General features: G+C 71.4%; 106 protein-coding genes, 1 tRNA gene, 1 pseudogene and 1 riboswitch (2 of these 109 only partly in view). Of the genes and pseudogenes, 29 read left to right on the top strand and 79 right to left on the bottom strand.

All coding sequences use genetic code 11. The features are described from left to right. Window positions 1–1,262 carry the 3' portion of an asparagine synthase (glutamine-hydrolyzing) gene (gene asnB, locus AB0G28_RS04080; protein WP_361082747.1) on the top strand. The gene continues 580 nt to the left of window position 1, outside the view, so the window shows 1,262 of its 1,842 coding nt (coding positions 581–1,842); the start codon falls outside the window, past its left edge; the stop codon is at window positions 1,260–1,262. Window positions 1,263–1,335: 73 nt separating this feature from the next. On the opposite strand, the gene AB0G28_RS04075 is transcribed toward asnB, so the two are convergent. Together AB0G28_RS04075 and AB0G28_RS04070 are read right to left on the bottom strand one after the other, a co-directional pair. After that, window positions 1,336–2,334: a Gfo/Idh/MocA family oxidoreductase gene (locus AB0G28_RS04075; RefSeq protein WP_361082745.1), complete on the bottom strand. Its 999-nt coding sequence runs from the start codon at window positions 2,332–2,334 to the stop codon at window positions 1,336–1,338. After that, window positions 2,331–3,338: a LacI family DNA-binding transcriptional regulator gene (locus AB0G28_RS04070; protein WP_361083139.1), complete on the bottom strand. Its 1,008-nt coding sequence runs from the start codon at window positions 3,336–3,338 to the stop codon at window positions 2,331–2,333. The genes AB0G28_RS04075 and AB0G28_RS04070 overlap by 4 nt, the downstream gene beginning before the upstream one ends. A 126-nt stretch (window positions 3,339–3,464) precedes the next feature. Here AB0G28_RS04070 and AB0G28_RS04065 point away from each other — a divergent pair, with 126 nt between their 5' ends. From AB0G28_RS04065 to iolD, 8 genes are read left to right on the top strand one after another with little or no spacing between them, the layout of a single operon-like run. After that, complete coding sequence (locus AB0G28_RS04065; protein ID WP_361082743.1) at window positions 3,465–4,343, top strand: TIM barrel protein; 879 nt, start codon at window positions 3,465–3,467, stop codon at window positions 4,341–4,343. A 20-nt stretch (window positions 4,344–4,363) separates the two neighbouring features. Then, window positions 4,364–5,362, top strand: coding sequence for a sugar ABC transporter substrate-binding protein (locus AB0G28_RS04060; RefSeq protein WP_361082742.1), 999 nt, complete (start codon window positions 4,364–4,366; stop codon window positions 5,360–5,362). Continuing rightward, window positions 5,359–6,402, top strand: coding sequence for an ABC transporter permease (locus AB0G28_RS04055; protein ID WP_361082740.1), 1,044 nt, complete (start codon window positions 5,359–5,361; stop codon window positions 6,400–6,402). Before AB0G28_RS04060 ends, AB0G28_RS04055 begins: the two co-directional genes overlap by 4 nt. Next, window positions 6,399–7,178: an ATP-binding cassette domain-containing protein gene (locus tag AB0G28_RS04050; protein ID WP_361082738.1), complete on the top strand. Its 780-nt coding sequence runs from the start codon at window positions 6,399–6,401 to the stop codon at window positions 7,176–7,178. The genes AB0G28_RS04055 and AB0G28_RS04050 overlap by 4 nt, the downstream gene beginning before the upstream one ends. Beyond that, window positions 7,175–8,104, top strand: a complete 930-nt coding sequence (iolC, locus tag AB0G28_RS04045) for a 5-dehydro-2-deoxygluconokinase (RefSeq protein ID WP_361082736.1) — start codon at window positions 7,175–7,177, stop codon at window positions 8,102–8,104. The genes AB0G28_RS04050 and iolC overlap by 4 nt, the downstream gene beginning before the upstream one ends. Next, window positions 8,101–8,835, top strand: a complete 735-nt coding sequence (locus AB0G28_RS04040; RefSeq protein ID WP_361082734.1) for an aldolase — start codon at window positions 8,101–8,103, stop codon at window positions 8,833–8,835. Before iolC ends, AB0G28_RS04040 begins: the two co-directional genes overlap by 4 nt. Further along, a complete protein-coding gene (iolB, locus tag AB0G28_RS04035; protein WP_361082732.1) occupies window positions 8,832–9,722 on the top strand; it encodes a 5-deoxy-glucuronate isomerase in 891 nt (296 codons plus the stop codon). The genes AB0G28_RS04040 and iolB overlap by 4 nt, the downstream gene beginning before the upstream one ends. After that, window positions 9,719–11,554: a 3D-(3,5/4)-trihydroxycyclohexane-1,2-dione acylhydrolase (decyclizing) gene (gene iolD / locus AB0G28_RS04030; protein WP_361082730.1), complete on the top strand. Its 1,836-nt coding sequence runs from the start codon at window positions 9,719–9,721 to the stop codon at window positions 11,552–11,554. Before iolB ends, iolD begins: the two co-directional genes overlap by 4 nt. A 365-nt stretch (window positions 11,555–11,919) precedes the next feature. On the opposite strand, the gene AB0G28_RS04025 is transcribed toward iolD, so the two are convergent. Next, entirely contained in the window at window positions 11,920–13,308 is a 1,389-nt protein-coding gene (locus tag AB0G28_RS04025; RefSeq protein ID WP_361082728.1) for a cytochrome P450, read from the bottom strand. Window positions 13,309–13,384: 76 nt separating this feature from the next. On the opposite strand from AB0G28_RS04025, the gene AB0G28_RS04020 reads away from it, so the two are divergent. Further along, window positions 13,385–13,957 carry a TetR/AcrR family transcriptional regulator gene (locus AB0G28_RS04020; protein WP_361082726.1) on the top strand — a complete coding sequence of 191 codons (573 nt, stop codon included), beginning with the start codon at window positions 13,385–13,387 and terminating at the stop codon, window positions 13,955–13,957. Here AB0G28_RS04020 and AB0G28_RS04015 read toward each other — a convergent pair. From AB0G28_RS04015 to AB0G28_RS04000, 4 genes are all read right to left on the bottom strand, one after another. After that, a complete protein-coding gene (locus AB0G28_RS04015; protein WP_361082724.1) occupies window positions 13,947–14,885 on the bottom strand; it encodes a hypothetical protein in 939 nt (312 codons plus the stop codon). The two genes, AB0G28_RS04020 and AB0G28_RS04015, sit on opposite strands and share 11 nt — an antisense overlap. Then, window positions 14,882–16,111 (bottom strand): MFS transporter, encoded by a 1,230-nt coding sequence (locus AB0G28_RS04010; protein ID WP_361082722.1) that lies wholly within the window; start codon window positions 16,109–16,111, stop codon window positions 14,882–14,884. Before AB0G28_RS04010 ends, AB0G28_RS04015 begins: the two co-directional genes overlap by 4 nt. An 11-nt stretch (window positions 16,112–16,122) precedes the next feature. Beyond that, entirely contained in the window at window positions 16,123–17,721 is a 1,599-nt protein-coding gene (locus tag AB0G28_RS04005; RefSeq protein WP_361082720.1) for a discoidin domain-containing protein, read from the bottom strand. Window positions 17,722–17,945: 224 nt separating this feature from the next. Beyond that, a complete protein-coding gene (locus AB0G28_RS04000) occupies window positions 17,946–18,521 on the bottom strand; it encodes a TetR/AcrR family transcriptional regulator (RefSeq protein WP_361082718.1) in 576 nt (191 codons plus the stop codon). Between the two features lie 99 nt (window positions 18,522–18,620). Here AB0G28_RS04000 and AB0G28_RS03995 point away from each other — a divergent pair, with 99 nt between their 5' ends. Then, window positions 18,621–19,670: an aldo/keto reductase gene (locus AB0G28_RS03995; RefSeq protein WP_361082716.1), complete on the top strand. Its 1,050-nt coding sequence runs from the start codon at window positions 18,621–18,623 to the stop codon at window positions 19,668–19,670. A 131-nt stretch (window positions 19,671–19,801) separates the two neighbouring features. On the opposite strand, the gene AB0G28_RS03990 is transcribed toward AB0G28_RS03995, so the two are convergent. From AB0G28_RS03990 to AB0G28_RS03865, 26 genes are all read right to left on the bottom strand, one after another. After that, on the bottom strand, window positions 19,802–20,857 hold the full coding sequence (locus AB0G28_RS03990) for an NAD(P)-binding domain-containing protein (RefSeq protein ID WP_361082714.1): 1,056 nt from the start codon (window positions 20,855–20,857) through the stop codon (window positions 19,802–19,804). Window positions 20,858–21,039: 182 nt separating this feature from the next. Next, window positions 21,040–22,275 carry a GGDEF domain-containing protein gene (locus AB0G28_RS03985; protein WP_361082712.1) on the bottom strand — a complete coding sequence of 412 codons (1,236 nt, stop codon included), beginning with the start codon at window positions 22,273–22,275 and terminating at the stop codon, window positions 21,040–21,042. Window positions 22,276–22,789: 514 nt separating this feature from the next. Beyond that, window positions 22,790–23,590: an SRPBCC domain-containing protein gene (locus AB0G28_RS03980; protein ID WP_361082710.1), complete on the bottom strand. Its 801-nt coding sequence runs from the start codon at window positions 23,588–23,590 to the stop codon at window positions 22,790–22,792. Window positions 23,591–23,677: 87 nt separating this feature from the next. Beyond that, window positions 23,678–24,532, bottom strand: a complete 855-nt coding sequence (locus AB0G28_RS03975) for a xanthine dehydrogenase family protein subunit M (RefSeq protein ID WP_361082708.1) — start codon at window positions 24,530–24,532, stop codon at window positions 23,678–23,680. After that, window positions 24,529–26,970 carry a molybdopterin cofactor-binding domain-containing protein gene (locus AB0G28_RS03970; protein ID WP_361082706.1) on the bottom strand — a complete coding sequence of 814 codons (2,442 nt, stop codon included), beginning with the start codon at window positions 26,968–26,970 and terminating at the stop codon, window positions 24,529–24,531. The genes AB0G28_RS03975 and AB0G28_RS03970 overlap by 4 nt, the downstream gene beginning before the upstream one ends. Next, a complete protein-coding gene (locus tag AB0G28_RS03965; RefSeq protein WP_361082704.1) occupies window positions 26,970–27,494 on the bottom strand; it encodes a (2Fe-2S)-binding protein in 525 nt (174 codons plus the stop codon). Before AB0G28_RS03965 ends, AB0G28_RS03970 begins: the two co-directional genes overlap by 1 nt. Window positions 27,495–27,697: 203 nt before the next feature. Continuing rightward, window positions 27,698–28,810: an XdhC/CoxI family protein gene (locus AB0G28_RS03960; RefSeq protein ID WP_361082703.1), complete on the bottom strand. Its 1,113-nt coding sequence runs from the start codon at window positions 28,808–28,810 to the stop codon at window positions 27,698–27,700. Next, complete coding sequence (locus tag AB0G28_RS03955) at window positions 28,803–29,915, bottom strand: VWA domain-containing protein (protein ID WP_361082701.1); 1,113 nt, start codon at window positions 29,913–29,915, stop codon at window positions 28,803–28,805. The genes AB0G28_RS03960 and AB0G28_RS03955 overlap by 8 nt, the downstream gene beginning before the upstream one ends. A gap of 36 nt (window positions 29,916–29,951) precedes the next feature. After that, window positions 29,952–30,025, bottom strand: a tRNA-Arg gene (locus AB0G28_RS03950). A 306-nt stretch (window positions 30,026–30,331) separates the two neighbouring features. Then, window positions 30,332–32,101: a hypothetical protein gene (locus AB0G28_RS03945; RefSeq protein ID WP_361082699.1), complete on the bottom strand. Its 1,770-nt coding sequence runs from the start codon at window positions 32,099–32,101 to the stop codon at window positions 30,332–30,334. A 49-nt stretch (window positions 32,102–32,150) separates the two neighbouring features. Further along, window positions 32,151–33,029 carry a MoxR family ATPase gene (locus AB0G28_RS03940; RefSeq protein WP_361082697.1) on the bottom strand — a complete coding sequence of 293 codons (879 nt, stop codon included), beginning with the start codon at window positions 33,027–33,029 and terminating at the stop codon, window positions 32,151–32,153. Between the two features lie 37 nt (window positions 33,030–33,066). Next, a complete protein-coding gene (locus AB0G28_RS03935) occupies window positions 33,067–33,666 on the bottom strand; it encodes a nucleotidyltransferase family protein (RefSeq protein WP_361082695.1) in 600 nt (199 codons plus the stop codon). After that, window positions 33,663–33,935 carry a hypothetical protein gene (locus AB0G28_RS03930; RefSeq protein WP_361082694.1) on the bottom strand — a complete coding sequence of 91 codons (273 nt, stop codon included), beginning with the start codon at window positions 33,933–33,935 and terminating at the stop codon, window positions 33,663–33,665. Before AB0G28_RS03930 ends, AB0G28_RS03935 begins: the two co-directional genes overlap by 4 nt. Then, on the bottom strand, window positions 33,928–34,758 hold the full coding sequence (locus AB0G28_RS03925) for an IclR family transcriptional regulator C-terminal domain-containing protein (RefSeq protein WP_361082692.1): 831 nt from the start codon (window positions 34,756–34,758) through the stop codon (window positions 33,928–33,930). The genes AB0G28_RS03930 and AB0G28_RS03925 overlap by 8 nt, the downstream gene beginning before the upstream one ends. A 10-nt stretch (window positions 34,759–34,768) precedes the next feature. Beyond that, entirely contained in the window at window positions 34,769–35,170 is a 402-nt protein-coding gene (pcaC, locus tag AB0G28_RS03920; protein WP_361082690.1) for a 4-carboxymuconolactone decarboxylase, read from the bottom strand. Continuing rightward, on the bottom strand, window positions 35,167–35,943 hold the full coding sequence (pcaD, locus tag AB0G28_RS03915) for a 3-oxoadipate enol-lactonase (RefSeq protein WP_361082688.1): 777 nt from the start codon (window positions 35,941–35,943) through the stop codon (window positions 35,167–35,169). Before pcaD ends, pcaC begins: the two co-directional genes overlap by 4 nt. A gap of 14 nt (window positions 35,944–35,957) precedes the next feature. Next, window positions 35,958–36,512 carry a protocatechuate 3,4-dioxygenase subunit alpha gene (gene pcaG, locus AB0G28_RS03910; protein ID WP_361082686.1) on the bottom strand — a complete coding sequence of 185 codons (555 nt, stop codon included), beginning with the start codon at window positions 36,510–36,512 and terminating at the stop codon, window positions 35,958–35,960. Further along, window positions 36,512–37,246, bottom strand: coding sequence for a protocatechuate 3,4-dioxygenase subunit beta (gene pcaH / locus AB0G28_RS03905; protein WP_361082684.1), 735 nt, complete (start codon window positions 37,244–37,246; stop codon window positions 36,512–36,514). Before pcaH ends, pcaG begins: the two co-directional genes overlap by 1 nt. 12 nt (window positions 37,247–37,258) lie before the next feature. Beyond that, window positions 37,259–38,440 carry a thiolase family protein gene (locus tag AB0G28_RS03900; RefSeq protein WP_361082682.1) on the bottom strand — a complete coding sequence of 394 codons (1,182 nt, stop codon included), beginning with the start codon at window positions 38,438–38,440 and terminating at the stop codon, window positions 37,259–37,261. Continuing rightward, entirely contained in the window at window positions 38,437–39,195 is a 759-nt protein-coding gene (locus AB0G28_RS03895) for a CoA-transferase subunit beta (RefSeq protein ID WP_361082680.1), read from the bottom strand. The genes AB0G28_RS03900 and AB0G28_RS03895 overlap by 4 nt, the downstream gene beginning before the upstream one ends. Beyond that, complete coding sequence (locus tag AB0G28_RS03890; protein ID WP_361082678.1) at window positions 39,192–40,001, bottom strand: CoA transferase subunit A; 810 nt, start codon at window positions 39,999–40,001, stop codon at window positions 39,192–39,194. Before AB0G28_RS03890 ends, AB0G28_RS03895 begins: the two co-directional genes overlap by 4 nt. A gap of 160 nt (window positions 40,002–40,161) precedes the next feature. Continuing rightward, a complete protein-coding gene (locus tag AB0G28_RS03885; protein WP_361082676.1) occupies window positions 40,162–40,608 on the bottom strand; it encodes an SRPBCC family protein in 447 nt (148 codons plus the stop codon). A gap of 10 nt (window positions 40,609–40,618) precedes the next feature. Further along, complete coding sequence (locus AB0G28_RS03880) at window positions 40,619–41,452, bottom strand: carbohydrate ABC transporter permease (protein ID WP_361082674.1); 834 nt, start codon at window positions 41,450–41,452, stop codon at window positions 40,619–40,621. Next, a complete protein-coding gene (locus AB0G28_RS03875) occupies window positions 41,452–42,408 on the bottom strand; it encodes a sugar ABC transporter permease (protein ID WP_361082672.1) in 957 nt (318 codons plus the stop codon). Before AB0G28_RS03875 ends, AB0G28_RS03880 begins: the two co-directional genes overlap by 1 nt. Then, entirely contained in the window at window positions 42,405–43,667 is a 1,263-nt protein-coding gene (locus AB0G28_RS03870; RefSeq protein ID WP_361082670.1) for a sugar ABC transporter substrate-binding protein, read from the bottom strand. Before AB0G28_RS03870 ends, AB0G28_RS03875 begins: the two co-directional genes overlap by 4 nt. A gap of 20 nt (window positions 43,668–43,687) precedes the next feature. Beyond that, window positions 43,688–44,857, bottom strand: a complete 1,170-nt coding sequence (locus tag AB0G28_RS03865; RefSeq protein ID WP_361082668.1) for an ROK family protein — start codon at window positions 44,855–44,857, stop codon at window positions 43,688–43,690. Between the two features lie 75 nt (window positions 44,858–44,932). Here AB0G28_RS03865 and AB0G28_RS03860 point away from each other — a divergent pair, with 75 nt between their 5' ends. The 3 genes from AB0G28_RS03860 to AB0G28_RS03850 are packed head-to-tail and all read left to right on the top strand — an operon-like array spanning window position 44,933 to window position 49,113. Continuing rightward, complete coding sequence (locus AB0G28_RS03860; RefSeq protein ID WP_361082666.1) at window positions 44,933–47,020, top strand: alpha-galactosidase; 2,088 nt, start codon at window positions 44,933–44,935, stop codon at window positions 47,018–47,020. A 30-nt stretch (window positions 47,021–47,050) separates the two neighbouring features. After that, the gene (locus AB0G28_RS03855) at window positions 47,051–47,995 is read left to right on the top strand and encodes a D-glycerate dehydrogenase (protein ID WP_361082664.1); all 945 of its coding nucleotides are present in this window, start codon (window positions 47,051–47,053) and stop codon (window positions 47,993–47,995) included. Continuing rightward, entirely contained in the window at window positions 47,992–49,113 is a 1,122-nt protein-coding gene (locus AB0G28_RS03850; RefSeq protein WP_361082662.1) for a glycerate kinase, read from the top strand. The genes AB0G28_RS03855 and AB0G28_RS03850 overlap by 4 nt, the downstream gene beginning before the upstream one ends. Window positions 49,114–49,246: 133 nt before the next feature. On the opposite strand, the gene AB0G28_RS03845 is transcribed toward AB0G28_RS03850, so the two are convergent. Next, window positions 49,247–49,540 carry an iron-sulfur cluster biosynthesis family protein gene (locus AB0G28_RS03845; protein ID WP_361082661.1) on the bottom strand — a complete coding sequence of 98 codons (294 nt, stop codon included), beginning with the start codon at window positions 49,538–49,540 and terminating at the stop codon, window positions 49,247–49,249. A 77-nt stretch (window positions 49,541–49,617) separates the two neighbouring features. Beyond that, window positions 49,618–50,028, bottom strand: coding sequence for a hypothetical protein (locus AB0G28_RS03840; RefSeq protein ID WP_361082659.1), 411 nt, complete (start codon window positions 50,026–50,028; stop codon window positions 49,618–49,620). Window positions 50,029–50,176: 148 nt separating this feature from the next. On the opposite strand from AB0G28_RS03840, the gene AB0G28_RS03835 reads away from it, so the two are divergent. From AB0G28_RS03835 to shbA, 4 genes are all read left to right on the top strand, one after another. Further along, complete coding sequence (locus tag AB0G28_RS03835; protein ID WP_361082657.1) at window positions 50,177–50,656, top strand: GtrA family protein; 480 nt, start codon at window positions 50,177–50,179, stop codon at window positions 50,654–50,656. 11 nt (window positions 50,657–50,667) lie between these two features. Beyond that, window positions 50,668–51,051: a DUF202 domain-containing protein gene (locus tag AB0G28_RS03830; protein ID WP_361082655.1), complete on the top strand. Its 384-nt coding sequence runs from the start codon at window positions 50,668–50,670 to the stop codon at window positions 51,049–51,051. Between the two features lie 181 nt (window positions 51,052–51,232). Beyond that, the gene (locus tag AB0G28_RS03825) at window positions 51,233–51,529 is read left to right on the top strand and encodes a DUF202 domain-containing protein (RefSeq protein WP_361082653.1); all 297 of its coding nucleotides are present in this window, start codon (window positions 51,233–51,235) and stop codon (window positions 51,527–51,529) included. A gap of 254 nt (window positions 51,530–51,783) precedes the next feature. After that, window positions 51,784–52,440, top strand: a complete 657-nt coding sequence (shbA, locus tag AB0G28_RS03820) for an RNA polymerase sigma factor ShbA (protein ID WP_361082651.1) — start codon at window positions 51,784–51,786, stop codon at window positions 52,438–52,440. Window positions 52,441–52,475: 35 nt separating this feature from the next. On the opposite strand, the gene AB0G28_RS03815 is transcribed toward shbA, so the two are convergent. Genes AB0G28_RS03815 through AB0G28_RS03805 form a run of 3 tightly spaced genes read right to left on the bottom strand, consistent with a single transcriptional unit; the run spans window position 52,476 to window position 54,636 of the window. Then, a complete protein-coding gene (locus AB0G28_RS03815) occupies window positions 52,476–53,327 on the bottom strand; it encodes an amidohydrolase family protein (protein WP_361082649.1) in 852 nt (283 codons plus the stop codon). Continuing rightward, on the bottom strand, window positions 53,324–54,292 hold the full coding sequence (locus tag AB0G28_RS03810; RefSeq protein ID WP_361082647.1) for an aldo/keto reductase: 969 nt from the start codon (window positions 54,290–54,292) through the stop codon (window positions 53,324–53,326). Before AB0G28_RS03810 ends, AB0G28_RS03815 begins: the two co-directional genes overlap by 4 nt. 5 nt (window positions 54,293–54,297) lie before the next feature. Further along, on the bottom strand, window positions 54,298–54,636 hold the full coding sequence (locus AB0G28_RS03805) for an L-rhamnose mutarotase (RefSeq protein WP_361082646.1): 339 nt from the start codon (window positions 54,634–54,636) through the stop codon (window positions 54,298–54,300). Window positions 54,637–54,716: 80 nt separating this feature from the next. On the opposite strand from AB0G28_RS03805, the gene AB0G28_RS03800 reads away from it, so the two are divergent. Further along, complete coding sequence (locus tag AB0G28_RS03800) at window positions 54,717–55,439, top strand: FadR/GntR family transcriptional regulator (protein WP_361082645.1); 723 nt, start codon at window positions 54,717–54,719, stop codon at window positions 55,437–55,439. Between the two features lie 113 nt (window positions 55,440–55,552). Here AB0G28_RS03800 and AB0G28_RS03795 read toward each other — a convergent pair whose 3' ends face one another. Genes AB0G28_RS03795 through AB0G28_RS03770 form a run of 6 tightly spaced genes read right to left on the bottom strand, consistent with a single transcriptional unit; the run spans window position 55,553 to window position 62,064 of the window. After that, window positions 55,553–56,566 carry an ABC transporter permease gene (locus AB0G28_RS03795; protein ID WP_361082643.1) on the bottom strand — a complete coding sequence of 338 codons (1,014 nt, stop codon included), beginning with the start codon at window positions 56,564–56,566 and terminating at the stop codon, window positions 55,553–55,555. Next, entirely contained in the window at window positions 56,563–58,086 is a 1,524-nt protein-coding gene (locus AB0G28_RS03790) for a sugar ABC transporter ATP-binding protein (protein ID WP_361082641.1), read from the bottom strand. The genes AB0G28_RS03795 and AB0G28_RS03790 overlap by 4 nt, the downstream gene beginning before the upstream one ends. Further along, window positions 58,083–59,117, bottom strand: coding sequence for a sugar ABC transporter substrate-binding protein (locus AB0G28_RS03785; protein WP_361083137.1), 1,035 nt, complete (start codon window positions 59,115–59,117; stop codon window positions 58,083–58,085). The genes AB0G28_RS03790 and AB0G28_RS03785 overlap by 4 nt, the downstream gene beginning before the upstream one ends. Before the next feature lie 46 nt (window positions 59,118–59,163). Beyond that, on the bottom strand, window positions 59,164–59,910 hold the full coding sequence (locus tag AB0G28_RS03780; RefSeq protein WP_361082639.1) for an SDR family oxidoreductase: 747 nt from the start codon (window positions 59,908–59,910) through the stop codon (window positions 59,164–59,166). Next, complete coding sequence (locus AB0G28_RS03775; protein ID WP_361082637.1) at window positions 59,903–61,207, bottom strand: enolase C-terminal domain-like protein; 1,305 nt, start codon at window positions 61,205–61,207, stop codon at window positions 59,903–59,905. The genes AB0G28_RS03780 and AB0G28_RS03775 overlap by 8 nt, the downstream gene beginning before the upstream one ends. A 2-nt stretch (window positions 61,208–61,209) precedes the next feature. Then, window positions 61,210–62,064 (bottom strand): fumarylacetoacetate hydrolase family protein, encoded by an 855-nt coding sequence (locus AB0G28_RS03770; RefSeq protein WP_361082635.1) that lies wholly within the window; start codon window positions 62,062–62,064, stop codon window positions 61,210–61,212. A gap of 205 nt (window positions 62,065–62,269) precedes the next feature. Here AB0G28_RS03770 and AB0G28_RS03765 point away from each other — a divergent pair, with 205 nt between their 5' ends. Further along, entirely contained in the window at window positions 62,270–63,505 is a 1,236-nt protein-coding gene (locus tag AB0G28_RS03765) for a multidrug effflux MFS transporter (RefSeq protein ID WP_361082633.1), read from the top strand. On the opposite strand, the gene AB0G28_RS03760 is transcribed toward AB0G28_RS03765, so the two are convergent. After that, on the bottom strand, window positions 63,481–63,870 hold the full coding sequence (locus AB0G28_RS03760; RefSeq protein ID WP_361082631.1) for a hypothetical protein: 390 nt from the start codon (window positions 63,868–63,870) through the stop codon (window positions 63,481–63,483). The two genes, AB0G28_RS03765 and AB0G28_RS03760, sit on opposite strands and share 25 nt — an antisense overlap. 242 nt (window positions 63,871–64,112) lie before the next feature. Between AB0G28_RS03760 and rnhA the strand changes: the two are divergent. Then, window positions 64,113–64,535 (top strand): annotated as a pseudogene (rnhA, locus tag AB0G28_RS03755) (ribonuclease HI); the annotation flags it as partial. A gap of 314 nt (window positions 64,536–64,849) precedes the next feature. On the opposite strand, the gene AB0G28_RS03750 reads toward rnhA, so the two are convergent. Beyond that, window positions 64,850–66,073, bottom strand: a complete 1,224-nt coding sequence (locus tag AB0G28_RS03750; protein ID WP_361082629.1) for an FAD-dependent oxidoreductase — start codon at window positions 66,071–66,073, stop codon at window positions 64,850–64,852. Window positions 66,074–66,296: 223 nt separating this feature from the next. Here AB0G28_RS03750 and AB0G28_RS03745 point away from each other — a divergent pair, with 223 nt between their 5' ends. From AB0G28_RS03745 to AB0G28_RS03735, 3 genes are all read left to right on the top strand, one after another. After that, complete coding sequence (locus AB0G28_RS03745) at window positions 66,297–66,497, top strand: hypothetical protein (RefSeq protein WP_348948192.1); 201 nt, start codon at window positions 66,297–66,299, stop codon at window positions 66,495–66,497. 59 nt (window positions 66,498–66,556) lie between these two features. Next, complete coding sequence (locus AB0G28_RS03740) at window positions 66,557–68,503, top strand: SDR family oxidoreductase (RefSeq protein ID WP_361082627.1); 1,947 nt, start codon at window positions 66,557–66,559, stop codon at window positions 68,501–68,503. A gap of 325 nt (window positions 68,504–68,828) precedes the next feature. After that, window positions 68,829–70,613, top strand: coding sequence for a hypothetical protein (locus AB0G28_RS03735; protein WP_361082625.1), 1,785 nt, complete (start codon window positions 68,829–68,831; stop codon window positions 70,611–70,613). Between the two features lies 1 nt (window position 70,614). On the opposite strand, the gene AB0G28_RS03730 is transcribed toward AB0G28_RS03735, so the two are convergent. Beyond that, the gene (locus AB0G28_RS03730) at window positions 70,615–71,760 is read right to left on the bottom strand and encodes an NAD(P)/FAD-dependent oxidoreductase (RefSeq protein ID WP_361082623.1); all 1,146 of its coding nucleotides are present in this window, start codon (window positions 71,758–71,760) and stop codon (window positions 70,615–70,617) included. A gap of 92 nt (window positions 71,761–71,852) precedes the next feature. After that, window positions 71,853–73,175, bottom strand: a complete 1,323-nt coding sequence (locus AB0G28_RS03725) for a PLP-dependent aminotransferase family protein (RefSeq protein WP_361083135.1) — start codon at window positions 73,173–73,175, stop codon at window positions 71,853–71,855. Between the two features lie 95 nt (window positions 73,176–73,270). Here AB0G28_RS03725 and AB0G28_RS03720 point away from each other — a divergent pair, with 95 nt between their 5' ends. After that, window positions 73,271–73,927 carry an O-methyltransferase gene (locus tag AB0G28_RS03720; protein ID WP_361082621.1) on the top strand — a complete coding sequence of 219 codons (657 nt, stop codon included), beginning with the start codon at window positions 73,271–73,273 and terminating at the stop codon, window positions 73,925–73,927. 4 nt (window positions 73,928–73,931) lie between these two features. Here the strand turns inward: AB0G28_RS03720 and AB0G28_RS03715 are convergent, their stop codons facing one another. The 9 genes from AB0G28_RS03715 to AB0G28_RS03675 all read right to left on the bottom strand — a co-directional run bounded on the left by AB0G28_RS03715 (window position 73,932) and on the right by AB0G28_RS03675 (window position 86,925). Then, window positions 73,932–75,830: a transglycosylase domain-containing protein gene (locus AB0G28_RS03715; RefSeq protein ID WP_361082619.1), complete on the bottom strand. Its 1,899-nt coding sequence runs from the start codon at window positions 75,828–75,830 to the stop codon at window positions 73,932–73,934. A 79-nt stretch (window positions 75,831–75,909) separates the two neighbouring features. After that, window positions 75,910–76,632, bottom strand: a complete 723-nt coding sequence (locus AB0G28_RS03710; protein ID WP_361082617.1) for an FCD domain-containing protein — start codon at window positions 76,630–76,632, stop codon at window positions 75,910–75,912. A gap of 637 nt (window positions 76,633–77,269) precedes the next feature. Next, window positions 77,270–78,637 carry an L-serine ammonia-lyase gene (locus tag AB0G28_RS03705; protein ID WP_361082615.1) on the bottom strand — a complete coding sequence of 456 codons (1,368 nt, stop codon included), beginning with the start codon at window positions 78,635–78,637 and terminating at the stop codon, window positions 77,270–77,272. Between the two features lie 15 nt (window positions 78,638–78,652). Further along, complete coding sequence (gene lipA / locus AB0G28_RS03700) at window positions 78,653–79,654, bottom strand: lipoyl synthase (RefSeq protein WP_361082613.1); 1,002 nt, start codon at window positions 79,652–79,654, stop codon at window positions 78,653–78,655. Then, window positions 79,651–80,925: a serine hydroxymethyltransferase gene (glyA, locus tag AB0G28_RS03695; protein WP_361082611.1), complete on the bottom strand. Its 1,275-nt coding sequence runs from the start codon at window positions 80,923–80,925 to the stop codon at window positions 79,651–79,653. The genes lipA and glyA overlap by 4 nt, the downstream gene beginning before the upstream one ends. Then, on the bottom strand, window positions 80,925–81,302 hold the full coding sequence (gene gcvH / locus AB0G28_RS03690; RefSeq protein ID WP_361082610.1) for a glycine cleavage system protein GcvH: 378 nt from the start codon (window positions 81,300–81,302) through the stop codon (window positions 80,925–80,927). The genes glyA and gcvH overlap by 1 nt, the downstream gene beginning before the upstream one ends. A gap of 11 nt (window positions 81,303–81,313) precedes the next feature. Continuing rightward, the gene (gene gcvT, locus AB0G28_RS03685; RefSeq protein WP_361082607.1) at window positions 81,314–82,405 is read right to left on the bottom strand and encodes a glycine cleavage system aminomethyltransferase GcvT; all 1,092 of its coding nucleotides are present in this window, start codon (window positions 82,403–82,405) and stop codon (window positions 81,314–81,316) included. Between the two features lies 1 nt (window position 82,406). Beyond that, the gene (gene gcvP / locus AB0G28_RS03680; RefSeq protein ID WP_361083133.1) at window positions 82,407–85,238 is read right to left on the bottom strand and encodes an aminomethyl-transferring glycine dehydrogenase; all 2,832 of its coding nucleotides are present in this window, start codon (window positions 85,236–85,238) and stop codon (window positions 82,407–82,409) included. A 44-nt stretch (window positions 85,239–85,282) separates the two neighbouring features. Beyond that, window positions 85,283–85,381, bottom strand: a riboswitch (glycine riboswitch). A gap of 248 nt (window positions 85,382–85,629) precedes the next feature. Then, window positions 85,630–86,925, bottom strand: coding sequence for a helix-turn-helix transcriptional regulator (locus AB0G28_RS03675; protein ID WP_361082605.1), 1,296 nt, complete (start codon window positions 86,923–86,925; stop codon window positions 85,630–85,632). A gap of 72 nt (window positions 86,926–86,997) precedes the next feature. Here AB0G28_RS03675 and AB0G28_RS03670 point away from each other — a divergent pair, with 72 nt between their 5' ends. Next, window positions 86,998–87,198, top strand: coding sequence for a hypothetical protein (locus tag AB0G28_RS03670; RefSeq protein WP_361082603.1), 201 nt, complete (start codon window positions 86,998–87,000; stop codon window positions 87,196–87,198). Here AB0G28_RS03670 and AB0G28_RS03665 read toward each other — a convergent pair. Genes AB0G28_RS03665 through AB0G28_RS03645 form a run of 5 tightly spaced genes read right to left on the bottom strand, consistent with a single transcriptional unit; the run spans window position 87,195 to window position 92,326 of the window. Further along, a complete protein-coding gene (locus AB0G28_RS03665; protein WP_361082601.1) occupies window positions 87,195–88,145 on the bottom strand; it encodes a cyclase family protein in 951 nt (316 codons plus the stop codon). The two genes, AB0G28_RS03670 and AB0G28_RS03665, sit on opposite strands and share 4 nt — an antisense overlap. Window positions 88,146–88,157: 12 nt before the next feature. Continuing rightward, window positions 88,158–88,925: a 3-oxoacyl-ACP reductase gene (locus AB0G28_RS03660; protein WP_361082599.1), complete on the bottom strand. Its 768-nt coding sequence runs from the start codon at window positions 88,923–88,925 to the stop codon at window positions 88,158–88,160. Beyond that, window positions 88,925–90,292 (bottom strand): aldehyde dehydrogenase family protein, encoded by a 1,368-nt coding sequence (locus AB0G28_RS03655; RefSeq protein ID WP_361082597.1) that lies wholly within the window; start codon window positions 90,290–90,292, stop codon window positions 88,925–88,927. Before AB0G28_RS03655 ends, AB0G28_RS03660 begins: the two co-directional genes overlap by 1 nt. Next, window positions 90,289–90,999, bottom strand: a complete 711-nt coding sequence (locus tag AB0G28_RS03650; protein WP_361082595.1) for a gamma-glutamyl-gamma-aminobutyrate hydrolase family protein — start codon at window positions 90,997–90,999, stop codon at window positions 90,289–90,291. The genes AB0G28_RS03655 and AB0G28_RS03650 overlap by 4 nt, the downstream gene beginning before the upstream one ends. Next, window positions 90,980–92,326, bottom strand: a complete 1,347-nt coding sequence (locus AB0G28_RS03645) for a glutamine synthetase family protein (protein WP_361083131.1) — start codon at window positions 92,324–92,326, stop codon at window positions 90,980–90,982. Before AB0G28_RS03645 ends, AB0G28_RS03650 begins: the two co-directional genes overlap by 20 nt. 369 nt (window positions 92,327–92,695) lie before the next feature. Here AB0G28_RS03645 and AB0G28_RS03640 point away from each other — a divergent pair, with 369 nt between their 5' ends. Beyond that, window positions 92,696–93,220, top strand: a complete 525-nt coding sequence (locus tag AB0G28_RS03640) for a general stress protein (protein WP_361082593.1) — start codon at window positions 92,696–92,698, stop codon at window positions 93,218–93,220. A gap of 120 nt (window positions 93,221–93,340) precedes the next feature. Here AB0G28_RS03640 and AB0G28_RS03635 read toward each other — a convergent pair whose 3' ends face one another. The 4 genes from AB0G28_RS03635 to AB0G28_RS03620 form a co-directional block, all read right to left on the bottom strand. Further along, on the bottom strand, window positions 93,341–94,303 hold the full coding sequence (locus AB0G28_RS03635; protein WP_361082591.1) for an alpha/beta hydrolase: 963 nt from the start codon (window positions 94,301–94,303) through the stop codon (window positions 93,341–93,343). A gap of 105 nt (window positions 94,304–94,408) precedes the next feature. Continuing rightward, the gene (locus tag AB0G28_RS03630; RefSeq protein WP_361082589.1) at window positions 94,409–95,599 is read right to left on the bottom strand and encodes a hypothetical protein; all 1,191 of its coding nucleotides are present in this window, start codon (window positions 95,597–95,599) and stop codon (window positions 94,409–94,411) included. Further along, window positions 95,596–95,919, bottom strand: coding sequence for a PadR family transcriptional regulator (locus AB0G28_RS03625; protein ID WP_361082587.1), 324 nt, complete (start codon window positions 95,917–95,919; stop codon window positions 95,596–95,598). The genes AB0G28_RS03630 and AB0G28_RS03625 overlap by 4 nt, the downstream gene beginning before the upstream one ends. 87 nt (window positions 95,920–96,006) lie before the next feature. Beyond that, window positions 96,007–96,453: an Lrp/AsnC family transcriptional regulator gene (locus AB0G28_RS03620; protein ID WP_361082585.1), complete on the bottom strand. Its 447-nt coding sequence runs from the start codon at window positions 96,451–96,453 to the stop codon at window positions 96,007–96,009. Between the two features lie 62 nt (window positions 96,454–96,515). Here AB0G28_RS03620 and AB0G28_RS03615 point away from each other — a divergent pair, with 62 nt between their 5' ends. Further along, window positions 96,516–97,418, top strand: a complete 903-nt coding sequence (locus AB0G28_RS03615; protein WP_361082583.1) for an SMP-30/gluconolactonase/LRE family protein — start codon at window positions 96,516–96,518, stop codon at window positions 97,416–97,418. 111 nt (window positions 97,419–97,529) lie between these two features. Here the strand turns inward: AB0G28_RS03615 and AB0G28_RS03610 are convergent, their stop codons facing one another. From AB0G28_RS03610 to rsmD, 12 genes are all read right to left on the bottom strand, one after another. Beyond that, window positions 97,530–98,699, bottom strand: coding sequence for an MAB_1171c family putative transporter (locus tag AB0G28_RS03610; protein ID WP_361082581.1), 1,170 nt, complete (start codon window positions 98,697–98,699; stop codon window positions 97,530–97,532). Then, a complete protein-coding gene (locus AB0G28_RS03605) occupies window positions 98,696–99,265 on the bottom strand; it encodes a hypothetical protein (protein ID WP_361082579.1) in 570 nt (189 codons plus the stop codon). The genes AB0G28_RS03610 and AB0G28_RS03605 overlap by 4 nt, the downstream gene beginning before the upstream one ends. A 353-nt stretch (window positions 99,266–99,618) precedes the next feature. Then, on the bottom strand, window positions 99,619–100,053 hold the full coding sequence (locus AB0G28_RS03600) for a helix-turn-helix domain-containing protein (protein WP_020644313.1): 435 nt from the start codon (window positions 100,051–100,053) through the stop codon (window positions 99,619–99,621). A 58-nt stretch (window positions 100,054–100,111) separates the two neighbouring features. Continuing rightward, window positions 100,112–100,981: a bifunctional DNA-formamidopyrimidine glycosylase/DNA-(apurinic or apyrimidinic site) lyase gene (gene mutM, locus AB0G28_RS03595; RefSeq protein WP_361082577.1), complete on the bottom strand. Its 870-nt coding sequence runs from the start codon at window positions 100,979–100,981 to the stop codon at window positions 100,112–100,114. Window positions 100,982–101,011: 30 nt separating this feature from the next. After that, entirely contained in the window at window positions 101,012–102,367 is a 1,356-nt protein-coding gene (locus tag AB0G28_RS03590; protein ID WP_361082575.1) for a polysaccharide lyase 6 family protein, read from the bottom strand. Window positions 102,368–102,456: 89 nt separating this feature from the next. After that, window positions 102,457–103,206, bottom strand: coding sequence for a ribonuclease III (rnc, locus tag AB0G28_RS03585; protein ID WP_361082573.1), 750 nt, complete (start codon window positions 103,204–103,206; stop codon window positions 102,457–102,459). A 13-nt stretch (window positions 103,207–103,219) separates the two neighbouring features. After that, window positions 103,220–103,402, bottom strand: a complete 183-nt coding sequence (gene rpmF, locus AB0G28_RS03580; protein WP_003090635.1) for a 50S ribosomal protein L32 — start codon at window positions 103,400–103,402, stop codon at window positions 103,220–103,222. Between the two features lie 84 nt (window positions 103,403–103,486). Next, entirely contained in the window at window positions 103,487–104,074 is a 588-nt protein-coding gene (locus AB0G28_RS03575) for a YceD family protein (RefSeq protein WP_361082571.1), read from the bottom strand. Between the two features lie 614 nt (window positions 104,075–104,688). Continuing rightward, entirely contained in the window at window positions 104,689–105,417 is a 729-nt protein-coding gene (locus AB0G28_RS03570) for a DivIVA domain-containing protein (protein WP_361082569.1), read from the bottom strand. A gap of 320 nt (window positions 105,418–105,737) precedes the next feature. Beyond that, complete coding sequence (locus AB0G28_RS03565) at window positions 105,738–106,430, bottom strand: ribonuclease domain-containing protein (RefSeq protein WP_361082567.1); 693 nt, start codon at window positions 106,428–106,430, stop codon at window positions 105,738–105,740. A gap of 130 nt (window positions 106,431–106,560) precedes the next feature. Continuing rightward, window positions 106,561–107,037: a pantetheine-phosphate adenylyltransferase gene (gene coaD / locus AB0G28_RS03560; protein WP_361082565.1), complete on the bottom strand. Its 477-nt coding sequence runs from the start codon at window positions 107,035–107,037 to the stop codon at window positions 106,561–106,563. Between the two features lie 43 nt (window positions 107,038–107,080). Further along, complete coding sequence (rsmD, locus tag AB0G28_RS03555) at window positions 107,081–107,641, bottom strand: 16S rRNA (guanine(966)-N(2))-methyltransferase RsmD (RefSeq protein WP_361082563.1); 561 nt, start codon at window positions 107,639–107,641, stop codon at window positions 107,081–107,083. 124 nt (window positions 107,642–107,765) lie between these two features. On the opposite strand from rsmD, the gene AB0G28_RS03550 reads away from it, so the two are divergent. Continuing rightward, window positions 107,766–109,880 carry an ATP-binding domain-containing protein gene (locus AB0G28_RS03550; protein ID WP_361082561.1) on the top strand — a complete coding sequence of 705 codons (2,115 nt, stop codon included), beginning with the start codon at window positions 107,766–107,768 and terminating at the stop codon, window positions 109,878–109,880. Between the two features lie 385 nt (window positions 109,881–110,265). Here the strand turns inward: AB0G28_RS03550 and AB0G28_RS03545 are convergent, their stop codons facing one another. After that, window positions 110,266–113,854, bottom strand: the 3' portion of a protein-coding gene (locus tag AB0G28_RS03545) for a hypothetical protein (protein ID WP_361082559.1). It continues 176 nt past the right edge of the window; only the last 3,589 of its 3,765 coding nucleotides appear in the window; the start codon falls outside the window, past its right edge; it ends in the stop codon at window positions 110,266–110,268.

Raw genomic sequence — 113,854 nt, 5'->3', positions numbered from 1 at the left:
GGTCGCTGTGGAAGGGCATGGAGGAGGTCCGGCCGGGCACGATCGTCACCGTGACGCGCGAAGGCGTCCGGACCCGCACGTACTGGAAGCTGGACGCGAAGCAGCACACGGACGACCAGGAGACGACGGTCGCCCGCGTCCGCGAGCTGATGACCGACATCGTCAACCGCCAGCTCGTCGCCGACGTCCCCCGCTGCGTGCTGCTCTCGGGCGGGCTGGACTCCAGCGCTGTCACCGGACTCGCGGCCGCGCGGTTGGCGGAGCAGGGCGAGCAGCTGCGGACGTTCTCCGTCGACTTCTTCGGCCAGGAGGAGAACTTCAAGCCGGACGAGATGCGCGACACCGCGGACTCGCCGTTCGTCCGCGACGTCGCGGCACTGGTGGGGTCGGCACACAAGGACGTCGTGCTGAACCCGGCCGAGCTGACCGACCCGGAGGTGCGGCGCGCGGTGCTGCGGGCGCGGGACATCCCGGCCGGGCTGGGCGACATGGACACGTCGCTGTACCTGCTGTTCAAGGCGATCCGCGGCGAGTCGACGGTGGCCCTGTCGGGCGAGTCGGCCGACGAGGTGTTCGGCGGCTACCGCTGGTTCTTCGACGAGGCCGCGGTCAACGCCGACATGTTCCCGTGGATCGCCTTCCGCACCGCGATGATGACCGACCGAGCGTCGATCTACACGCCCGAGCTGATGGCGAAGATGGACCTGGAGGCCTACCTCGGCGACCAGTATTCGTCCGCCGTCGCCGAGGTCGAGCACCTGGACGGCGAGTCCGCGGCCGAGGCCCGGATGCGGACGATCTGCCACCTCCACCTGACCCGGTTCGTGCGGATGCTGCTCGACCGCAAGGACCGCGCGTCGATGGCGGTGGGCCTGGAGGTCCGCGTCCCGTTCTGCGACCACCGGCTGGTCGAGTACGTCTACAACACGCCGTGGTCGCTGAAGACGTTCGACGGCCGCGAGAAGAGCCTGCTGCGGCACGCCACCTCGCACGTGCTGCCCGCGTCGGTCGCTCAGCGGGTCAAGAGCCCGTACCCGTCGACGCAGGATCCGGGCTACGCGGCGGCGTTGCAGCAGCAGGCCAAGGAGGTGCTGGCCGAGCCCCGCCACGCGGTGTTCGACCTGGTCGACCGGTCGTGGGCGCACCGGGTGTCCGAAGTGGACCCGGCCACGATGGACCCGGCGGCCCGCGTCGGCCTGGACCGCCTGCTCGACCTGTACCACTGGCTGGAGATGTACACCCCGGAGCTGCAGCTCGACTGACAGCTCGACTGACGTTGCCGACGTGACTGAACCCGGAACTCGCGAGTTCCGGGTTCAGTCACGCGAGTTCCGGCTAGCGGCGGACCTCTTCCAGGCGAACCGGACGGCGTTCCCGGCGCGAGACCTCGCAAGCCTCCGCGATGTAGAACGCCTCCAAAGCGTCGGCCGCCCCACAAGGCGAAGGGGCTCGGCCCGCGACGACGTCGAGGAACGCCCGCAGCTCCGTCGTGTACGCCGGGCGGAAGCGCTCCATGAATCCCGGGTAGGCCGGTCCGGGCAGCGGCGGCACCCCCGGCTCCACCGACCGCAGCGGCGACCGGTCGTCCAGGCCCACGACGACGCCGGAAGCCGAGCCGAGCACGTCGAGGCGCACGTCGTAGCCCGCGCCGTTGTAGCGGGTCAGCGACACCGTCGCCAGTGTTCCGTCGTCCAGGGTGAGCGTCGCCGCCGCCGTGTCGACGTCGCCCGCGTCGACGAAGAACTGCTCGCCGCGGTTGGCGCCGACCGCGTACACCTCGGCGACCTCGCGGCCGCTGACCCAGCGGACGATGTCGAAGTCGTGCACGCCGCAGTCGCGGAACAGCCCGCCCGAGTGCGCCACGTACTCCGCCGGCGGGGGCGCCGGGTCGAACGTCGTCGCGCGCAGCGTGTGCAGCCAGCCCAGCTCGCCCGACGCGACCGCCGCCCGCGCCGCCGCGTAGCCCGCGTCGAACCGGCGCTGGAAACCGATCTGGACGGGGACGTCCGACGCCTCGATCCGGTCGATGACGGCCAGGGTGCCCGGGATGTCCGCGGCCACCGGCTTTTCGCAGAACACCGGGATGCCCGCGTCGACCGCGGCGATGATCAGGCCCGGGTGCGCGTCGGTGGCCGCCGTGACGACCAGTCCGTCCAGGCCCGCGGTGAAGAGCCCGTCGAGGGAGACCGCTTCGACGCCGAGCTTCGCGGCGGCGGACGCGGCTCGCGCGGTGTCGACGTCGGCCACGACGACCGACTCGACCTCCTCGAAGCCCTTCAGCGTCTCCGCGTGCGCGGTGCCGATCCGGCCGGTGCCCGCCAATCCCAACCTCATCGTGGTGCTCCTCCTGTGTCAGAAAACTCGGCGGTGGTCGCCCGGACCACCAAGGACGGGTGCAGCAGGTGCCGGACCGGCTCCGTGCGTTCCCCGCGGACGCGCTGGATCAGCGCTTCGAAGGCCAGCCGCGCCATGTCCTTGCGTGGCTGGTCGATCGTGGTCAGGGAAAGGTGCCGCAACGCGGCGAGCGACGTGTTGTCGTAGCCGACGATCGAGACGTCTTCGGGCACGCGCAGCCCGGCCTCTTCGAGCGCCGAGATCGCCCCCACGGCGTTGAAGTCGTTGCCGGAGACCAAGCCCGTCGGCAGCTCCGGGCGCGAGTACGCGGCCAGCAGCTCCCGCACGGCCTTCTCGCCCCCGATGTCGGTGTGTTCGCTGCGCACGACGATCGGCTCGAGACCGTGCCGCCGCATCGCCGACTCGAAGCCGCGCCGCCGCTGCGCCGCGCCGGCCGCGCCGCCGCCGTCGAGGTGGGCGATGCGGCGGTGCCCGAGGCCGACCAGGTGGTCGACGGCCAGCGCCGACCCCGCCTCACCGTCGTCGTTCACCGTGTCCACTGTGGACGAACGGGCGGTCCGGGAGACCAGGACGACCGGGCACTGCCGGGCCGCGACCTGGATCGCCGAGGCCGGGACGACCGGGGAGAGCAGGATGATCCCGGCCGGGCGGAAGGAAAGCAGGTTGTGCAGGGCGTTCCACTCGCGCGTGGGACTGCGGCCGCCGGTGTTGAGGATCAGGTCGAACCCCGCCGCCTGCGCGGCGGTGTCCAGCTCTTCGACGATGTCGGCGAAGAAGGCGTTGCGCAGGTCGTTGACCATCACGCCGAGCACCGTCGACGTCCGGCTGGCCAGCGACCGCGCCATGACGTGCGGCTGGTAGCCGAGCTCCTCGGCCGCGCGCAGCACCGCCGCGCGGCGGGCGTCGGAGACCTTCGGTGAATTGTTCATCACCAGGGAGACCAGCGCGCGGGAAACTCCCGCCCGCGCGGCGACGTCCTCCATCGTCGGACGCACGACCCCACCTCCCCTGATCTCGGAAAACTCGGCCTTGACTTTGCTGTGACGGACGCTACAAGATTAGAGCGCTCTAATCAATAGAGCGCTCCAACGGACCAACGGAGGCCCCTTGTGACAGCGACGATCCGCGTGGCCGCCGCCCCGATCTCCTGGGGCGTCTGCGAAGTGCCGGGCTGGGGCCGGGTGCTGGACGCGGCGACCGTGCTCGGCGAGATGGCGGCCCTCGGCGTCCAGGCCACCGAGCTGGGCCCGCCCGGCTACCTGCCCCGCGACCCGGCGGACCTGCGCGAGCTGCTCGGCAAGTACGGCCTGACGCTCGTCGGCGGCTTCCTCGCCGTCGTGCTGCACGAAAACCAGGAGAACGCGCTCAAGGAAGCCGAGGAGTCGGCCGCGCTGTTCGCCGCGTGCGGTGGTGACGTCCTCGTCCTGGCCGCCGCGACGGGTCTCGACGGCTACGACGACCGCCCGAAGCTCACCGACGCCGAATGGGCGACGCTCGTCGACACCGCGGGCAGGATTCGCGACATCGCCGTCGGCCACGGCCTGCGCACCGTGCTGCACCCGCACGTCGGGACGCACGTGGAGCAGCAGGCCGAGGTCGAGCGCTTCCTCGCCGACTCCGATCTCGGCTTGTGCCTCGACACCGGGCACCTGATGATCGGCGGGACGGATCCGGTCGAGCTGGCGAAGCGGTACCCCGAACGGGTGGGGCACGTGCATCTGAAGGACGTCCGAGAAGACCTGGCGGCCGAGGTCCGCGCGGGGCGGCTCGGCTACACCGAAGCGGTCGGGCGGGGCATCTACACCCCGCTCGGCGAGGGGGATGTGGACGTGGCGTCGATGGTGCGCTCCGTCCAGGCGGCCGGCTACGACGGCTGGTACGTCCTCGAACAGGACACCGCCCTCGGCGAGGAGAGTCCCGACGACCTACCCCGGCGGGACACCGAACGCAGCCTGGCCCACCTCGCGACGATCACCGACTCTCTGTAACTGGTCCCAAAGGAGTGACTGTGTTCTCAATCAAGAAGCTGGCCGTGGCGGCCGCGATCACCGCCACCGGGCTGGTGCTCGCCGCCTGCAGCGGCCCCACCGCCGACAACTCGAACAGCAGCGCCAGCTCTTCGGCCCCCGCCGCGGCGCCGAGCACGAGCGGTCCGCTGAAGGTCGCCGTCGTCACGCACGGCAGCGCCGGTGACGCCTTCTGGAACGTCGTGAAGAACGGCGCCGAGCAGGCGGGCAAGGACCTCGGCGTAGGCGTCGACTACTACTCCGACGGCGACCCCGGCAACCAGGCGAAGCTGATCGACAACGCCGTCGCGCAGAAGGTCGGCGGCCTGGTCGTGTCGATGGCGAACCCCCAGGCGCTGCAGACGTCGATCCAGAACGCCGTCAAGGCCGGCATCCCCGTCATCACCATCAACTCCGGTGAGGACTTCAGCGCCCAGTTCGGCGCCATCGCCCACGTCGGGCAGAGCGAAGGCCTCGCGGGCCAGGGCGCGGGCCAGCGGCTCAAGACGGCGGGCAAGACGAAGCTGCTGTGCGTCATCCACGAGGCCGGCAACATCGGCCAGAACCAGCGCTGCGACGGCGCGAAGCAGACCTTCGGCAACGTCACCACGCTGCAGGTCGACATCTCCAACCCGACCGACGCGCAGTCGCGGATCCGCGGCGCGCTGCAGTCCGACCCGTCGATCGACGCGGTGCTGGCACTGAACTCGCAGGTCGCGGCCCGCGCGGTGAGCGCGGCGAAGGAAGCGAACTCGAAGGCCCAGGTCGCGACGTTCGACCTGAACGCCGACGTCGTCGCGGCCATCAAGGACGGCAGCATCCTCTTCGCCGTCGACCAGCAGCAGTACGAGCAGGGCTACCTGCCGATCGTGTTCCTCAAGCTGTACAAGGAGAACGGCAACACCATCGGCGGCGGCCACCCGGTCCAGACCGGTCCCGGTTTCGTGGACAAGACCAACATCGACACCGTGGCCCCGTACGCGCAGCGCGGCACGCGATGACCGCAGCCATCCAGGCACAACCGGACGAGCGCATCGCCAGGAAAGGCCTGCTGGACCGGCTGGTCGTCCGGCCCGAGATCGGTGCGCTCCTCGGCGCGGTGCTGGTGTTCGTCTTCTTCTCCGTGGTCACCGGCCAGTTCCTCAGCCCGCTGGGCGTGGCGACCTGGCTGGACGACTCGTCGACCCTGGGCATCATGGCCGTCGTGGTCGCGCTGCTCATGGTCGGCGGCGAGTTCGACCTGTCGGCCGGTGTGATGACGGCGTCGACGTCGCTGGTCACGGCGATCCTGGCGACGCAGGCGGGCTGGAACGTCTGGCTCGCGCTGCTGGCGTCGCTGGTCTTCGCGCTCGGCGTCGGCGCGTTCAACGGCTGGCTGGTGATGAAGACCGGGCTGCCGAGCTTCATCGTCACGCTGGGGTCGTTCCTGGCCCTGCAGGGGCTCAACCTCGGCGTGACGCGGCTGGTCACCAACACCGTCCAGGTGTCGGGGATGCGCTCGACGAGCGGCTACGAATCGGCCGGCGGGCTGTTCGCGTCCACGTTCGACATCGGCGGCACGGAGTTCCAGTCGTCGATCGTGTGGTGGATCGTCGTCACGGCGATCGCCGCGTGGCTGCTGGTGCGGACCCGGTTCGGCAACTGGATCTTCGCGGTCGGCGGGTCGCAGGTGTCGGCCCGCTCGGTCGGCGTGCCGGTGGTGCGCACGAAGATCTTGCTGTTCATGGGCACCGCGCTCGGCGCGTGGCTGGTGGGATCGATCAACATCCTGCGCTTCGCCAGCGTCCAGGCGAACCAGGGCATTGGGCTGGAGTTCCAGTACATCATCGCGGCGGTGATCGGCGGCTGCCTGCTCACCGGCGGGTTCGGCTCGGCGGTGGGCGCGGCGATCGGCGCGCTGATCTTCGGCATGGCGCGCCAGGGCATCGTGTTCGCGCAGTGGAACAGCGACTGGTTCATGCTGTTCCTGGGCATCATGCTGCTGGCCGCGGTCCTGGTGAACAACGCCTTCCGGCGCCGCGCGGAAAGGGTCCGCCGATGAGCCTGATCGAAGTCAAAGACATCGGGAAGACGTACGGCAGCGTGATCGCGCTGCGCGATGTGTCCACTGTGGTCAACGCGGGCGAGGTGACCTGCGTGCTCGGCGACAACGGCGCCGGGAAGTCCACGCTGATCAAGATCCTCGCCGGGGTGCACCAGCACGACCGCGGCGAGTTCCTCGTGGAAGGCGAGCCCGTGCGGTTCGCCTCACCGCGTGAGGCCCTGGACCGCGGCATCGCGACCGTGTACCAGGACCTCGCGGTGGTGCCGCTGATGAGCGTCTGGCGGAACTTCTTCCTCGGCTCCGAGCCGACGACCGGGTTCGGCCCGTTCCGGATGCTCGACCGGAAGAAGGGCCGCGAGACGACCAAGAAGGCGCTGTCCGACATGGGCATCGACCTGCGGGACGTCGAGCAGCCGGTCGGGACGCTCTCGGGCGGTGAACGCCAGTGCGTCGCGATCGCGCGGGCGGTCTACTTCGGCGCGAAGGTGCTGATCCTCGACGAGCCGACGGCGGCTCTCGGCGTCAAGCAGGCCGGAGTCGTGCTGAAGTACGTCGCCCAGGCGCGCGACCGCGGCCTCGGCGTCGTGCTCATCACGCACAACCCGCACCACGCCTACCCGGTGGCCGACCGGTTCCTGCTGCTCAAGCGGGGTGCCGCGCTCGGGCACTACGAGAAGTCCGAGATCGACATCAACGAGCTGACCCGGCAGATGGCGGGCGGTGCCGAACTGGAAGCCCTCGAACACGAGCTGCGGCAGGTGGAAAAGGCGTGACCCTGGAAGCGTTGACGATCGGCCGGGTGGGGGTCGACCTCTACCCCGAGCAGAGCGGCGTCCCCCTGGCCGGGGTCAGCACGTTCGCCAAGTCGCTCGGCGGGACCGCGACCAACGTCGCGGTCGCCGCCGCGCGGCTCGGCCGCCGGACCGCGGTGCTCACCAAGGTCGGCCCGGACGGCTTCGGCGACTACGTCCGGCAGGCACTCGAGGGCTTCGGCGTCTCACCGGACTTCGTGAGCACCTCGCCGGACCTGCAGACGCCGGTGGTGTTCTGCGAGCTGAACCCGCCCGCGGACCCGCCCCTGCTGTTCTACCGCTCCCCCATCGCCCCGGACCTCACGCTCACCGACGAGGACGTGCCGTGGGACGTCGTCGGGTCGGTGCCGCTGCTGTGGGTCACCGGCACCGGCGTCTCCGCCGAACCCGCGCGGACGACCCAGCGCAAGATCCTCGAAGCCCGAGGACGGCGCGAACACACCGTCCTGGACCTGGACTACCGGCCGATGTTCTGGCCTTCGGTCGAAGACGCCCGCGAAGAGATCGGCGGGATGCTCGACCACGTCACGGTCGCGGTCGGCAACCGGGCCGAGGCGGAGGTCGCCGTCGGTACCGCGGACCCGGACACGGCCGCGGACCGGATGCTCGAACGCGGACTGCGCCTGGCGGTGATCAAGAAGGGCGCCGAAGGGGTCCTCGTGGCGACTCCGGACGGCCGCTGGACGGTGTCGCCGCAACGCGTCGAGGTCGTCTGCGGGCTCGGCGCCGGCGACGGCTTCGGCGGCGCCCTGATCCACGGGCTGCTCTCGGGCTGGGACCCGGTGCGCATCGCCGAGTACGCGAACGCGGCGGGCGCGCTCGTCGCGTCCCGGCTGGCCTGCGCCGACGCCATGCCGACGCCCGAGGAGATCGAGGAGCTGCTGTGATCCTCACGGACGAGCGCTGGAAGGAGCTCCTGCACGTCCGCGCCACGAACCCGGGCGCGGTCCGGCAGGCGTACGCGACGCGCAAGCGGCGTCCCCAGCTGTTGTCCGACAACGGCACCGTGTTCCTCGTCGCCGCCGATCACGAGGACCTGCCCGACCGGCGGACGCTGCTGGAGCGCCTGCTCGTCGCGTTGGAGAATCCGGCCGTCGACGGCGTCCTCGGCACCCCGGACATCGTCGAGGAGTTGCTCCTGCTCGGCGCGCTGCACGACAAGGTCGTCTTCGGGTCGATGAACCGCGACGACCGGTTCACCGGCTACGACGCCCGGACGCTGATCGACTGCGGCCTCGACGGCGGCAAGATGCTCCTGCGACCGGTCGACACCGCCCCCGCTTCGCAGGCCTGCGCCGACGCCGTCACCGAGCTGGCCGCGTACGGCCTGGTCGCCATGATCGAGCTGCGGGAGGATCCGGCGTCGCTGGCGCGGGCGGTCACCATCGCGTCCGGCCTCGGGACGACGTCGGCGCACACCTGGCTGCAGCTGCCACCCACCAGCTCTGCCGCCGTCCTCGGCGCCACGACGCTGCCGGTGGTGCTCGACGGCCTGCCGTCGGACGGGATGCTGTCGCACGAGGTCGTCCGCGGCCTGGTCATGGGTCACACCCGGCTCGGCGGGAACACCCGCGATGCTGTCGAAGCCGCCGCAAAGGTACTGGAGGCCGCGAAGTGAGCAAGCTGCACCGTCCACTCGGGACACTGTCCGACGACGCCGACCCGGTCCGGCTCACCCCGGACAGCGCGGGCTGGACGTTCACCGGGTTGCGGGTTCTCTCGCTGGCCCCCGGCGAGGTGCGGATCCTGCACACCGGCGAGTTCGAAGCGTTCGTGCTGCCGCTCACCGGCTCAGCGACCGTCCGCGTCGACGGGCAGGTCTTCGAACTCCGCGGTCGCGACTCGGTCTTCACCCGCGTGACGGACTTCGCGTACGTGCCCCGCGAAGCCGAAGTCGAGTTGTCGACAGTGGACGGTCTCGAGGTCGCGTTGCCGATGGCGCGCTGCACCCGCCGTCTGGAGGCGAAGTACGGCCCGGCCGAGAACGTGCCGGTCGAGGTCCGCGGTGCCGGGCAGGCGACGCGGCAGGTGACCAACTTCGGCGTGCCGGGAGTGTGGGACCACGCGGACAAGCTCAACGCGTGCGAGCTGATCACGCCGGGTGGCAACTGGTCGTCGTACCCGCCGCACAAGCACGACGAGGCGACCGAGTGCGAGGTCGTCAACGAGGAGATCTACTACTTCCGCATCGCCGGCCGGGACGGCGTGACGCCGTCGCGCGAAGGCTTCGGCCTGCACCGGACCTACACCGCGGACGGCGACCTGGACGAGGACGTCGCCGTCCGCGACCACGACGTCTTCCTGATCCCGCGCGGCTACCACGGCCCGTGCGTGGCCGCGCCGGGTTACCCGATGTACTACCTGAACGTCCTGGCCGGCCCGGCCGGCGAGCGGTCCATGGCGTTCTGCGACGACCCGGCGCACGGCTGGGTCCGCGACACGTGGGCGACGCAGGACCTCGATCCGCGTTGCCCGGTCACGAGTCACGAAGGGCGTGTTCAGTGAAGCTGACGACGGCACAGGCGCTGGTCCGCTGGATCCTCGCCCAGCGTTCGGAAACCCTGGACGGGCGCGAAGTCCCGCTGTTCCCCGGCGTGTTCGCCATCTTCGGGCACGGCAACGTCCTCGGCCTCGGCACCGCGCTGGAGGAACACCGCGGGGACATCCCGGTCTGGCGCGGGCACACCGAGCAGGGCATGGCGCTGGCCGCGGTCGGGTACGCGAAGGCCACGCACCGGCGGCAGGTCGGCGTCGTGACGTCGTCGATCGGGCCGGGCGCGCTCAACCTGGTCACCGCGGCCGGGGTCGCGCACGCGAACCGGCTGCCGGTGCTGCTGCTGCCGGGCGACACGTTCACCAGCCGGGCGCCGGACCCGGTGCTGCAGCAGATCGAACCGTTCGGGGACGCGACCGCGACGGTCAACGACGCGTTCCGAGCGGTCTCGCGCTACTTCGACCGGATCACCCGGCCGGAGCAGCTGCTCTCCACGTTGCCGCAGGTCGCGCGGGTGCTCACCGATCCGGCCGACGCCGGCCCGGTGACCCTGGCCCTGCCGCAGGACGTCCAGGCGGAGACGTACGACTTCCCGGAAGCGTTGTTCGAGCCGGTGACGCACCGGCCGCCGCGCCCACGTCCGGACCGGCGTTCGGTCACCGAGGCGGCCGGGGTCCTGCGTGCCGCGAAACGGCCGTTGATGGTGCTCGGCGGCGGTGTCCGGTACTCGGGTGCCGGGCGGCGAGCCCTCGACTTCGCCGAGCGGCACGGCATTCCCCTGGTAGAGACGACCGCGGGCCGCACGTTGATCCCGCACACCCACGAACTGCACGCGGGGCCGCTGGGCGTCACCGGTTCGACGTCGGCGAACGTAGTGGCGGCCGCGGCGGACGTCGTGCTCGCGGTCGGGACGCGGCTGCAGGACTTCACGACGGCGTCGTGGACGGTGTTCTCCCCGGACGTCCGCCTGGTGGCGCTCAACGCGGCCCGGTTCGACGCGGTCAAGCACGGGGCGCTGTCGGTCGTCGGAGACGCCGACGCTGGACTGACCGACCTCGCCGCCCAGCTGGAGAGCTGGCGGGTCGACCCGGCGTGGACCGCGCGGGCGGCGGACGAGCGGGCTTCCTGGGACGCGCACATCGACTCGCTGCGATCGGCCGCCGCGGAGCTGCCGGCGTATGCGCAGGTCGTCGGGGTGGTGAACGACCTGTCGGCACCGGAGGACTACGTCATGACGGCGTCCGGCGGCCTGCCGGGCGAGCTGATCGGCGGCTGGCGCGGATCCGGTTCGGTCTCGATGGACGTCGAGTACGGCTTTTCGTGCATGGGTTACGAGCTGTCGGGCGCGTGGGGCGCGGCGATCGCCCACCCGGGTCTCGTCACGACCCTGCTGGGCGACGGCTCGTACCTGATGCTGAACTCGGAGCTGTTCTCGGCCGCGTTCGCGGGCCACCCGTTCGTCGCGGTCGTGTGCGACAACGACGGATACGCGGTGATCGCGCGGCTCCAGGAGGGCCAGGGCGGCAAGCCGTTCAACAACTTCTACGCCGACTGCACGACTTCACACGCTTCGCCACCGCGAGTGGACTTCGCGCGTCACGCGGAGTCGCTGGGGTGCTTGGTGTTCTCCGCGTCCACAGTGGACTCACTGCGGGAGGCGTACGGCGAGGCCCGCAAGGCGGCCGTGGCCGAGCAGCGTCCGGCGGTGGTCGTGGTGAAGACGCAGCCGTCGACGTGGACCGAAGCCGGAGCCTGGTGGGAGGTCGGGGTGCCGGAGCACCTCGCGGGCCGGGACGGCTACGAGCGGGCGAAGGCGGACCAGGTGCGCTACCTCCGGTCTTGACGGACGGATGACACCGGTTCGGCTGGTATCCGGTGTCACCGCCCGGACCTCCGCGCAGCATGGACCGTGGCCACAGACCCGTGCGAAGACCTGAGTCCGTGCCTCCCGTACCTGACCGGGCGCGCTCCGGTCAGCGCAGCCTGCGCGAGCGGGCCGAAAACCGTCGTCTCCCCGGCCTCGACCCCGGCCGACCGCAGGACGCTCTGCGGTTGCCTCAAATCGGCGGCGAGCACCATCTCGGCCGACCCGAAGCGCTGGGCGGCCTTACCGCGGATCGCGGGCGTGCGCTCCACGATGCCCGGACACGGACTGCTCGAGCCGCCCCACCTGCCCCTGACCCCGCGGGGCGCCCCCCGTTTTCCACTTTACCGGAGGGCACCGACATTTCCGGTCGTCGTCCGCACCCGCGGCCGCAGCGTGAACCCGCTCGGCTTGAGCGTCAGCGACTCGACGATCTTCAGCTCATACCCCGGGTCGATCTCGAAGTCGTAGCGCTGCAAGACGGTCCCGAGGGCCAGCACCGCTTCGTGCAGTGCGAACTGGCGGCCGATGCAAGCCCGCTCGCCCGTCCCGAACGGCTTGTAAGCCTGCGCCGGCCGCTTCTTCACCGCAGCGGGCTCGAACCGGTCCGGGTCGAACTTCTCCGGATCCGCCCAGACCGCGGGGTCGCGGTGGAGCAGCGGGAGCGGCACGACCACCCAGTCGCCCTTGCGCATCCGGTACTTCCCGCCGAGCACGACGTCTTCACGGGCCGCGCGGGCGTAACCCGGCGCCGTCGGCCAGAGCCGCATCGCCTCGTCGAGCACGCGACGCACGTAACGCAGCTTCGCGACGTCGGAGAACGCCGGCTCGCGGCCGCCCCACACCGCGTCGACCTCCGCGCGAGCCTTTGCCAGCAGCTCGGGGTGGCGGGTCAGGTAGTACAGCGCGAACGACAGCGCGCCGGACGTCGTCTCGTGGCCGGCGACGACGAAGGTGATCGCCTGGTTGCGGATGTTCACCGGGTCCAGCCGCTCGCCGGTCACCGGGTGGCCTTCGGTGAGCATCAGGCCGAGCAGGTCACGGCTCTCCTCACCGCCGCGGCGCCGCTCGGCGATGACCTCGTCGACCAGGTTCGTCATGGTCGCGATGTCGGCGCGGTTCTGCGCGGCCGACCCAGCGAACGCGCGCCGGACGAACGGCAGCTTGGCGTTCTGCAGCTGCGCGAACCGCAGTGCCCGGAGCATCGCCGTGACGAACGGGTGCGGCTCGGCGCGCTCGAAGGACCCGAACCGGTAGCCGAACCCGGCCAGGCCGATCGTTTCCAGGGTCAGCCGGGTCATGTCGGCGGAGACGTCGACCGGCCCGGTCGCCGCGTCCCACGCCGCCACGAGCTCGCGGGCGGCGTCCAGCATCACCGGGTGGTAGCGGCGCATCGCCTCGGCGGAAAAGGCCGGCTGCAGGATGTCGTGCGCCAGCCGCCAGTTCGGCTCGTGCGTGTGCGCGGTGAACAGGCCGTCGCCGCCGAGCGCGCGCAGGTTCTCGACACCCATGCCGACGTGCTTGCCGAACTTCGTCTCGTCGTTCAGCTCGGTGACCAGGTCGACGCCGGAGACCAGGACGACCTCGATGTCGAAGAATTTCCGGCTGAAGATCGGCCCGAGCCGCTTCCCGAGGCGCACGGTGTCCTGCAGTGGTGTGCGCGGGTTCGCCCCGAACAGGTCGCCGACCACCGGCAGGCGGCCCGGACGGTGCGGAATCCCGATGGTGTCCACGACTGCTCCCTATTGAACCGAATCCAATAAGGCCACGATCCCCCGCTACTGAACCCGTGTCAAGTAAGCTCGGGGCATGCGGACGAGGCTGAGCACCGAGCAGCGGCGCGAGCAGCTGCTGGCCATCGGCGCCGGCTTGTTCGCGAACCGGCCGTACGACGAGGTGTGGATCGACGAGGTCGCCGAAATAGCGCAGGTCTCGCGCGGCCTGCTGTACCACTACTTCCCGACCAAGAAGGACTTCTTCGCGGAGATCGTCCGCGGCCAGCGCGACCAGCTCCTGGAGATGAGCGCGCCCGACCCGGCGCTGCCGGTGACCGAGCAGCTGCGGGCCGGGCTCGACGTCTACCTGGAGTTCGCGCGCACCCACCCCGACGGCTACCGGATCGTGCACCGCGCGGCCGGCGCCGCCGACGGCGAGATCCGGGAGATCCGCGAGGCGGGGATGGCCGCCAACGCCGACCGCATCCTGGCCGCGCTCGCCGAGCTGACCACCGTCACCGAGACGACGCGGGTGGCCGTCCGCGGCTGGCTGACGTTCGTCGCCACGGTGATCCTCGACTGGCTCGACCAGCCGAAGATCACCCAGGACGAGCTGCGCGACCTCTGCGTCCGGACGCTGTTCGCGGCGGTCGGCGTCACCCCGTGACAGCCGGCGACGACGCGTCCGCGAGGAGTTTCCGCGGCGCGCCGGAGCCGTCCGCCGGGACCGCCCAGACGGCGTTCTCCAGTCCGTAGAGGACGGTGTGGTCATCCTGCCAGAGCGCCTGGTCGTCGACGCTGCGGGTCTCGGCGAGCGCGGTCTCCCGCATGGTCGCGAGGTCCAGCACCGAGAGCCGCCAGGCACCTTCGCCGACCTTCTTCTTGAAGGCGACGCGCTTGCCGTCCGGTGACAGCGACGGGCACTCGACGTTCTCCCTGATCGCCTTCCCGCGATAACGCGCGTAGTCGGCTTCGACGAGGTACGTCTTGCCCTTGCTGCCCAGGGTGGCGTAGAAGCGGCGGCCGTCAGGGGCGAACGTGATGCCCCAGTAGTTGACGTCGGAGGCGAAGTAGCGGTCATCGCCGAGGAACACCGGCAACTCTTCGATCGTCTTGACGAGCCGTCCGGTGCCGAGGTCGTAGAGCCCGGCGCGGGTCGAAAAACCGGTCTGCGAGTACGAATCGCCGGTGACGAACAGTGTCCAGTAGACGCGCTTGCCGTCCGGCGAAACCCGGGCGCGGCTCGGCGTGCCCGGCAACGTCTCGGTGTGGCGGACGCCGAGGTGGTCGTCGAGGACGAGGACGTCGGTCACGGCCGGGAGCGTGCCCGGCCGCACGGCCAGGCACACCGCGGTCTGTTTCGCGACGGCGAACCGGTCGCACTTCAGGCCGCCGAGTTTCTTGCCGTCCTGCCCGAGCGGGGCAGCTCCGACGCGACCGGTGGCGGTGTCGCGGAAGAGCAACTGCCCCGGTGCCAGGGTCAGCTGCGCGGCGGGTTCGGCGTCCGCGGTGCCGTGCCGGGCGCTGACGGTGTACGTGACGGCGGCGGCGACCAGGAGCGCGGTGCCGGTGAGGGCGAGGACGAGTTTCTTCACGGCCGCACCGGCTTCACGAACGCGGCGGCGAGCGCGACGGCGGCCAGGCAGGCCGCCGCGACGAGCACCGCGGGCCGCAGGTCCCACAGCGTCCACGCCAGTCCGAAGAGGACGGACGAGAGCATCCGGGCCACGGCCTGCCCGGTCTGGACGACGGCCATCCCGGTGGCCCGCAGGCCGGCCGGGATGAGCGGCCCGGCGGCGGCCATCAGGACGCCGTCGGTGGCCGCGTAGAACACGCCGTGCAGGCCGAGCGCGACGACGGCGAGCGCCGCGGTGGCCGGACCGCAGAGCAGGAGAAGGGCCACGACCAGCGCGGCGTGCCCGCCGAGGAACACCGGCCAGCGGCCGACGCGGTCGGCGAGCCTGCCGAGCGGCACGGCCAGCACCAGGTAGACCCCGGCGGTCCCCAGCGGCAGCAGCGGGAAGAACGTCGCCGCGATGTCCCACCGGCGCTGGAGGACGAGGTAGACGAAGGAGTCGCCGACCGTCACCAGGCCGAGCAGGGCGGTCCACAGCGTCACGCGCCGGAAGTCCTTGTGTTTCAGGAGACCGAACGCAGCTCTGGCCGATACCGGCGCGCGGTCGACCGCGCCGGGGCGGTCGCGGACGAACAGGACCAGGAGGAGCACGGCGACCGCCGCGACGCAGAAGCTGGTGAAGAACACGCTCGGGTAGCTGCCGAGGCTCAGGGCGAGGACCGCCATCGCCACCAGCGGGCCGAGGAACGCGCCGACGGTGTCGAGCGCGCGGTGCACCCCGAACGACCGGCCGAGCGCGCCCGGTTCGCTGCTGAGGGAGATCAGCGCGTCGCGCGGGGCGGTGCGCATCCCCTTCCCGGTGCGGTCGGCGGCGAGGACGACGCCGATCGCCGCGACCGACGAGCCGGCCGCGACCAGGCCGAGCTTGCACACCGCGGACAAGCCGTACCCGAACCCGGCGACCGCCTTGAGCCGCCGCCACCGGTCGGCGAGGTGCCCGCCGAGCACCCGCACGACCGCGGTGGCGCCCGCGTAGAGGCCGTCGAGCAGGCCGAACTGCAGCGGGTTCAGGCCGAGGCCGAGCACCAGGTAGAGCGGGAGGACGGCGGTGACCATCTCCGACGAGACGTCGGTGACCAGGCTGACCACGCCCAGCGCCACGACGTTGGCGGAGACTCTCTTGAGGGTCGTCTTCCGCTCGGTGCCGGCCGCCACGTCCGAGGTACGGCTTGCCGCGATGTACATGCCCGGGCCTCCTAGTGGCAGGTGTAGGTCGGGCTGCTGTCGAGGACCTTGCCGTCGACGCCGATGAACTGCGTCTGGAACGACGTGTCCGTCATCGACAGCTTGAGGACGCCGTAGGTCTTGAGCAGCTTGGCGGTCGTCGGGTGGGCGGGGCTGAGGTTGTACAGGGTGGCGCCACCCGAACCGCCGACGATTTCGACCGGGCCTTCTCGATCGGCGTTGCCGTCGGCGTTCTGCGGGACGAACCGCTCGTAGTCGTGGTCGTGACCGTTGAGGACGAGGTCGGCCTTGTTGGCCACCAGGATGTTCCACAGCTCGGTGCTGTCGGTGTTGTCACCGTGGTCGCCGGAGCTCCACCGCGGGTGGTGGTAGTACGCGGCGACGCAGCCCTTGGTGTTGCGGGCCAGATCCTGCTTCAGCCAGGTGATCTGCGGCGGCTCGGCGAACTCGTCGTGGGTGACGAAGTCGTTGGAGTCCAGGGCGATGAAGTGCCAGTTGCCCATTTCCCAGCTGTAGTACCGCTGGCCGTTGGGCTTGGCGATGGCGCCGAAGTACTGGTCGTAGCCCGTGAACCCGGAGTAGGACTCGTGGTTGCCGGGGACCGGGTGGGTGATGCTCTTGAACTTGCCCCACGTTTTGTCGTAGTAGTTCTTGAAGTCGGACAGGGTGGGTTCGTCGTACTGGTTGTCGCCCATGGTGATCACGGCCGCGGGGGCCAGGTTTTCGACGAGCTTCGCGGTTTTCGGGTGGATACAGCCGGAACTGCTCGCGGTGCACTGTTCGGCGATGTCGCCGGCGGCGGCGAGGACGAAGCTCGTCCCGCTGCCCGCGGCGGTTTTCGCGGTGATCGACGTGCTGGCCGGCGACGTGTTGCCGGCGGCGTCGCGCGCGCGGACGGCGTAGGTGTAGGCGGTGTCCGGCGTGAGCCCGGTGTCGGTGTAGGACGGCGTCGTGCTGGTCGCGACGGCCGTGCCGTTGCGGAGGATGTCGTACCCGGCGACCCCGACGTTGTCGGTCGCGGCGTTCCACGTCAGCGCGACGCTCGTGGCGGTGGTCGTCGCCGCGGCGAGGCCGGTCGGCGTGGTCGGGGCCTGGGTGTCGCCCGAGGAGTCCGTGGTGCCGAAGACCTGCATCTCCCAGAAGGAGTAGCCGTAGCCGGTGCCGCGGGTGAGGCCCACGAAGCGGACGTACCGGCCGTGGGCGTCGAGGCCGCCGAGGTCGTCGATCTTGCCGTCACCGGTGTCGACGGTGGCGGCCGTGGTGAACGACGTGCCGTCGTCGGAGACCTCGATCCGGTACTTCTTCGCGTAGGCGGCTTCCCAGTTGAGGAGCACGCGGTGGATGGTGGCGGCCTGGCCGAGGTCGATCCGCAGCCACTGCGGGTCGGAGCCTTCGGCGCTGGCCCAGCGGGTGGTGGTGCTGCCGTCGACGGCCTTGGCGCCGGTGTACGAAGAGCTCTCGACGGTCGATGTGGCAACGGGCTTTCCCTGCGACAGCAGGACATCGGTGGCCAACGGGGTGGCGGCCGCGGCGATCGCCGAGGGCAGCAGCACCACGGCGGCGAGTACCGGGGTGAGTCGGGCAAGTGGACGTAGTCGTGTGGAAGGCACGTCGCGCTCCTTACGGGCCTGGCGGTGGCTGGTGGGCTGCGGCGTCGGGTGAACGTTCGGCAAACAGTTAGGAAAGTTTCCTAACTACTCGGACTGTAACGACGTGCCGTTCCGGGTGACAAGACTTGTCTTGCCCTTGAATCGGTCAAGAGGGTGAGTTTTTCGGGATTTTCGCTGCTCAGCGCGTGTGTCGTTGAGCGGGATACTGCCCCGTGGCGCGGGATTCAGTTCGCTTCGGGTGGCGCCTGCAGACCGGAGAAGACCGTGGCGATCAGGCGTCGTCCTTGCGCGGCGCCCTCGTCGTTGTTCGCGACACGCCAGAGGAAGCTCATGAGCATGATGATGTCGGCGGGATCGTGCCCGGGCGCGATGGTGCCTTCGGCGACGCAGGCGTCGACGAGCTTCTTGACCGCCGCGGTGGTGGGTGCCCACGAAGCATCGATGAGCTCCTGGGCCGCGGCGCTGTGCAGCGCGTCGCCGAGGCCGTGCTTGATGCGGATGTAGGCCGACAGGGTCTCGAACCACTCGACGAAGGCGGCCTTCGCGGACGAATGACGGGCCAGCACGTCGTCGGCGGTGGTCGTCAGGCGTTCGATGTCGTGCTGGTAGGCCGCGAGGATCAGGTCTTCGCGCGTCGGGAAGTGGCGGTAGAGGGTGCCGGCGCCGACGCCGGCGCGCTTGGCGACCTCGCTCAGCGGCACCAGCGGGTTCCGCGCGAACAGCTCGTGGGCGGCCTCGATGATCGCGACACGGTTGCGCGCGGCGGCCTTGCGCTGGGTGCCGTACGTCCCGTCGGTCATGCCCCGATCATGCCTCATCTTTGACATGCGGAGAATCCTCCGCTAGTTTCGGGGACACATCCGGAGAATCCTCCGCGAGTTGACCGTCAGGAGAACCCCATGCGTTACGTGAAGCTCGGCACCACCGGTCTGGACGTCTCACCCATCGCGATCGGCGCCATGACCTACGGCGAACCCGACCGCGGCCACCCCGTCTGGTCCCTCGGCGAGGAGCAGGCCCGGCCCCTGATCAAGCACGCCCTCGAGGCGGGCATCAACTTCTTCGACACCGCGAACATGTACTCGAACGGGTCCAGCGAGGAGATCCTCGGCCGCGCACTGAAGGACTTCGCCGACCGCGACGACGTCGTGATCGCCACGAAGCTGCGCCACCCCATGCGCCCCGGCCCCAACGGAAAAGGCTTGTCCCGCAAGGCGATCATGACGGAGGTGGACCACTCGCTGCGCCGGCTCGGCACGGACTACATCGACCTCTACCAGGTCCACCGCAACGACCACGAGACACCGCTCGAAGAGACCCTCGAAGCCCTCAGCGACCTGGTGAAGGCCGGGAAGGTGCGCTACCTGGGCGCGTCGTCGATGTTCGCCTGGGAGTTCGCCAAGGCCCTGCACCTGCAGAAGCAGCACGGCTGGGCCCGGTTCGTGTCCATGCAGGACCACTACAACCTGCTGGCCCGCGAGGAAGAACGCGAGATGATCCCGCTGTGCCTCGACGAAGGCGTCGGCACGATCATCTGGAGCCCGCTGGCCCGCGGCCGCCTCGCCCGCGCCTGGGACGACGCGAAGTCGACCGCCCGTTCCGACACCGACGGGGCTTACGCGGACCTGCTCTATTCGCCCGCGGAAGAGGCGTCGAACCGCGCGATCATCGACGCGGTCGGAAAGGTCGCGGCCGCCCACGGCGTGAGCCGCGCATCCATCGCCCTGGCGTGGCTGCACCGCCAGCCGGTCGTCACGGCACCACTTGTCGGCGCCGGTTCGACCCGGCAGATCGACGACGCGGTGGCGTCGCTGGACGTCGAACTCACCGACTCGGACGTGCGTGCCCTCACCGCTCCCTACACGCCGCGGTACGACTGGCAGGGCGTCTCGGACGAAGCGACCATGGCGGCTGTCCGCGCTCGTATCCCGGGCATGTCTCTGACCTGAATCTGTTGCTATACAAGGAAAACGGGTCCCCGGGGAAGATCACCCGTTTCAGCGATGCTGTTCGCACTGATGTTCGGTAGCTTGGGTGTATGGCTCCTACCACGGCCGTCTTCGGCTTCCGGCGAAGACCCTCACCGCAGCAGCTTCCGGATCTCGGTCACCGCGGCGCGGCCCGCCCGGTTGGCCCCGACCGTGCTCGCCGAAGGCCCGTACCCCACCAGGTGCAGGCGCGGTTCGAGCACGACCCGCGTGCCGTCCATGCGGATCCCGCCACCGGGTTCGCGGACGTGCAGCGGCGCGAGGTGGTCGATCGCCGCGCGGAAGCCGGTGGCCCAGAGGATCACGTCGGCGTCGAACCGCTCGCCGTCGGACCAGACGACGCCTTCGGGCGTGATGCGTTCGAACATCGGCCGCCGGTCGAGGATCCCGGCGGCACGGGCGGCGCGCACCTCCGGCGTCACGGCCAGATCGGTCACGCTGACAACGCTTTCGGGCGGCAGCCCGGCGCGCACCCGTTCGTCGACCTTGGCGACGGCACCGCGTCCCCAGTTCTCGTTGAAGGGCTCGTCCCGCCACACGGGCGGCCGGCGGGTGACCCAGGCCGTCGCGCGGGCGAGCGGCGCGAACTCCATGAGCAACTGGACGGCGGAGGTCCCACCCCCGACGACGACCACGCGCCGGCCCCGGAAGTCTTCCGGTCCGGTGTAGTCGGCGGTGTGCAGCTGACGTCCGGCGAAGGTCTCCTGGCCGGGATAGCGCGGCCAGAAGGGACGGTCCCAGGTCCCGGTGGCGCTGATGACGGCACGCGCGGCCCAGGACTCGGCGGGGCTGGAAACCACCAGCCGGTCCCCCGCCCGCGTCACCGACTGGACGTCGACGGGCCGGAGCACGGGGAGGTCGTAAACGCTTTCGAAGCGCGCGAAGTACTCGGAAACGACTTCGGAGGCGGGACGCGTCGCGTCCGGAGTGCCGAGTGCCATGCCGGGCAGGTCGTGGATGCCGTGCACCTTCCCGAGAACCAGCGACGGCCACCGGTACTGCCAGGCACCCCCGGCCCGCTTCCCGTGGTCCAGCACGACGAACCCGCTCCGGTTGGCGAACCCGGCCCGCCGAAGGTGATAGGCGGCGGACAACCCGGCCTGCCCGGCTCCGATCACCACCACGTCCGTCTCGTGATCCGCGCTCATGCCCAGTGCAACGCTCGCCCGGGCCGGGTATTTCGCCCGATTCATCACACGGCAGCGAGGTCCCGGCCGGACTCCGTGCCGAGCCAGGTGATTCGCGCCGGCACGGGCGGCCTTCCGGCGAGCAGACCCGGACCACCGCCAGGCAAACCCCATCTGCCCACCGGAAGGAGGCGAACCCGCCCTCACACCGCGACCCGGTTGCGCCCGGCCTCCTTGGCCCGATACAGCGCCGCGTCGGCCGTGCGGAGCACGTCGTCGAGAGCCGGGCCCGCGTCCGGATGGCGCGCGACCCCGATCGACACCGACAGGCCACTCACCCGCACCGTCCCGGTCCCCGTCGAGATCACCACGTTCAGCTCGCCCACCGCCGCGCGCACGCGCTCGGCGATGGCGAGCACGTCGGCGCGGCCGATACCCGGAAGCAGCACCACGAACTCCTCACCGCCGAACCGGCCCACCGTGTCGCCCTGGCGCACCGAACCGGAGATCGCCACCGCGACGGCCGCCAGCACGTCGTCGCCGGTCAGGTGGCCGTAAGTGTCGTTGATCCGCTTGAAGTGGTCGAGGTCGATCATCAGCACCGCGAAGCCCCCGTCGGTGCCGCGGCGCTGCGCGCGGGCGTGCTCGCGCACCGCGGATTCGTGCCAGCCCGCGGTGTTGAGCAACCCGGTCTTCTCGTCGGTGACGGCCGCGACCTGCAGCTGCTGCTTCAGCAGCAGGTAGCGGTGCAGCAACAGCAACGGCGCCACGACGAACAACACCAGCACCGGCTGCTCGACCAGCGCGAGGGCGGCGAGCCCGCCGAGACAGAGGGTCGCCAGCTCGAACGCGTTGTCCTCCCACGTGCCGACGAGGTCGGCCGCCGAGCGCTGGCTGGTGTACAGGTAGATGCCGGCCGCCACCAGGCCGACGTTCACCAGCTCGAACACCGCTGCGGCCAGGCAGAGCGCGAACAACCCGCGCGGCGTCTGCAACGGCGTCCCGTGCAAGCCCAAGACCGCGAGAACGGAGGAAGCAGCGAAGCAGGAGAGCATCGCCCAGGCCGTGCTGGCGACGAAACGGTGAGCGGGCCGGGTACGGACCTGTCGCCACACTCGAACCCACAGGTGCGTGTAGAGGACGACGGCCAGCAGCGCCACCCAAGCCGGCGGGAGCAGGACGACCCCGGCGAGGTACCAGACGGAGGTGACGTTGATGTGCGTCTGCCCGCTCATCCAGCGGCGCAACCGCTCGATGCGGCGCGACATCTCGGCCTGTGCCACCCCGAGGGCGACCAGCACGGCGAACCACACGGGACGCACGGGTCCACCGAACCCGCCGACCAGCGCGGCTCCGGTCGCGACGACGGCGAGCAGTTCGCAGCCGAGGGCATAGGCGATCCAGCGGGTCTTGGCACCGCCCCACATCGCCCACCGCACAGGCCACCCCGGCCAGGCGGAAAGCGCATCCCGGCGCACGGCGGCCTGCGCTCTCAAGAGCCGAGGCCACAGACGTGACGAACCGGCATCGTGACGTACCCCTCGCGCGAAGTTCGGCCGACCAGGTAGCCCAGCGTAGCCGTTCCGGCGAGCCGCGTCGCCGGTCCGGGGGAATTGCGGTCAGCGCACCTGCCCGAAGACCCGCCCAGGGTAGATCAGCCCACCTCAGCCCCCACCGGCAGCACACCGAGGGGGCGCGCCAGCCCGCCCACCGGCGCGGATCAGCTCACGTGCGCAGAGCGCACGTGAGCCCAACCAGGGCGGCAACCCCGGCCAGCACGGCCCCACCCGCTTGAACGGCAGCGGGAATCCCGCCCAGCCCACGCACCCGGCGCAGATCAGCTGACCTGCGCAGCGTGCGCACGAACGCCGGAAATCCCGGCGACCCCGACCAGCACCAGAACCACTCGCGCGGCCACCGATCACCCCACGCCACCGGGCGCCGAACGTCAGCTCACTTGCGCAACGCGCGCACGATCGCCACCAACCCGATGATCGCCGCGATCCCCACCAGCACCGGCGCCACCCGCTTGAGCACCGACTGGCCCGCGTAGTCGAGCAGGTCGATCGCCTCGGTCTCCGGGGGTGCCGGGACGCTGTGCAGCGCCGGCCGGTCCGCGGGCTTGGCCTTCGGCTCCGTGTTGATCTCCGCCGTGGTCGGGGCCTTCACCGCCGGCTCCGGTTTGGCCACCGGCTCGGCCGTGGCCGTCGGCTCGGCCGGCTGGCCGGCCTGGTCCGGCACCGGCTTCACCGCCGGCTCGGCCACCGGCTGCCCCGCCGCCGGCTTCTCCGACCCCGGCTTCTCGGGAACCTCCGGAGCGAGCTTGCCCGACAGGCAGCCCGCGAACGTGTCCAGGATCTTGCCGCCCACCTCGCTGATCAACCCGCGGCCGAACTGGGCCGGCTTGCCCGTGATCGCCAGGTCCGTCGCCACCGCTCCGTGGGTTCCGCCGTCCGTCTCGGTCAACGTCAACGTCACCGTCGCGGCCGCCGTGCCCGCTCCTCGCGAGTCCTTGCCCGAGGCCTTGATCGTGACCTTGTGCGCCGCCTCGTCCTTCTCCAGGAACTCGCCGTTTCCCTTGTACAACAACGAAATCGGCCCGAGCTTGACCTTCACCGTTCCGCTGAACCGGTCGCCTTCGACCTTCGTCAGCGTGGCCCCCGGCATGCACGGGGCGACGCGCTCGGGGTCGACGACCGCCAGCCAGACCTCGCCGATCGGCGCCGGGACGGTGAATTCGTGGTCGAGCCGCACGGGCCGACCTCCTTCCTGATGACGACGGGGGTCCGGTGCCCACCCTAGCCGCCGGGGCGGCGGCCGGGGTGGGCGAACCGGACTCCCTCAGGCTCCTGCCGCCGCCGCGATCGCGCGGCCCGTCAGCACCTGGGCCAGGTGGCGGCGGTATTCGACGTCGGCGTTGCCGTCGACCGGCGGATTCGTACCCTCCGCCGCGTGCGAAGCCGCCGCGGTGATCGCCTCCGCCGTGGCCTGGACTCCGACCAGCGCCTGCTCGACTCCCGAGGCGCGGACCGGCGTCGAGCCCATGTTCGTCAGCGCGACCCTGGCCTCCTCGATGACACCCGCCTCCGTGCGCACGGTGACCGCGACCGCGACCATCGACCACGCCTGGGCGACGCGGTTGAACTTCTCGTAGTGCGCCCGCCACCCCGTGTGCTTGGGCACGCGGACCTCGACCAGCAGCTCGTCCGGGGCCAGCGCGGTGGTGAACAGGTCGCGGAAGAACTCCGCCGCCGGCACCGTCCGGCGGCCCGACGGCCCGGCCACCACCAGCGAAGCGTCCAGCGCGAGCACCGGCGCCAGCAGGTCGCCGGCCGGATCGGCGTGCGCGATCGCTCCGCCCAAAGTCCCGCGATGGCGGATCTGCGGGTCGGCGACCGTGTCCGTCGCCTCTTTGAGCAACGCCGCGTGCGACGCCACCAACGCGTCCCGCTGGACGTCGTAGTGCGTGGTCATCGCGCCGATCACCAGGTCGTCGCCCTCTTCGCGGACGCCGCGCAACTCGGCGACGCGCCCGAGGTCGATCAGCGTGGTCGGCGCCGCGAGGCGCATCCGCAGCACCGGCAGCAGGCTCTGCCCGCCGGCCAGGACCTTGGCGTCCTCGCCCGCCGTCGCCAGCGCCTGGACCGCCTCGTCCACTGTGGACGGACGGACGTAGTCGAACGGAGCCGGGATCACTGCGCACCTCCGGTGGCGTCGATGGAGCCCAGGCCGCCGCCGGCCTCGGAACGGCCGGGGCCGCCCGCGTCGGTGGTGCCGTGCTGGATGGCGTGCCACACCCGCATCGGGGTCAGGGGCATCTCGATGTCGTTCACACCGAACGGCCGCACGGCGTCGATCACCGCGTTGACCACCGCCGGGGTGGACGCGATCGTGCCTGCCTCGCCGACGCCCTTGGCGCCGAGCGGGTTCGTCGTCGACGGCGTTTCCGTGCGGTCGGTGGTGAACGACGGCAGGTCGGCCGCCGAGGGCAGCAGGTAGTCGGCGAACGTGCCCGTCGTCAACGTGCCGGTCTCGTCGTGCTCGGTGCCCTCGAACAGCGCCTGCGCGATGCCCTGCGCGAGCCCGCCGTGCACCTGGCCTTCGACGATCAGCGGGTTCACCGCGACGCCGACGTCGTCGACGCAGACGTACGAACGCAGCTTGATCCGGCCCGTCTCGGTGTCCACTTCGGCCGCGCACAGGTGCGTGCCGTGCGGGAACGAGAAGTTCTCCGGGTCGAACGTCGCGTCCGAGTCGAGCGACGGCTCGACCCCGTCGGGCAGGTTGTGGGCGAAGAACGTCGCGAGCGCGACATCGCCCATCGTCGTGGACGTGTCGGTGCCCTTCACCGTGAACTTGCCGCCGGCGAACTCGAGGTCGTCCTCGGCGCATTCGAGCAGGTGCGCCGCGATCGGCTTGGCCTTCGCGACCACCTTCTCCGCCGCCTTGACGATGGCGATCCCGCCGACGACCAGCGACCGCGAACCGTAGGTGTCCAGGCCCTTGTGCGACGACTGGGTGTCGCCGTGCAGGATCTCGACGTCCTCGAACGCCACGCCCAGCTGGTCGGCGACGATCTGGCTCCACGCCGTCTCGTGGCCCTGGCCGTGCGCGGAGGCGCCCGTGGTGACCTCGACCTTGCCGGTCGGCAGCATCCGGATCGACGCGTACTCCCAGCCGCCGGCACCGTAGTCCAGCGAGCCGAGCACCCGCGACGGCGCGAGCCCGCACATCTCGGTGAACGTCGAGATACCGATGCCGAGCTGGACCTTGTCCTTCGACGCGCGGCGCCGCTCCTGTTCGGCGCGCAGGCCGTCGTAGTCGAAGAGCTGCTTGGCCTTCTCGGTGGCGGCCTCGTAGTTGCCGGAGTCGTAGGTCAGCCCGCACACCGTGGTGAACGGGAACTCCTCGTGCTTGATCCAGTTCTTCTCACGCAGCTCGAGCGGGTCCATGCCCAGCTCGACGGCGAGCTCGTCCATGATCCGCTCGATCGCGAACGTCGCCTCCGGCCGGCCGGCACCGCGGTAGGCGTCGGTCAGCGTCGTCGTCGTGTACACGTTGGTGCACGCGAAGTGGTACGCCGGGATCTTGTAGATCGCGTTGAACATGAACGCGCCGAGGATCGGGACGCCCGGGCCGACCAGGCCGTTGTACGCGCCGAGGTTGGCGAGCAGCTCGACCTTCAGCCCGGTGACTTGGCCGTCGCGGGTCGCCGAAATGGTGATGTCCTGGATCTGGTCGCGGCCGTGGTGCGCGGCGAGCATGGTCTCCGACCGCGTCTCGTTCCACTTGACCGGCTTGCCGAGCTTCTGCGCGATGAGCAGCGCCATCATTTCTTCGGGCAGGACGCCGATCTTGCCGCCGAAGCCGCCACCGACGTCCGGGGCGATCACGCGCAGCTTGTGCTCGGGGATGCCGAGCGTCAGCGCCGACATCACGCGCAGGATGTGCGGGATCTGCGTGGCCGACCACACGGTGATCTGCGTGCCGGTCGGGTCGACGACGCAGGCACGCGGCTCCATGAAGGCCGGGACCAGGCGCTGCTGGCGGAAGCGGCGCTTGAGGACGACCTCCGACGAGCTGATCGCGTCCTCGACGTTGCCGCCGGTGCCCGCCTCGCCGGAGTCGAACTTCCAGACCGCGTTCGTGTTGGTGCCGAGGTCTTCGTGGACCAGCGGCGCGCCGTCGGCGATGGCGGCTTCCATGTCGAGGATGACCGGCAGCTCGTCGTAGTCGACGTCGATCTCCGCGAGCGCGTCGTGCGCTTCGGCCGCCGACCGCGCGACGACGACCGCGACGCCCTCGCCCGCGAAGTTGACCGTGCCGGCGGCGAGCACCGGGCGGCGCGGCGCCTTCATGTCCGGCGTGATCGGCCACGCGCAGGGCATCCCGAACGCGCCGTCCGGGTCGAGGTCCTCGGCGGTGTAGACGGCGATGACGCCGGGCGCGCTCTTCGCCGCCGACGTGTCGATCGAGACGATCTTGGCGTGCGCGTGCGGGCTGCGCTTGACGGCCAGGTGCAGCAGGCCGGGCAGCGCGATGTTGTCGGTCCAGCGGGTGCGGCCGGTGATCAGCCGCTCGTCCTCCTTGCGGCGGCGGGACTTCCCGACCTCCGGTTCGATCGTGGCGGTCATCAGTCACCACCCACGCCGACGTGCTTGTTCTCGGCGATCCGCTCGGCCTCGGGACCGGCGCCGGGACTCATGTGCTTCGCGGCGTCCCGGACCGCGCGGACGATGTTCTGGTAGCCGGTGCAGCGGCAGAGGTTCCCTTCGAGGCCCTCGCGGACGGCGTTTTCGTCCGGGTCGGGGTTGTCGGCCAGCAGGTCGATCGACTGCATGATCATCCCCGGCGTGCAGAACCCGCACTGCAGCGCGTGGTTGTCGTGGAAGGCCTGCTGCACCGGGTGCAGCTTGCCTTCGCGGGCGAGCCCTTCGATGGTGGTGACCTCACAGCCGTCGGCCTGCACGGCCAGCACGGAGCAGGACTTCACGCTGTGCCCGTCCAGGTGGACGGTGCACGCGCCACAGTTGCTGGTGTCGCAGCCGACGACGGTGCCGACCTTGCCGAGCCGCTCCCGCAGGTAGTGCACGAGCAGGGTGCGGGGTTCGACTTCGTCGGTGTACTTCGTCCCGTCGACGGTGACGGTGATGCGCATCAGGCCTCCAAAAGCCGGTTCGGGAACGGCCTGCCCGAAGTGATCGGGCTCACAAGACCCGAGCGTGCTACGCGACCTTCACGCCGACAAGCCCTGATGTCACACGTTCAACTATTGGTTCCGCAGATACGCGAAAACCGACCGCTCGAAGCCGAACTTGCGGAGATCCGGATGGGTGAACTTTTGTGGCCCACTGGAAGGGCTCAGCCGTGAATCCTCCCCGACAGCTCCGCGAGCCGCTTGCCGCCGCCACCCCAGCGCAACGCGATGATCTCCGCGGCGATCGACACCGCCGTCTCCTCGGGCGTGCGCGCACCGAGGTCGAGGCCGATCGGCGAAGCCAGCTTTTCCAGCTCTGCCTCGGTGATCCCGGCCTCGCGCAGCCGGGCGAACCGGTCGTCGTGGGTCTTGCGGGAGCCCATCGCGCCGACGTAGCCGACGTCCAGGCGCAGCGCCACCTCGAGCAGCGGGACGTCGAACTTGGGGTCGTGGGTCAGCACCGCGATCGCCGTGCGCTGGTCGATGCGGCCCGCGTCGGCCTCCGCCTTCAGGTAGCGGTGCGGCCAGTCGACGACGACGTCGTGCGCGTCCGGGAACCGGCTGGCGGTGGCGAACACCGGCCGCGCGTCGCACACCGTGACCTGGTAGCCGAGGTAGGCGCCCATGCGCGCCATCGCGGCGGCGAAGTCGATCGCGCCGAAGACCAGGAGCCGGGGCGGCGGCTCGAAGGAGTTGACGAACACCGCCATCCCCTCGCCGCGGCGCTGCCCGTCCGGGCCGTAGTGCAGGGTGCCGGTGCGGCCGCTGGCCAGCAGGCCGCGTGCGTCGTCGGCCACCGCGTCGTCCATCCGCGACGAGCCCAGCGAGCCCGCCGTGCGGTCCGGCCACACGATCATGTGCTCGCCGACCAGGCCTTCGCGCTCGTGCTCGATGATCGTGACGACCGCGACCGGCTCGCCGCCGCGCACCGACGCGACGACGTCCCCGAGCTCCGGCATCGACCGGCGGTCGACCGCCTCGACGTAGATGTCGATGATCCCGCCGCAGGTCAGGCCCACCGCGAACGCGTCGTCGTCGCTGACGCCGTAGCGCTGCAGCACCGGCTTCCGCTCGGCGACGACCTCCTGCGCCAGCTCGTAGACCGCGCCTTCGACGCAACCGCCGGACACGCTGCCCGCGACCGTGCCGTCCCCGGCGACGACCATCGCAGCGCCGGGCGCGCGCGGCGCCGAAGAAAAGGTGGCGACCACAGTGCCGAGACCGACCGTCTCCCCCGCCGACCAGCGGCGGAACACGTCGTCCAGTACGTCACGCATCGGAAATCTCCCCGAGCAGTCGTTCCAAAGTGGCCAGGGTGTGCCCGGCCAGCAGCCGGTCGATGTGGGGCAGCGCGGCGACGATGCCCGATTGGACCGGCGCGTACCCCGCGCGGCCGGCGTGCGGATTCACCCAGAATACGGCGTGCGCGAGCCGGCGCAGCCGGGCGAGCTGTTCGCCGAGCAGGGCGGTGTCGCCGCGTTCCCACCCGTCGGAGAACACGGTGACCACGGCGCGGCGCGCCACGCCGCGCTGTCCCCAGCGGTCGAGGAACGCCTGCAGCGTCTCGCCGAGCCGGGTGCCGCCCGCGAAGTCGGGCACCGCCGAGCCCGCCGCGAGCATCGCGCGTTCCGGGTCGCGCTGGCGCAGCTGGCGCGACACCCGGGTCAGCCGCGTGCCGAGCGTGAACACCTCGACGGACGGGGGCGCCGACCGCGTGAGGACGTGCGCGAACCGCAGCAGGGCGTCGGCGTACGGGCTCATCGACCCCGAGACGTCGATGAGCAGCACGACCCGCCGGGGCCGCGAGCCGCGCCGGACGTGGGCCAGCCGGACCGGTTCGCCGCCGCCGGCCAGCATCGCCCGCAACGTGCGTGACGGGTCGAGCTTGCCGCGCCGCGAGGGCGTCCGCCGGGCCGCGGGACGGCGGGGCGGCGCCGGCCGGAGGGTGGCGAGCAGCTCGCGGAGGTGTTCCCGCTCGGCGGTGGTGAGGGCGGCGAGGTCGCGGTGGCGCAGCACCTCTTGGGCGCTCGCGGCGACCTTCAGCTGGTCGTGACCGTCACCGTCCTCGGCGTCGCCGCCTCCCGCGTCGACAAGGGGCGCGATCCGGGCCTGTTTCGGAGCCGCGGCCTTCGTGCGCTGCCGGGCCGGCGGCTCGAGGGAAAACCACTGGCTGAACGCCTCTTCGTAGTACGGCAGGTCGTCCGGGCTCGAACAGAGTGTCAGCCAGCCGGCCCAGTACAGCTGCGTGGGCTCGGCGACGTCGATCTCGGCGACGGCCGCCAGGTACGCCTGCACTCGGTGCGCGTCGCAGGCGACGCCGGCTTCGCGCAGCGCGGCGGCGAACCCGGCGTAGCCGGCGACGGGGTCGGCGGCGGTGGTCATGTCTCCATTGTGCGCTTTGTTCGTGCGCCGTGTCGGTGTCCCGGCGAGGAGTCGAACCTCGGACCTCGGCGTTCGTAGCGCCGCGCTCTGTCCTGCTGAGCTACCGGGACGGGCGGTCCGCGCACGCACCCCTCCCCGGGCGGGCGCGCAGACCGCGCTCTTCGCGGCGGCCGACCCAAGGTAGCGGCGGGTGGGCGCGAAGAGCCTCGGAAAAGAAAAGGGAATTTCAGCGAACGGCTCGGGAGATCGTGCCGCAGCGGTTTTGGTATCGGGTCACGACCTCCTCCTCTCGGTGGTCTCGTCTGCTGTGCTGGGAAAAGAATGCCGCAGCCCACGAGGCGGGGCAACGCAATTAAAAGCGCCCGTCCCGGAGGTCCTTTGTGGACTTCCGGGGCGGGCGCTTCGGTGGTTTCAGGTCAGGCGGCGACCTTCATGCCGGGCTGGATGTTCGCGCAGCCGCGCAGCCCCGCCGTCTTGTTCAGCTCCAGGATCGGCGGCAACGTCTTCTGCGCGTACGCCTGCAGTTGCGCGAGCTTCGCGTCGTCGACCAGGTCGCGGCGGACGTGGTAGCTGACCCAGTTGCGGGAGTCCACGGTCATGTCGCCGATCCGCGGGTTCAGGAAGATCGTCGCGTAGTCGCGCTCGAACCGCGGGTCCTGGTTGAACTGCAGCGTGGTGATCCACGAGCCGATGAAGGTGATCAGCTCGGGCTTGGCCTGGGTGAAGACGTAGTCGCGCAGACCCTGCATGTCGGCGCGGTGCAGGTAGTCGGCGATCGGCTTGTCGCCGAGGCCGGCCAGGTCGAGCACCCGGATGCGGCTGCCCAGCGACGTCCCGCCGAGGTCGATGAGACCGACCTGGGCGGTGTCGGGCAGCTTCAGGATGTCCGCGAAGCCGTTGATGGCCTGGGCGTCGCGCTCGGCGACGATGCACATCGCCGTCTTGACGTTGGCGCGGTAGCTCTTGCCCTGGTCGTAGAGCCCGCTCACCGAGCTGACCAGCGCCACCACGAGCAGGCAGGCGAGCACGATCCGGCCGCGCAGCCGGGCCATGGCCAGCGCCTCGACGACCACGATCGCGCCGCCGAACGCGCCGAGCGTCCAGACCGGGGTGGCGAACCGCAGCTGCCCCATCCAGTCGAACTCGAGCACGATGTAGGCGACGACGGTGAGCCCGAACGGCACCAGCAGGGCGATCAGGCCGGTGCGCAGCCGCGACGGCCGGACCAGCAGCATCACCAGGCACGCGACGGCGACCGCGACGACCAGCCAGCCCACGTAGGACACGATCTCGCCGGGCCTGGCGAGGTCGTCGAGCGTCGGCGGCTCCTGTCCCTTCGCGACGGCGGTGTTGGGCACCAGCCGGCCGAACTCGAACCAGCGGAAGATCACGTACGCGCCGTACGGCACGGCGAAGCCGGCGACGGAGACGACGACCGCGCGGATGCTGCGGCCGAGCAGCTCCCGCTTGAGGAACAGCGCGACGACGATCGGGTACGCGCCGGCGTAGATGATGCCGTCGGGCCTGGTCAGCGCGGCCAGCATGGCGATCAGTCCGGTGCCGAGGGCGACCTGGTTGCCGAGGAGCCTGCCGCTCTGCACCGCCCGCAGGATCAGCACCGCGAGCGCGGCGACGGTGAGCGCGTAGAAGGAGTTCTCGAGCCCGGAGAAGCACCAGATCACGAACGACGGGATCGCGGCGAGCGAGGCCCCGGCGACGAAGGTGATCAGGGCCGGGCGGCGGCTGAGGGTCTTCGCGCCGAAGTAGAACAGGACGAGGACGCCGGCGCAGCAGGCGAGCGCGAGGCCCTTCGGGAAGAGGATCTGGTCGTTGACGCCGAAGAGCGTGCCGTGGTCGAACAGGCCGACGAGCTTCCCGAGGGCGAGCAGGATCATCCAGGTCGGGTTGGAGTATCCCTCGACCGGCGAGGCACCGGGCTGGAGGACCGGCCCGAAGCCGTCGGCGACGTTGCGCGAGTAGGCGAACGTGATGGCCGCGTCGTCGATCAGCCAGTGGCCGTACAACGAGGCGTGCGCGGCGATCAGCGCGGTGCCGCCGAGCACCGCGGCCACGGCGGCGAGCTTGCCCCGCCACCCGTGCCGGGCGGCCGTCGTCCCGGCCGGCCCCGGCCGGTCCGGCTCTGCCTCGGACGGCGGTCTCGTCTCCGTCGTCTCCGCCACGCTCATCCGCAGGTCCTTCCCCGCCTCGGCCACACCCGGTAAGCCGACCGGGTGGTCAGGCGAACAAGGCGTCGAGTTTCGCCCTGACCCGGTCGAGGTCTTCGCTGTATTTCAGGACGGCTCCGAGCGTCCGCGCCGCCGTTGCCGCGTCCAGCTCGTCACGCCGCAGAGTCAACAGAGCCCTCGCCCAATCGAGCGACTCGGCTACTCCCGGTGGTTTCAGCAGGTCCATTTCGCGGAGCCGATGCACCGCTTCAGCGATCTGCCGAGCCAGAACTTCACCTATTCGCGGAATCCTACGGCGCAGGATCGTGACCTCCCGCACCAGGTCCGGGTGTTCGAGCCAATGGTAGAGGCACCGCCTTTTGAGGGCGTCATGCACCTCCCGTGTCCGGTTCGAGGTGAGCACGACCAGCGGCGGGTGCTCGGCGCGGACCTCGCCGTACTCGGGAATGGTCACGGCGTGTTCGTCGAGCAGCTGCAGCAGGAAGGCTTCGAACTCGTCGTCGGCGCGGTCGATCTCGTCGACCAGCAGCACGCACGGTGCGCTGATCAGGGCCTGCAGCAACGGCCGGGCCAGCAGGAAACGCTCGGTGTAGAGCGAGCGCTCGGCGGTCTCGACGTCGAGGTGCCCGTCGCCGGCGGCCTCGAGCGCGCGCAAGTGCAGGAGCTGCCGGGGGAAGTCCCACTCGTAGAGGGCCTGGGCGGCGTCGATGCCCTCGTGGCACTGGAGGCGCACGAGCGGCCGGTCGAGCGCGGCGGCCAGCGCGAGGGCCAGGGACGTCTTGCCGGTGCCCGGTTCGCCCTCGCAGAACAGCGGCCGTCCCATCCGCAAGGCGAGGAACCCGGCGGTCGCGAGCCCGTCGTCGGCGAGGTAGCCGGTCGCGTCGAGCGCGGCGGCAAGTTCTTCAGGTGAGGCGAGCGAGTCCGTCACGGTGTCGATCGTAGGCGGCGCGGAAGCCGGGTGCGGGTCACCGGCCGGGCAGGTCGGCCCGCCGGTCGACGTCCCGGCCGCTGCCGAGGTCACCGCACTCGACGAGCCGGAGGTCGGTGCGGGTGGCGAGCCAGTCACGGGCGCCGCGGTCGCCGCGGGCGCTGTCGGCGATTTCGGGCCACCAGCGCCGTCCGAAGAGGACGGGGTGGCCGGGGACGCCGTCGTAGGCCGCGCGGGCGACAGTTTCGGTGGTCGCTTCCCGAGCCACCCGGGAGAGGACATCGGCACCGACCCACGGCAGGTCGACGAGGTGGATCAGCGCGGCGACGGGGCCTTCGGTGGCTTCGAGCGCGGTCAGGCCGGCTTTCAGGGAGACGCCCATGCCGGTCTCCCAGCCTTCGGCCCGGATGGCTTGGGTGGGGTCGGGCAGGAGCGCGAGGACCTCGTCGGCGGCGGCGCCGAGGACGACGCGGATCGGGCCGCACCCCGCGGTCCGGAGCGTCTTCAGCGCGCGGAGGACGAGGGGCTCGCCGTCGATCTCGGCGAGGGCTTTCGGGCCCCCGAACCGGCGGCCCGCTCCGGCGGCGAGCAGGAGCCCGGCGACGGGCGGGGCGCTGGGTGGCGGCGGGGTGGTCATGGGCAGGAGCCGACGGGTGTGGCGGGGCCGAGATGGCCGGCCGAGGGTGGCTCCGGCGCGGTCGCGGCAGTGGTCGGCGCTCCGGCTTCCGCTCGTGTCGGCGCGAGTGCGGTCGGGGCTGTCGGCCCGGCGACCTGGCACCGCGTCACGGCCGTGGTGGACACCGGCCGGTCGAAGTTGCGCGCGGCCCAGGTCAGCGCGATCGGAGGCCCCAGCCCGCCGAGCGTCCCGGCGACCTGGCAGCGCGGCACGGCCGGGTGGTCAGCCATGGGCTCGGCCCGGGGCGCCGATCGCCAGGTCCGCTTCGATCGCCCGGGCCGTCTCCAGGAGTGGGGGGACCAGGTTCTTCTCCACCGACTCCGCTGTCGTGCGGCTTGCGTGCGTCGAGAGATTCACCGCCGCCACCACTCGGCCCTTGCGGTCGTGGATCGGGGCCGCCACCGAGCGGAGGCCTTCCTCCAGCTCCTGGTCCACCATCGCCCAGCCCTGGTCGGCGACCCTGGCCAGCTCCGTGCGCAGGCGGTCCGGTGCCGTGACCGTGCGTTCCGTCAGGCGGTCGAGCCTCGCCACCACGAAGTACGCCTCCAGCTCCGCCTTGCTGAGGCCGGCCAGCAGCACGTGCCCCATCGACGTCGCGTACGCCGGGAAGCGGGTGCCCACGTTGATGCTCACCGTCATGATGCGGGACACCGCCACCCGCGCCACGTAGACGATGTCCGTGCCCTCCAGCACCGAGACCGAGCTCGACTCGTGCACCTCCGCGGACAGGCGCTCCAGGTGCGGCTGCGCCACCTCCGGCAGCGTCATGCTCGACAGGTACGCATACCCCAGCTCCAGCACCCGGGCCGTGAGCGAGAAGTACTTGCCGTCGGTGCGGACGTAGCCGAGGTCGGTCAGGGTCAGCAGGAAGCGCCGCGCCGCCGCGCGGGTGAGGCCCGTCGCGCGGGCCACGTCGCTCAGGGTCAGCTCCGCCGCGCCCGCGTGGAACGCCTTGATCACGGCCAGCCCGCGCTCCAGCGACTGCACGTGGTGGGCGCCACGGTGCGCCGGCTCGCTGTCCAGCTCGGCTTCGATCGGCCTCCCCACTTCCATGCCCGGCACCCTATCCGGCGTCGGCGGGGAGGGCGCTCGGCTCGCCGAGCTCGGCCAGGGTGCGCTGCGCGATCGCGAACGCCGCGTTCGCCGCCGGCGCCCCGGCGTAGACCGCCGTGTGCAGGAGGACTTCGCCGATCTCCGCGGCCGTCAGGCCGTGGCGGATCGCCGCGCGCACGTGCATCGCCAGCTCGTTGTGCGCGTGCAGCGCGGTGAGCGCCGCCAGCGTCACGCAGCTGCGCGTCCGGCGGTCCAGGCCGTCGCGGGCCCACACCGAACCCCAGGCGCCCTCGGTGATGTAGTCCTGGAACGGGCGGCTGAAGTCCGTGGTGCCCGCGACCGCGCGGTCGACGTGCTCGTCGCCGAGCACCTCGCGCCGCACCTTCATGCCCTGCTCGTGGCGGTCCGTCACGCTCGCTCCAAGTGGTCCAGGATCAGCCGGGTGAATTCCCCGGGTTGCTCGTAGTTGCCCAGGTGCGCGGCGTTCGCCACGACCTCCAACCGGGCGCCCGGGATGGCGCCGGCGATCAGGTCGGCATGGCCGGTCAGCGGCGTCGCCGGGTCCTCGGCGCCCGCGATCACCAGCGTCGGCGCGGTGATCTTCGGCAACGCGTCCAGCTGGTCCATGTGCTCGATCACCTCGCAGCACGCCGCGTACCCCTCGGCCGGGACCGCGGCGATCATCGCCCGCAGGAACTCCGCGACCTCCGGATGGCTCTTCGCGTACGGCTCCGTCAGCCACCGGCCGACCCCGGCTTCCGCGACCGACGCCGTGCCTTCCGCGCGGACCTTGCGGGCGCGCTCCGCCCACATCGACGGCGGGCCCAGCCGGGCCGACGTGCAGCACAGCACCAGGCTCGCGATCCGGTCCGGGACGTGCACGCCGAGCCACATGCCGGTCATCCCGCCGAGCGACAGCCCGACCAGGTGCGCGCGCTCGGCCCCCAGGTCGTCGAGCAGGGCCACGAAGTCGGCGCCGAGGTCCTCCAGCCGGTACGGCGCGGGCGGCACCGGCGATCCGCCGTGACCACGAGCGTCGTAGCGCACCACCCGGTAGCCGCGCTCGACCAGCGGTGCGACCTGTGGCTCCCACATGCGCAGGTCGCTGCCGAGCGAGCCGGCGAAGACCACGACCGGGCCCTCCTCCGGGCCTTCGACGACCCGGTGCACCCGCACGGCGCCCACGCGCCCACCTCCGTTCACAGCGCGAAGAACACCGTCTCGCCGTCGCCCTGCAAGCGCACGTCGAAGCGGTAGCCGTCGTCGGTCTTCGCGGCGATCAACGTGCCGCGCCGCTCCTCGGGAACCGTCGCCAGCACCGGGTCCCCGGCGTTGTCCTGGTCCTCGAAGTAGATCCGCGTGACGACCCGGTTCAGCAGGCCGCGCGCGAACACCGACACGTCGATGTGCCGCGCCTGCGCGGTGCCGCCCTCGCCGGGCACGACGCCCGGCAGCAGGGTGAGGATCCCGTACGTGCCATCGGTCTCCGTGGGGCAGCGGCCGAAGCCGCGGAACTCACCGGACGCCTGGCCGCGCGGGTCGTCGGGGTGGCGGAACCCGCCTTCGGGGTCGGCCTGCCAGGTCTCGATCATGGCGTCCGGGACCGGGTCGCCGTTGCCGTCGCGGACCGTGCCGCGGATCCAGAAGGCGCCGGGGGTGCCTTCGGGCACGACGTACGGGCCGTCGGGCCAGGGCAGCCCGATCGACAGGTACGGGCCGACGGTCTGCGAAGGAGTGGGCAGCAGCCTGGGCATCAGTCTTCGTCCTCTTCCTCTTCGAACACCGACGCGTCGCGCCCGCGCAGCACGATGTCGAACTGGTAGCCGAGCGCCCACTCGGCCTGGGTGATCTCGTGGTCGTAGCGCGAGACCATCCGCTGCCGGGCCTTCTCGTCCGGGATGGAGTTGAAGATCGGGTCCTGGAAGAACAGCGGGTCGTCCGGGAAGTACATCTGGGTGACCAGCCGTTGGGTGAACGCCGAGCCGAACACCGAGAAGTGGATGTGCGCGGGGCGCCAGGCGTTGTCGTGGTTCTTCCACGGGTACGCGCCGGGCTTGATGGTGGTGAAGGTGTAGCGGCCGTCGCTGTCGGTCAGGGTGCGCCCGACGCCGTCGAAGTTCGGGTCGAGCGGCGACGGCCAGCGGTCGCCGGTGTGCCGGTAGCGGCCGCCCGCGTTGGCCTGCCAGATCTCGACGAGCGAGTCGCGCACCGGGCGGCCGTCGCCGTCGAGCAGCCGCCCGGTGACGATGATCCGCTGCCCCTGCGGCTCACCCGCGTGCTGCCGGGTGAGGTCGTTGTCGTGCTCGCCGAGCCGGCCGGGCCCGAGCAACGGGCCGGTGACCTCGGTGAGCATCTGCGGGAGCAGCACCAGTTCCTGCTTCGGGTGCCGCAGCGCCGTGGAGCCGTAGCCGCTGAAGTCGAGGGGCGGGTGCGTGCCTTCGGGGTCCTGCCCGTAGTTCGGCAGCTTGAATTCGGTCGGAGTGGCCACGTCGATCTCCTTCTACCGGCCTTCGAGGACGACGGCCAGCCCCTGGCCGACGCCGATGCAGATGGCGGCGAGGCCCCAGCCTCCACCGCGGCGGTGCAGGTCGTGCGCCAGGGTGCCGAGGATCCGGCCGCCGGACGCACCGAGCGGGTGCCCGATGGCGATCGCGCCGCCGTGGGTGTTCACGATCTCCGGGTCGAGGTCCTTCCAGTCGCGCAGGCAGGCCAGCGACTGCGCCGCGAAGGCCTCGTTGAGCTCCACCGCGGCCAGGTCGTCCCAGCCGATGCCGGCCCGCTCGAGCGCGATCTCCGCCGCGCGCACCGGGCCGATGCCGAAGACGTCCGGGTCGACACCCGCCGCGCCGCGGCCGGCGATCCGGGCGAGCGGGGCCTTGCCCAGGCGGCTCGCGGCGGCTTCGTCGCCGAGCAGGAGCGCCGAGGCGCCGTCGTTCAGCGGGGACGCGTTGCCGGCCGTGACGGTGCCGTTTTCCTTGCGGAACACCGGCTTCAGCTTGGCCAGCTTCTCGGGGCTGGAGTCCGGCCGGATGCCTTCGTCGCGGGCCAGGTCCACGCCCTCGACCGGAACCACCAGGTCGTCGTAGAAGCCCTCGTCCCACGCCTTCGCCGCGTTCACGTGGCTGCGCGCCGCGAAGGCGTCCTGCTCGTCACGGCCGATGCCGTAGCGCTCCGCGAGTTGCTCGGTGGACTCGCCCAGGGAAATCGTCCACTGCGACGGCATTTCCGGGTTCACCATGCGCCAGCCGAGCGCGGTGTTGTAGAGGGTCTGGTTCCCGGCGGGAAACGCCTTCTCCGGCTTCGGCATGACCAGCGGCGAGCGGGTCATCGACTCGACGCCGCCCGCGACGACCAGCGACGCGTCGCCGACCTGGATCGCCCGGCTGGCCTGCATCACCGCGTCGAGGCCGGAGCCGCAGAGGCGGTTGACGGTGCTGCCGGGGACGCTCGTGGGCCAGCCGGCGAGCAGGGCGGCCATGCGGGCCACGTTGCGGTTGTCCTCGCCCGCGCCGTTCGCGTCCCCGAGGGTCACCTCGTCCACTGTGGACGGGTCGAGGTCGTTGCGGGACCGCAACGCCTTGAGCACTCCGGCCGCGAGGTCGTCCGGGCGGACGCCGGCCAGCGCGCCACCGTAGCGCCCGAACGGGGTGCGGATCGCGTCGAGGACGTAGACGTCGGTCATGCGCTCGCCTTCTCGAGGTCTCGCAGGAGGGTCAGCTCCTGCTCCGTGGGGGCCGGGGTGGTCTTCAGGTCGTCCGACACCTTCAGTTTCCACCCCGTCGCCGCGACGGCCCGCTCGAGCTCCACGCCCGGGTGGAGCTCGGTGAGCGTCAGCTCGGCCGTCTCCGGGTCAGGGCGCAGCAGGCCCAGGTCGGTCACCACCAGCGTCGGGCCCCGGCCCGGGAGGCCGAGGCGTTCGCGGTCGCCCTTGCCGGTGCCGTGGCCGAACGACGTCACGAAGTCCACCTTCTCGACGAACGCCCGGGGGCTCTGGCGCAGCACGACGAACACCTCACCACAGGAAGCCGCGATCTCCGGGGCCCCGCCGGCGCCGGGCAGGCGGACCTTCGGGTCACGGTAGTCCGAACCGATCACCGTGGTGTTGATGTTGCCGAACTTGTCCAGCTGGGCGGCGCCGAGGAAGCCGACGTCGATGCGGCCGGGCTGGAGCCAGTAGTTGAACACCTCCGGCACGCTGACCACGGCGTCCGCGGTGTCGGCCAGCTCGCCGTCCCCGATGGACAGCGGCAGCCGCGACGGCTTCGCGCCCAGGCAGCCGGATTCGTAGATCAGCGTGAGGTTCGGGGCGTGCGCGCGGCGCGCGAGGTTGGCCGCCTTGCTCGGCAACCCGATGCCGACGAAGCAGGACATGCCGTCACCGAGGGCGCGGGCCGCCGCGACGCTCATCATCTCGTCGGCGGTGTACTGCGTGCTCATGCCTTCACCCCGGTCAGGTCGTTCAGCCACTTCGTGAACTCCTCGCGGTCGCGGCCCACCTCGTCCCACGCCTGGTAGGCCGCGTTGTCACGCTCGTAGTAACCGGCCGCGTACGACGGCTTCGCGCCGCCCGGGACCTCGGCCACCGCCGTGACCACCCACGCCGGGAGCACGACCGCACCCGGGCGTGGCTCCAGCTCGTCGACGACTTCTTCGACGGTCACCAGCGACCGTTTCGCGGCCAGCACCGCTTCCTTCTGGACGCCGGTGATCCCCCACATCTGCACGTTGCCCTCGCGGTCCGCGCGCTGCGCGTGGACGATCGTGACGTCCGGGTTCAGCGCCGGCACCGCGGTGAGCCGTTCGCCGGTGAACGGGCAGGTGATCGGCTTGATCGTGGCGGTCTGCGCCGGGAGGTCGGTGCCCGTGTAGCCGCGCAGCACCGCGAAGGGCAGGCCGGACGCGCCGGCGACGTACCGGTTGGCCATGCCCGCGTGGCTGTGCTCCTCGATCTCCAGGGGTACCGGCCAGTCGTGCTGGACCGCGTCACGGAAGCGGTGCAACGAACCCACGCCGGGGTTGCCGCCCCACGAGAAGATCAGCTTGCGCGCGCAGCCCGCGCCGATCAGCTGGTCGTAGACGATGTCCGGGGTCATCCGCACGAGTGTGAGATCCCGGCGGCGTTGCCGGATGATCTCCTGCCCGGCCGCGACCGGGATGAGGTGCGTGAAGCCCTCGAGCGCGACGGTGTCACCATCGCGCACCAGCCGGGCCACGGCCTCCTCCAGCGACAGCAGCTCCGCCATCACGCCCTCCGATTGTTCGCATCACGCACACTCGTTCTGCAACCGAACATAGCATGGTCGCCGTAGCCCCGACCAGACGTCTTCCGCCCAATGGATGACGAGCGCACGAAGAAGGGGACTTTTCCCGCCGTTCGCGCGGAAAAGTCCCCTTCGGGAAGGCTCAGGCGGCGCCGCGGAGGTGGTCGTTGCGGAGCCGGATGAGCCGCGGCATGTACCAGTCCAGCACGGTCCGCTCGGCGATCCGCCCGAGCGGACCGAGCGGCGCGGCGAAGTCGATGACGTCCCGCATGACGGTGCCGCCGTTCCCGTCCGGCTCGAAGTGATGGGCGTGGTGCCAGCGTTCGAACGGACCCTCGACCTGCTCGTCGACGAAGTACCCGGGCGGCTCCCAGGCGCTGATGCGGGAGGTCATCCGCCAGCGCAGGCCGAAGTGCCGGGCCTCCCACGTGACGGTGTCGCCGAGCGCCATCCGCCCGGAGGTGACGCCGCCGATGACGCGCTCGCCGGAGCCGGCCATCGAAGCGGTGTGCACTTCGACCTCCAGGGAGAGGTCGAAGACCCGCCGCGGAGGTGCCGCGATACCGGTGGTGACCTCGAAGCGCGTCATGCGGCAACACTTACTCCTTCAGCCCGCTCGCCGCGATCCCGCGCACGATGAACCGCTGGGCGACCAGGAACATCGCGACCAGCGGCGCGATGGTCACCAGAGCGCCGGCGAACAGCGCCGGCAGGTTGACCGACTGCGCGGTGAGGAACGTCGAGAGCGCGATCTGCGCGGTCCACGACGACGGGTCCTGCCCGATCACCAGCGGCCACAAGAACGCGTTCCAGCTTTCGATGAACATCAGCGCCCCGAGCGAGGCCAGCATGCTCCCGGAGTTCGGCAGCACCAGGCGCCGGTAGACGCCGAGGTAGCCGAGCCCGTCGAGTCGTCCCGCCTCCTCGATCTCGGCCGGGAACCGCAGGTAGAAGTTGCGGAAGAGGATCACGGTGAACGCGCTGAACAGGTTGGGCGCGATGATGCCCCACTCGGTGTTGACCCCGCCCATCGAGCCGACGACGACGAACGTCGGCACGAACGTCACGGACTGCGGGATCATCAGCGTGACCAACACGTACGTGAAGACGAAGCGCCGCCCGGGCACGTTGATCCTCGCCAGCGCGTATCCGGCCATCGAGCCGAACAGCGTGCCGACCGGTGCCGTGACGATCGCGACCAGGAACGAGTTCCAGAGCGCATGCGCCATCGGCACCGACGCGTCGGCGAACAGATCGCCGAAGTTGACCCACGACAACGGATCCGGCAGCCACGACCAGTCCGGCGAGCCGACCTGCTGCCGCGTCATCAGCGCGTTGCGCAACATGATGTAGAACGGCAGCAGGAAGATCACCGACAGCACCGACGCGAGGGCGTACTTCGGTGCCTTCCGATGAACCGGGAGAACGGCCATCAGTCCTTCTTCCCGAAGCCGACGAACCGGCCCTGCAGCAGGGTGATCACGACGATGATGACGGTCAGCAGGAACGCGCCCGCCGAGCCGACGCCGTAGTTCTGGTCGCCGAGCGCGGAGTCGTAGAGGTAGACCAGCGGCGGCTTCACCGGCGCGGTCGCGGTGCCCGAAAGCCCGGTGCCGAACAGGTTGTAGAACTCGTCGAAGGCCTGGAACGCGGCGATCAGGATCAGCAACAGCACCGCCACCGAAGTGTTCCGCAGCTGCGGCAGCGTGATGTGGCGGAAGGCCTGCCACTTCGACGTGCCGTCCAGTTCGCCCGCCTCGTACAGCGACGGCGAGATCGCCTGCAGCCCGGCCAGGAAGAGGATCATGTACAGCCCGACCTGCAGCCACAGCCGGAGCGTCACCACCGCGACCCAGTACACCGGCGGGCTCGTCGTCGACAGCCACGGCACCGGATCGGCGCCGAACAGCCCGCCGACGACGTTCGCGACACCGGATGGCAGGCCGTTGAACAGGGCCATCTTCCACACCAGCGCGGCGACGACGTACGACACCGCGGCCGGGACGAGGAAGACCGTCCGGAAGAACGCCCTGCCGCGGCGGATGCCGTTGATCAGCACGGCGAGGCCGAGCGAAGCCACGAACGTGATCGGCACGATGAAGACCGTGAACACCGCGATCGTCGTCAGCGACGTCCGGAAGGCATCGTCGCCGAGCAGGAACGCGTAGTTGTCGAAGCCGATCCAGTGCCCGAGCGAGATGGTGCCGCGGGCGTCGTTGAAGCTGAGCAGGAAGCTCCAGCCGATGGCGACGTACTTGAACAGCCCCAGCCCGAGCACGACCGGCCCGGTGAGCACCGCGAACGCGCCGATCGCCCGCCAGTCACGACGTCGGCGACGCTTGTTCGCCGGCGCCACCGGGACCGCCGGGGCCTCGATCACGGCCGTCATGACAGCTGCTTGTCGACTTCGGCCTGCGCCTTCTTCGCCGCGTCGGCGAGCTCGGCGGCCGGGTCCGCCTGCCCGTTCGCGATCTTCGTCGCGGCCTGCAGGAACAGCGTCGCCGACGCCTTGTTCCACAGTCCCGAGTACGACTTGCCGTTCTGCTGCGAGATCGTCACGGCGTCCTTCGCCGGGCCGCTGGAGAACTCGGTCGTCCGCGCCGCGATCTCCTTGCGCGCCGGGATGTGGAAGCCGTACTTGACGCACCAGTCCTTCTGCAGGTCGCCGTTCTTGATCCACAGCCAGTCGATGAACTTCTTCGCCGCCTCCAGGTTCCGGGACTTCGCGTTGGCCAGCTGGTACCAGCCGCCGACGCGGGCGACCTGCTTGCCCGCGTCGCCGAACTTCGGCCACGGGACGACGCCGAAGTCGTCGCCCAGGGCCTTCTCGATGTCCGGCAGCGACCACAGGCCGCCCCACTGCATCGCCGTGGCCCCGTTCGCGAAGGCACCGGGGTCGGACCAGTCGGTCGGGTAGCCCTGGAGCAGGCCGCCGGTGTCGTGCAGCTGCTTGAGCCCGCCGATCGCGGCGATCGCCTCGGGCGAGGCGAACGCGACCTTCTTGCCGGTCGAGTCGAAGAAGTCGCCGCCGGACGACCAGAGCAGGAGCGTCGCCGCTTCGCCGACGCCGTCGGTGCCGACGTACAGGCCTTTCTGCTTGCCGTTGTTCAGCTTCCGCGTCGCTTCGAGCAGCTCCGCGAACGTCCGCGGCGGCTGGACGCCCGCGGCCTGCAGCACGCTCTTGCGGTAGTACAGCATCATGACGTCGTCGATCATCTTGACGCCGTAGACCTTGCCGTCGACCGTAGCGGTGTCCAGCGCGGCCTGGCCGAAGTCGCCCTTGACCGGGCCGACGACGTCGTCGAGCGGCGCGAGCAGGCCGTTCTTGACGTTCTGGTAGCGGAAATCGCCGATCTCGAACAGGTCCGGCGCCTGCGCGGTGAGCATCGCCGAGTTGAGCTTGGTCTCGTAGTCGCCGGCGATCCAGCTGACGTTGATCGCGATGTCCGGGTCGGCCTTGGTGAACTCCTGCGCGTACCGCTGGACGGCTTGCTGCGTCCCGGATTCGCCGTACGCGTGGTACCACTGCTGCAACGTCACCTTCGCCCCCGAAGAGGCGTTCTTGTTCAACGGGTCCGAGGTGCAGCCCGCGAGGGCCGCTCCCCCGGCGAAGAGGACGGAACCGACCAGGAAGCTTCGACGATTCATGGGGTTCACGGGACTTCTCCTTAATCGCTGTCGGACACGAACAGGCTCTGGACGGCGACGGCGGCGGCCCCACGGGCCCACTCCTCGAACGGCAGCGGCCGGATGACCAGGCCGCACCGGGCGGCGCTGCCGAACACCTGGACCGCGAAGGTCCGGCGGATCTGCTCCTCGAACAGGTCGTAGGTGGCGACGCCTTCGCCGGAGACCACCACCCGTTCGGGGCCGAACAGGTTGACCAGCGCGGCCAGCCCCAGCCCGATCGCGTGGCCCGCGGCGGCGAAGACTTCGCGCAACGGCTCGTCGCCGCCACGGGCGCGCGTCACGGCGTCGTCCATCGACAGCGCGGGGTCGCCGGTGACCTGCCGGGCGCGTGTCAGGATCGCTTCGGTGGACGCGATCGCCTCGACACAGCCCCGGCCACCGCAGTGGCACGGCGGCCCGCCGTCGGCGACCGGCACGTGCCCGATCTCCCCCGCGACACCGTGCGCGCCGCGGACGAGCCCGCCGTTCACCACGAGCGCGCTGCCGATGCCGGTGCCCACCGTGACCAGCGCGAACGACGACGCCCCGACGCCTTCGCCGAACCACTGCTCGGCGACGGCGAGGGCCTTGACGTCGTTTTCGAGGGTCACGGTCAGCCCGGTGGCGTCTTCCAGAAGCGAAGCCAGGGGGACGTCCCGCCAGCCGAGGAACGGGGAGTACCGGACGACGCCGGACGCGCGGTCGACGTCGCCGGACACCGCGACACCCAGGCAGTAGGCGCGCTCGCGGAGGTCGCCGGTCAGCAACTCGCCGACGAGGTCGGCCAGGGCTTGCACGACGTGACCGACATCATGGCCGGTCAGCGCGTGGTGGGCGCTGACCCGGACGTCGGCGCGCAGGTCGGTGACGACGCCGATCAGGTCGTCCCCGGTGATCTTGACGCCGACGAAGTACTCCCGGTCCGGGCGGATGGCCAGGGGGTTCGCGGGACGGCCGGCGCCGGGCGCGGTCCGGCCGCCGGAAGCGAGTTCTTCGAGGTAACCGGCCTCGATGAACGGCCGGGCGGCCTTGGTGACCGCGGCCGAGGAGAGACCCGTGCGGCGGGCGACGTCGACGCGGGAGACCGGTCCCTCGGTCAGGACCGTGGTGAACACGGTCGCTGCCGCCGGACTGGTGATCGGCGCCCTTGCCGGTGCACTGCGAGGCATGGCGGAAGGCTAGGAGTCATTAATTAACTTCGTCAAGAATTTATTTTTCGCCCGCCGGTCTCTACGCTCACGGGCATGTCGCTCGTGGATCACGACCCCGAACACCGGCTCTGGCTGCTGCGCAGCCCCGAGAGCTCGTACGCCTTCCGGCTGGACGCCGACGACCGGCCACGGCACGTGCACTGGGGCCCGCCGCTGACGCTCGCCCAGGCCACGCAGGTCGCCGCGCGCCGCAACCCGGCCGACAGCAGCTTCGACGAGCCCGGTGACGAGCGGCAGGAGCTGCCGGCCGAGGGCGGCGCGTTCTTCGGCGTCTCGGCCCTGGCCGTGCGGTACGAGGACGGGACGTCGGCGCTCGAGTGGCGCTACGACGGCTTCGCGCTCGAAGACGACACGCTCGTCGTGCGACTCAGGGACCGGCACTACCCCCTCGAAGTCTCGCTGCACTACCGGGTCCGCGGCGCCGTCGTCGAGCGCTGGACCACGTTGCGGAACACCGGGGACAGCGAGTTTTCCCTGCTCCGCACGGATTCGGCGGCGTGGACGCTCCCCCGGCGTGACGGCGCGCGGCTGAGCCGGACGTCCGGCGCGTGGAGTGCCGAGTACGGCGTCCTGCGCGAACCGCTCCCGGTCGGCGAGACCACGCTCACCAGCCGCCGCGGCACGTCCAGCCACCAGGTCAACCCGTGGGTGATGCTCGACGCGGGCGACGCGACGGAGACCGCGGGCGAGGTGTGGTCCACCGCGCTGGCGTGGAGCGGCAGCTGGCGGATCACCGTCGAGCGCACCCACACCGGCCGCGTCACGTGGACCGGCGGGTTCGGGCACGAGCACGTCGGCTGGCGGCTTCAGCCGGGCGAGACGTGGGAGACGCCGGTGTTCGCCGGGCTCTACGCGGCCGACGGCTTCGGCGGCGCGAGCCGGCGCTGGCACGCCTACGTCCGGGAGCTCGTCCAGCCGCACCCCGGTGAGCTGCGGCCGATCGTCTACAACTCCTGGGAGGCGACCGGCTGGGACGTCGACGAGCGGACCGAGACCGAACTGGCCGCCGCGGCCGCGGAGCTGGGCGCCGAGCTGTTCGTCATGGACGACGGCTGGTTCGGCGCCCGCACCGGCGACACCGCCGGGCTCGGCGACTGGACGCCCAATGAACAGCGCTTCCCGCGCGGGCTGCGGCCACTGGCCGACGCTGTCCACGCGCATGGGATGCAGTTCGGGCTGTGGGTCGAACCCGAGATGGTCAACCCGGACAGCGATCTCTACCGCGCCCACCCGGACTGGGTGCTGCACATGGCGAACCGCGAGCGGACGACGCTGCGGAACCAGCTCGTGCTGAACTTCGCGCGGCCCGACGTCGCCGACTGGGCGCACAAGTGGCTCGACCGCCTGGTCGGCGACCACGGCATCGACTACCTCAAGTGGGACATGAACCGCGCGTTCACCGAGGCGGGCTGGCCGGGCGAGGACGCGGGACGGGTGTGGGTCGACCACATCCGCGCGGTGTACCGGATCCTCGACCGGCTGCGCGCCGACCACCCGAACCTGCGCATCCAGGGCTGCGCGGGCGGCGGCGGGCGCACCGACCTCGGCATCCTCGCGCGCACCGACGAGATCTGGGCGTCCGACAACACCGACGCCGCCGACCGGATCTCCATCCAGCACGGCTACGGCCAGATCTACCCGGCGGGCACGATGTCGGCGTGGGTGACCGACAGCCCGAACCCCGCCACGCACCGGGAGGCGCCGCTGAGCTTCCGCTTCCACGTGGCGATGGCCGGGGTGCTCGGCCTCGGCGGCGACCTGCCGCGCTGGAGTGCCGAGGAGCTCGCCGAAGCGGCGTCGCTCGTGGCGCTGTACAAGGAGATCCGGCCCGTGGTGCAGCACGGCGCGCTGTACCGGCTGGCGGACCCGGCGGTTTCGGCACTGACCGCGGTGCAGTACGTGCTGGGCGATTCCGTGGTCGTCTTCTTCTGGCGGCGGCCCACGGAGTTCGCGCGCCCGTTCACGCCGCCGCGCCTTCAGGGCCTGGAACCGGCGGGGCGGTACCGCGACCAGGACGGCGTCGTGCACGACGGCGCGGTGCTGATGAGCCACGGCCTCGCCGTGGACTTCCCGGGCAGCGGGTACGCGAGCACGGTGGTGCGGCTGACGCGAGCGGGCTGAATTGTCGGTGCCGTGACCTAGGCTGTCGGGGTGGCCAAGATCGTGGTGACCCGCTGGATTCCCGACGACGCGGTGAAGCTGCTCGCGGAGGCGGGCGACGTCGAAGTGTCGTCCGCCGACCGCCCGTTGACGACGGACGAACTGCACGGCTTCGTGGCCGGCGCGGACGCCGTCGTCGGCATGCTGCACGACCGGCTCGACGGCGCGCTGGCCGACGCCGCCGGTCCGGGGCTGAAGGTGGTCGCGAACGTCGCCGTCGGGTACGACAACGTCGACGTGCCCGCGCTGGCCGAGCGCGGGATCGTCGTCACGAACACGCCGGGCGTGCTCACCGACGCCACCGCCGACCTCGCCTTCGGCCTGCTGCTCGCCGTCACGCGGCGCCTCGGCGAAGGCGAACGGCTGTTGCGCTCGCGCACGCCGTGGTCGTTCCACCTGGGCTTCCTGCTCGGCGCCGGGCTGCAGGGCAAGACGCTCGGCATCGTCGGGTTCGGGCAGATCGGGCGCGCGATGGCGAAACGGGCGTCGGCGTTCGGGATGTCGATCGTCTACACCGGACGGTCGAAACAGGACACCGACGCCGAGTTCGTGTCGTTCGAGGAGCTGCTGGCGCGGGCGGACGTCGTTTCGCTGCACTGCCCGCTGACACCCGAGACGCGGCACCTCATCGACGCCGCCGCGTTGCGGGCCATGAAACCCGGCGCCTACCTGGTGAACACGACGCGCGGACCGGTCGTCGACGAAGCCGCGCTGGCCGACGCGCTCGAAGCCGGGGAGATCGCCGGCGCCGCGCTCGACGTGTTCGAAAAGGAACCCGAGGTCGAACCGCGGCTGCTCGGCCGCGACGACGTCGTGCTCAGCCCGCACCTCGGGTCCGCGACGGTCGAGACCCGCACCGCGATGGCCGTGCTGGCCGCCCGCAACGTCGTGGCGGTGCTCGCCGGGCGTCCGCCGCTGACGGAGGTGAAGCCGTGACCCGGGTCGTCATCGCGCCCGACAAGTTCAAGGGCAGCCTCACCGCGGTCGAGGCCGCGGAGGCGATCGCGCTCGGCGTGCGGGACGCCCTGCCGGACGCCGAAATCGTCTCCTGCCCGGTCGCCGACGGCGGCGAAGGCACCTTGGACGTGCTGGAGGCCGCGGGCGCCCGGATCGTCCGGCTGACGGTCCGCGGCCCGCTCGAAGAAGCGGTCAAAGCGCGGTACGCGGTGCTGGACGGAACCGCGTACATCGAATCAGCGCGTGCGTGCGGCATCGAGTTCGTCGAGCCGAGTCCCGCGACGGCGCTGGCCGCGCACACCTGGGGCGTCGGCGAGCTGCTCATGGACGCGCTGGTGCACGGCGCGAAACACCTCGTCCTGACGGTCGGCGGCACCGCCAGCACCGACGGCGGCGCCGGGATGCTGGGCGCGCTCGGCGCGGGCGTCCTGGACGCGTTCGGCGCGCCGGTCGGGCTCGGCGGCGGCACGCTCACGCGGGTCGCTTCGACCGAGCTGACGCCGGTGCGGGAACGGCTGGACGGCGTGCGCGTCGCCGTCGCGACCGACGTCACGAACCCCCTGCTGGGCCCGACCGGGGCGGCGGCGGTGTTCGGGCCGCAAAAGGGCGCGGGACCGTCCGAAGTGGCGCTGCTCGACGAAGCACTGGGCCGGTGGGCACACGCGTTGCAGGTGGGCGGCGCCCCGGACGTCACGCAGGTGCCGGGCGCCGGAGCCGGTGGCGGGGTCGCGGCCGCCCTGATCGCCCTCGGCGCGACGGTCGAATCCGGGTTCGACCTCATCGCCGGGCTGACCGGGGTCGACGCGGCCCTGACCGGCGCCGACCTCGTCATCACCGGCGAGGGATCGCTGGACGAGCAGAGCCTGAACGGCAAGGCCCCGGCCGGGATCGCGGACCGGGCGCGGCCCCGGGGAGTTCCGCTGCTGGCGCTGGCTGGCCGGATCCAGCTCGACGAAGCCGGGCTGGCCCGGCTCGGCGTGGTGGGCAGCAGCGCGTTGATCGACCACGCGCCCTCGCTCGACCACGCGCGCACCCACGCCGCGGAACTGCTGCGGGCGCGGGCCGCGGAACTCGTCCGGGAATGGCGGGCCCGGTAAGGGCCCCTCAAGGTCTTGAACGACTCGTTCCTGTCGTCGGACGACATGAACGAGTCGTTCAAGACACTCGGCCGCGGCGCGCCAGGCGAACGGACCTTCCACACGCCAGGAGCGAAAGGCCCGTCCGCCGCGGTCAGCTCGTGTGCTGCGGCAGCACGGCGAAGGCGACTCCGCCGGCTTCGTCCTCCTGGACGTCGAGCACCTTGTCGTCGAGCAGCGCCGCCGCCTGGGGTTCGAGGAAGACCTTCGGCCCCTCTTCGGCGCCCAGCACGCTGTCACCCTCCGCCGGTGCGGGGGCGACCGACAGCGCCAGCTGGGCGCTTTCGCCGTCGGCGTTCTGGACGGCCAGGCGCAGCCCGGCGTCGCCCTCCCCCTGACTGGTCAGAGCGGTGATCGCCTCGGCGGCGGCTTCGGTCACGGTCAGCATCTACGGCCTTCCCTTCGTCGCGGTCCGATGCACGCCCCACGCTAGGGGCGTCCGAACGGACGTGCAGTCTGAGCGGATCAGCCGCGCCGGGCCGCGCGAATGGCGTCCGCCACCGAGCCGCCGGCGTAGTCCGCCCGCTCGCCCGGGTCCGGGTCGGCGTGCCGGTGCGGCACGTCGTCGTCCGGGACCACCGCCTCGAAGTCCGGTGGCGCGTCCTCGATCGTCTCGTCGAGCTCGGCCGCCGGCGTCGCCGCGAGCGGGCGCTCCGGGACCGGCTCCGGCTCGGTGTCCGGCTCCTCCTCGGCCAGGCGCTGCCGGATCGGCTCGCCTTCGCGGATCTCGCTGGGCGTGGTGCCGTGGCGGTTCGCGGCACTCCAGTGCTCGGGCGGCTCGACGCCCTCCTCCAGCGGGTCCACGCGCAGGTCGTCCTCGTCCAGCGCCTCGCTGGGGCTCAGGCTTTGCGGTTCGGCCGAGTCTCGGTCACTCACGGGCTGTCTCCTGGCGCATCGGAAGTGTCATCTCCGATGACCTACCCGCGGGGTCGGGGAACCGAAACGCAGTGGTGTCGCGGTAATCACATTTCTTCAACCGCTTTAACACATTCACAAGTTTGTGAACGCACGGTAGGTTGGGATCATGGCCACCACCAGGTGCGCACCGGGCCACCCGCTGCTCGCCACCGACCCGGACCGGCACCACGAGCTCGGCACACACGCCGCGTGGTACGCGGTCGCCGGCGTGGTGACGACCGGCGTCCAAGCCGTCCTGTTCCTCCTGCTGCGCGACGAGCTCGGCTCCCAGGTGGCGAACCTGGTCGCGATCGCGGCCACCACGGCCGGCAACACCGAGTTCCACCGCCGCGTCACCTTCGCCGGACGGCCCAGCAACGCCGGGAAGCGGCACCTGCAGGACGTCCTCACCTTCGCCTTCTACGCCGGGTACGGCTCGGCCGTGCTGGCCCTCCTCGACGCCGTCGTCGACCGGCCGACGTCGTGGGAGGAGACCGGCACGCTGCTGCTGGCCAGCCTGGTCGGCGGGTTCGTGCGGTTCGCCGTGCTGCGGTGGTGGGTGTTCGCGCACCGCGCCGAACCGGCCACGGCCGCGCACACCGGCTAGCGTCTGCGGACGTGGCCTCGGACGACACCAAGCGGGACGACACCAAGCCGGACGGCATCCGGCCCCACGAGGGCGGCAGCGAACCGGACTACCGCTTCACGCTGGCCAACGAACGCACCTTCCTCGCCTGGCTGCGGACCGCGCTGGGCCTGCTCGCCGGCGGTGTGGCCGTGCACCAGCTGGTGCCGTCACCGGCCGCGGCGAGTGCCGTGCTCGCCGCGTTGTGCGTCGTGCTGGCCGCGGTCCTCGCCGCGACCGCGTACCCCCGCTGGCGGCGGGTGCAGATCGCGATGCGGGCCGGGGAGCCGCTGCCGCGCAGCCGGATGATCCTGGTGCTGACCGGCGGGCTGCTGACCCTGATCGTCGCCGCGGCCGTGCTGCTGGTGGTCTCGTGAACGAGCTGTCACCCAATTGCCTACGCAGCGCACACATCGCGTCGACGGCCCGGAACGCCTTCCCGGCCCGCGAACGGCTCAACCAGGACATCCGGTCTCAGTCTCCTCGCCATCGCCGAATACCGCGAGTTCGCGATTATCGCGACGTCAGAAGTACCGTCATCCGTCCTCGGATCCGGCCGTGACCGCCCCGGACGGGGCTCAGGCCGAGCGCACCGGGCTCGCCTGGCGGCGCACCGCCCTCGCGGCCGCCGCCTGCACCGTACTTCTTCTGCACTCCGCCGCCCAGCGCCATTGGGGTACTGCTTTCGTCCCCGTCGTGCTCTCCGCGGGCACATCCGCCCTGCTCGCAGCGGTGGGGACGCGCCGCGAACGGGCCTTGCGGACCGGCCGGCCGGTGGCCATGAGCCCGACACTGCCCGCGATCGCGTCGCTGGCCGTGACCGTGACTGCCGCTTCCGTGGCCGCCTTCCACTGACGGGTGAAGTCGGCACATCCTGAAAGCGATTAATCGCAATGTGCGCGGCAGGGTCGCGGGAACATCACGGTCGCTCCTGCTAACGGGGTATTGGTCGTTGAAATCTGGACTGACCCGCCAAGTGGTGCTTACGATTACCCAGCGTCGCACGGAGCGCAGGTCAACCGGGGTCTCCCGGAGCATCTGCGATGGAACAGTTACGGAGTGTTGAACCCCCGGCAGCGACGGTCGAGGGTCGGCCGGGGAGACGACTCATGACAGCACCGCCGAGGACCACCGAAGAATCCACTTCCGTCGATCGCGATTATCGCCGTCCGGAGTCATTGCCCCGGCCCAGCGGGCGACTCACCAAGGAGGACCTCGACCCCCTCGTCAAGGACGCGGGCGAGGGCAACCCGGCCGCCATCCACTCCCTGCTCCAGATGATCGAGCCGGTGGTGGTCCGCTACTGCCGGGCCCGGATGGGCGGGCGGGACCTGTCCTACCTGTCGGCCGACGACGTCGCCCAGGAAGTCTGCCTCGCCGTGCTCAAGGCCCTCCCCGACTACCAGGACCGCGGCGGCTCGTTCCTCTACCTCGTCCACGCGATCGCCGCGAACAAGGTCGCCGACGCCTACCGCGCCGTCGCCCGCGACCGCTCCGAGCCCGTCCCCGAGCTCCCGGAGCGCCCGCTGGTCGCCGGCAACGAGCCCGAGACCCACGCGCTGCACCTCGACCTCGGCGCCCGCCTGGGCAAGCTGCTCGCGTCGCTGCCCCGGGTGCAGCAGGAGATCCTCACCCTGCGCATCGCCGTCGGCTTTTCGGCCACCGAGACCGCCGAAGCGCTCGGCATCTCCGCGGGCAACGTGCGCGTGACGCAGCACCGGGCACTGACCCGGCTGCGCGGCATGATCCGCGACGAAGAGTTCTGACAGGCCATCTCAGCGGCGGGCGGGGAACCCCTCTTTTACCCCCTGGAGGAGGGGTCCCCGCCCGCATCCAAGCCGTAGGTCCGGCGGGCGTTGTGCTCGAAGACGGCCAGGCGTTCGGCGTCCGACAGCGAACCGGTCAGCGCGACGGCCGCGTCGAGCACCACCTCGTAGGACGCGGCCAGCTCGCACACCGGCCAGTCCGAGCCGAACAGCAGGCGCTCCGGGCCGAACACCGCCAGCACGTGGTCGGTGTACCGGCGCAGGTGCCCGACCTCCCAGCCCGTCCAGTCCGCCTCGGTGACGAGCCCGGACAGCTTGCACACGACGTTCTCGCGCGCGGCCAGCGCGGCCACGCCGGACGCCCACGGCTCCCAGCCACCCGCGGCGATCGGCGGCTTCGCCGCGTGGTCCAGGACCAGCCGCAGCTCCGGCAGCCGCAGTGCCACCTCCGCCGCCGCGGGCAGCTGGGCGGGACGGACCAGCAGGTCGTACGCCAGTCCCGTCGACGCCACCGCGCTCAGCCCGGCCACGATCTCCGGCCGCAGCAGCCAGTCGTCGTCCGGCTCGTTCTCCACCTGGTGCCGGACGCCCACCAAGGGGCCGCGAAGAGCGGCCAGGCGGTCCGCGACGTCGGGGGCCGCGAGATCCACCCAGCCGACCACGCCCGCGATCACCGGCTCGGCCGCCGCCGTCGCGAGGAACTCCGCCGTCTCCTCCTCCGACGACACCGTCTGCACCAGGACGGTCGCGTGCACACCGGCCGCCTTCGTCACCGCGCGCAGGTCGTCCACCGTGTACGGGCGGCGGATCGGGTCGAGGACCTCCCCCGCCATCCAGGGGTACTCCCGCCGCGAGGGGTCCCACAGGTGGTGGTGCGCGTCGATCACGAGGCTCCTCCGGCGATGACGACGTCGGCGCGCAGCAGCCCCGCGTCGATCAGTTCCTTCCAGAGCTGGAGCGGCACCGCGGCCCGGGCCCGCCGCGCGTTGACGCTCACCTGGTCCGGATCGTGCGCGCCGACGACCACCGACGCGACCGCGGGGTGCGCGATCGGCAGGGCCAGCGCCGCTTCGGGCAGCTCGACGCCGTGCCGCGCGCAGATCTCCGCGATCCGCGCGGCCCGCTCGACGAGCTCCGGCGGGGCCTCGGCGTAGTCGTAGACGCGGCCCGGCTCGGCCGTGGCCAGGATGCCGCCGTTGAACGCGCCGCCGGCCACCACCGTGACGCCGCGCTCGGCGCACAGCGGGAACAGCTCGTCCAGCGCCGGCTGGTCGAGCAGCGTGTACCGGCCGGCCACCAGCACGACGTCCAGGTCGGTCCGGCGGACGAACTCGGCGAGCATCCCCGCCTGGTTCATCCCGGCCCCGAAGGCGCCGATCACGCCCTGCTCCCGCAGGTCGCGCAGGGCCGGGAACGCGCCGCGCAGCGCGTCTTCGAAGTGCTCGTCCGGGTCGTGGACGTAGACGATGTCGACGCGGTCGAGGCCGAGCCTCGTCAGGCTGTCGTCCAGGGACCGCAGGACGCCGTCGCGGGTGAAGTCCCAGCGGCGCTTGTACGCGGCGGGGACCGCGAACCCCTGGTCGTCCCGCTCGCCGGCGCCGCCCGGGTTCGGCTCCAGCACGCGCCCGACCTTCGTCGACAGCACGAACTCGTCCCGCGGGAACGAGCGCAGTGCCGCGCCGAGCCGGGCCTCCGACAGGCCGAGGCCGTAGTGCGGCGCGGTGTCGAAGTAGCGGACGCCCTCGTCCCACGCGCGGCGCACGGTCGCCGCGGCGGTCTCGTCGCTGATCGCGTGGTAGAGGTTGCCCAGCTGCGCGCAGCCGAGCCCCAGGGGAGACAGGGAGAGTTCCAACGCCGTCACTCCTTCACCGGCAGTTCCCAGACCAGTCCGATGCCGGTGTCGTCGCCGGAGTAGTCGTCCTCGACGGCCAGCAGCTCCGCCATTCTCGCCTGCCACGGCACGTTCGCGGGATGGTCCCGCAGTGCCGCGCGCATCGCCGCGTAGTCGTCGACTTCGAGGACGTGGAAGAGGTCGAGACCGTTACGCCAGATCCGCCAGGTGCGGACGCCGGCTTCGCGCAACGCCGTGTCCAGCTCGGGCGGGATGACCGCGTGCACGGACTCGTACTCGGCCTCCTTGCCGGGCTTCAGCTTGGTGTGCAGGGCAACTCTTTGAGGTGCTGGCTGGTGGGTCATCACCACTCCTTCGCCGGGACATGGCACGCTGGGGAGCAACACCGAAACATCCGAGGTCTGCTGCAGGGAGGGCGCACCCGATGCCCGTCACCGATGTCGCGATCGACAAGATCAAGGACATGATCATCTCCGGCGAGCTGGCGCCGGGCGACCGGCTGCCGAAGGAGGCCGAGCTGGCCCAGCGGCTCGGGCTCTCGCGCAGTTCCCTGCGGGAGGCCGTGAAGGCGTTGTGCCTGATCAGGGTGCTGGACGTCCGCCAGGGCGACGGCACTTACGTCACCAGCCTCGAGCCGAACCTGCTGCTCGACGCGATGACGTTCGTGGTCGACTTCCACCGCGACGACACCGTGCTCGACTTCCTCGCCGTGCGGCGGATCCTCGAGCCGGCGGCGACCGCGCTGGCCGCGTTGCACATGAGCGACGACGACATCGCCGAGCTGGGCACCCTGCTCGGAGAGCTGGAGGACTCGCCGACCGTCGAGGCGCTGGTGGCCAACGACCTGCAGTTCCACCGCAAGATCGCCGACGGTTCCGGCAACCCCGTGCTGTGCTCGCTGCTCGACAGCCTCTCCGGGCCGACCGCCCGCGCCCGCATCTGGCGTGGCCTCACGCAGGAGGGTGCGGTCGCGAAGACCCGCGAACAGCACACGGCCATCTACGAGGCCATCGCGGCCCGCGAGCCGGAGTTGGCGCGCTCGTGGGCGACCGTGCACGTCGCGGGCGTGGAGCAGTGGCTGCGCAACGCCCTGGGCACCGCGGACGACCCGACGGCCACCGAAGAACCCACCGCCGAAGCCTCCTGACCGCATCGCCACCTCCTGGCCGTGGTCCGTGAAGGCCTCCTTACCGGCTCTAAGAGCCGGTAAGGAGGCCTTCACGGACTTGGAACGTCGGATGTTCACGGGGCGGACGGGGATCAGGTTTGGGGTTTGCCGCCTGCGTAGCGGGCGATGATCAGGGCGACCAGGATGATGGCGCCGTAGATCGCCCCCTGCCACTCCGCCGTGACGTGCGCGTAGTTCAGCAGGCTCGACACCGACGACAGCAGCAGGACGCCGGTGAGGGCGCCGACCAGGGTGCCCTTGCCGCCGTCGAGGGAGACGCCGCCGATCACCGCCGCCGCGAACACCTGCAGGATCATGCCGGACCCCTGGTTCGCGCCCAAGGCCCCGACGTAGCCCGTGTACGCGAGCCCGCCGATCGCCGCCAGGATGCCCGCGACGACGAACACCGCCCACGCGATCCGGTCGACCCGCACGCCGGCCGCCCGCGCGGCTTCGCGGTTGCCGCCGATCGCGTACAGCGCGCGGCCGACGCGGTGGTAGCGCAGCACCCAGCCGGCGACCGCGAACAGCAGCGCCGCCAGCCACACCGACATCGGCAGCCCGGCGAACGTCGTCGTCGCCAGGTTGGTGAACGAGTCGGGCAGGTTGAACAGCGTCTTGCCCTTGGTCGAGCCGACCTGGACACCCCGGAGCACGGTGAGCATGGCCAGCGTGACGATGAAGGCGTTCAGCTTCAGCTTCACGATCAGGAAGCCGTTGACGAACCCGACCAGCGCGCCGCACAGCGGGATGATCAGCAGCCCGATCGCGGCGGGCAGTTCGACGCCGAAGCCCGCCGACGCCGCCGGGATCACGACCATCGCGCCGAGCGCCGGGGCCAGGCCCATCGTCGACTCCAGCGACAGGTCGAACTTCCCGGTGATCAGCACCAGCGACTCGCCGAGCACGACCAGCGACAGCGCGGCCGACGCGGTCAGGATGCTGACGATGTTGCTCCAGCCGACGAAGGTGTCGTCGACCAGGCCGCCGATGACGAACACGACGACCAGGGCGGGCAAGAGCGCGAGTTCACGCAGCCAGACGGCTTTGCGACGCCGTGGCGGCGCGGGCAGCGAAGTCTGCGGGGAGGTCATCACGTCGGTCACGAAAGCTCGACTCCTTCGATGTCGGCCACGAGGTCGCCGTCGGACCACCCGGCCTGGTGTTCGGCGACGACGGCCCCGGCGCGCAGCACCAGGACCCGGTCGCTCAGGCGCAGGTCGTCCAGCTCGTCGCTGACGATCAGCACCGCCTTGCCTTCGGCACGCACGCGGTCCACGACCGCGAGCAGCGCCTCCTTCGACTTCACGTCCACCCCGGCGGTCGGGTTGATCAGCACGACCACCCGCGGATCGCCGATCAGGGCCCTGGCCAGCACGACCTTCTGCTGGTTGCCGCCGGACAGGTCCGACACCGGCTGCTCGGCGCTCGCGGCCACGATGTCGTAGTCGGCGAGCGCCTGCGAAGCCCGTGCGAACCGGGTCCGCGGTGACGCGATCCCGCCGCGGCCGAGTTTGTCCAAAATGGACATCGTGGCGTTGTCCGCGATCGAGTGGTCCAGCACGAGGCCTTCGTGGTGCCGGTCGCGCGGCACGCAGCCGATCCCGGCCCGCAGCGCCGCCGGGATGTCGCCCGGGGGCAGCGGGACGCCGTCGACGCGGACCGTGCCCGCGGACGGCGTCCGCAGGCCGTAGACCGTCTCGGCGACCTGGTGCTTCCCGCTGGCGTTGCTGCCCGCGAGACCCACCACTTCACCGCGGCGCAGGCGGAAGGAGACGTCCCGGAAACCGTCGCCGGACAGCCCGTCGACCGCGAGGATCTCCGGGGCGTCCGCTTCGAGGGACTCCCGCGTCGCGGCGTCGCGGACGGACAGGCCGCCCGGCTCGCCCGTCATCGCGTCGACCAGCGCGGCCTTGCCGACCTCGGACACCGGCGCGGTGAGGATGTGCTTCGCGTCGCGAAGGACCGTGACGGCCTGGCACACCTCGTAGACCTCGTGCAGGTGGTGCGAGATGAACAGGAACGTCACCCCGCCCGCCTGCATCTGGCGCATCCGCTCGAAGAGCCGCTCGATGGCCTGGCTGTCCAGCTGCGCGGTCGGCTCGTCGAGGACGATGAACCGGGCGCCGTAGGACAGCGCGCGGGCGATCTCGACGAACTGCCGGTCCTCGACCGACAGCTCGCCGGCCGGGGTGTCGACGTCGACGTGCACGTCCCACGAGTCGAGCAGCTCGCGGGCCTTGCGCCGCAGTGTCTTCCAGCCGATCGCGAACGAGCCGCCCGCCTGCCGGTTGAGGAACAGGTTCTCGGCGACGGTGAGCTGCGGGACGACCATCGCGTGCTGGTACACGCAGGCGACGCGCGCCTTCCAGTCGTCCTGTCTGGACAGCGGCGGGGCCGGCTCGCCGCCGAACTCGACGTGCCCGGTGTCCGTGGCGGACAGGCCGGTGAGGATGGAGACGAGCGTCGACTTGCCGGCCCCGTTGCGCCCGACGAGCGCGTGCGACTCGCCGGGGTGGACGGTGAGGCTGACGTCGTGCAGCGCCACGGTCGGGCCGTAGCGCTTGCCGACCCCTACCGCGCTGACCACCGGGACGGCGGATTCGCCGGCGGGCAGCGCGGTCACAGGTTGTTCCCCCAGAGGGCCTTGTCGTCCACGTTGGCCTTGGTGATGACCGGCGCGGGCAGCTGGTCCTCGAGGATGCCGGGGCTGATCTCGACGATGGTGCTGTCGTGGTCGGTCGGGCCCGGCTTGAACGTCTCGCCCGCCATGGCCTTCTTCAGCCAGTACAGGCCGTACTTCGCGTAGGCGTCGGCCGGCTGGGACACGGTGGCGTCCAGCTCGCCGTTGCGGATCGCGGCCAGCTCCTGCGGGATGCCGTCGTTGGAGACGAGCACGATGTGCTTCGGGTCGCCGACCGGGAAGAACAGGTTCTTGCGCTTGAGGGCCTGCTCGGTCGGGGCCAGGTAGACGCCGCCGGCCTGCATGTAGACGCCCTTGATGTCCGGGTTCGCGGTCAGCATGCTGTCGAGGCCGGCGGACGCCTTGTCGGCCTTCCACTCGGCCGGGATCTCCAGCACCTGGATGCCCGGGTACTTCTGCTTCATGCAGTCGCGGAAGGCTTCCGAGCGGTCGCGGCCGTTGACCGAGGCGAGGTCGCCCATGATCTGCACGACCTTGCCGGACTTGACCTTCTCGCCGATCGCGTCGCACGCCTTGGTGCCGTAGGCCTTGTTGTCGGCCCGGACGACCATGGCGACCTTGCCGCTCTCGGGGGCGACGTCGACCGCGACCACCGGGACGCCCTTGTTCTCCGCCTGCTTGAGCCCGGCGACGATGGCCGCGGAGTCCAGCGGCGTCACGACCAGGCCCTTGACGCCCTGGTTGAGGAAGGTGCCGATGTCGGTGATCAGCTTCGCGGGGTCGCTGTCGGCGTTGACCGTCGGGAGGACGTCGACGCCCTCTTCCTTGGCCATCTTCGGCACGTAGTTGTTGTAGGCCTGCCAGAACGGCGAGGTCAGCAGGGGCAGCGTCGCGCCGACCTTGCCGCCCGGGTTGCCGCCGCCGGCGGCCGGCGCCGACGCATTGTCCTTAGTGGACCCGCAGGCGGCCAGTACCAGGCCGCAGACGGCGGCCGTGGCGGCCACCTTGATCACCTTCGTGCGCACAGCATCCTCCTTGATGACGGCGGGGAATCAAGTCTTATCGGGGTTGAACGGGGCCGCGAGGACGCAGGCCGTACATGCCACCGTCGACCGCGAGGGCGGTGCCGGTGGTCGAGGCGGAAAGCGGGCTGGCGAGGTAGGCGATGGCGTTCGCGACCTCGCCGGCGGTGACCAGCCTGCCCATCGGCTGGCGTGCCGCGAGGGCCGCGCGTTCGGCCGCCGGGTCTTCGGCGGCGTCGAGCAGCCGGCCCACCCAGGGGGTGTCCGCCGTTCCGGGGCACACGCAGTTGACGCGGATCCGGTCGGGCAGGTGGTCGGTCGCCATGGCCAGGGTCAGCGAGAGCACCGCGCCCTTGCTGGCCGAGTAGAGCGCGCGGTTGGGCAGGCCGGCCCAGGCCGCGATGGAGCAGGTGTTGACGATCGCCGCGGCCGGCGAGTTCTTGAGGTGCGGCAGCGCGGCGCGCGCCACCCGGACCATGCCGACGACGTTGACGTCGAACACGCGGTGCCATTCGTCGTCGTCGTTGGCCGCGACGTCGCCCTGCGCGCCGATCCCGGCGTTGTTCACCAGGATGTCGAGACGCCCGAAGCGTTCCACGACGGCGTCGATCGCTTCGCGGACTTCCTGGTCAGAGGAGACGTCGCAGCGGAAGCCGTCGTCGTCCGGTTTCAAGTCCAGCACCGCCACCTGCGCGCCGCGTTCGGCGAGCAGGGTCGCGGCGGCGTGGCCGATGCCCGAGGCGCCTCCGGTGACGGCGGCCACCAGGCCCTCGAATTCACTCACTTGCGGTCTCCGTCCACTCGGGACCGTCCGGGAACCGGAAGCGGCGCAGCGTGGCGTCGTGCATGCGCGCGGAGAACCCGGGGGCGGTCGGGGCGAGGTAGCGGCCGCGCTCGACGACGGCCGGGTCGGTGAAGTGCTCGTGCAGGTGGTCGACCCACTCGATCGAGCGGTCCTCGTCGGTGCCGGACACCGCCACGAAGTCGAACATCGACAGGTGCCGCACGAGCTCGCAGAGCCCGACGCCGCCGGCGTGCGGGCACACCGGCACACCGAACTTCGCCGCCAGCAGCAGGATCGCCAGGTTTTCGTTGAACCCGCCGACGCGGGCCGCGTCCAGCTGCAGCACCGAAATCGCGTCCGCCTGCAGCAGCTGCTTGAAGATCACGCGGTTCTGGACGTGCTCGCCGGTGGCGATCTTGATCGGCGCGAGGGCCTTCGCGATCGCCGCGTGCCCGAGGATGTCGTCCGGGGAGGTCGGCTCCTCGATCCAGTACGGGTCGTAGGGCGCGAGCGCGGTCATCCAGGTGACCGCGGTGGAGACGTCCCAGCGCTGGTTGGCGTCGACGGCGATCCGGACTCCCCCGCCGACGGTCTCGCGGGCGAGCTTCATGCGCCGGACGTCGTCCTCGAGGTTGCCGCCGACCTTGAGCTTGATCATCTCGAAACCGTCCGAGACGGCTTGTTCGGCCAGCCGGACGAGCTTCGCGTCCGCGTACCCGAGCCAGCCGGGTGACGTGCTGTAGGCGCGGTAGCCGTGCTCTTCGAGCTGCTTCACCCGCTCGGCGCGGCCGGGCTCGGCGCGGCGGAGGATCTCCAGGGCTTCCGCTTCGGTGAGCGCGTCGCTCAGGTACCGGAAGTCCACGAGACTGACCAGGTCTTCGGGCGTCATGCGGGCCGCGAACTTCCAGACCGGGAGGTTGGCGCAGCGCGCGGCGAGGTCCCAGGCGGCGTTGACGACCGCGCCGACCGCCATGTGCGCCACGCCCTTTTCCGGGCCCAGCCAGCGGAACTGCGAGTCGCCGACGAGCGTGCGCGACAGGTCGCCGAGCGCGGCCGCGTCCTGGGGGATCTCCCGGCCGACGACGTGCGGCGCGAGCGCGCGGATCGCGGCGGCCTGGACGTCGTTGCCGCGGCCGATGGTGAACGCGAGGCCGTAGCCGTCCGGGCCGCCGTCGGAGTGCAGGACGACGTAGGCGGCGGAGTAGTCCGGGTCGGGGTTCATGGCGTCCGAGCCGTCCAGCTCCCGGGAGGTCGGGAACCGGACGTCGAGCACCTCCATGCCGATGATCTTCGCCATGGTCAGGCCTGCCTCGCGGTCTGGCGCTGCCGCCCGAGGCCGTCGATCTCCAGCTCGACGACGTCGCCGTCGCGCAGGTAGGGCTTGGGGTCGGGGTGCCCGAGCGCGACGCCTTCGGGGGTGCCGGTGTTGATCAGGTCTCCGGGCCGCAGCACCATCACCTGGCTGAGGTAGTGGACGATCTCGGCCACGGTGAAGATCATGTCCTTGGTGGTCGAGTCCTGCTTCTTCTCGCCGTTGACCCACAGCCGCAGGCCGAGGTCCTGCGGGTCGGGCACCTCGCTCGCCGGGACCAGGGCCGGGCCGAGTGGGTTGAAGTTCTCGCAGGACTTGCCCTTGTCCCACTGGCCGCCGCGGTGCAGCTGGAACTCGCGCTCGGAGACGTCGTTCGAGACGACGTACCCGGCGACGCACTCCAGGGCCTCCTCGACGCTGTCGAGGTACCGCGCGGTCTTGCCGATGACGACGCCGAGCTCGACCTCCCAGTCGGTGCTGACCGACTTGCGCGGGATGAGGACGTCGTCGGCCGGGCCGACCACGACGTCCGGCGCCTTCATGAACACGACCGGTTCGGCCGGGATGGGCGCGTTCGTCTCTTCGGCGTGGCGCCGGTAGTTCAGGCCGATGCAGACGACCTTGCCGGGCTGGGCGATGGGCGCGCCCACGCGCAGACCTTCGGTTTCGGCCTTGGGCAGCTCCCCGGCGGCGAGCGCGGCGGCCGCGCGCGCGACGCCGTCCGCGGCGAGGAAGCCGCCGTCGATGTCGGCGGTCAGGCCGCCCAGCTCGTAGGTCGTGCCGTCGTCGGCACGCACGAACGGACGCTCACTTCCCGGCTCCCCGAGGCGCACTAGCTGCACGGATATTCCCTTCACCCACACCGACCAGACATCCGATGTATATCGCAGTAGTGACCGCCGATCCAGACCTGTAGCGGAATCGGTCGGAAAATTGATCGGATCAGTCCTGGCTCACTGCCGGGGCGACCACGGCGTGTAACGGATCACAGCCGGAATAGCCCCGGCCGCGTCGTCGCTGGTCCCGGTCAGGGACAGGAGGACGCGGATGACCACCACGGCGGAACGTACCGCCCCGGGCCGGCGGGCGCGGCTGAAGTTCGTCCTGGTCCTGGGCGGGCTCACGGCCTTCGGGCCACTGTCGATCGACATGTACCTGCCCGCGCTGCCGCGGATGGCGCAGGACCTGCACGCGGCGGACGCCACCGTGCAGCTGACGCTCAGCGCGTTCATCGTGGGACTGGCGCTGGGCCAGCTGGTGATGGGCCCGCTGTCGGACGCGTGGGGCCGCCGCCGTCCGCTGCTGGCGGGGCTGGTGCTGTACGTCGTGGGCTCGGTGCTGTGCGCGGTCAGCCCCGACGCGTGGCTGCTGGTCGCGGCGCGCCTGGTGCAGTCCCTCGGCGCGGCGGCGGGCATCGTGATCGCCCGCGCGACGGTGCGCGACCTGTTCTCCGGCACGGCGATGACGAAATTCTTCTCGACGTTGATGCTGGTCAGCGGCCTGGCCCCGATCCTGGCCCCGCTGATCGGCGGCCAGCTGCTGAACTGGACGTCCTGGCGCGGGGTGTTCGTCGTGCTGACGGCGTTCGGGGCGCTGCTGCTGGCCGTGGTCGCGTTCTCCCTGCCGGAACCTTCGCGGGTCCGCTCGCCTCTCCGGCTCGGCCCGGTGATGCGGACCTACGGGCGGCTGGCGCTGGACCGGTCGTTCGCGGGCTACGCGCTGGCGTCGGGACTGCTGTTCGCGTCGATGTTCGCCTACATCTCGGGATCGTCGTTCGCGCTGCAGGGGGTGTACGGGCTCAGCCCGCAGGCGTACAGCGTGGTGTTCGGGGCGAACGGCGTCGGCATCGTGCTGGCGGGCCAGCTCAACGGCCGCCTGGTGGGGCGGATCCCCGAGCGTGCGCTGCTTCTTTCCGGCTTGCTGCTGGGTGTGCTCGGCGGGGCTTCGGTGCTGGTTTCGGTGGTGTTCCGGGCGCCTTTGGTCTTGCTGCTGGTGTCGTTGTTCCTGCTGGTGTCGAGCATCGGGCTGGTGATGCCGAACGCGAGTTCCCTGGCGCTGGCTTCGCACGCGCGGTCCGCGGGGGCGGCTTCGGCGTTGCTGGGGGTGCTGCAGTTCGTGGTGGGCGCGGTGGCGACGCCGTTGGTCGGCCTGGGCGGACCGGGAACGGCGCTGCCGATGGCGGTGACCATGGCGGGGTTCGCTTTGCTGGCGTTGACGGCTTTCCTGGCGCTGACGCGTCGTTCCGAGCAGCTGCCGGGTCAGCCCGCCGGCCGGGCCGCATAACCCGGGAAGCCACACCAGTCCGCGCGGTCGAACGCCTGCGGGTGGTCGATGATTTCGCGGACCCGCCGCGCCCAGGTCACGAGCCAGGCGTCAGCCGACTGCCGGGCAACCCGCGCGGCGTCTAGGAACTGCTTCTTGTCCGGAGTGTGGCCGACCATGCAGTAGAGGCTCCCGAGCAGGGTCTCGCGGGCCCGGGCCGGACAACCCGGATCGCCGACCAGCTCCAGCAGAAGCGGCAGGTGCTCGAGTTCGGCGACCAGCAAGTCCCAGTCCTGGGACGGCTGATCTGCGCCGCTGTACGCCCAGGCGCGGATGCTGTCCGCGGTCGGGTAAAACGCTTCGTCGTCGACCGGCACCGCGTCCATGGCGCCATCCTCGCACGGCGATCAGACCAGCGAAGCCAGCTCCGCCGTCTTGAGCTGGCTCACCAGCCGCTCGACCTCGTCGACACGACGGCCAGGCCGGGCGGAGTCGATGCCGGCCGGCTTGCCCCTGACCGACCTCATGAGCGCCGCGGGCCTGGGCCGCGAAAACGTCCCGCTGCGTCGACCTCACTCGATAAGGTGACGCCGTGGTCGACAGCGGCGAGACGGAGCAGTCAGCGCGGATCGTGGAGATCTACACCGACGGCGCGTGCAGCCCCAATCCCGGCCCCGGTGGCTGGGGTGCCGTGCTGCGTTACGGCGTCCACGAAAAGGAGCTCCGCGGCGGCGAGGCCACCGAAACCACCAACAACCGCATGGAACTGACTGCCCCGATCATGGCGCTGGAAAGCCTGAAACGGCCGATGGCGGTACGGCTCCACACCGACAGTGCCTACGTGTGCGACGGCATCACCAAGTGGCTGGGCCGGTGGAAGGACAACGGCTGGAGAACGTCCGGGAAGACTCCGGTCAAGAACGCCGACCTGTGGCAGCGACTGGCCGCGGCCGCCGAGCGGCACGAGGTGGAATGGGTGTGGGTCAAGGGACACGCCGGACACCCGGAAAACGAACGCGCGGACCGGTTGGCGGTCGGCGCACTCGAGGAGATCACCGGGACAACCGTCGTTCAACCATCACGACGAACCATCACACCGCGCCCCCAGCGACCCGACCCCGTCCCTGCCCGACGCTGCCGCGAGGTCACCCGCAAAGGCCTGCCCTGCCCGAACAACGCCCGCCCGTCCGGCCTGTGTCACCTGCACGATCCGGCCGTCCAGTGCGGGGCACCGAAACGCGATGGCCGGCGGTGCACGACCGCGACCGGCGGCGGGCCGTGCCCGAAACACCAGCCGCGGACCAGCGCAGAACCCGGCCTCTTCGGCTGAGCGCAGGACGACTCGGCGCGGCCGCCGGAACCGGCTCAAACCAGCGAAGCCAGCTCCGCCGTCTTGAGCTGGTCCGCGGTCACCGTCGCGCGGCCGTCCACCAAGGCGCCCAACGCGTCGCCGTCGTCCCACATGTTCACGTTCATCGCCGCCGCCACCCGGCCCTCGCGCAGCCAGAACGCCGTGAACTCGCGGGAGGCCAGGTCTCCGCGGACCACCAGCTCGTCCGAGGCCGGGTCCGCCAAGCCGCGGTACTCGCAGCCCAGGTCGTACTGGTCGGTGAAGAAATACGGCGAGGCCAGGAACGGCTCGTTCTCCCCCAGCAGGTTCCGCGCCACGTGCGCGCCCTGGTCCTTCGCGTTCGCCCAGTGCTCCACGCGGATCCGCCGGCCGTAGCGGGGGTGGAAGTGGGCCGCGATGTCGCCCACCGCGTAGACGTCGGGGGCCGCCGTGCGGAGGCTCGCGTCCACCGCCACCCCTCCGTTCTCCGACAGCTCCAGGCCCGCCGCGTGGGCCAGCTCCACCCGGGGTGCCGCGCCGACCGCGACCAGGACCACGTCCGCCGTCAGCTCCTCTCCGCCCGCCAACCGGACTCCGCGGACGCCGTCCGGGCCGCCCGTGATCTCCGCGACCTGCTCTCCCAGGCGGTAGTGCACGCCGTTCGCGACGTGGAGGTCCCGGAACACCCCGCCGACCGTCTCGCCGACCACGTTCGCCAGGGGCACCGGCACCGGGTCGACGACCGTCACGTCCGCGTTGTGCGTCCGCGCCGCCGCGGCCGCTTCGGAGCCGATCCAGCCCGCGCCGACGATCACCACCCGCTCCGCCGCCGCGAACGCCGATCGCAGCTTCAGCGCGTCGTCGAGCGTCCTCAGCGTGTACAGCCCGGGGAGGTCGCCGCCGGGGACCGGCAGGGTCCGCGGCCGGGAACCGGTCGCCAGCACCAGGCGGTCGTAGCGGTGCTCGCCGCCCGCGTCGTCCAGCACCAGGCGCGCGCCCAGCTCGATCCGGGTGGCCGTGACACCGGGAGTGAACCGGATGTCGTGCTCTCCGTAGTACTTCTCCTCGTGCACCCAGTCGGGCTCGTCGGTGTTGCCCAGCAGCACGCCCTTCGACAGCGGCGGCAGCTCGTACGGACGGCGCGGATCGGAGCCCATCAGCAGGACTTCGCCGGTGTAGCCGCGTTCGCGCAGAGCGGCGGCGGCGGACGCCCCGCCGAGACCCGCACCGACGACGACGATCTTCCGCGGCTCCGACATCCCAGACCTCCCACCACGACGACGAGTCGGTGCGGACGGTACTCCCGAAACAGCCCCGACACGACCGGGGGATACGCCGGAAATCCGCGAAGCGCAAGAGAAAACTCACGAGTAGGCAGATCGGGTGAACGCGCGTCATAGCGCCGCCGGGGTCCGCTCCCACCCTCGCACGGAGCACGACGGCGACAAGGGAACACGACAAGGGAATCGGAGGGCGGCGACCATGAGTCGGGGCGAGTGGTCGATCGGCTGCCGGGATCTGGCCGGCAGGCGCAGGGACGTGACGGTGTTCGTCAGCAACGACAAGGTGGTGCTGGTCGCGCCGCCGGGCGAGGCGGCCGTACTCGGGCCGCTCGACGTCGGACGGCTGCGAGCCGCCCTGCGTGACGCCGTCGTCGCGACGGCCGACGAGACGGAAAGCTGACAACTACCGTTCCTACTTATCAGTAGGTTAGAGTCGGGCCCGAGGAGAAGGGACCGGCCATGACGACCTACTTCGTGACGGGCGCGACGGGATTCATCGGAAAACGCCTGGTCGAACGCCTGTTGCGGCGGCCGGAGACGTCCGCGGTGTACGCGCTGGTGCGGGAGACTTCCCGTGCGCGCCTGGCCGTCGCGGACAAGCTGCACCCGGTGGTCGGCGATCTCGCCGAACCCCGGCTCGGTGTCGATCCCGCCGGACTGCCCCGGCTCGACCACGTCGTCCACCTGGGCGCGGTCTACGACCTCACCGCCGGCGAGGAGGCCAACCGGCGCGCCAACGTCGAAGGCACCCGCCACCTGCTCGCCTTCGCCGCCACCGCGCGGGCCGGGCTGGTGCACCACGTGTCGTCGATCGCCGTCGCGGGCGACCACGCCGGGCGGTTCACCGAAACCGACTTCGACCTCGGCCAGCGCTTCGGCTCGCCGTACCACGCGACGAAGTTCGAGGCCGAAAAGCTCGTTCGCGAGCAGGCCCTGCCCTACCGCGTCTACCGGCCCTCGGTGGTCGTCGGCGACTCGCGCACCGGCGAGATGGACAAGATCGACGGGCCCTACTACTTCCTGGCCGCCCTCTCGCGGCTGGCCGCGCTGCCCCGGCACCTCCCGCTGGCCGCGCCCGGCCTCGGGGCGACGAACCTGGTGCCGGTCGACTACGTCGTCGAAGCGATGGACCACCTGATGCACCGGGACGCGCCGTCCGGGACGACGTACCACCTCGCCGCCCCGCACCCGCAGTCGCTCACCTCCGTCTACAACGCCTTCGCGCGCGCCGCGGGCGCTCCGGCGATCCGGGCTGTGCTGCCGGACGCGGTCCGCCGGGTGGGCGCCGGCCTCGCGCACGCGGCGGCGAAGAGCGTCGACCGCGTGCCCGGCGGCCGGGCCACACGCGCCGCCGTGCTCGCGGAACTGGGCATCCCCCTCGAAGTTCTGCCGCACCTGACCACGGACGTCGTCTTCGACACCGCGCGCACCCGGACGGCGTTGTTCGGCAGCGGCATCGAGCTGCCGCAGCTGCGGGACTACGCGGCACCGCTGTACCGGTACTGGCAGGCCCACCTCGACCCCGACCGCGCGCGCCGCGGGCACGGCCTCGCCGGGCGCACGGTGCTCGTCACCGGCGCGTCGTCGGGGATCGGCCGGGCATCGGCGCTCGCCATCGCCCGCAAGGGCGCCAAGGTCGTCCTCGTGGCCCGCCGGGCCGGCGAGCTGGACGAAGTGCGGCGCGAAATCATCGCGGCCGGCGGCACCGCCGCGGCGTACCCGTGCGACCTGACCGACGGCGACGCCGTCGACGCGCTGGTCAAGGACGTGCTCGGCGACCACGGTGCGGTCGACGTGCTGGTGAACAACGCCGGCCGGTCGATCCGCCGCTCGGTTTCGCTCTCCACCGAAAGGTTCCACGACTACGAGCGCACGATGGCCGTCAACTACTTCGGCCCGGTGCGGCTGATCCTCGGCTTCCTGCCGTCGATGACCGCGCGGCGGTTCGGCCACGTCGTCAACGTCACCACCCAGGGCCTGCAGACCGACACCCCGCGCTTCTCCGCGTACCTGGCCTCGAAGGCGGCGCTGGAGGAGTTCGGGCTGACGGCCGGGCGCGAGACGCTCTCGGACGGCGTCACGTTCACCTCGGTGCGGATGCCGCTGGTGCGGACGCCGATGATCGCGCCGACCGGGTACCGCGGGATCCCGTCGAGCAGCCCGGAACGCGCGGCCGCGCTCGTGGTGAAGGCGTGCGAGGAGCGGCCGGAAGTCCTCAGCCTGCCCGAAGGCCGCGCCGCCGAGCTGGCGACACTCGCCGTGCCGCGGCTCGCCCGGTTCGCCGCGCACCTCGCCTACCGGGCGATGCCGGAATCCGCCCCGGAGACCCGCGGCCTGCCCCGCTCGCCCGCGCCGGCGTCGATCGCGGCGGCGGTGACCCGCCTGATCTGGCGCCGCCGCGCCTGATCGCCGCGAATTCCGCCGAAACGCTGGCACCGGGGCAACGGTACTTCTACCCTCGCGCGAGTCCCGTACACCGCGTACGGACGTGAACTGGGGAGTTCGGAATGCCGGAAACCACCACTGGGGAACGACGCGCCGGGGCCGACGAGACGGCCGAGATCGGCACCGCCCGGCACACCTTCGGGTGACCGCAAGTCCGTGAAGGCCTCCTTACCGGCGCTCAGAGCCGGTAAGGAGGCCTTCACGGACTTCGGGCGGAAGCGCCGGTGACTCCTCCGGCCGCTACCATCGCTTCCCGGGTGTGATCGGGAGCGGAAGGCGGACGGGCGTGGACGTGGCGAGTCCTGCGCACACCACCGCCGCGCCGGACCCGGCTCCCGCGAAACCGGCGAGGCCGCTGCTGCGCTGGAGCGGGCACGCCTGCTGGGTGCTGCTGCTCGCGCTGGCCACCGAACTCCGCGTCGGCCGCTTCGGCTTCCATCCCTCCGACCAGGGTTTCATCCTCGCCCAGGCGTGGCGCGTGCTGCACGGCGAGGTCCCGCACGCCGACATCATCTCCGCCCGCCCGCTCGGGTCCGCCGTGCTGCACGTCGCCGACTACGCGCTGCCGATGCCGCTGTTCTTCGGGTCGAGCTTCCTGTCCATGATCGAGATCATCGTGGCGACGATCGCGTTCGCCGCGCTCGTCACGCGCCGCCGCGTGCTGGACTGGGGCCCGGGCATGACGGCGATGGTCGCGGCGGCGTCGCTGATCAACCTCAACGCCTTCCCGCTGATGGCCTGGCACACCGTCGACGGCATCGCGCTGACCGCCTGCGGTGCCTGGGCGCTGGACGCCGGGTTGCGCGGCGGCCACGCGCTCGCCCGCCGCGGCGGGCTCGTGCTGCTCGGCTCCGCGGTGCTGGTCAAGCAGAGCTTCGCGCCGGCCGCGGTGATCGGCCTGCTGTGGCTGGTGCTGCACCCGGCGACGCGAGCGGGCACGCGACGCGGGCTGCGGCTGGTCCTCGACCTCCTCGCGCTCGGCGCGCCCGGGCTCGCGTACGTGGCGTGGGTGAGCCTGGGCGGCGGGTTCGCCGAGATGGTCGAGCAGCTCACCGGCGGGTTGCCGGCCTACGGCGAACGGCTGCTCGGGCTGTGGCTGGCCGACCCGGAGGCGCTGACCAGGCCGCCGGTGCGCGAACTGGGCTTCTTCGCCGCGATCGCCGTGGTGCTGCTGGCCGTGCGGCTGCCCGGCGACCGGCTCGGCGCGGCCGGGCGGGCGGCGTCGTGGGTGCTGGTGCTCGCCGGCGCGGCCGCGGTGGTCTGGACCGTCGTCGACGGCCGGTTCACCGGCTCCTCGCGCTGGGCCGACGTGCTGTGGTGGATCGTCGCGGTGAGCGTGCCGGTGAACGCCGCCGTGCGGCGGCAGGTGCCCTGGCCCGGGCTGCTGGTGCTCGCCACCGGCTTCATGACCAGCCTGTCGTGGGGCAACGACACGCCGACGCTGCTCACCGGCACGCTCGCGCTGACGTCGTTGCTGCTGCTCGGCCAGATCCTGCCGCCGCGGCCCCGCCTGGCGCGGCGCTGGGTGACCGCGACGGCGGGACTGACGGCGGTGGCCGTGTGCGGCTGGGTCGTCGTCGCCCGGCACGACCAGGCCGCCTACCTGGACCTCGGGCACGACCGGCTGACCGCGGACCTCGGCGACCTCACCCCGGCGATGGCCGGCATCCGCACCAACCCCTCGACGTTCCGGTTCGTCCGGCAGATCCGCGACTGCCTGGACCGCTTCCCGGCCGCGCGGACGGCGATCCTGCCGGACAGCCCGTTCGCCTACCCCGCGTTCGGCCTGCGCAACCCCTTCCCCCTCGAATGGCCGCTGCCCCTGGAGATCGTCGGCGACGCGCCCGAGCGGATGCTCGCGACGGCGGACCGGCTGAACCGCGAGGGCGGCTACCTGGTGCTGTTCGAGACGGACTCGATCCGGATGCTCGCGACGGGCGGCCCGGTGCCGGAGTCGATCCCGGCCGACACCCCGGTGTTCGACTACCTGGGCCTGGAGAAGGCGATCCAGGCCCGGCTCACCGGCCGCACCGTCACCTGCGGCAGCTTCGTGGGCAAGTACGCGCCCTGACTCAGGAAGCGCGGCCGGTGAACTCGGCGAACGCCTCGATCAGGACCCGCGGAACGTCCTCGTCTTCCACGCCGTCGAAGAGCGCGCCGAACTCGGCGCCCTCGGCCCCCACCTTGGCGCTGCGGGGGAACATGGCCTCTTCGTACTCGGCGAGCGCGGCTTCGACGTCACCGGGGTGCGCGGCGAGGGCCAAGCCCAGCTCGGCGCCGTCGAGCATGGCCAGGTTGGCGCCTTCGCCGTTGGCCGGCATGAGGTGGGCCGCGTCGCCGACCAGCGTCACGCCCGGCACCCGGTCCCACCGGTGCCCGATCGGCAGGGTGTAGTGCGGCCGCAGGACGGGCGCGGTGTCGCCTTCGGTGATCAGCACGGTGAGCTCCGGGGCCCAGCCGTCGAACTCCGCCGCGACCCGGGCGGTGGCCGCGGCCGCGTCGGTGAAGTCGATGGCGGCGAACCACTCCAGCGGCCGGGCGAGCGACACGTAGACGTGCAGCGTGTCATCGCTCTCCCGGTGCGCGTGGATTTCCCGGCCCGAGGCCGGCGCCATCAGCGAGCCACCTCCGACGGTCTTCGCGGCGACGGGGTGGCGGGTGTCCGCGTCGAACAGGTAGATCTCGACGAAGGCTTCGCCGGCGTACTCGGGTTTCGCCGCCGTCAGCAGGGGCCGGATCCGCGACCAAGCGCCGTCCGCACCGACCAGCAGGCCGGTGACCTCGGTGCTGCCGTCGGCGAAGGTCACCTCGTGCCGTCCGCCGCCGAGGGCACGGGCACCGGTCACCTTGTGTCCCCAGTGGACAATGCCGTCCGGGAGCGCGTCGAGCAGCATCCGCCGCAGGTCGCCGCGCTGCACCTCCGGGCGCCCGCCGGTGCCGTCGTCGGGCTGCTCGGCCAGCACGGTCCCGTCCCGGCCGAGGACCCGCATCGCCTGCCTGCCCTCCAGGACGAGGCCGCGGAACTCGGTCATGAGCCCGGCCGCCTCGACCGCGAGCTGGCCGTTGTAGTCGTGGATGTCGAGCATCCCGCCCTGCGTCCGCGCCATCGGCGACGGCTCGGCTTCGTGGACCACGGCCGGGATCCCGTGGACGTGCAGGACGCGGGCGAGGGTGAGGCCGCCGAGACCGGCGCCGATGATCGTGACTGGCGTGTGCATCCGTTGCTCCTTCGATCGCGTGACAACCGAAGGGTGGCGGCGGCTCCTGGTGCGGGCCGCACACGGCGCTGGCACGGTCCTGGCGGCGGCTGTCAGTCGGCCACCAGGTCGTCCGGGTTCCCGCTCGCCAGCCCGGCCAGGACGTCGAGCGCCGCGGACAGCGTTTCCACCGGCGGAGCGGACACCGCGATCCGCACCGCGTTCGGCGCGTGGCCCGGCAGCACCGCGAACGCCGCCGCCGGGGACAGCGCGATCCCGCGGCGCGCCGCGGCCGCGACGAACGTCTCCGCCCGCCACCGCTCCGGCAGCTCCCACCAGCGGTGGTAGGACGCCGCGTCGCCGCGCAGCCCCGGCAGCTTCTCCGCCACCAGCGCCGCCCGCGCGGCCGCGTCACGGCGTTTGGCGGCTTCGACTTCGGCGAGGGTGCCGGTCACGATCCACTGCGTCGCCGCTTCGACGGCGAAGCGCGACGCGGCCCACCCACCCGAACGCACCGACGACGCGAGCCGCGCCGTCCACGCCGGGGGTGGCACCAGGAACCCCGCCGTCAGCCCGGGGGCGACCCGCTTGGACAGGCTGTCGACGAAGACCGTCCGCTCCGGCGCGTACGCGGCGAAGGGGCGGACGTCGTCCCGCAGGAACGTGTAGATGCCGTCCTCGATCACCGGCAGGTCCAGGCGGGCGACGACGTCGGCGAGCGCGGCCCGGCGCGCCGGGGGCATCGTCGTGCCGAGCGGGTTGTGCAGGGTCGGCTGGACGTACAGCGCGCGAACCGGCCCGGCCGCGGCCAGCGCTTCGGGCACCAGGCCGGACTCGTCCGTCTCGATCGGCACCAGCTCCACGCCGAGCCGCGCGGCCAGGGCCTTCACCACCGGGTAGGTCAGCGACTCCACCGCGAGCCGCTCCCCCACCGGCACGAACGCGGCGATCGCGGCCGCGATGGCCTGCCTGCCGTTGCCGGTGAACAGCACCGCGGCCGGGTCCGGCCGCCAGCCGCCGCGGGCGAGCAGCGCGGCCGCCGCGGTCCGGGCCACCGGCGTGCCCGCGGCGCCGATCGGGTGCAGGGCCGCGGTGAAGACGTCCTCGCGCAGCAAGGGTTCCAGCGCGCGGGCCAGCCGCGTGGATTCCCCCGGCAGGACGGCGAAGTTGAGCTCGAGGTCGACGCGCGCGTCGCCGGGTTCGGCGAGAGCCGGTTCGGGCGGCGGCTTCGCGGCGCGGACGAACGTGCCACGGCCGACTTCGCCGACGGCCAGGCCGCGCCGGACCAGTTCGCCGTAGACGCGGGCGGCGGTGGAGTTCGCGATGCCGCGCTGCCGCGCGAACCGGCGCTGCGGCGGCAGCCGGTCGCCGGGCCGCAGGCGGCCGGCCTCGATGTCGGCGGCGAGGGCGTCCGCGACGACGCGGTAGTCGTCCATGGCCACCTTCGCTTCCGCTTCGAACGTCGTGAGCATGATCCCATCGGCTCATCGCCCGTGATCCCGAAGGCCGCTAAGTTGGGTTCGGAGGTGCCATGACCGACAAGACCTGGGCCGAAATCGACGACTACCTCGCGGGCGCGCTGCTCGCCCCCGATCCGGTGCTCGACGACGCGCTCGCCGACTCGGCCGCCGCCGGGCTGCCGTCGATCGCCGTCGCGCCCAACCAGGGCAAGCTGCTGCACCTGCTGGCCCGGATGGCCGGAGCGCGGACGATCCTGGAGATCGGCACGCTCGGCGGGTACAGCACGATCTGGCTCGCCCGCGCGCTCCCGCCCGGCGGCAAGCTCGTGACCTGCGAATACGACCCGAAGCACGCCGAGGTCGCGAAGGCGAACCTGGCGCGGGCGGGCTTCGGCGAAGACGTCACCGAAATCCGCGTCGGCGCCGCACTGGACACGCTGCCCACGCTGTCCGGGTCGTTCGACTTCATCTTCATCGACGCCGACAAGGTCAACCTCGCCAACTACGTGCGTGCTTCGCTGGAGCTGGCGCGGCCGGGCACGACGATCGTCGTCGACAACGTCGTCCGCCAGGGCCGCGTGACGGACGCCGGCAGCACCGACCCGAACGTCCGGGGCGCACGGGAGATGTACGACCTCCTCTCCGCCGAGCCGCGGCTGGACGCGACGGCCGTGCAGACCGTGGGCGCCAAGGGACACGACGGGTTCGTGCTGGCCCTGGTCCGCTGACCGCTCACCGCCGCACCACCGGCAGGCCGCCGCCGGACAGCGGCCGGACCGGCTGCCCCCGGTGGGCGGCGACCATGAACCCGCGCCAGATGTCGGCCGGGACGACGTCACCGGTCAGCTTCGCGCCGGTGGCGTCCTTGAGCAGCCGGTCGTCGTCGGAGCCGATCCAGACCGCCGTGACCAGCTGCGAGGTGTAGCCGACGGCCCAGGCGTCCTGGTTGTCCGGGCCGATGCCGTGCTCGGCCTCGCCGGTGCGCAGCGCCGCCGGGCGGCCGTCCGGCAGCGCCGTCGCCAGCGTGCCGGTGACGCCGTCGGCGACGCGGCGGCTCACGTCGTCGCCGCCGAACGCCGGACCCGAGGTGTCCGGGTGTTCCCAGACCACCTCGCCGCTCCGGTCCCGCACCTTGGCCACCAGGTGCGGGGTGGCGCGATGGCCGTTCGCGGCGAAGGTCCCGTACGCGCCCATCACGTCCAGCGGCCGCAGCGGGTACCGGCCGACCGCGATGCCCGCGCCGATCAGGAAGCCGTCCTTCTCGCGCAGGGTCGGGACGCCGTCGACGGCCTCCGGGATGCCGGCCTGCCGCGCGGTTTCGCTCAGCGCGTCCGGGCCGACCTGCTTCGCCAGCGCGATGAAGGGGGTGATCGCCTGCGACGCCATCGCCTTGCGCGAAGTGCACTTCGGACTGCAGACGTCCGGGTACTGGAACGTTTCGCCGAGGAACTCGAGCTTTTCCGGCGACGGGATCGGCAGGTCCGCACCGTAACCCCGGCGCAGCACCGTGGCGAGGGTGAACGGGAAGAACGCCGAGCCGGTCGCGTGCGATGTGCCCGCGTAGTCGCGGATGCCCTGGTCACCGCCGTAGTAGGCGCGGACGGCACCGGTCTTCGGGTCGGCCGCGACGAGGGCACCGCGGAACTCCTTCGGCTCGCGCTTCAGCCTGTCCAGCAACGCCTTCTTCGCGACGTCCTGCATCCCGCGGTCCAAGGTCGTCTCGACCGTCATGTTCCCCTGCTGGAGCCGGGAGAGCGGGAAGCCGTCCTGTTCGAGCTCGGCCAGGACCTGCTGCTTGATGTGGAACTCGTCGTAGGTGACACGGCCCGCGCGGGTCTCCGACGGCGGCAGGATCTCGGCGCCGGGATAGGCCATCTGCTCGTCGCTCTTCACGTATCCGCGGGCGACGAGCTTGTCGCGGACGTACTGCCAGCGCCGCGCGGCGTGGGCGTCGCCGGAGGCGGCCGGGTCGTGCACCGACGGCGACTGGATCATCCCGGCGAGGAAGGCGGCTTCGCTCCAGGTGATCGAGTCGTCGAGCTTCTTGCCGAAGTAGGCGTTCATCGCCGCGGCGGGCCCGAACGTGCCGCGGCCGAAGGAGATGATGTTGACGTAGCTTTCGAAGATCTGTTCCTTGCTCTGTTCCTGGGTGATCTTCGTGGCCAGCACCAGCTCGGCGAACTTGCGCCAGAGCGACGCCTCGGCGTCGCCGGTGGATTTCTTGATGTACTGCTGGGTGATCCCCGAGCCGCCGCCGACCCCGGTGAGGAAGGCGCGGCCGATGCCGGTCGGGTCGAAGCCCTGGTTGTCCCAGAAGGTGGGGTCCTCGGTGGCGATGATCGCGTCGCGCAGTTTCGCGGGCACCTGCGAGTAGGGCACGAACAGCCGGTCGCCGTCCGCGGGAAGCACCTTGAGCAGCTCGGACCCGTCCGCGTACTGCAGGACGACGGTCTTGTCGAGCCCGGCCAGGACGTCCTGCGGGCTGCGGACGTCGAGCACGAGGTAGGCGACCCAGAAGGCGATCAGCGGGACGCCGACGAGCGAGCCGATCGTCCAGCCCGTGACACGGCGCCAGCGGAAGCGGCGCGGGGTGTCCGGTTTTGCGTCTTCTTCCTCCGTCGCAATGGTCACGAATGGGTGACGGCCGGGCGGGTGTGAAAGTTCTGTGGAGATCTGCCGAGGTTGTTCGAATCCTGTCAAGACCCGGCGTTCACGCCAGGAACGCGCGCAGCAGCGAGGCCGTGCCTTCGATGTGCTCGGCCATCGCCTGCCGGGCGGCGGGCGCGTCGCCGGCGAGGATGGCGTCGACGATCGCCTCGTGCTGGGTGTTCGAATGCCCGAGGTTGGGCGGGAGCAGCGGGATGCGGTCGAGCAGCTGGTTGACGCGGCTGCGGGCGTCGGCCACCGCGGTGGTCAGCGAGCCGGACGCGGTGACCTCGGCGATGGCCAGGTGCAGCCGGGAGTCCTTGCGGCGGTAGTCGTCGAGATCGGCGCCGGCGGCCTCGGCGAGCGTGCCGGTGAGGTGCTGCCGGTCGGCCGGGCTGAGCGACCGCGCGGCGGCCATCTCGGCGGCGCCGGTCTCGAGGACGTAGCGCAGGCTCAGCGCGTCCTCCAGCGCGACGGGGTCGACCTTGCCACCGGGTGACCGTTCGGGTCCGGGCAGGTTTTCGTTCACGAACGTGCCGCCGTACCGACCCCGCCGTGACTCAACGTAACCGGCATCGGAGAGCGCGCGAATGGCTTCGCGCAACGTGACGCGGCTGACGCCGAGCCGTTCGGCGAGTTCGCGTTCCGACGGAAGCCGTTCCCCCGCGCCGACGACACCGAGCCGGATCGCCTGCAGCAGCCGCTCGACGGTCTCCTCGAAGGCGTTGCCGGTGCGGACCGGCCGGAACAGCGCTTCACCGGCATTCACCACCGAGGTCGACTCCATCCCGCGAGTCTAGGCCGAGATCCGCGAGCACCGGTCACCCTGTGTTCGCCGCCCGGAAAACCAGTGGCACACAACGGCCACTCTCGGCGACGATGGCACCACCGACACCGAACATCGACGCAGGGGGCGATCCGGTGCACTTTCTGATGGCCGAGGACCTGGTCCACGAGCGCGAAACCGAGCTTCACCGGGGCGTGCGAAACCGCCCACCGGGCCGGGCGACACCTCGCCGGCGCACGGGGACGAGGAAGCAACAGCTGGGGTGGACGCTGGTGGAGGTCGGGTTGAAGCTGGCGAGCGAACCGGAGGACGAGGGGCACTGACCCCGGCCGCCGATCGGCTCTCGACCTTCGGCCACGGCACCGACCGCCGCCGATCGGCAGCCGGCCCGCCGGCCACCAGCACTGCCGGCCACCAGCACCGGCACCCGCCGCCGAGCGGCCCACGGCACCCACCACCGCCGATCGGCACTCGGCCCGCCGGGCACCAGCACCGCCACCAGCACCGGCACCCGCCGCCGAGCGGCCCACGGCACCCACCACCGCCGACGGGCACTCAGCCCGCCGGCCATCAGCACCGGCCGACTTTCGGCCCTCGGTCACCGGGGCCACCGCGGGCCATCGGCGACCGCGGCCGGTCAGCACTCGATGACGTTCACCGCCAGGCCGCCGCGGGCTGTTTCCTTGTACTTCACGCTCATGTCCGCGCCCGTCTCGCGCATCGTCTTGATCGCCTTGTCCAGGGTCACCACGTGGCTGCCGTCGCCGCGCATGGCCATCCTTGCCGCGTGGATCGCCTTCGACGCGCCGACCGCGTTGCGCTCGATGCACGGGATCTGGACCAGGCCGCCGACCGGGTCGCATGTCAGGCCGAGGTGGTGTTCCACGCCGATCTCGGCCGCGTTCTCCACCTGGGCTGGGGTTCCGCCCAGCACCTCCGTCAGGCCCGCCGCCGCCATGGCCGAGGCCGAACCGACCTCGCCCTGGCAGCCGACCTCGGCTCCCGAGATGCTGCCCGTCTGCTTGAGGATCGAGCCGATCGCGCCCGCCGTCAGCAGGAACGTCACGATGCCGTCGTCCGACGAGTGGCGGATGAAGCGCTGGTAGTAGTGCAGCACCGCCGGGATGATGCCCGCCGCGCCGTTGGTCGGCGCCGTCACCACCCGGCCGCCCGCCGCGTTCTCCTCGTTGACCGCCAGCGCGTACAGGCTCACCCAGTCCATCGCGTACAGCGGGTCGTCCGCGCCGTCCTCGGCCAGGAGCTTCTCGTGCAGCGAGCGCGCCCGCCTCGGCACCTTGAGACCGCCCGGCAGGACGCCTTCGTGCGTGCAGCCGTTGCGGACGCACTCCGCCATCACCGACCAGATCCGCAGCAGCCCGGAACGCACCTCCGAAGCAGTGCGCCAGGACAGCTCGTTCGCCAGCATGATCTCGCTGATCGACAGGCCGGTCGACGCGCAGTGCGCCAGCAGGTCCGCGCCGGTGCGGAACGGGTACGGCACCGGCGTCGAGTCTTCGACGAACACCGTGTCCGTTTCGTACGACTCGTCGCGGACGAAACCGCCGCCGACCGAGTAGTACGTGCGCTCCCTCAGCTGCAGGCCGGACGCGTCGAACGCGCGGAAGACCATGCCGTTCGGGTGGGCCGGCAGGGACTTGCGGCGGTGCATGGTGAGGTCGGTGTCCTCGTCGAACGCGATCTCGTGCGTGCCGTTCAGCAGCAGCCGTCCGCGCGAGCGGATCGACTCGATCTTGCCTGGCACCGTGTCGGTGTCGATCTCTTCGGGACGCTCACCCGACAGCCCGAGCAGCACGGCCTTGTCGCTGCCGTGACCGAAACCGGTGGCGCCGAGTGAGCCGAACAGTTCGGCCTGGACGCGGGACACCGACGGCAGTTCCGCGCCGAGTCCGTCCACAAAGGTCAGTGCCGCCCGCATCGGCCCGACGGTGTGCGAGCTCGACGGGCCGATGCCGATGGAAAACAGGTCGAAGACGCTGATCGCCATTGATCTGCCCCTTCCTTATCGGGCCAGCAGCGAGCTGGCCTCTTGCGAGGCCGGGCCCTGGTCGGCGAGGTGGGCCAGGTTCTCCGGCAGCTCTTCTCCACGGTAACGCTTGGTCTGGGCATACAGCCGTCCGGCGCGGTAGGACGACCGGACCAGTGGTCCGGCCATGACGCCGGCGAAGCCCATCGCTTCCGCGGCCTGGGAGTGCTCGACGAACTCCTCCGGCTTGACCCACCGGTCCACCGGGTGATGCCGCGGCGACGGCCGCAGATACTGCGTGATCGTCAAGATCTCACACCCGGCATCCACCAGGTCCCGCATCGCCGGAGTCACCTCGTCGGGCGTCTCACCCATCCCGAGGATCAGGTTCGACTTGGTCACCAACCCGGCCTCACGCGCCGCCGTGATCACTTCCAGGGAACGAGCGTAACGGAATCCCGGGCGAATGCGCTTGAAAATCCGCGGAACAGTTTCCACGTTGTGCGCAAGAACCTCCGGGCGCGATCCGAAAACTTCGGCAAGTTGCGCAGGATCGGCGTTGAAATCGGGAATCAACAACTCCACACCCGTGCCCGGGTTGAGCGCGTGAATCTGGCGCACGGTCTCCGCGTACAGCCAGGCGCCACCGTCGGGCAGGTCGTCCCGGGCGACTCCGGTCACCGTCGAGTACCGCAGGCCCATGGCCTGCACCGACTCCGCGACCTTCCGCGGCTCCGACGTGTCCAAAGCCGCCGGCTTCCCCGTGTCGATCTGACAGAAATCACACCGCCGCGTGCACTGATCCCCGCCGATCAGGAACGTGGCCTCACGGTCCTCCCAGCACTCGTAAATGTTGGGACACCCCGCCTCTTCACACACCGTGTGCAGACCCTCACGACGAACCAGACCCTTGAGCTCGGTGAACTCCGGCCCCATCCGCACCCGCGTCTTGATCCACGACGGCTTCTTCTCGATCGGCGTCTCACTGTTGCGAACCTCGAGACGCAACAGCTTCCGGCCCTCGGGCTGCGCGCTCATCGCGACAGGTCCGCGTACAGCGGGTGCTTCGCCGCCAGGGTCTCGACGCGGTCGCGGAGCTTGGACCGCACCGCGTCGTCGAAGTCCGGCTTCAGCGCCTCGGCGATGATGTCGGCGACCTCGGCGAAGTCGTCCGCGCCGAAACCGCGGGTGGCCAGCGCCGGCGTGCCGATCCGCAGGCCGGAGGTGACCATCGGCGGGCGCGGGTCGAACGGGACGGCGTTGCGGTTGACCGTGATACCGACCTCGTGCAGCCGGTCCTCGGCCTGCTGACCGTCCAGAGTGGACTGGACGAGGTCGACGAGCACCAGGTGGACGTCGGTGCCGCCGGTCAGCACGCGCACCCCGGCCGAAGCACAGTCTTCCTTCGACAGCCGCGAAGCGATGATCCGCGAGCCTTCCAGGGTGCGCTGCTGGCGCTCCTTGAACTCCTCGCTCGCGGCGATCTTCAGCGCGACGGCCTTGGCCGCGATGACGTGCTCCAGCGGCCCGCCCTGCTGGCCGGGGAACACCGCCGAGTTGATCTTCTTCGCCAGCTCCTCGCGGCACAGGATCAGCCCGCCGCGCGGGCCGCCGAGGGTCTTGTGCGTGGTCGTGGTGACGATGTCGGCGTGCGGCACCGGCGACGGGTGCAGCCCGGCCGCGACCAGCCCGGCGAAGTGCGCCATGTCCACCATCAGGCGGGCGTCGACGAGGTCCGCGATGCGGCGGAACTCGGCGAAGTCCAGCTGACGCGGGTACGCCGACCAGCCGGCGACGATCAGCTTCGGCTGGTGCTCGACGGCGAGGCGCTCGATCTCGGCGAGGTCGACGATGCCGGTCTGTTTGTCGACGTGGTAGGCGACGACGTTGTAGAGCTTGCCCGAGAAGTTGATCTTCATCCCGTGCGTCAGGTGGCCGCCGTGCGCCAGGTCGAGGCCGAGGATCGTGTCGCCGGGCTTGAGCACGGCGAACATCGCGGCCGCGTTGGCCTGGGCGCCCGAGTGCGGCTGGACGTTGGCGTGCTCGGCGCCGAACAGGGCCTTCGCGCGGTCGATGGCCAGCTGCTCGACGACGTCGACGTGCTCGCAGCCGCCGTAGTAGCGGCGGCCCGGGTAGCCCTCGGCGTACTTGTTGGTCAGCACCGAGCCCTGCGCCTCGAGCACACCCAGCGGGGCGAAGTTCTCGGACGCGATCATCTCCAGGGTCGACTGCTGGCGGTCCAGCTCGGCGGCGACGGCCGCGGCGACCTCGGGGTCGACGTCGGCGAGGTGGGCGTCGAAAGTCGTCATCAGTTCTCCTGGGTGAGCGCGGCGTACGCGGCGGCGTCGAGCAGGTCCGGCGCGTCCCCGGTCAGACGCACCTTCAGGAGCCATCCTTCGGTGTACGGGTCGGAGTTGATGACCTCGGGGGTGTCCGATGTGGTGCCGTTCACCTCGACGACCTCGCCGGAAACCGGCGCGTACAGCTCGCTGACCGACTTGGTCGACTCGACCTCGCCGAACACCTCGCCCGCGGTCACGGCCGAGCCGGCCTCGGGCAGCTGGACGAACACGATGTCACCCAGCGATTCCGCGGCGAAGGCCGTGATGCCGACGGTGGCGATGCCGTCCTCGACCTTCAGCCACTCGTGTTCCTTCGTGTACTGCAGGTTCTCGGGGATGCTCACGGGAAAGTCCTTTACGCGCGGGAGTAGAAGGGCAGGGCGACGACCTCGACGGGCTCGATCCGGCCCCGGATGTCGACGGACAGCTCGGTGCCGGGCTCGGCGTACGCCCGGTCGACGTACGCCATGGCGATCGGGTAACCGAGCGTGGGCGACAGCGCGCCGCTGGTGACCTCGCCGATCTCGGTGTCGCCCTTCAGCAGCTTGTAGCCGTGCCGCGGGGCTCGGCGGCCCTGCCCGCGAAGGCCGACCCGCACGCGCGGGACGTCCTGCTCGGACCGCTCTTCGAGGGCCGCGCGGCCGACGAAGTCGCCCGGCTTCTCGAACTTGACCACGCGGCCGAGCCCGGCCTCGAACGGACTCTGGTCCAGCGTGAGTTCGTTGCCGTACAACGGCATCCCGGCTTCGAGACGCAGGGTGTCGCGGCAGGCGAGACCCGCCGGGACCAGGCCGTGCGGCTCGCCCGCTTCCAGGAGCAGGCGCCACAACGCCGGCGCCTCGTCGGCGTCGGCGAACAGCTCGAAGCCGTCCTCGCCGGTGTAGCCGGTGCGGGCGAGCAGGACGTCGTGGCCCTTCACCGACGCCGGGACGCTGGCGTAGTACTTGAGCGCGTCCAGGTCGGCGTCGGTCACGGCAGCGAGGATCGCCGCGGCGTTCGGGCCCTGGACGGCGATCAGCGCGGTGGTCTCGGACCGGTCGTCCACGACGGCGTCGAAGCCCGCGACGCGCTCGGCGAGGGCGTCCGCGACGACCTGCGCGTTGCCCGCGTTCGCGACGACCAGGTAGTGCTCGTCGGCCAGCCGGTAGACGACCAGGTCGTCCAGCACGCCGCCGTCGGCGTCGCAGATCATCGTGTAGCGCGCCCGGCCCGGCTTGACCCCGGTGAGGTTGCCGACCAGCGCGTAGTCGAGGACGTCCGCCGCCTGCTTGCCGGTGACGTGGATCTCGGCCATGTGCGACAGGTCGAACAGCCCGGCCGCCTCGCGGACGGCCTTGTGCTCGGCCAGCTCGCTGGCGTAGCGGACCGGCATCGACCAGCCGGCGAAGTCGGTGAACAGCGCACCGAGTCCCTTGTGGACTCCGTGCAGGGAGGTTTCCTTCGACATCTCAGCCTTCGTACGCGTTCAGGGGCGGGCAGGAGCACACGAGGTTACGGTCGCCGCGGGCGCCGTCGATGCGACGCACCGGGGGCCAGTACTTGTTCTTCCGCGAAACACCCGCCGGGTACACCGCGAGTTCGCGGTCGTACGGCTTGTCCCACTCCCCGACCAGCGTCTCCGCGGTGTGCGGCGCACCCCGCAGCGGCGACTCCTCCGCACTCCAGCGCCCGTTCGCGACCTCGTCGATCTCGGCGCGGATGGCGATCATCGCGTCGCAGAACCGGTCGATCTCGCCCAGGTCCTCGGACTCGGTCGGCTCGACCATCAAGGTGCCCGCGACCGGGAAGGACATCGTCGGCGCGTGGAAGCCGTAGTCGATGAGCCGCTTCGCGACGTCGTCGACCGTCACGCCGGTCTCCTTGGTGATCTGCCGCAGGTCGAGGATGCACTCGTGCGCGACCAGGCCGTCCTGGCCGGTGTAGAGCACCGGGTAGTGCGGCGCCAGGCGCGAAGCGACGTAGTTCGCGGCCAGCACGGCGACCTTCGTGGCCGCGGTCAGGCCGGGCGCGCCCATCATCCGGACGTACGCCCAGGAGATCGGCAGGATCGACGCCGAGCCGTACGGCGCGCCGCTGATCGGGCCGACGCCGGTCTCGGGGCCGGCGGCGTCGAGCAGCGGGTGGTTGGGCAGGTACGGCGCCAGGTGCGCGCGCACCGCGACCGGGCCGACGCCGGGGCCACCACCGCCGTGCGGGATGCAGAACGTCTTGTGGAGGTTCAGGTGCGAGACGTCGCCGCCGAACTCGCCCGGCTTGGCCAGGCCCAGCAGCGCGTTGAGGTTCGCGCCGTCGACGTACACCTGGCCGCCGCCGTCGTGGACGATCTTGGCCAGCTCGTCGATGTCGTGCTCGTACACGCCGTGCGTGGACGGGTAGGTCACCATGATCGCGGCCAGCGTGTCGCGATGGGCATCCACTTTGGACCGCAGGTCGGCGAGGTCGACGTTGCCCTCGTCGGTGCACTTCACGACGACCACGCGCATCCCGGCGAGCACCGCGGACGCGGCGTTGGTGCCGTGCGCGGACGACGGGATCAGGCAGACGTCTCGAGCGTCGTCGCCGTTGGCCCGGTGGTACGCGCGGATCGCGAGGAGCCCGGCCAGCTCGCCCTGGCTGCCCGCGTTCGGCTGCAGTGACACCTTGTCGTAGCCGGTGACCTCGGCCAGCCACTCGGCGAGCTGCGCGACCAGGACGTGGTAGCCCTCCGCGTCCTCGGCCGGCGCGAACGGGTGGATGCCGGCGAACTCGCGCCAGCTGATCGGCTCCATCTCGGTGGTGGCGTTGAGCTTCATCGTGCAGGAGCCGAGCGGGATCATGCCGCGGTCGAGCGCGTAGTCCTGGTCGGACAGGCGACGCAGGTAGCGCAGCATCGCCGTCTCGGAGCGGTGCGTGCCGAAGACCTCGTGGCCCATGTAGCCGCTCTCGCGGGCCAGGCCGTTCGGCAGCGCGACGCAGTCGTTCAGTTCCCCCTCGACCTTGAAGGCGTTGAGCACCTTCGCGGCGATCGCGGGGGTGCTGACCTCGTCGAAGGCGACGCGGACGTGGTCGGCGTCGACGTGGCCGAGGTTGATCCCGGCTTCGCGGGCGGCCGCGTGGACCTCGGCGGCCCGGCCCGGGACGCGCGCGACGACGGTGTCGAAGAACGACTCGTGCACGACCTCGACACCAGCCTGGCGGAGGGCCCCGGCGAAGCCCGCGGCGAGGCCGTGGACGCGCTCGGCGATCTGCTTCAGGCCGTCGGGACCGTGGTAGACCGCGTACATCGCGGCGAGCACGGCCGGGAGGACCTGCGCGGTGCAGATGTTGGACGTCGCCTTCTCGCGGCGGATGTGCTGCTCACGCGTCTGCAGCGCGAGGCGGTAGGCGGAGTTGCCGTCGGCGTCGACCGAGACGCCGACCAGCCGCCCGGGCAGCGACCGCTCGAGCCCGGACCGGACGGCCATGAACCCGGCGTGCGGGCCGCCGTAGCCGAGCGGGACGCCGAACCGCTGGGTCGAGCCCGCGGCGACGTCGGCGCCGAACTCGCCGGGCGCGGTGACCAGCGTCAGCGCGAGGAGGTCGGCGGCGACGGTGTACAGCGCGCCCGCGGCCTTGGCCGACTCCGAAATCGCCTGGTAGAAGCCGCGGCCGCGCAGCACACCGGACGCGCCGGGGTACTGGACGACGACGCCGAAGAACTCGTCGGGAAGCCCGGTCAGCAGGTCGCGGACCTCGACCTCGATGCCCAGCGCCTCGACGCGGGTGCGCACGACGGCGATGGTCTGCGGCAGGCACTCGGCGTCGAGCACGACCTTGTTCGACTTGGACTTGGACGCGCGGCGCATCAGCGTGACGGCCTCGGCGACGGCGGTCGACTCGTCGAGCAGGGACGCGTTCGCGGTGGCCAGGCCAGTGAGGTCGGCGACCATGGTCTGGAAGTTGAGAAGCGCTTCGAGCCGTCCCTGGGAGATCTCCGGCTGGTAGGGCGTGTACGCCGTGTACCAGGCCGGGTTCTCGAGGACGTTGCGGCGGATCACGCCGGGGGTGACGGTGTCGGAGTAGCCGAGACCGATCATCTGCGTCATCGGCCGGTTGCGCGCGGCGAGCGCACGCAGCTCCGCGGTGGCGTCCTCTTCGGACGCGGCGGGCGGCAGCCGCAGGTCACGGGTGGCGCGGATGGCGGTCGGGACGGCGGCGCCGACGAGGGCGTCCAGGCTGCCGTAACCGCACTCGGCCAGCATCTTCGCGCGCTCGGCCTCGGAGGGACCGATGTGGCGGGCGTCGAACTGCGTGGAAGTGATCGGGAGCTCCTCGGGCCGGGCACCGGGCACAACGGTGCGCTGGGAACTCCCCCTCTGTCATGGCACCTGAGAGTTTCACCGTGTGCGACACGGCTTTCACCTTGGGTGAGACGCGGGTGCGCCTGCTTTCCAGAGTGGCCTCGCCAGAAGCGGTAGCGGGTACCTGAGAGATTCCGGGGAGTTTGCTCCTTCGGTGCCCCACCACGTTCGTGAGGGCTCTCCCGCCTCGGCTCGACGGCCCGATCTGCAGTTGTGGCCGCTACGGTACCCGGCGCTTCCGGCGGCCGTCTACTTCACCCGGCCAACACCACAGTGGCCCTCGACCCGGCCTCGACCGCGCCCGCGGAACGCCGCGAATGACTCATTCGCGGCCTCGGAGGTCGCGAATGAGTCATTCGCGACCTCCGGGGCCGCGGCGGACCACTCCACCTGCCAAGGCCGGTGGGCGGCGGACCCGGCCGGAGGGCAGGACCAGGCGTTTCAGCGGCCCGCCCAGCGGCACCGGCGGCAGGCCCGCACCCAGCAGCACCTGCTCGACGATCTGCTCGGCATGCCACGCCACCGAGTCGTTGAGCCGGTCGAGAGAGGGGCTGTCGCCGTCGAAGACGTCCTCGTCGGCGAGCGTCACCTCGTAGTACGCGCAGCCCGGTGGCACGGTGATCGCCTCTTCGATCGCCCGGGCTCCTTCCAGCGGGTCGTCGAACCCGGCTTCCAGCAGCGCCGACCGGTAGATCCGGGCCGCCCGGGCGCGCATGCGGGGCCCGTAGCGGACGACGACCGGGAGCCGTCCGGTCAGGTCCGGCACGGCCAGGCCGTGCAGCAGCATGATCGGCGGCACCGAGTGCACCAGCCGCGGCGCCGGCTCGGCCAGCTCGCGCGCGGTGATCCGGACCCGGTCGGCCATCGCGTCGGGGAGGCCGAAGTAGCGGAAGTCGACGTTGCCGAACCCGAGGCCGTCGGCGACCAGCGACGCCAGCAGCTCGCCGTAGCCCCAGATCGGCGACAAGACGACCACCGGCGGCGCCGTCACGACCGGCGACGGCACGGGCGGCCGCGTCGCCTCCTGCTCGGGCACCTGGATGACCAGCCGGGGCGGCTCGTGCCAGTCGTGCACCTCGGCGACCCGCCAGTACAGCCCCAGCGGCCGCCACAGCTCGCCGAGGATCTCGTGCTCGAGGATCCGGCGCGCCTCGGCGTCGGTGTGCGGGAAGCCGCGCGGCGGCACGACCCCGACGTAGTGGTGGTAGGTGACGCGGACCTCGTCGCCGCGGGTGGCCGAGCGGATCCGCATCTCCCAGTCGACCGGCGACGCCGCGATGGCGTTCGCCACCTGCGTGCCGGGCGAGGAGTAGACCAGCGCCGTCGCCTGCCGCAGGAACTGCCCGGCCTGGTCGATGCCCTCCCGCAGCGCCTTCGCCGCCTGGGCGACGTGCACCGGCGTCGCCAGCGCGTCGGGCAGCACGCCGGCGACGCGCAGCAGCTCGGCCTCGCCGAGGCCGGTCACCTCGGCGAGCTGCGCCCAGTGGTCGAAGACGGTCACCTTCGGCGCGTGCCGGTGCTCGATCCAGCTGCGCAGCGTCGACGTCGGGACGCCGATGCGGCGCGCGGCCTCGTCCAGGGACAGCCCCCGGGCCCGGATGCCGGCCCGGACCGCTTCCGCCCACTCGTCGGCGCGCCAGTGCGTCACCTCACAAAGCTAACGAAACCGGCTAGCTTTGCGCAGGGACGAAACGCCCACGCGCGCCCGACGCTGAACGGCATGACGACCACCATCATCGCCCTGACGCTGATCGTCGGCGTGCTGACCTTCGCCGCCGGCGCGTTCCTCGCCTCCGAAGTCGCCACTCGCGTCCTTCGCCGCCGCGAACGGCTCCTCTCCGAGGAACGCAAGCGGCTCAACGCCGCTTGGAAGTTCCTGAAGGACGTCTACGGCGTCAAGACCCCGACCAAGCGCCGTTAGAACGTGGCGATCGGGTTGACCGGGCTGCCGGACGTGCCGGCGAAGCGGACCGGCGCGACGGCGAGCTGGAAGTCCCACTGCCCGAGCTCGGTCGCCGTCGTCGCGCACGCCTCGAGGTCGCAGTTGTCGAGCAGCCACAGACCCATCGCGACGAGGCCCACGGTGTGCACCGGCATCGCCAGGTCGTCGTACCCCGACGGCTGGACGTCGGTGGGCGTGTCGGCGCCGATCAGCGCGACTCCCCGTTCGTGCAGCCACGGCAGGCAGGACGCGTGCCAGCCGGCCTGCGTGACGCCGCCGGACGGCCCGGCCTCGTGCCGGACGCGGCCGTAGCCGGTCCGCAGGAGCACCGCGTCGCCCGGCCGCACCCGGACACCCTGGCGGCGCTCGGCCTCCTCGAGGTCGCCGGGGAACACACCGTCACCTGGCTCCAGCGACGGCACACCGCGGACCTTCGCGACGTCCAGCAGGACACCGCGCGTGACGATCCCGTCCGCCGCCGCCGTGACGGCTCCCCACGCCGATCCCGTCTCGGCGCCGACCAGCGCGTGCGGCCGCCCGTTGTACATCTTGCCGTCCCAGAAGATGTGGCACGGCGAGTCGACGTGGGTGATCGTGTTGCCGTGGAACAGGATGCCGAGGCGCTCGTTCGAGTAACCCCAGTGCCGGTCGTTGCGGAACCCGGGCAGCGGCATGTTCTCCGCACCCGGCAGGTCGGCGAAGCACGGGCACGTCGTCGTCGACCGCTCCATCTCTTCGGGGACGGCCACCTCCCACGCGCACGACACGCTCCGGCCGTGGCGCACGGCCCGCGCCGCCGCCAGCCGGACGTCGTCGGTGATGTGGTTCAGCGTGCCCAGCTCGTCGTCGTCGCCCCACCGTCCCCAGTTCGACAGCGTGTCGAAGTACCCGAGCACGTCGTCCTGGCTGGGCATCAGTCCCGTCACGGCACCAGCCTGTCAGATCGGGGTGACGTACGCCCCCGAAATGCCGCCGTCGACGAGGAACTGCGACGCCGTGATGAAGCTGGCGTCGTCGCTGGCCAGGAAGGCGACCGCGGCCGCGATCTCCTCCGGCTCGGCGAACCGGCCGACCGGCACGTGCACCAGCCGCCGCGCGGCGCGTTCCGGGTCCTTGGCGAACAGCTCCTTGAGCAGCGGGGTGTTCACCGGCCCCGGGCACAGCGCGTTGACGCGGATGTTCTCCCGCGCGAACTGCACGCCGAGCTCGCGACTCATCGCGAGCACGCCGCCCTTGGACGCGGTGTAGGAGATCTGCGACGTCGCCGCGCCCATCACCGCGACGAACGACGCCGTGTTGATGATGGAACCCTTGCCCTGGCGCTGCATGTGCGGCAGGACGGCCTTGCAGCAGTGGTACACCGACGTCAGGTTGACGCGCTGCACGCGCTCCCAGGCGTCGATGCCGGTGGTGAGGATGGAGTCGTCCTCCGGCGGCGAAATCCCCGCGTTGTTGAACGCGACGTCGACCGAGCCGAACTGCTCGACCGTGGTGTGGAACAGGTTCTCCACCTGCTCGGCATCGGTGACGTCGGTCTGGACGAACGCGCCGCCGATCTCGTCGGCGGCCGCCTTGCCCTCGACCGGTGAGAGGTCCGCGATGACGACCTTTGCGCCTTCGCTCGCCAGGCGGCGGGCCGAGGCGAGCCCGATGCCGCTGGCGCCGCCGGTGATGACCGCGACGCGGCCTTCGAAACGTTGGACCATTACTCCTCCGTGCTCAGAAAGACGTTCTTGGTTTCGGTGAACGCCGCCGCGGCGTCGGGACCCAGCTCGCGGCCGAGGCCGGACTGCTTGAACCCGCCGAACGGCGTCCAGTAGCGCACCGAAGAGTGCGAGTTGACCGACAGGTTGCCGGATTCGACGCCGCGCGCGACTCGGAACGCGCGACCGGCGTCGCGGGTCCAGATCGACCCGGACAGGCCGTACTCGGTGGCGTTGGCCATGCGGATCGCGTCGGCCTCCTCCGCGAAGGGCACGACGGCGACGACCGGGCCGAAGACCTCCTCCGCCGCGGCCGGGTGCCGCAGGTCGGGCGGGGTGAGGACGGTCGGCGGGAACCAGTAGCCCGGCCCGGCGGGCGCGCTGCCGCGGAACGCGACGGGCGCGTCGTCCGGCACGTAGCTCGCGACCTTCTCGCGGTGCGCGGCCGAGATCAGCGGGCCCATCTCGGTCTTCTCGTCGCCGGGGTCGCCGACGACCACGCCGTGCACCGCGGGTTCGAGGAGCTCCATGAAGCGGTCGTACGCGCTCGCCTGCACAAGGATCAGCGACCGCGCGCAGCAGTCCTGGCCGGCGTTGTCGAAGACGCCGTAGGGCGCGGTCGCCGCGGCCTTCTCCAGGTCCGAGTCGGCGAAGACGATGTTCGCGTTCTTGCCGCCCAGCTCGAGCGTCACGCGCTTCACCTGCGCCGAGCAGCCCGCCATGATCTGCTTGCCGACCTCGGTGGAGCCGGTGAAGACGACCTTGCGCACGGCCGGATGATCGACGAACCGTTGTCCGACCACGGATCCCTTGCCGGGCAGCACCTGGAAGACGTCCTCGGGGATGCCCGCCTCGCGCGCCAGCTCGGCCAGCCGCAGGGCGGTCAACGGCGTCAGCTCGGCGGGCTTGAGGACGACGGTGTTCCCGGCGGCGAGCGCGGGCGCGAAACCCCAGCCGGCGATCGGCATCGGGAAGTTCCACGGCACGATCACGCCGACCACGCCCAAGGGCTCCTGGAAAGTGACGTTGATGCCGCCCGGCACCGGGATCTGCTTGCCGATCAGGCGTTCCGGCGCGGCGGAGTAGTAGTTGAGGACGTCGCGGACGTTGCCCGCTTCCCAGCGGGCGTTGCCGATGGTGTGCCCGGAGTTCTCGACCTCGAGTCGCGCGAGGTGCTCGATGTCGGCCTCGACGGCGTCGGCGAAGCGGCGCAGCAGGCGCGCGCGGTCGCCGGGAGTGACGTCGCGCCACGCCGGGAACGCCGCCTGCGCGCGGGCGATCGCCGCGTCGGTCTCCTCGGCGCTCGTCAGCGGGACCGTCCGCACCACCTCCTCGGTGGCCGGGTTCAGGACGTCGAACGTGGTGGTCATCGGTTCTCCTTGCTCGCTTCGACGAGAGCCTGGAACAGCCGGACGTCGTCGGTGTCCTGCTCGGGGTGCCACTGGACACCGAGGGTGAACTCGCCGGGGATCTCGGCGGCCTCGACGGTGCCGTCGGCGGCCCAGCCGACCGGCTCCAAGCCGGTGCCGAGCCGGTCGATCGCCTGGTGGTGGTAGCACAGCGTCTTGGTTTCGGGACCGAGGACCGCCGCCGCGCGGCTGCCCTCGGCGAGGGTGACCGTGCCCCGGCCGAAGGTCGCGGGGGCGGGCTGGTGATCGGTCGTTTCCATGGCCTCCGGCAGGTGCTGGGTGAGGGTGCCGCCGAGGGCGACGCTCATCACCTGCAGGCCGCGGCACACGCCGAGCACCGGTTTGCCCGCCTCGCGCGCGGCCGCGAACAGCGCGAACTCGAAGGCGTCCCGGTCCGGCCGGGTGTAGGTCGCCGGGTGCGGCTCCTGGCCGTAGCGCCCGGGCTCGACGTCGGCGCCGCCGGTGAGCACCAGCGCGTCCACAGTGGACACCAACCGGTCGTGGGCGCCGGACACGGGCGGCAGCAGCACCGGGATACCGCCCGCCGCGACGACGCAGTCGACGTAGACGCGGTGCAGCAGCGCGGCCTCGGTCTCCCAGACTCCGAACTTCGCGGGTTCGAGGTAGCTGGTGAGGCCGACGACGGGCTCAGAGTCGCTCGAAGCCACGGATCAGCTCCCAGTCGGTGACGGCGGCGTTGTAGGCGTCGATCTCGATCTTCGCCGCGTTCAGGTAGTGGTCGACGACGTCGTCGCCGAAGGCCCCGCGCGCCAGGTCGCTGCCGTCCAGGGCCGCGGCGGCTTCCGGCAGGGTCGTCGGCACCGTGCCCCGGTCGGAGTTGTAGGCGTTGCCCGTGAAGGGTTCCTCCAGCTCCAGCTCGTTCTCGATGCCGTGGAGCCCGGCGGCGATCAGCGCGGCGACGGCGAGGTACGGGTTGACGTCCCCGCCCGGCACCCGGTTCTCGACCCGCAGCGACTCGCCGTGGCCGACGACGCGCAGCGCGCAGGTGCGGTTGTCGGTGCCCCAGGCGATCGCGGTCGGCGCGAAGCTGCCGGGCACGAACCGCTTGTAGGAGTTGACGTTCGGGGCGAAGAAGTACGTCAGCTCGTGCAGCCCGGCGAGCTGGCCGGCGAGGAAGTGCTCCATCAGCTTCGAGAAGCCGTGCTCGCCGTCGCCGGCCAGGACGGCCCGGCCCTCGGTCGAGCGCAGGCTGATGTGGATGTGGCAGGAGTTGCCCTCGCGCTCGTTGTACTTCGCCATGAAGGTGAGGCTCTTGCCCTCCTGCGCGGCGATCTCCTTGGCGCCGTTCTTGTAGACGCTGTGGTTGTCGCACGTGGAGAGCGCGTCGGTGTAGCGGAAGGCGATCTCCTGCTGGCCCGGGTTGCATTCGCCCTTGGCGGACTCCGGGTAGAGCCCGGCGCCGGCCATGTCGTTGCGGATGCGGCGCAGCAGCGGCTCCAGCCGCGCGGTGCCGAGCATCGAGTAGTCCACGTTGTACTGGTTGGCGGGCTTGAGGCCGTGGTAGCGCTTGTCCCAGGCGCTCTCGTAGGTGTCGTCGAAGACGATGAACTCGAGCTCGGTGCCGACGAAGGCGGCGAGCCCGCGTTCGGCGAGCCGGTCGAGCTGACGGCGCAGGACCTGCCGCGGCGACATCGGGACCGGGCCGCCCTCGACGCGCTCGATGTCGGCCAGGACCAGCGCGGTGCCCTCGTGCCACGGGATCTCCCGCAGTGTCTCGAGGTCGGGCCGCAGCACGAAGTCGCCGTAGCCGCTGTCCCAGGAGGAGAGCGCGTAGCCGTCGACGGTGTTCATGTCGACGTCGACGGCCAGGAGGTAGTTGCAGGCTTCGGTGGCGTGGCCGACGACCTCGTCCAGGAAGTACTCCGCGGAGCAGCGCTTGCCCTGGAGCCTGCCCTGCATGTCCGTGATCGCGACGAGCACGGTGTCGATCGTGCCCGCGTCCACGCGCGCCCGGAGTTCGTCGAGCGTGAGCATGCCTCGCCTGCGTGCCATCCGTCGCCCCAAAGGTTTGGTATGAATCCTTTGCCGGTCCTTCCTACCCGGTGAGCCTCGTCGGGTCAACCGGAACAAAGGTCTCTTTTTGAACCATTACAGCGGCGGCCGGGCGTTCAGGTCCGGCAACGCCGGGCTCCGGCTGCGTAACCGGGCGGTGCAGCGTCCTGAACGACTCGTTCAGGTCTTCGGAGGTCCTGAACGAGTCGTTCAAGACATCCGTTGCCCGGATCGGCCCCGGGCATGACCGGATTGTCCGGGTTGCCCGGCTGAGAAGAGTCTGTGAATTCGCCCGCCACGGGAGGAATCCGGGGCGCTCGCACGTTGAACGGGGCAAGAGAGGTGAGATCGATGACCACAGCATTCACGCAGAGCACGTTCGGCGAGCAGCAGCAGGCCCGGCCCCAGCTGCCGACCCTGCCCACCGGCTGGCCGATCGGTTCGTACGAGTCCTACGAGCAGGCACAGCGGGCGGTCGACCACCTCGCGGGCGCGGACTTCCCCGTCACCGACGTCACGATCGTGGGCGTGGAACCGATGCTCGTCGAGCGGGTCGCGGGCAAGATGTCCTGGGGCAAGGTCCTCGGCAGCGCGGCGACCTCCGGTGCCATGTTCGGTCTGTTCCTCGGCCTGGTGCTCAGCCTGCTGAACCCGGGCGCCGGACTGGTCCCGATCGCGATCGGCCTCATCGCCGGTCTCGGGTTCAACCTGCTCTTCGGCGCGCTGGGCTACGCGGTGAACCGCAACAAGCGCGGGTTCATCTCGCAGAGCCAGCTGGTCGCCCGCCGCTACGACGTCCTGTCCCAGCCCCGCAACGCCGAGAAGGGCCGCGCGCTGCTGGCGGACCTGGCGGCGCGCAGCGCCTTCGGCCACTGACGCACTGAAGATCGAAGGCCGCCTCCCCGGGGAGGCGGCCTTCGTCGTACCTGGGGACAACTCCGCCGGCTATCCCGGAAACTGTCGGTGCCCGCCGGTAGCGTAGAAAACGGGGGCTGCTCAGGTGCCCGACGAGACCGTCGGCGGGTCCGGGGTCCCCGCGGTTTCGGGAGCTTCCGCCGGACGGCCCGCGCGGAGCAGCTTCCCCCATCGCGCGCGGTCGTACCGTGCCGGCGGCGTCTCCGCCAGGAACTCCCGGAGGATCTCCAGGAACCGCTCCGGATCCGACCGGTGCGGGAAGTGGCCCGCGCCCTCGAAGAGGACCAGCCTGCTGCCCGGCATCGCCCGGTGCGCACGCAACGCGTGGCCGCTCGGCACGACCGTGTCCTCCGTGCCCCACACCAGCAGCGTCGGGATGCCCTCGGTCAGGTAGCACCGATCCAGCATGTTGACCACCTGCCCGCGCCAGTCGACGACCGAGCGCAGCGTCCGCAGGAACGCCGAGCGCGTGCCCGGCTCGACCAGCCGCGCGTACCGGGTCAGCACGTAGTCGAGGTCCGCGTCGTCGAACAGCCGCAGCAGCCCGGCGAGCCCACGCAGCGCCGCCACCGCGGGCGGCGTCCCCAGCAGCGGCAGCAGCAGCTCCGCCCCCGGCGCCGCGGCCAGGCGCAGCAGCGGGTGGACGCCCGCCCCGACCCCACCCGAGCCGACCAGCACGAGGCGCTCGCACCGTTCCGGGAACTGGTAGGCGAACTGCATCGCGACACCACCGCCGAGCGAGTGCCCGACCACCGTCACCCGGTCGACGTCGAGGGTGGTCAGCAGGTCGCGCATGCCGCACGCGTAGGCCGCGACCGAGTAGTCCGCGCGCGGCTTGGCCGAAGAGCCGTGGCCGAGCAGGTCGGGCGCGATCACCGTGAAGTCGGCCGACAGTGACTCCAGCAGGTCCAGCCAGGTCGACGAGTCGTCGCCGATGCCGTGCAGGAAGAGCAGGACCGGCCCGCGCCCGGCCATCCGGTAGGCGCGCTCGTACCCGTGGACGACCCGGGTGCGCGGGGCGAAACTGTCCGTGGGTGGCGTCACCCACCCAGCTCAGCACGCTCACGTTCGCCCGGCGTTTCAGACGCGTTCGGAACGGGTGAACGCGCTCCCGAGCGGCCCCGGCCCGCGCACCGGGCGTTCACCCCGCTACTTCGTCGGCGTCGGCGAGGCCGGCGCGGACGAAGACGCCGGCGGTACCGTCACCTTGGGGATCGCGGCGCTGAACGGCACCCCCGCTTCCTCGCGGCAGGCCGGACGGTAGCCGTTGTAGCCGTTGTAGTTGCCCTGGTTGTCGGTGACGCCCTGCTCGATCTTCGGCCGCGGGAACCGGTTGTCCTCCCCGATCTTCTGCTTGCTGCCGCTGGAGCGCTCACAGCCGTAGCGGGTCAGCGTGATCGGCCGGCCGTCTTCGTCGTAGAGGTAGACCTCGGTCAGCGGCTTGCCTTCGCCGTCGAAGGCGTAGACGTTCTCGATCGAGCGGCCGCCGTAGGTCAGCTGGTCGTTGCCGTAGCTGTCTCCCGCCGTGCTGTAGGACGGCGGGCCGTAGTAGGTCCGGCCGCCGGGACCGAGGTCGGCCACGGCACCGATCCCGCCGAGCACGCTCCCGACGACGAACGCCGAAACCGGCACGACCAGCCACAGCAGCCGCCGGTCGCGGCGCACCCGCGGACCGGCCCACACGATCGCTGCCCCCACCAGCAGCAGGAACGGCACCAGCAGCACCGCGCTGCGCTGGCGCACCATGAGCAGCAGCCCGAACGCGACCAGCGCCACGGCGCACAGCACCCACCACGCCGGCTTCAGCGACGCGAAGTAGCGCAGCAGCTTGCCGGCCTCGTCCTGCTCGCGCCCCCTGGCCAGTGCCCTCCGCAGCCACGCCACTTCCGGCAGCGCCAGCACCGGCTCGACGCCGCCACGCAGCATCAGCGCCAGGCTGACGGCGAACACCGGCGCCACCAGCAGCAGGGCCGCCAGCACCTGGACCCGGCCGGCGGTCGCGGCGCCGAACGCGAGCAGCGCGAGAGCCAGCGCGCTGAGCAGCAGGCCCCACAACGCGATCCGCGGTTTCGCCGGGCCGGCCGCGGTCGTCGGTGCCGCACCTTCCCCGGCCGGCGGGTACCCGCCGGACGCGCGCAGTTCGGCGGCGTAGCTTTCGGGCGTGCCGAGCCGTTCGATCAAGGCCTCGACGCGGGCACCCTCCCCCAGCTCGGCCTCCAGTTCCGCCAGGTGCGGGCGGACGTCCTCGAGGATTTCCTCGACCTCGGTCGCGGGCAGGTCGGCGAGCGCGGTGCGGACCCGCGCCAGATAGACCCGCACGGCGGTCGGCTTGTCGCTCATGCTGCGTCTCCCAAAAGCACGTTCATCGTCGAAGCGAAGCTCTGCCAGGTCTTGCCGGACTCCGCCAGGCGCGCGCGACCCGGCTCGTTCAGGCTGTAGTACTTGCGGTGGGGCCCCTCTTCACTGGGCACCACGTACGAGGTGAGCAGGCCGGCCTTGTACAGCCTGCGCAACGTCCCGTACACCGACGCGTCCCCCACCTCGTCCAGGCCGGCGGCCCGGAGCCGTCTCAGTACGTCGTACCCATAGCCGTCTTCTTCGCGGAGCACCGCGAGGACGGCGAGATCGAGCACACCCTTGAGCAGCTGACTGATCTCCACTGCACCCTCCAGTCTTACGCATGAGAAGGTACCACGCATTGCACAGTAGTGTGCACGGCGGAGGGCTGTTCGTGTCGCCGGGACACCTCAGGCCCGCGTGTCCACCGGCCGTTCGAAGAAGGATTCGAGGACGACGATCGTCTGCGTGCCGGTGACGCCGTCGATCGCGAAGAGCCGGCGCAGCGACGCCTGGAGCTCTTCGGTCGTCCCCGCGCGCACCTTGACCAGCAGCGACGCCGGCCCCGCGATGATGTGCGCCTCGACCACCTCGGGCAGGGCTTCGAGAGCCGCCCGCACCGGCTGGTCACCCATCCAGGCGTTCGCCTCGACGAGGACGAACGCCGCGACGCCGCGGCCGACGGCGGCCGGGTCGACGTCCACCGTGGTCCGCCGGATCACGTCCTGTTCGCGGAGCTTGCGCACCCGCTCGTGGGCGGCTCCGGCGGAGAGCCCGACAGCCTTGCCGAGCGCGGCGTACGCCTGCGTCGCGTCCCGCTGCAGTTCGGAAAGCAGCCTGCGATCCACGTCATCCATGACTTGACCATATCAGGTTCGGCAATCCATGCTTTGCACAGAATATCGTTTAGGAGTGGGCGATGGATCTGGTGAAGACGGACTTTCAGGTGCTCGACGAGCGCTTCCGGCGCGTCAACGGCGACGAGTGGATGCAGCGCCTGCACACCGGCTGCCGCTGGACCGAGGGACCGGCGTACTTCCCGGCCGGCCGGTACCTGGTGTTCAGCGACATCCCGAACGACCGCACGCTGCGCTGGGACGAGACCACCGGCCAGGTCGGCGTCTTCCGGCAGCCGTCGAACTACGCGAACGGCCACACCGTCGACCGGCAGGGGCGGCTGGTCAGCTGCGAACAGGGCCTTCGCCGGGTGACGCGCACCGAGCACGACGGCTCGATCACCGTGCTGGCCGACGCGTACCGGGGAAAGCGGCTGAACAGCCCGAACGACGTCGTCGAGCACTCGGACGGGTCGATCTGGTTCACCGACCCGAGTTACGGCATCGACAGCGACTACGAGGGCTACCGCGCGGAAAGCGAGATCGGCGGGTGTCACGTGTACCGCGCCGACCCGTCGGGCGAAGTGCGGATCGTCGCCGGCGACTTCTCGCGCCCGAACGGGCTGGCGTTCTCGGCCGACGAATCCCTGCTGTACATCGCCGACACGCGGCAGGACCCGAGCCACATCCGGGTGTTCGGCGTCGGCGAAAACGGCACGCTGACGGGCGGCGAGATCTTCGCGACGAGCGACAAGGGCGGCTTCGACGGAGTCCGCGTCGACAGCGAAGGCCAGGTGTGGGCCGCGGCCCACGACGGCCTGCACTGTTTCGCCCCCGACGGAACCCGGATCGGCAAGCTCCTGATCCCGGAGATCTGCTCGAACTTCACCTTCGGCGGCGCCCGGGGGAACGAGCTGTTCATCACGGCGTCGAGCTCGCTGTACACGCTGAGGGTGACGGTCAACGGCGCCCGCTACCCGCGCTGACCGGCGCGCGCCTCATGCGCCCCAATGTGGCGTTCGGTGCGTCCAACGCACCCAATGTGGCGTTCGGTGCGTTGGACGCAACCAACGCCACATTGGGGCGCTTGGGCGGGGTTAGCCGAGGGTGGCCCGCACCCGCTCGACCACCGTCTCGCGCCGCCAGGCGCGGCTGACCCGGACCAGCCAGGCCGCTTCCGTCTCGACGTCCGCGTCCGGCAACGGGTCCGGGGGTGTCTCCCCCGGCTCGAACCGCCGTCCCGCGCGGCCCGCCTCGATCGCCGCCGCCAGGGTCACCGCTTCCACCGTGGCCGCCACGTCGGCTTCGCGGACACCCGCGCGGCGCGCCGCGGCCGCCGCGCGGGCCGGGAGATCGGGGTCGAAGTGGGCGCGGAGGGCGAGGTGGCCGTCGCGGATTTCGATGACCCGGCGGTACAGCGCGAACTCCGCGCCGCCCGCCAGCTCCCGGCCCGGGTCGAGCGCGATGCCCGGGACGGCCGCGCGCAACGCCGTCCACAGTGGCTCGATGCGGCGGTAGGCGTGGTACGCGCGGACGCGGCCGAGCACCGACGACACGGCCGGCGACCACGCGCTGAGCGTCGCCCCGGTGGCGACGAAACCGATCGTCGCCGCGGCGAGCACCGAGGACGGCAGGTCCTCACGGGCGCCGATACGGGCCGTCGCGGCGAGCTGCCGGACGTCGTCGACGTCCCAGAACGTCCACACGAAGGCCGCGCCCACCCCGGCGACCAGCAGCCACAGCCCGGCGCGAAGCGGCCCCGGCTCCGCGTGCCACGCGCTGCGGACGAACACCGTGAACAGCAGGCCGAGGCTGACCAGGCTGTAGAGCAGGAAGACGACCTTGTCGGCGAGGGCGAAGGGCAGCGTGGCGCCGGAAAAGACGGTCTGGTCACCGACGCGCCGCGGCTCGGACAGCGCGAAGAACACCGCGAGCAGCACCATCGTCGCCGCGGTGAACACCGCGTGCGGCAGCGGCCTCGCGCGTTCGCCCCGCCACATCGACTGCGTGAAGGCGACGGCGAAACCGATCGCGCCCAGTTTCAGCTCGTCGCCGGCCAGGGTCAGCACCCACTCGGTGACCGGGCCCGGGCCGGCCAGTGCCGCCATCGCCGGCGTCAGCACCAGGATGCCGGTGGCGATGCAGATGCCGAACCCGGCCAGGAGCCACATCGTGCGCGCGGGCTGGCTGTGGCGCGCCTCGATCAGCTTGTACCCGAACCCGGCGAAGCCCACCACGCACAGGTGGTAGGCCAGGGTCTCGATCACGGCGTCCGGCGGCGCGACCGGCCGCCGAACACGGAGTCGAAGCGCCGCACGCCTTCCGGGACGCCGGGCGCGGGTTCGCGGGGTTCTTCGGGCCGCACGACGCGTTGCGCGAGCAGGCTCGCGACCAGCTCGGCCTCGCGCTCCTCGACCTCGGTGTAGGTGGTGCGGCCGAGCACCCGCCGGACGAGCTCGGGCGAAAGGTGCGGCATGAGCTGCCGTCCGGCGGCGGCGTCGATGGCCACGCCGTCGGCACCGGCGTCGGAGCCGGTGTGGCCGCAGAGCAGGTGCCCGACCTCGTGCAGCAGGATGTGCCGCCGGTGCAGGGCGGTCGTGTTCGCCGGGTAGAGGATGTAGTCGGCGCGTTCGGTGCTCATCAGCAACCCGCACGGCGCACCCTCGGGAGCGCTGACGGGCATCAGTTCGATGGGCCGGCCCCGTTCGGCGGCCAGGCCGGCGACGAACGCCCCGGCATCGAACGGCTCGGGCAGGCTGACGGCGTCGGCGACCTGACGCGCCCGCTCCCACAGCGTGCGGCTCGATCGCCGCCGCCACGATGGTCGCGCCACTTCAGAACTCCCTCACCACGCGGCAAACCGACGGCCCCGGCCGGTTCAACGCGGCGGGCGCCACGGGGATACGCGGCGGGGGCGGGAAAACCCGCGCGGAGCAAGGGCCGCGGCCGGCAGCTCGCCGGACCGCCGGCAGTCCCGGGCGCCGGTCCACGCCGGACGCCTCTCCGGGCACCCGCGGGCTGCCCGCCTGCTCCGCCGGCGCGGCCGCCCGTGAAAGCCACCGCACGCACTCCTCGCCGCGGCCACCAGAACCCCGCCGCGCCCTGGCCACGCCCGGGCCCTTGCCCGCCCAGTCGCGCCCCACCGCGGCCACCCCTGAAACCGTTCGCCGGCAGCGTGCCGCCACCTCAGTTCTCCTTCTTCGCCCCGCCGCGACCGGCCTCCCTCCGGGCGATCGCGTCGATCATGTCGCTGATCGTGTCGAGCCCGTCGGCCGACAGGGTCACCGCGCGCAAGGCGAGGTCGCGGACACCGGCGTCGCGCAGCGCGCCCAGCAACGCCAGTTCTTCGGCGATCTTCGTGCTCTGCTCGTCGTCGAAGAAGTATGCCGGAGGCACTCCGAAGAACTGCGCGAGTGCTTCCAGGTGACGCTTGGTCGGGTTGTCCCGGCGGCCGGTGCGCAGCTGCCACAGGTAGGTCGTCGAAAAGCTTTCGCCCGTGGCCTCACGGCAGGCCTTCGCGACCTCTTCGTTGCTGTACGGCTCCCGATCGGGCCTGCGGACCACGTGGAACAGCCGGTCGATCTTGTCGGCCAGCGTCGACTTTCCGGGCTCCTTGACCACGATGCACTCCCTCAGCTACCAGGCGTATTCATCCTAGCTGAAAGACGAACACCATTTATCAACGCGAGTTCGACCTCGGCCGGGGCTGGCAACGTGGGCATGAGAACGACGAACGGTTCATGAACGGCTCCCGCCGGATCGCCGTGCCGCACCGGTGGCACGGCATGCCCTCCTGGCCGTACGCGTCCAAGGACCGGTCGAAGTACCCCGACTGCCCGTTGACGTTGACGTACAACGCGTCGAACGACGTGCCGCCCGCGCCCAGTGCCGCGTTCATCACGTCCGACGCCGCCGACAGCAGCTCGCGGCCCTTCGCCATGGTCAGCTTTTCCGTGGGCCGGGACCAGTGCAGGCGAGCCCGCCACAGCGCTTCGTCCGCGTAGATGTTGCCGATGCCCGAAACCAGCGTCTGGTCCAGCAGGGCCCGCTTGACCTCGGTGCGCCGCGAGCGCAACGCGCGCACGGCCGCGTCGAGGTCGAACGCCGGGTCCATCGGGTCACGCGCGATGTGCGCGATCGTGTCCGGCAGCAGCACGTCGTCGCCGATGTCGTGCAGGTCGTCGAGCGCCAGGCCGCCGAATGTCCGCTGGTCGACGAACCGCAGCTCCGGCCCGTCGTCGTCGAAGCGCAGCCGCACCCGCAGGTGCTTCTCGTCCGGCGTGCCCTCCGGCTGGACCAGCATCTGCCCGCTCATGCCGAGGTGGGCCAGCAGCGCCTCCTTGTCGGACAGCTCGAGCCACAGGTACTTGCCGCGGCGCCGCGCCGCCTCGACGCGGGTGCCGGTGAGCCGCTGCGTGAAGTCCTCCGCACCCAGCGCGTGCCGGCGGATGGCGCGCGGGTGCAGGACCTCCGCCTCGCGGATGGTCCGGCCCGCGACGTGGGCCTGCAGGCCCACGCGGACGACTTCGACTTCGGGAAGTTCGGGCATACGGCCATTGTGCCCGCCGGGTACGACAATTTACGGAGCGGAGGGGCCGACATCGGCCTTGACCAGCGGAATCCGCGTCGTGCCCGACGCGAAGTACTCGTCCGCGCCGACGTCGAACGTGCCCGTCCGGGCCTGCAGGTCGAAGTCCTTCGCGGCGTACGAATACGACCCCACCCCGGCGTCGATCGCCGGGCTGCCCGACGTCAGCCGGTAAAGCCCGGCGGCATCCTTGACCAGCTTGGGATCGACGTTCCGCGAGGGCATCCCGGCCGTGCCGCCGGAGGTGATGTTGCCCTCGTACTTGACGGTCGACCCGCTCGGCAGCGTCACGAGCGTGCCGGAAGTGCCCTTCACGATGTTGTCCGCGACCACGCAGTCCTTCGGCCTGAAGTCGCCGCCGTCGCCGTCGATCACCGACGAGCTGCCCAGCACCGTGTTGTAGGCGACCGTCACGCGGTCCGGCCGGTCGTGCAGCTTGCTCGTCGGTCCGCTGTCGGCTTCGTCGCCGGAGCCGAAGACGATCGCGCGGCCGCCGCTGTTGGCCACGTAATTGTTGACGATCTTGTGGTCGTTTCCGTGGAAGCGAATGCCCGAGTTGAAGAGCACATTGCCCTCGACGGTGCTGCGGTTGCCGTGGCGCAGCACGATGTAGCCCTTGCTGTCGCGGATCGTGTTGTAGCGCACCACGTTGTCCGACGACTTGACGGAGATCGCCTCGATGTCGCCGTCGGCCTTCTCGAAGAGGTTGTACTCCAGCACAGCGTGCGCGGAGTAGGACTGGTGGTTGCTCAGCCCGAGCCGGATCGACTCGCCGCCGTTGGAACCCGAGAACTGGTGGTTGAAGAAGTAGTTGTGGTGCACGTGGACGCGCTGCGCCATGGCGTCGGACGGCCCGAGGATCTGCAGGAACACGCCCTGGCTCGTGCGGTTCTGGAAGACGTTGTGGTCGACTTCGGTGTCGTCGCCGTTGACGGAGACCCAGTTGCCGTCGCTGGTGAGCTGGAAGTCGTTGCGGGACAAGCGGTTGTGCGACGCACCGGCGGGGATGCTCAGCGACGCGCCGTTGCGGAACTTGAAGCCCTGCAGCACGACGTTCGAGACACCGCTCGCGAAGGAGAACGTCTTCGAGCCGGTGATCGTCGCCTTGCCGACGTGCTCGGCGGTGACCGTGACCGGCGCCGACGCGGTGCCGGAGCGCTTGATCGTGAGCGTCGAGCCCGCGGAGTAGGAGCCGTCGGCCAGGGCGATCGTGTCGCCGGGGTTGGCCTTGTCCAGCGCGGACTGCAACGCCGAAAGCGAAGTCACGCGGATCTGCGCGGCCGACGCTGACGGTCCGGGCACGACGACGAGCGCCGCGACGATCAAGGGTACGAAGAACAAACGCATCCGCCAGACCTCTCCATTGAGTACGTGCGCGGCGGATGATCAACACGCTACGGAGAGGAGGGCGGAATCGTCAACGGGGTTCCCGCTGATCAGGACTCGGGTTCGTCCTTCTTCTGCGCCTCGAGTTCGGCGGACAGCGAACGCCAGGCCGTCTCGGCGGCCTTCTGCTCCGCTTCCTTCTTCGTCGACCCGGTGCCGTGGCCGAGCGGGCGGCCGGCGACGAGCACCGTGGCCGTGAACTCCTTGCGGTGGTCCGGCCCGGTGTCTTCGACCTTGTACTCGGGCACGCCGAGGCCGGCCGACGCCGTCAGCTCCTGCAGGCTCGTCTTCCAGTCGAGCCCCGCCCCGCGCAACGGCGCTTCGGCGAGCAGGCCGTCGAAGAGGTGGTGCACGAGCTTGCGGGCGATCTCGATGCCGTGTTCGAGGTAGGCGGCACCGATCACCGCTTCCAGCCCGTCGGCGAGGATGCTCGCCTTGTCCCGGCCGCCGGTGAGCTCTTCGCCCTTGCCCAGCAGCAGGTGTGCCCCGAGGCCGCCCTCGCCGAGCCCGCGGGCCACCCGCGCCAGTGCGTGCATGTTGACGACGCTGGCGCGGAGCTTCGCGAGCTGACCTTCGGGCAGGTCGGGGTGCGTGGTGTAGAGGTGATCGGTGACGACGAGGCCGAGCACGGCGTCACCGAGGAACTCCAGCCGCTCGTTCGGCGGCAGACCCCCGTTTTCGTACGCGTACGAACGGTGGGTCAGCGAAAGCCGGAGCAGCTCGGGGTCGAGAGTGACCCCGAGCGCTTCGAGCAACGGCGCCGGATCGGCTGCGGGTCCCCCGGGCGTCTTGCCCCCCATGTCGGCTACCCGATCAGGCGGGCTCGACGACCTGGCGGCCGTTGTGCTGGCCGCACGACGGGCACGCGACGTGCTGGAGCTTCGGCTGCTTGCAGGCGCGGTTGGAGCAGGGCACCAGCTGCACCGGAGCCGCCTTCCACTGGCTGCGGCGGGAGCGCGTGTTGGATCGCGACATCTTCCGCTTCGGGACGGCCACGAGTAGATCTCCTTATGACGGTCTGCTCGCGGTCGTGCGAGCGAACTTTCCTCCGGAACGAGCTGGGGCGCTCGTCAGGCTTGCTCAGCTGGGCCCAGGCTTTTCGCCCGCGTTCTCGTCGAAGCGCTCGACGAGGGCGGCCCACCGAGGGTCTATCTTCTCATGCCCGTGTCCGGGCTCGAGATCGGCCCACTTGACGCCGCAGTCGGTGCACAGCCCGGCGCAGTCCTCGGTGCACAGCGGGGCCAGCGGCAGGGCCAGCACGACGGCGTCGCGGACGATGGGTTCGAGGTCGATCCGGTCGTCGACCAGCCGGGGGATCTCGTCCTCTTCGGTGGTCTCCTCGGTGGCCGACCCCGGGTAGGCGAACAGCTCCTGGACCTCGACCTCGACCTCTTCGGTGAGCGGGTCGAGGCAGCGCGCGCAGGTGCCCTTCGCGGTGGCCTTCGCGGTGCCGCTGACCAGCACGCCTTCGACGACGGACTCGAGCAGAAGGTCGAGTTCCAGCTCGGAGCCGGCCTCGATGGTGATGACATCGGGGACGCCGAGCGGCGTCTCCACCGGCACGCTGCGCTTGACGGCGCGGCTGAGGCCGGCGTGACGGCCGAGCTCACGGGTGTCGATCACCCACGGGCTGCGGTCGTCGAGCTGGGGGGTCTTGTTCTCGGACATCCAGTCCAGGGTACGCACTGGTCGCCACCCCTTTTGAGCTGGTCCCTCGCGGGGATGGCCGCCACTCCCGGGGCGGCCCTTCCGAGGGCAGGTCCGCTCGCCGGGGTGCGGGGCGGCGGCCGCTGTCGCGATGTCTTGAACGACTCGTTCCTGTCGCCGGACGTCCTGAACGAGTCGTTCAAGACGTCCGAGGAGCCCTGCCCGCCGGGACCCTGCCCGCGGCGGGCGCCCCCAGGGTTCCGGCAAAGTCGATCGCTGCCGCGGTGCTCCGTGGCGGAAGTGGCGCTGTGAGCCGCCGACCGGGTGCCGCGAATGACTCATTCGGGACGTGCGAGGTCCCCAATGACTCATTCGCGACCTTCGGCAGCGCGGCAGGCCCCGGCGACCAGCGTCGCAGCAGCCAAGGAGAGCAGGCCGGGGCACTCGGGCGGCGGGCGGACCTGCGTGCCCGGAGTCCAGGCGCGACTCTGCCGCAGCCCCCACCCTCTCCGGGGGGCGTCCCCAGTCCAGTCTATCCGTCCCCGTCGAGGAAACCGTCCGGAAGCCGCTCCCCGGGCGAAGTTGTCCACAAGCGAACAGCCCTGTGGACAACTCGGCTCAAAGCGAGATTCGTGTCACACCTGGTAGTCGTACAGCGTCGGCCGGCCGCCGCTGCTCGGCAGGTTCGACGGCGACCGCAGGTGGTTGCGGCCCGAGTCGACCGTCCTCAACGTCGTCGCCAGCAGCTCCGAGAACTCCGCCAGCTTGCCGTCGACGTACGCGTCGCAATCCGCTCGCTGGCGGTCGGCCTCCGCGTGGGCCTCGTCGACGATGCGGGCCGACTCCGCGTGGGCCGCCTGGACGACCTCCGTCTGCGCCACCAGGCGGGCCTGTTCCGCGCGGCCTTCGTCGATCGCGCGGTCGTACGCGTCGCGGCCGGCCTGGATCATGCGCTCGGACTCCGCGCGGGACCGGTCGGTGAGGTTCTGGTACTCGGCCTGGCCCGCCGCCACCGTGCGGTCCGCCTGGTCGTGCGCGTCGGCGAGCATCTGCTCCGCGCGGGCGCGCGCGTCGGCCAGGATGCGCTCCGCTTCGTCCGTCGCGTCGGCGATCGTGCGCTCGGCCTCGGCGTTCGCGCCGGCGACCGTGTCGCTCGCCTCCTTGCGGGCGGCGTGGATCAGGTCGTCGCGCTTGTCGAGGACGTCCTGGGCGTCGTCGACCTCGGCGGGCAGCGCGTCGCGCACGTCGTCGAGGAGTTCGAGCACGTCGCCGCGGGGCACGACGCAGCTGGACGTCATCGGGACGCCGCGCGCCTCCTCGACGATGGTGACGAGCTCGTCGAGCGCCTCGAAAACCCGGTACACGGCCACTCCAATCCCCTGTCGCTGGGAACCAGTCTGCCCGTTTCCGCCGCCGAACCGGTGAACGCGACCGGCGCCGGGCGTGTCCCCCGGTCGCCTACCGGGCGGGGAAGCCCGGGTCGGTGACCGAGGCGATCAGCTGCCGGTCGTCGAGCACCGGCCCGGGCCCGGCGGGAGCGTCGATCGGCGCAGACGCCCGCGACGTGCTCCGCGCCGCAGCGGCAGCGCCCGTTCCCGGGCGAACGCCTCGTCAGCGGCCCGCATCGCGCCTCCCCGTCCGATGTTCCACCGGTACTCACGGACGAGGGGGCGCGGCGCGCGGGTCAGGAATTCAGGTCGATCCGCTTGAAGGTCGCGTAGTGGTCGGGCGTGTAGGCCAGCTCGCCCGCCTTGCCGGAGATGACGCGGTCGTTCGTGCCGACGGCGAAGAGCTTGTAGTACCCGGACGCGCAGGACGGCAGCACGCCTTCGCGGTTCTCGTACGTCGTGCCGGTGGCGGCGCCGCTCCGGACGTTGTCGACGACGCCGCGGGCCGCCGACGACAGCTGGGAGTAGCCGATCTTCGCCAGGCCCGACAGGTCGCCGCAGGCGTGCGTCGAACCGCCGCCGACGTCGATGACCTGGAAGGTCGCGTAGTGGTCGCCGGTGTAGAAGTACTCGCCGGCGCTGCCGGTCACGATGCGGCGCGTGCCGCGCGTGCTCGAGCCCGGCGTCGGCACCGTGTACTCGTGGTAGTAGCCCGACGCGCAGGCCGGGAGGATGCCTTCCCGGTTGTCGAAGACGACGCCGTCGTTCTTCGGGTACGGGAACGGGCCGCCCTTCTGGATGAGGTTGTACGTCGTCGTCGCTTCGGGCGGGAGCGCCGAAAGCGTCGTGTGCGTGAAGCCCGAGAGGTTCCCGCAGGAGTTCTGCGCGGCGACGGCGGGGGAAGCCGCGGAGGCGGCGGTGACACCGGTGAACAACGTGGCCAGGAGCGCGAAAAGGACAGCGACCAGGCGGGATCGGTAGTTGGTCATTTTCGGACCGTAACCCGATCGGATGATCGTCAGGGGTCGGGAACGTGAACTCCCGCACTACCGGGCGCAAGTCCCGACGAACGGAGGGAGCCGAACGACGGGAACCGGACACGCGGTCCGGAAAGGACGGTCAGCGCCCGAACTTCGCGGAAAGCCGCTCGAAGACGATCGGCGGCACGAAGTGCTCGATGTCGCCGCCGAGCGCGGCGACCTCCTTGACCAGCGAGCTGGACACGAACCCGTACGTCGGGTTGTTCGCCATCAGCAGCGTTTCGACGCCGGTCAGCTCGCGGTTCATCTGCGCCATCTGCAGCTCGTAGTCGAAGTCGCTGACCGAGCGCAGGCCCTTGGCGACCGCCGCGATGTCGTGGTCGCGGCAGTAGTCGACCAGCAGGCCCGCCCACGAGTCGACCCGCACGTTCGGCAGCTTCCCGGTGATCTCGCGCAGCATCTCCAGGCGCTCCTCGATCTCGAAGAGACCCTTCTTGGTCTTGTTCACCCCCACCAGGATGACGACCTCGTCGAACAGGCGGCTCGCCCGCTCGATGATGTCGAGGTGCCCGTTGGTGGCCGGATCGTAGGAACCGGGACAGACCGCACGCCGCATGGCGCGGACGCTACCGTGCCCCACGCGGTCTGCGCCGCGTGGCTCACGCCACAGGCGTGTATTCGGCCCAGAAGACGGCCGTGTCGCCGTACTTCTTTTCCCGCGACGGCTCGAAGCCCGGCGGCCACTCGGGCGCGCCGTCCCGGGCCGCCCGCTCGACCACCACCAGCGCGCTCCCGCCCAGCCAGCCGCCCGCCGCCAGCGCGGCGAGCACCTTGCCGAGCGCGGCCGCGTCGACGGCGTACGGAGGGTCGGCCAGGACGAGGTCGAACGGAGCGGGTGCGGGCGCGGCGACCACCGCCTCGACCTGCCCGGCGCGGACCGTGCCGCCCAGGCCCAGGGCCGCGACGTTGCCGCGCAGGACGTCCACCGCACGCCGGTCGGACTCCACGAACACCGCGTCCGCGGCGCCGCGCGAAAGGGCTTCGAGGCCGAGGGCGCCGGACCCGGCGTAGAGGTCGAGGACGTGGGCACCGTCCAGCTCGCCCGCCGTCTCCAGGGCGTTGAACAGGGCTTCCCGCACGCGTTCCGACGTCGGCCGGGTGCCCTTCGGCGGCACCTTGAGCCGCCGTCCACCCGCCGTCCCGGCCACGATCCTCGTCACCCCCCGATTGTGCGGGGACAGCGCGCGCCACACATGACCGGGACATTGGTGTCCCCTCCGGAGCCAACGCGTAGAGTCGTTCTTCGCCCTCGGAGGCGATCCAGAAGCTGTCAAGGAGCCATGCGTGTCGGAACCTCGGGTCAGACGGGCCGAGATCGCCATCGAACAAGCCCACGTCGATCGCGTGTACACCCGTCTGGACGAACTGCGTGCCCAAGCCGAGGCCATGCGCACGAAGGGCTACGAAATCGGCCAGGGGGCGCAGCGCGAGGCGATCTTCGAGCAGGCGTCGATGCTGTTCGAGCGCGACATGATGGTCTACCACGCCAACCAGACGCTCCAGTCGCTCGACGCCGAGTACGAGGGCCTCGTCTTCGGCAGGCTCGACCACCTCGACACCGAGCGCGTGTACGTCGGGCGGCTCGGCATCCGCGACGCCGAGTTCGACAACCTCGTCACGGACTGGCGCGCGCCGGCCGCGGCCGCGTTCTACCAGGCCACGGCCGAAGAGCCGATGGACGTCGTGCGGCGGCGCGTGATCCGCTGCTCCGGCCAGAACGTCCTGGACGTCGACGACGACGTCCTGATCGCCGACGCCGTGCCCGAGGACATGCAGATCGTCGGCGAAGGCGCGCTGATGGCCGCGCTGGGGCGCTCGCGTGGCGAGAAGATGCGCGACATCGTCGCGACCATCCAGAAGGAGCAGGACGAGGTGATCCGGGCGCCGTGGCGCGGGGTCACCGAGATCACCGGCGGGCCGGGCACCGGCAAGACGGCCGTCGCGCTGCACCGCGCCGCCTACCTGCTGTACCGCTACCGGCGTCAGCTCGGCGGGGCCGGCGTGCTCGTGATCGGGCCGTCGGGGGTGTTCACCAGCTACATCTCGCGCGTCCTCCCCTCGATGGGGGAAACGAACGTCGAGCTGCGCGCGCTCGGCGAGGTCCTCGACGGCCTGGAGGCGACGCGCCAGGACGCGGCGCCGCTCGCCGCCGTCAAGGGGTCGCTGCGGATGCGGAAGGTGCTGCTGCGGGCGCTGCGCGACACTCCGCCCGAGGCACCCGACGAGATGCGGATCGTCTACCGCGGCGAAGTGCTGAAGCTGTCGGCGCGCGAGCTGGAGAAGGTCCGCCGCAAGGCCCACACGCAGGGCGCGCCGCCGAACCGGTCGCGGATCCGGGCGGCCGAGCTGCTGCTCGACGCGCTGGCGGCGAAGGCCGAGGAGTACGCGAAGGCCGACGGCAAGCAGATCGACCGCGCCGAGCTGATCACCGACCTGGGCGAGCGGATCGACTTCCACCGGTTCCTGGTGGTGTGGTGGCCGGTGCTGTACCCGGCACAGATCCTGAAGTGGCTGGGCGAGGAGAAGCGGCTGGCGTCGGCGGCGAAGGGCGTCCTGAACCGGCAGGAGATCTCGATGCTGGCCGCGGACTTCGCGGACCGGTCGCGGGGCTGGTCGATCGCGGACGTGGCGTTGCTGGACGAGCTGCGGGTGCTGATCGGGCCGCCGCCGAAGCGCCGCCGCCGTCAGGTGGTGGAGGTGGAGCCCGAGCGGTCCGGCGGCGCGCCGACGCGGCCGGAGCACTACGACGAGTACTCGCACGTGGTCGTCGACGAGTCGCAGGACCTTTCGCCGATGCAGTGGCGGATGGTGGGCCGGCGCGGCAAGTACGCGAGCTGGACGGTGGTCGGCGACCCGGTCCAGAGCTCCTGGCCGGACCCGGCGGAGGCGGCTTCGGCGCGCGACCAGGCGTTCGGCGTGAAGACGACCCGGCGGCGGTTCACGCTGCGGACGAACTACCGGAACTCCGCGGAGATCTTCGACCTGGCGGCGAAGGTGGTGGCCGGCCACGCGGAGGCGGGCGAGCTGCCGGTGGCGGTCCGCCGCACCGGCGTGGAGCCGGAGGTCCGCCCGGTGGAGGCGGCGAGCCTGGCGTCGGCGACCCAGGCGGCGGTGAAGGAGCTGCTGGGCGCGGTCGAGGGCACGGTCGGCGTGATCACGGCGATGGACCGGGTGCCGGAGATCGCGGGCTGGCTTTCGGGCGAGGCGGACGAGCGGCTGAAGGTCGTGGGCAGCCTGGATTCGAAGGGCCTGGAGTACGACGCGGTGGTGCTGGTGGAGCCGGTGGACCTGATCAGCGAGTCGACCACGGGCCGGCGGGTGCTGTATGTGGCCCTGACCCGGGCGACGCAGCAGCTGATCGTCCTGGCCTCGGACCCGGACTGGATCCCGACGGCCTGAGCCGAGCGCCCCCAATGTGGCGTTCGGTGCATTGAATCGGCACTGCGGCGCGAAGCGCCTCCGTTGAGGGCGGCGGTGGGGGCATGGGAGGAGCACCCAATGTGGCGTTCGGTGCGTCCAACGCACCCAATGTGGCGTTCGGTGCGCCCAACGCACCCAATGTGGCGTTCGGTGCGCCCAACGCACCCAATGCCACATTGGGGCGCTTGAGACCCGGGCCGGCGGAAATGCTGAAGGGCTCCTTCGAGGGGCGGGAGGCGGTTTCCGGCGCGCCCTGGAAGGAGCCCTTCAGACCCCCGGCGAAGTGAACGTCCGACCGCATGTCTAGTGGACAAAAGTTGTTCGGTGTCCGCGCGGCGGCACCGAACAACAACGCCGAACAACTTCAGGGGCAGGGCGGGGTGTATTCGAGGCCGGGGAGGCTCGCCGTCCACTCGGCTTCCGTGATCCGGGGTGATGTCGCCGCGCAGATTCTTTCGGCCGCCCGGTCAGGATCGGTTTCCGACAACCGTACCGTTCCGTCCGCGACCGCGCTCACCAGCGTGTGGCCGTCCGGGGCGTACCGGACGTCGTAGACGCGGTCCATCTCCTCGAGCAGGACCGCGTACGGCTCGAAACGGGTGGTGTCCCACAACCGGACTGTGCGGTCGTAGCTGCCGGACGCCAGTGTCCGGCCGTCTCCGCTGAAGGACACCCCCATCACGTTGTCCGTGTGCCCTGCCAGCACAGCCACCTCGTGCGCCGGGGCGGTGACGTCCCAGACCCGGACCGTGCGGTCCGCGCTGCCGGTGGCCACCTTCCGGCCGTCGGGGCTGAAGGCGATCGAGAAGATCGTGTCGGTGTGCCCCTCCAGTTTCGCCAGCGGCCGCGGGGCCCGGGGCGCCGAGACGTCCCAGAGCCGGGCGGTGTGGTCCCAGCTCGCGCTGGCCAGCGTGCGGCCGTCGGGGCTGAACGCGAGCGCGTGGACGTCGTCGGCGTGGCCCTCGAGCTTGGCCATCTCCACCGGGCGGGTGCGGTCGGCGAGGTCCCAGAGCCGGACCGTGTGCCCGTCGCCCGCCGTCGCGAGGATGCGGCCGTCCGGGCTGAACGCGACCGCGTCGATGTCGTCGTGGGTCCGGTTGAACACCACCGGCGGGCCCGGGCGGGCCGGGTCGGTGATGTCCCGCAGCGTCATCGTGTGGTCCCAGCTGCCGGTCGCCAGCGTCCGGCCGTCCGGGCTGATCGCGACGCCGCAGACGGCGTTGCCGAACCCGCCGATCGTCGCGAGGGGGCGCGGCGACCCGGCGGCCGTGACCTCGCTCAGCCGCACGGCCTGGTCGTAGCCGCCGGTGGCGAGCAGCTTGCCGTCCGGGCGGAAGGCGGCGTGGCACGTCCGGCCCGTGTGCACCGGCACGGACGGCCCCGGCAGCTCCCACAGCCGGGCGGTCTGGTCGTCGCTCGCCGTCGCGAGGGTGCGGCCGTCGTGGGTGAACACCGCGGAGACGACCGCGCCGGTCTGGCCGGCCAGCGACGACAGCTGGCGGGGATGCCGCGGGTCGGCGACGTCCCAGAGCCGGGCGGTGCGGTCGAACCCGGTGGTGGCGAGGGTGCGCCCGTCGGCGGTGAACGCGACCGACCGCACGATCGCCTTGTGCGCGGCGAGCGCCGAAAGCTGCGCCGGGTGGGCCGGGTCGGTGATGTCCCACAGCCGCGCGGACTGGTCCTGGCTCGCCGTCGCGAGGGTGGTCCCGGCGGGGTTGAACGCGACCGAGTGCACGACGTCGGTGTGCCCGGCCGCGACGCCGAGCTGACGCCGTGAAGCGACGTCCCAGACCCGCGCGGTCTTGTCGGCCGACGCCGAGGCGAGCAGGCGGCCGTCGGCGCTGAAGGCCAGGTTGTTGACGTACGAGGTGTGCCCGGTCAGCTCGCCCACCGGCCGCGGGCGGGCGGCGTCGGCCATGTCGTACAGCCGGATCGTGCCGGCGACGTCGGCGGTCGCGAGCAGCGGTCCGGCCGGGCTGAAGGCGACGGCGTAGGCCTTGCCCGGGTGTTGTTCGACGACCACGCCCGGCCCCGGCCGCGCCGGGTCGGAGACGTCCCAGACGCGGACGGTGCCGTCGAAGCCCGCGGTGGCGACCGTCCGGCCGTCGGCCGAGAAGGCGACGTTGTTGACGTTGCCGGTGTGACCGGCGAGAACGCCCAGCGGCGCCGGGTGGTGCCGGTCGCGGACGTCCCAGAGCCGGGCCGTGCCGTCCCAGCTGGCCGTGGCGAGGACCTGCCCGTCCGGGCGGAGGCCGACCGTGTTGACCCGGCCGGTGTGCCCGGTGACCCGTGTCGCGTACGGCGTCGCGAACATGGTGAGCACGCTGCTGCGGGCTTCGGGGCTCGGGTCCAGGCGGTACGCGGCCAGCGCGAGCTGGGCCGCCAGCGCCGGGTTGGTGCCGCGCATCTCCTGCGCCTGGCCGGCCACCTTCTGGGCCAGCGCGCTGTTGCGCTGGTCGGTGGCCGTGGACTGGGCGCGCACGGCGTAGACGGTGGCGGCCACGGCGAAGACCAGCAGCACCGCGAGCAGCGCGACCAGCTGCCGCAGCCGGCGGGAGCGGCGGCGGTCGCGTTCCTGTTCGGCGTGCTCGACGCCGAGGCTGGCGTCGAGGAACCGCCGTTCCCGCCGGGACAGCGCGGAGTCCTGCCGCGCGGCCCACTCCCGCGCGATGGCCAGCCGGGTGCCGCGGTAGAGCCAACCGGAGTCCTCCTCGACGGACTCCCACGCGTCGGTCGCTTCGGTGAGCTGACGGTGCACGCGCAGCCCTTCGCGGTCCTCGGTGAGCCACTCGCGCAGCCGCGGCCAGCCGCGGATGAGGGCTTCGTGGGTGATCTCGATGCCGGTGTCGTCGAGGGTGACCAGCCGGGCCGCGGCCAGCTCGCCGAGCACGACGGCGGTGTCTTCGTCCTCGGTGTCGATCTCGGCGCGGCTGATCCGGCGCTTGGTGTCTTCGGTGCCTTCGCCGAGCGCGGTCATCCGGAGGAAGATCTGCCGCGCCAGCCGCTGCTGACGTGCCGACAGCTTCGCGAAGGTGGCTTCGGACGTCTGCGCGATGGCCCGCTCGATGCCGCCGGTCGACTCGTATGCGGCCAGGGTGAGCGTGGTGCCGCGGCGCCGCCGCCACGTCTCCAGCAGCGCGTGCGAGAGCAGCGGCAGCACGCCCGGCCGTCCGGTGGCGTCCGCGACGAGCCGGGAGACCAGGGCGGTCTCGACGCGGTAGCCGGCGTCGACGGCCGGGCGCGAGATCGCCTGCCGCAGCTCCTCGGTGGTCATCGGGCCGACCAGGACCTGGGCGTCCTGCAGGACCTCGGCGAGCTCCGCGTGCCGCGCGCAGTGGGTGTAGAAGTCGGTGCGGACGCCGAGCACCACCCGGGTCCGGCTGCCCGGTTCGCCGGTCGCGGTGACGAGCGCGTCGAGGAACCGCCCTCGTTCCGCATCGTCCTGGCAGAGCGTGAACACCTCTTCGAACTGGTCCACGACCAAGACGAAGTCCTCGTCACCGCTGTCGGCCAGCTGGCGGGCGGCGAGCCCGAGGTTGCGCGGGTGCGCGGCGAAGTCGTCGCACAGGGCGCCGGGCGCGATGCCGAGCGCGGCGGCGAACTTGACCGCGCACTCCTGCAGCGGCCGGGCGCCCGGGGTGAGCAGCACCGCGGGCCCCTTGACCGAGGGCAGCAGGCCGGCCCGCAGCAGGGACGACTTGCCCGAGCCGGACGCGCCGAGAACGGCGAGAAAACGTTGTCTCCCCAGCCGTTCGACGAGTTTTTCGACGAGCCGTTCCCGCCCGAAGTACCGGCCCGCGTCGGCCGGGGTGAAAGCGGCCAGGCCGACATAGGGCGGAATTTCCCCGGGTTGCGGTTCGGGCGGTGAATCGGCACCGTCCCGGCGTGATTCGTCGGCGACGGCGTGCCAGCGCTCTTCCCATTCCCCCGGCTCCCCGCCGCAGGCCCGGACG

Origin of the sequence: Amycolatopsis sp. NPDC021455 (assembly GCF_040640995.1) — a bacterium.
In the GTDB taxonomy this organism is placed as follows: Bacteria; Actinomycetota; Actinomycetes; order Mycobacteriales; family Pseudonocardiaceae; genus Amycolatopsis.
This window is presented reverse-complemented; position numbering and strand designations above follow the sequence as displayed.

Excerpts from the sequence above, each read along its gene's own strand:
- AB0G28_RS04075 (WP_361082745.1), bottom strand. The coding sequence starts at position 2,334 with ATGAGGTTGGGATTGGCGGGCACCGGCCGGATCGGCACCGCGCACGCG.
- AB0G28_RS04070 (WP_361083139.1), bottom strand. The coding sequence starts at position 3,338 with ATGGAGGACGTCGCCGCGCGGGCGGGAGTTTCCCGCGCGCTGGTCTCC.
- AB0G28_RS04055 (WP_361082740.1), top strand. The coding sequence starts at position 5,359 with ATGACCGCAGCCATCCAGGCACAACCGGACGAGCGCATCGCCAGGAAA.
- AB0G28_RS04050 (WP_361082738.1), top strand. The coding sequence starts at position 6,399 with ATGAGCCTGATCGAAGTCAAAGACATCGGGAAGACGTACGGCAGCGTG.
- AB0G28_RS04020 (WP_361082726.1), top strand. The coding sequence starts at position 13,385 with ATGCGGACGAGGCTGAGCACCGAGCAGCGGCGCGAGCAGCTGCTGGCC.
- AB0G28_RS04010 (WP_361082722.1), bottom strand. The coding sequence starts at position 16,111 with ATGTACATCGCGGCAAGCCGTACCTCGGACGTGGCGGCCGGCACCGAG.
- AB0G28_RS04000 (WP_361082718.1), bottom strand. The coding sequence starts at position 18,521 with ATGACCGACGGGACGTACGGCACCCAGCGCAAGGCCGCCGCGCGCAAC.
- AB0G28_RS03995 (WP_361082716.1), top strand. The coding sequence starts at position 18,621 with ATGCGTTACGTGAAGCTCGGCACCACCGGTCTGGACGTCTCACCCATC.
- AB0G28_RS03990 (WP_361082714.1), bottom strand. The coding sequence starts at position 20,857 with ATGAGCGCGGATCACGAGACGGACGTGGTGGTGATCGGAGCCGGGCAG.
- AB0G28_RS03970 (WP_361082706.1), bottom strand. The coding sequence starts at position 26,970 with ATGACCGCCACGATCGAACCGGAGGTCGGGAAGTCCCGCCGCCGCAAG.
- AB0G28_RS03965 (WP_361082704.1), bottom strand. The coding sequence starts at position 27,494 with ATGCGCATCACCGTCACCGTCGACGGGACGAAGTACACCGACGAAGTC.
- AB0G28_RS03960 (WP_361082703.1), bottom strand. The coding sequence starts at position 28,810 with ATGCGTGACGTACTGGACGACGTGTTCCGCCGCTGGTCGGCGGGGGAG.
- AB0G28_RS03955 (WP_361082701.1), bottom strand. The coding sequence starts at position 29,915 with ATGACCACCGCCGCCGACCCCGTCGCCGGCTACGCCGGGTTCGCCGCC.
- AB0G28_RS03945 (WP_361082699.1), bottom strand. The coding sequence starts at position 32,101 with ATGAGCGTGGCGGAGACGACGGAGACGAGACCGCCGTCCGAGGCAGAG.
- AB0G28_RS03935 (WP_361082695.1), bottom strand. The coding sequence starts at position 33,666 with ATGACCACCCCGCCGCCACCCAGCGCCCCGCCCGTCGCCGGGCTCCTG.
- AB0G28_RS03930 (WP_361082694.1), bottom strand. The coding sequence starts at position 33,935 with ATGGCTGACCACCCGGCCGTGCCGCGCTGCCAGGTCGCCGGGACGCTC.
- AB0G28_RS03925 (WP_361082692.1), bottom strand. The coding sequence starts at position 34,758 with ATGGAAGTGGGGAGGCCGATCGAAGCCGAGCTGGACAGCGAGCCGGCG.
- pcaG (WP_361082686.1), bottom strand. The coding sequence starts at position 36,512 with ATGCCCAGGCTGCTGCCCACTCCTTCGCAGACCGTCGGCCCGTACCTG.
- AB0G28_RS03900 (WP_361082682.1), bottom strand. The coding sequence starts at position 38,440 with ATGACCGACGTCTACGTCCTCGACGCGATCCGCACCCCGTTCGGGCGC.
- AB0G28_RS03895 (WP_361082680.1), bottom strand. The coding sequence starts at position 39,195 with ATGAGCACGCAGTACACCGCCGACGAGATGATGAGCGTCGCGGCGGCC.
- AB0G28_RS03890 (WP_361082678.1), bottom strand. The coding sequence starts at position 40,001 with ATGGCGGAGCTGCTGTCGCTGGAGGAGGCCGTGGCCCGGCTGGTGCGC.
- AB0G28_RS03885 (WP_361082676.1), bottom strand. The coding sequence starts at position 40,608 with ATGACGCGCTTCGAGGTCACCACCGGTATCGCGGCACCTCCGCGGCGG.
- AB0G28_RS03880 (WP_361082674.1), bottom strand. The coding sequence starts at position 41,452 with ATGGCCGTTCTCCCGGTTCATCGGAAGGCACCGAAGTACGCCCTCGCG.
- AB0G28_RS03875 (WP_361082672.1), bottom strand. The coding sequence starts at position 42,408 with ATGACGGCCGTGATCGAGGCCCCGGCGGTCCCGGTGGCGCCGGCGAAC.
- AB0G28_RS03870 (WP_361082670.1), bottom strand. The coding sequence starts at position 43,667 with ATGAATCGTCGAAGCTTCCTGGTCGGTTCCGTCCTCTTCGCCGGGGGA.
- AB0G28_RS03865 (WP_361082668.1), bottom strand. The coding sequence starts at position 44,857 with ATGCCTCGCAGTGCACCGGCAAGGGCGCCGATCACCAGTCCGGCGGCA.
- AB0G28_RS03860 (WP_361082666.1), top strand. The coding sequence starts at position 44,933 with ATGTCGCTCGTGGATCACGACCCCGAACACCGGCTCTGGCTGCTGCGC.
- AB0G28_RS03845 (WP_361082661.1), bottom strand. The coding sequence starts at position 49,540 with ATGCTGACCGTGACCGAAGCCGCCGCCGAGGCGATCACCGCTCTGACC.
- AB0G28_RS03835 (WP_361082657.1), top strand. The coding sequence starts at position 50,177 with ATGGCCACCACCAGGTGCGCACCGGGCCACCCGCTGCTCGCCACCGAC.
- shbA (WP_361082651.1), top strand. The coding sequence starts at position 51,784 with ATGACAGCACCGCCGAGGACCACCGAAGAATCCACTTCCGTCGATCGC.
- AB0G28_RS03805 (WP_361082646.1), bottom strand. The coding sequence starts at position 54,636 with ATGACCCACCAGCCAGCACCTCAAAGAGTTGCCCTGCACACCAAGCTG.
- AB0G28_RS03800 (WP_361082645.1), top strand. The coding sequence starts at position 54,717 with ATGCCCGTCACCGATGTCGCGATCGACAAGATCAAGGACATGATCATC.
- AB0G28_RS03775 (WP_361082637.1), bottom strand. The coding sequence starts at position 61,207 with ATGGCGAAGATCATCGGCATGGAGGTGCTCGACGTCCGGTTCCCGACC.
- AB0G28_RS03765 (WP_361082633.1), top strand. The coding sequence starts at position 62,270 with ATGACCACCACGGCGGAACGTACCGCCCCGGGCCGGCGGGCGCGGCTG.
- AB0G28_RS03760 (WP_361082631.1), bottom strand. The coding sequence starts at position 63,870 with ATGGACGCGGTGCCGGTCGACGACGAAGCGTTTTACCCGACCGCGGAC.
- AB0G28_RS03750 (WP_361082629.1), bottom strand. The coding sequence starts at position 66,073 with ATGTCGGAGCCGCGGAAGATCGTCGTCGTCGGTGCGGGTCTCGGCGGG.
- AB0G28_RS03745 (WP_348948192.1), top strand. The coding sequence starts at position 66,297 with ATGAGTCGGGGCGAGTGGTCGATCGGCTGCCGGGATCTGGCCGGCAGG.
- AB0G28_RS03740 (WP_361082627.1), top strand. The coding sequence starts at position 66,557 with ATGACGACCTACTTCGTGACGGGCGCGACGGGATTCATCGGAAAACGC.
- AB0G28_RS03730 (WP_361082623.1), bottom strand. The coding sequence starts at position 71,760 with ATGCACACGCCAGTCACGATCATCGGCGCCGGTCTCGGCGGCCTCACC.
- AB0G28_RS03725 (WP_361083135.1), bottom strand. The coding sequence starts at position 73,175 with ATGGACGACTACCGCGTCGTCGCGGACGCCCTCGCCGCCGACATCGAG.
- AB0G28_RS03720 (WP_361082621.1), top strand. The coding sequence starts at position 73,271 with ATGACCGACAAGACCTGGGCCGAAATCGACGACTACCTCGCGGGCGCG.
- AB0G28_RS03710 (WP_361082617.1), bottom strand. The coding sequence starts at position 76,632 with ATGGAGTCGACCTCGGTGGTGAATGCCGGTGAAGCGCTGTTCCGGCCG.
- AB0G28_RS03705 (WP_361082615.1), bottom strand. The coding sequence starts at position 78,637 with ATGGCGATCAGCGTCTTCGACCTGTTTTCCATCGGCATCGGCCCGTCG.
- lipA (WP_361082613.1), bottom strand. The coding sequence starts at position 79,654 with ATGAGCGCGCAGCCCGAGGGCCGGAAGCTGTTGCGTCTCGAGGTTCGC.
- glyA (WP_361082611.1), bottom strand. The coding sequence starts at position 80,925 with ATGACGACTTTCGACGCCCACCTCGCCGACGTCGACCCCGAGGTCGCC.
- gcvT (WP_361082607.1), bottom strand. The coding sequence starts at position 82,405 with ATGTCGAAGGAAACCTCCCTGCACGGAGTCCACAAGGGACTCGGTGCG.
- AB0G28_RS03670 (WP_361082603.1), top strand. The coding sequence starts at position 86,998 with ATGACGACCACCATCATCGCCCTGACGCTGATCGTCGGCGTGCTGACC.
- AB0G28_RS03660 (WP_361082599.1), bottom strand. The coding sequence starts at position 88,925 with ATGGTCCAACGTTTCGAAGGCCGCGTCGCGGTCATCACCGGCGGCGCC.
- AB0G28_RS03655 (WP_361082597.1), bottom strand. The coding sequence starts at position 90,292 with ATGACCACCACGTTCGACGTCCTGAACCCGGCCACCGAGGAGGTGGTG.
- AB0G28_RS03645 (WP_361083131.1), bottom strand. The coding sequence starts at position 92,326 with ATGCTCACGCTCGACGAACTCCGGGCGCGCGTGGACGCGGGCACGATC.
- AB0G28_RS03640 (WP_361082593.1), top strand. The coding sequence starts at position 92,696 with ATGACCACAGCATTCACGCAGAGCACGTTCGGCGAGCAGCAGCAGGCC.
- AB0G28_RS03630 (WP_361082589.1), bottom strand. The coding sequence starts at position 95,599 with ATGAGCGACAAGCCGACCGCCGTGCGGGTCTATCTGGCGCGGGTCCGC.
- AB0G28_RS03620 (WP_361082585.1), bottom strand. The coding sequence starts at position 96,453 with ATGGATGACGTGGATCGCAGGCTGCTTTCCGAACTGCAGCGGGACGCG.
- AB0G28_RS03615 (WP_361082583.1), top strand. The coding sequence starts at position 96,516 with ATGGATCTGGTGAAGACGGACTTTCAGGTGCTCGACGAGCGCTTCCGG.
- mutM (WP_361082577.1), bottom strand. The coding sequence starts at position 100,981 with ATGCCCGAACTTCCCGAAGTCGAAGTCGTCCGCGTGGGCCTGCAGGCC.
- AB0G28_RS03590 (WP_361082575.1), bottom strand. The coding sequence starts at position 102,367 with ATGCGTTTGTTCTTCGTACCCTTGATCGTCGCGGCGCTCGTCGTCGTG.
- rnc (WP_361082573.1), bottom strand. The coding sequence starts at position 103,206 with ATGGGGGGCAAGACGCCCGGGGGACCCGCAGCCGATCCGGCGCCGTTG.
- AB0G28_RS03575 (WP_361082571.1), bottom strand. The coding sequence starts at position 104,074 with ATGTCCGAGAACAAGACCCCCCAGCTCGACGACCGCAGCCCGTGGGTG.
- AB0G28_RS03565 (WP_361082567.1), bottom strand. The coding sequence starts at position 106,430 with ATGACCAACTACCGATCCCGCCTGGTCGCTGTCCTTTTCGCGCTCCTG.
- coaD (WP_361082565.1), bottom strand. The coding sequence starts at position 107,037 with ATGCGGCGTGCGGTCTGTCCCGGTTCCTACGATCCGGCCACCAACGGG.